Source organism: Streptomyces sp. NPDC002577, assembly GCF_053594815.1.
The window spans coordinates 1-115,343 of the sequence record NZ_JBSFWK010000022.1 but is presented as its reverse complement, the minus strand read 5'-3'; the positions used below and the strand labels follow the sequence as shown (position 1 = coordinate 115,343).

At 70.8% G+C, this 115,343-nt stretch carries 97 protein-coding genes and 2 tRNA genes (1 of these 99 running past the window's edge); 36 read left to right on the top strand and 63 right to left on the bottom strand.

The window, feature by feature from the left end; genetic code table 11:
• Nucleotides 1-131: the 3' end of a nitrite reductase small subunit NirD gene (gene nirD / locus ACWD4J_RS25540; RefSeq protein WP_451397755.1), read on the top strand. The gene continues 238 nt to the left of window position 1, outside the view; 131 of the gene's 369 nt are visible here — the last part of the coding sequence; its start codon lies off the left edge, out of view; its stop codon occupies nt 129-131.
• Between the two features lie 79 nt (nt 132-210).
• On the opposite strand, the gene ACWD4J_RS25535 is transcribed toward nirD, so the two are convergent.
• Nucleotides 211-1,143: an oxidoreductase gene (locus ACWD4J_RS25535; protein ID WP_451397754.1), complete on the bottom strand. Its 933-nt coding sequence runs from the start codon at nt 1,141-1,143 to the stop codon at nt 211-213.
• A 223-nt stretch (nt 1,144-1,366) separates the two neighbouring features.
• Here ACWD4J_RS25535 and ACWD4J_RS25530 point away from each other — a divergent pair, with 223 nt between their 5' ends.
• The gene (locus tag ACWD4J_RS25530) at nt 1,367-2,527 is read left to right on the top strand and encodes an alkaline phosphatase PhoX (protein WP_451397753.1); all 1,161 of its coding nucleotides are present in this window, start codon (nt 1,367-1,369) and stop codon (nt 2,525-2,527) included.
• Nucleotides 2,528-2,674: 147 nt separating this feature from the next.
• Here ACWD4J_RS25530 and ppdK read toward each other — a convergent pair whose 3' ends face one another.
• Both ppdK and ACWD4J_RS25520 read right to left on the bottom strand, forming a co-directional pair.
• Complete coding sequence (gene ppdK, locus ACWD4J_RS25525; RefSeq protein WP_451397752.1) at nt 2,675-5,404, bottom strand: pyruvate, phosphate dikinase; 2,730 nt, start codon at nt 5,402-5,404, stop codon at nt 2,675-2,677.
• 469 nt (nt 5,405-5,873) lie between these two features.
• Nucleotides 5,874-7,076, bottom strand: a complete 1,203-nt coding sequence (locus tag ACWD4J_RS25520) for an ROK family protein (RefSeq protein WP_451397751.1) — start codon at nt 7,074-7,076, stop codon at nt 5,874-5,876.
• A 147-nt stretch (nt 7,077-7,223) separates the two neighbouring features.
• Between ACWD4J_RS25520 and ACWD4J_RS25515 the strand changes: the two genes are divergently transcribed.
• Together ACWD4J_RS25515 and ACWD4J_RS25510 are read left to right on the top strand one after the other, a co-directional pair.
• On the top strand, nt 7,224-8,858 hold the full coding sequence (locus tag ACWD4J_RS25515) for an MGH1-like glycoside hydrolase domain-containing protein (protein WP_451397750.1): 1,635 nt from the start codon (nt 7,224-7,226) through the stop codon (nt 8,856-8,858).
• Nucleotides 8,855-10,840, top strand: a complete 1,986-nt coding sequence (locus ACWD4J_RS25510; protein ID WP_451397749.1) for an amylo-alpha-1,6-glucosidase — start codon at nt 8,855-8,857, stop codon at nt 10,838-10,840. Before ACWD4J_RS25515 ends, ACWD4J_RS25510 begins: the two co-directional genes overlap by 4 nt.
• A 34-nt stretch (nt 10,841-10,874) precedes the next feature.
• Here ACWD4J_RS25510 and ACWD4J_RS25505 read toward each other — a convergent pair whose 3' ends face one another.
• Both ACWD4J_RS25505 and dusB read right to left on the bottom strand, forming a co-directional pair.
• Nucleotides 10,875-11,045 (bottom strand): hypothetical protein, encoded by a 171-nt coding sequence (locus tag ACWD4J_RS25505; protein WP_451397748.1) that lies wholly within the window; start codon nt 11,043-11,045, stop codon nt 10,875-10,877.
• Nucleotides 11,046-11,142: 97 nt separating this feature from the next.
• Nucleotides 11,143-12,276, bottom strand: a complete 1,134-nt coding sequence (gene dusB / locus ACWD4J_RS25500) for a tRNA dihydrouridine synthase DusB (RefSeq protein WP_451397770.1) — start codon at nt 12,274-12,276, stop codon at nt 11,143-11,145.
• A 105-nt stretch (nt 12,277-12,381) separates the two neighbouring features.
• Between dusB and ACWD4J_RS25495 the strand changes: the two genes are divergently transcribed.
• The gene (locus ACWD4J_RS25495; protein ID WP_451397747.1) at nt 12,382-13,839 is read left to right on the top strand and encodes an MFS transporter; all 1,458 of its coding nucleotides are present in this window, start codon (nt 12,382-12,384) and stop codon (nt 13,837-13,839) included.
• On the opposite strand, the gene ACWD4J_RS25490 is transcribed toward ACWD4J_RS25495, so the two are convergent.
• Entirely contained in the window at nt 13,806-14,834 is a 1,029-nt protein-coding gene (locus ACWD4J_RS25490; protein ID WP_451397746.1) for a helix-turn-helix transcriptional regulator, read from the bottom strand. The genes ACWD4J_RS25495 and ACWD4J_RS25490 overlap by 34 nt on opposite strands.
• Before the next feature lie 92 nt (nt 14,835-14,926).
• Here ACWD4J_RS25490 and ACWD4J_RS25485 point away from each other — a divergent pair, with 92 nt between their 5' ends.
• The 3 genes from ACWD4J_RS25485 (at nt 14,927) to ACWD4J_RS25475 (ending at nt 18,136) form a co-directional block, all read left to right on the top strand.
• Entirely contained in the window at nt 14,927-16,375 is a 1,449-nt protein-coding gene (locus tag ACWD4J_RS25485) for an MFS transporter (protein ID WP_451397769.1), read from the top strand.
• A 108-nt stretch (nt 16,376-16,483) separates the two neighbouring features.
• On the top strand, nt 16,484-17,500 hold the full coding sequence (locus ACWD4J_RS25480; protein WP_451397745.1) for an aldo/keto reductase: 1,017 nt from the start codon (nt 16,484-16,486) through the stop codon (nt 17,498-17,500).
• A 24-nt stretch (nt 17,501-17,524) separates the two neighbouring features.
• Nucleotides 17,525-18,136 carry a TetR family transcriptional regulator gene (locus tag ACWD4J_RS25475; protein WP_451397744.1) on the top strand — a complete coding sequence of 204 codons (612 nt, stop codon included), beginning with the start codon at nt 17,525-17,527 and terminating at the stop codon, nt 18,134-18,136.
• 24 nt (nt 18,137-18,160) lie between these two features.
• Here ACWD4J_RS25475 and ACWD4J_RS25470 read toward each other — a convergent pair whose 3' ends face one another.
• Together ACWD4J_RS25470 and ACWD4J_RS25465 are read right to left on the bottom strand one after the other, a co-directional pair.
• On the bottom strand, nt 18,161-18,370 hold the full coding sequence (locus ACWD4J_RS25470; RefSeq protein ID WP_451397743.1) for a hypothetical protein: 210 nt from the start codon (nt 18,368-18,370) through the stop codon (nt 18,161-18,163).
• A gap of 296 nt (nt 18,371-18,666) precedes the next feature.
• Nucleotides 18,667-20,049 (bottom strand): glycine--tRNA ligase, encoded by a 1,383-nt coding sequence (locus ACWD4J_RS25465; protein WP_451397742.1) that lies wholly within the window; start codon nt 20,047-20,049, stop codon nt 18,667-18,669.
• 215 nt (nt 20,050-20,264) lie between these two features.
• On the opposite strand from ACWD4J_RS25465, the gene ACWD4J_RS25460 reads away from it, so the two are divergent.
• The 4 genes from ACWD4J_RS25460 (at nt 20,265) to ACWD4J_RS25445 (ending at nt 23,565) form a co-directional block, all read left to right on the top strand.
• Nucleotides 20,265-21,251, top strand: coding sequence for a metal ABC transporter substrate-binding protein (locus ACWD4J_RS25460; protein WP_451397741.1), 987 nt, complete (start codon nt 20,265-20,267; stop codon nt 21,249-21,251).
• 85 nt (nt 21,252-21,336) lie between these two features.
• Entirely contained in the window at nt 21,337-22,125 is a 789-nt protein-coding gene (locus tag ACWD4J_RS25455) for a metal ABC transporter ATP-binding protein (protein ID WP_451397740.1), read from the top strand.
• A 10-nt stretch (nt 22,126-22,135) separates the two neighbouring features.
• Nucleotides 22,136-23,083, top strand: a complete 948-nt coding sequence (locus tag ACWD4J_RS25450; protein ID WP_451397739.1) for a metal ABC transporter permease — start codon at nt 22,136-22,138, stop codon at nt 23,081-23,083.
• Between the two features lie 62 nt (nt 23,084-23,145).
• Complete coding sequence (locus ACWD4J_RS25445; RefSeq protein ID WP_451397738.1) at nt 23,146-23,565, top strand: Fur family transcriptional regulator; 420 nt, start codon at nt 23,146-23,148, stop codon at nt 23,563-23,565.
• 79 nt (nt 23,566-23,644) lie between these two features.
• Here the strand turns inward: ACWD4J_RS25445 and ACWD4J_RS25440 are convergent, their stop codons facing one another.
• The 3 genes from ACWD4J_RS25440 to ACWD4J_RS25430 form a co-directional block, all read right to left on the bottom strand.
• The gene (locus ACWD4J_RS25440; RefSeq protein WP_451397737.1) at nt 23,645-24,487 is read right to left on the bottom strand and encodes an isoprenyl transferase; all 843 of its coding nucleotides are present in this window, start codon (nt 24,485-24,487) and stop codon (nt 23,645-23,647) included.
• Between the two features lie 76 nt (nt 24,488-24,563).
• The gene (recO, locus tag ACWD4J_RS25435) at nt 24,564-25,310 is read right to left on the bottom strand and encodes a DNA repair protein RecO (RefSeq protein ID WP_451397736.1); all 747 of its coding nucleotides are present in this window, start codon (nt 25,308-25,310) and stop codon (nt 24,564-24,566) included.
• A 40-nt stretch (nt 25,311-25,350) separates the two neighbouring features.
• Entirely contained in the window at nt 25,351-25,566 is a 216-nt protein-coding gene (locus tag ACWD4J_RS25430; RefSeq protein WP_181660095.1) for a hypothetical protein, read from the bottom strand.
• 359 nt (nt 25,567-25,925) lie between these two features.
• Between ACWD4J_RS25430 and ACWD4J_RS25425 the strand changes: the two genes are divergently transcribed.
• From ACWD4J_RS25425 to ACWD4J_RS25415, 3 genes are all read left to right on the top strand, one after another.
• Nucleotides 25,926-26,759 (top strand): helix-turn-helix domain-containing protein, encoded by an 834-nt coding sequence (locus ACWD4J_RS25425; protein WP_451397735.1) that lies wholly within the window; start codon nt 25,926-25,928, stop codon nt 26,757-26,759.
• Nucleotides 26,741-26,950 carry a DUF397 domain-containing protein gene (locus tag ACWD4J_RS25420; protein ID WP_451397734.1) on the top strand — a complete coding sequence of 70 codons (210 nt, stop codon included), beginning with the start codon at nt 26,741-26,743 and terminating at the stop codon, nt 26,948-26,950. The genes ACWD4J_RS25425 and ACWD4J_RS25420 overlap by 19 nt, the downstream gene beginning before the upstream one ends.
• Nucleotides 26,951-27,105: 155 nt before the next feature.
• Nucleotides 27,106-28,518, top strand: coding sequence for a hypothetical protein (locus ACWD4J_RS25415; protein WP_451397733.1), 1,413 nt, complete (start codon nt 27,106-27,108; stop codon nt 28,516-28,518).
• 174 nt (nt 28,519-28,692) lie between these two features.
• Here the strand turns inward: ACWD4J_RS25415 and ACWD4J_RS25410 are convergent, their stop codons facing one another.
• The 3 genes from ACWD4J_RS25410 to ACWD4J_RS25400 all read right to left on the bottom strand — a co-directional run bounded on the left by ACWD4J_RS25410 (nt 28,693) and on the right by ACWD4J_RS25400 (nt 30,212).
• Nucleotides 28,693-29,016 carry a helix-turn-helix domain-containing protein gene (locus ACWD4J_RS25410; protein WP_451397732.1) on the bottom strand — a complete coding sequence of 108 codons (324 nt, stop codon included), beginning with the start codon at nt 29,014-29,016 and terminating at the stop codon, nt 28,693-28,695.
• Nucleotides 29,013-29,393 (bottom strand): type II toxin-antitoxin system RelE/ParE family toxin, encoded by a 381-nt coding sequence (locus ACWD4J_RS25405; RefSeq protein ID WP_451397731.1) that lies wholly within the window; start codon nt 29,391-29,393, stop codon nt 29,013-29,015. The genes ACWD4J_RS25410 and ACWD4J_RS25405 overlap by 4 nt, the downstream gene beginning before the upstream one ends.
• 147 nt (nt 29,394-29,540) lie before the next feature.
• Nucleotides 29,541-30,212, bottom strand: coding sequence for a FadR/GntR family transcriptional regulator (locus ACWD4J_RS25400; RefSeq protein ID WP_451397768.1), 672 nt, complete (start codon nt 30,210-30,212; stop codon nt 29,541-29,543).
• Between the two features lie 363 nt (nt 30,213-30,575).
• On the opposite strand from ACWD4J_RS25400, the gene ACWD4J_RS25395 reads away from it, so the two are divergent.
• Genes ACWD4J_RS25395 through ACWD4J_RS25375 form a run of 5 tightly spaced genes read left to right on the top strand, consistent with a single transcriptional unit; the run spans nt 30,576 to nt 37,313 of the window.
• Nucleotides 30,576-32,213 carry an ABC transporter substrate-binding protein gene (locus ACWD4J_RS25395; RefSeq protein ID WP_451397730.1) on the top strand — a complete coding sequence of 546 codons (1,638 nt, stop codon included), beginning with the start codon at nt 30,576-30,578 and terminating at the stop codon, nt 32,211-32,213.
• A 30-nt stretch (nt 32,214-32,243) separates the two neighbouring features.
• Nucleotides 32,244-33,203: an ABC transporter permease gene (locus ACWD4J_RS25390; RefSeq protein ID WP_451397729.1), complete on the top strand. Its 960-nt coding sequence runs from the start codon at nt 32,244-32,246 to the stop codon at nt 33,201-33,203.
• Complete coding sequence (locus ACWD4J_RS25385; protein ID WP_451397728.1) at nt 33,203-35,296, top strand: dipeptide/oligopeptide/nickel ABC transporter permease/ATP-binding protein; 2,094 nt, start codon at nt 33,203-33,205, stop codon at nt 35,294-35,296. Before ACWD4J_RS25390 ends, ACWD4J_RS25385 begins: the two co-directional genes overlap by 1 nt.
• Complete coding sequence (locus ACWD4J_RS25380) at nt 35,293-36,381, top strand: oligopeptide/dipeptide ABC transporter ATP-binding protein (protein WP_451397727.1); 1,089 nt, start codon at nt 35,293-35,295, stop codon at nt 36,379-36,381. Before ACWD4J_RS25385 ends, ACWD4J_RS25380 begins: the two co-directional genes overlap by 4 nt.
• Nucleotides 36,378-37,313 (top strand): dihydrodipicolinate synthase family protein, encoded by a 936-nt coding sequence (locus ACWD4J_RS25375; protein WP_451397726.1) that lies wholly within the window; start codon nt 36,378-36,380, stop codon nt 37,311-37,313. Before ACWD4J_RS25380 ends, ACWD4J_RS25375 begins: the two co-directional genes overlap by 4 nt.
• 82 nt (nt 37,314-37,395) lie before the next feature.
• Here the strand turns inward: ACWD4J_RS25375 and ACWD4J_RS25370 are convergent, their stop codons facing one another.
• From ACWD4J_RS25370 to leuA, 5 genes are all read right to left on the bottom strand, one after another.
• Nucleotides 37,396-38,124: a response regulator gene (locus ACWD4J_RS25370; RefSeq protein WP_451397725.1), complete on the bottom strand. Its 729-nt coding sequence runs from the start codon at nt 38,122-38,124 to the stop codon at nt 37,396-37,398.
• Nucleotides 38,121-39,362: a sensor histidine kinase gene (locus ACWD4J_RS25365; RefSeq protein WP_451397767.1), complete on the bottom strand. Its 1,242-nt coding sequence runs from the start codon at nt 39,360-39,362 to the stop codon at nt 38,121-38,123. The genes ACWD4J_RS25370 and ACWD4J_RS25365 overlap by 4 nt, the downstream gene beginning before the upstream one ends.
• A 159-nt stretch (nt 39,363-39,521) precedes the next feature.
• Nucleotides 39,522-41,630 carry an MMPL family transporter gene (locus ACWD4J_RS25360; protein ID WP_451397724.1) on the bottom strand — a complete coding sequence of 703 codons (2,109 nt, stop codon included), beginning with the start codon at nt 41,628-41,630 and terminating at the stop codon, nt 39,522-39,524.
• 183 nt (nt 41,631-41,813) lie between these two features.
• Entirely contained in the window at nt 41,814-42,518 is a 705-nt protein-coding gene (locus ACWD4J_RS25355; RefSeq protein ID WP_451397723.1) for a TerB family tellurite resistance protein, read from the bottom strand.
• 173 nt (nt 42,519-42,691) lie between these two features.
• A complete protein-coding gene (gene leuA, locus ACWD4J_RS25350) occupies nt 42,692-44,452 on the bottom strand; it encodes a 2-isopropylmalate synthase (RefSeq protein WP_451397722.1) in 1,761 nt (586 codons plus the stop codon).
• Nucleotides 44,453-44,748: 296 nt separating this feature from the next.
• Here leuA and ACWD4J_RS25345 point away from each other — a divergent pair, with 296 nt between their 5' ends.
• Nucleotides 44,749-45,840 (top strand): M4 family metallopeptidase, encoded by a 1,092-nt coding sequence (locus tag ACWD4J_RS25345; RefSeq protein WP_451397721.1) that lies wholly within the window; start codon nt 44,749-44,751, stop codon nt 45,838-45,840.
• A gap of 25 nt (nt 45,841-45,865) precedes the next feature.
• Complete coding sequence (locus ACWD4J_RS25340; RefSeq protein ID WP_451397720.1) at nt 45,866-46,132, top strand: protealysin inhibitor emfourin; 267 nt, start codon at nt 45,866-45,868, stop codon at nt 46,130-46,132.
• 71 nt (nt 46,133-46,203) lie between these two features.
• Here the strand turns inward: ACWD4J_RS25340 and era are convergent, their stop codons facing one another.
• Nucleotides 46,204-47,172 (bottom strand): GTPase Era, encoded by a 969-nt coding sequence (gene era / locus ACWD4J_RS25335; RefSeq protein ID WP_451397719.1) that lies wholly within the window; start codon nt 47,170-47,172, stop codon nt 46,204-46,206.
• 217 nt (nt 47,173-47,389) lie between these two features.
• Between era and ACWD4J_RS25330 the strand changes: the two genes are divergently transcribed.
• Both ACWD4J_RS25330 and ACWD4J_RS25325 read left to right on the top strand, forming a co-directional pair.
• Nucleotides 47,390-48,724 (top strand): ammonium transporter, encoded by a 1,335-nt coding sequence (locus ACWD4J_RS25330; protein ID WP_451397718.1) that lies wholly within the window; start codon nt 47,390-47,392, stop codon nt 48,722-48,724.
• A complete protein-coding gene (locus ACWD4J_RS25325; protein ID WP_451397717.1) occupies nt 48,721-49,059 on the top strand; it encodes a P-II family nitrogen regulator in 339 nt (112 codons plus the stop codon). The genes ACWD4J_RS25330 and ACWD4J_RS25325 overlap by 4 nt, the downstream gene beginning before the upstream one ends.
• A gap of 137 nt (nt 49,060-49,196) precedes the next feature.
• Here ACWD4J_RS25325 and ACWD4J_RS25320 read toward each other — a convergent pair whose 3' ends face one another.
• Together ACWD4J_RS25320 and ACWD4J_RS25315 are read right to left on the bottom strand one after the other, a co-directional pair.
• Nucleotides 49,197-49,550: a cytidine deaminase gene (locus tag ACWD4J_RS25320; protein ID WP_451397716.1), complete on the bottom strand. Its 354-nt coding sequence runs from the start codon at nt 49,548-49,550 to the stop codon at nt 49,197-49,199.
• Between the two features lie 16 nt (nt 49,551-49,566).
• Entirely contained in the window at nt 49,567-50,388 is an 822-nt protein-coding gene (locus tag ACWD4J_RS25315) for a helix-turn-helix transcriptional regulator (protein ID WP_451397766.1), read from the bottom strand.
• Between the two features lie 157 nt (nt 50,389-50,545).
• Between ACWD4J_RS25315 and ACWD4J_RS25310 the strand changes: the two genes are divergently transcribed.
• Entirely contained in the window at nt 50,546-52,009 is a 1,464-nt protein-coding gene (locus ACWD4J_RS25310; RefSeq protein WP_451397715.1) for an MFS transporter, read from the top strand.
• Nucleotides 52,010-52,045: 36 nt separating this feature from the next.
• On the opposite strand, the gene ACWD4J_RS25305 is transcribed toward ACWD4J_RS25310, so the two are convergent.
• The 6 genes from ACWD4J_RS25305 to ACWD4J_RS25280 all read right to left on the bottom strand — a co-directional run bounded on the left by ACWD4J_RS25305 (nt 52,046) and on the right by ACWD4J_RS25280 (nt 58,084).
• Nucleotides 52,046-52,402: an MmcQ/YjbR family DNA-binding protein gene (locus ACWD4J_RS25305; protein ID WP_451397714.1), complete on the bottom strand. Its 357-nt coding sequence runs from the start codon at nt 52,400-52,402 to the stop codon at nt 52,046-52,048.
• A complete protein-coding gene (locus tag ACWD4J_RS25300) occupies nt 52,399-53,700 on the bottom strand; it encodes a hemolysin family protein (RefSeq protein ID WP_451397713.1) in 1,302 nt (433 codons plus the stop codon). Before ACWD4J_RS25300 ends, ACWD4J_RS25305 begins: the two co-directional genes overlap by 4 nt.
• A gap of 4 nt (nt 53,701-53,704) precedes the next feature.
• Nucleotides 53,705-54,202, bottom strand: coding sequence for an rRNA maturation RNase YbeY (ybeY, locus tag ACWD4J_RS25295; protein WP_067285149.1), 498 nt, complete (start codon nt 54,200-54,202; stop codon nt 53,705-53,707).
• 41 nt (nt 54,203-54,243) lie between these two features.
• Nucleotides 54,244-55,317: a PhoH family protein gene (locus ACWD4J_RS25290; RefSeq protein WP_451397712.1), complete on the bottom strand. Its 1,074-nt coding sequence runs from the start codon at nt 55,315-55,317 to the stop codon at nt 54,244-54,246.
• A gap of 212 nt (nt 55,318-55,529) precedes the next feature.
• A complete protein-coding gene (locus ACWD4J_RS25285; protein WP_451397711.1) occupies nt 55,530-56,645 on the bottom strand; it encodes a carbohydrate kinase family protein in 1,116 nt (371 codons plus the stop codon).
• Between the two features lie 137 nt (nt 56,646-56,782).
• Nucleotides 56,783-58,084, bottom strand: a complete 1,302-nt coding sequence (locus ACWD4J_RS25280) for a glucarate dehydratase family protein (RefSeq protein WP_451397710.1) — start codon at nt 58,082-58,084, stop codon at nt 56,783-56,785.
• Nucleotides 58,085-58,284: 200 nt separating this feature from the next.
• Between ACWD4J_RS25280 and ACWD4J_RS25275 the strand changes: the two genes are divergently transcribed.
• Both ACWD4J_RS25275 and ACWD4J_RS25270 read left to right on the top strand, forming a co-directional pair.
• On the top strand, nt 58,285-59,130 hold the full coding sequence (locus ACWD4J_RS25275) for an IclR family transcriptional regulator (protein WP_451397709.1): 846 nt from the start codon (nt 58,285-58,287) through the stop codon (nt 59,128-59,130).
• 233 nt (nt 59,131-59,363) lie between these two features.
• A complete protein-coding gene (locus ACWD4J_RS25270) occupies nt 59,364-60,728 on the top strand; it encodes an MFS transporter (RefSeq protein WP_451397708.1) in 1,365 nt (454 codons plus the stop codon).
• Between the two features lie 35 nt (nt 60,729-60,763).
• On the opposite strand, the gene ACWD4J_RS25265 is transcribed toward ACWD4J_RS25270, so the two are convergent.
• The 9 genes from ACWD4J_RS25265 to hrcA all read right to left on the bottom strand — a co-directional run bounded on the left by ACWD4J_RS25265 (nt 60,764) and on the right by hrcA (nt 71,107).
• A complete protein-coding gene (locus ACWD4J_RS25265; protein ID WP_451397707.1) occupies nt 60,764-61,759 on the bottom strand; it encodes an adenosine deaminase in 996 nt (331 codons plus the stop codon).
• 89 nt (nt 61,760-61,848) lie between these two features.
• Nucleotides 61,849-62,787 carry a ribonuclease Z gene (locus tag ACWD4J_RS25260; RefSeq protein WP_451397706.1) on the bottom strand — a complete coding sequence of 313 codons (939 nt, stop codon included), beginning with the start codon at nt 62,785-62,787 and terminating at the stop codon, nt 61,849-61,851.
• A gap of 6 nt (nt 62,788-62,793) precedes the next feature.
• Complete coding sequence (locus ACWD4J_RS25255; protein ID WP_451397705.1) at nt 62,794-63,153, bottom strand: histidine triad nucleotide-binding protein; 360 nt, start codon at nt 63,151-63,153, stop codon at nt 62,794-62,796.
• 115 nt (nt 63,154-63,268) lie between these two features.
• Nucleotides 63,269-66,499, bottom strand: a complete 3,231-nt coding sequence (locus ACWD4J_RS25250; protein ID WP_451397704.1) for a S41 family peptidase — start codon at nt 66,497-66,499, stop codon at nt 63,269-63,271.
• Nucleotides 66,500-66,600: 101 nt separating this feature from the next.
• The gene (locus ACWD4J_RS25245) at nt 66,601-66,993 is read right to left on the bottom strand and encodes a VOC family protein (protein WP_451397703.1); all 393 of its coding nucleotides are present in this window, start codon (nt 66,991-66,993) and stop codon (nt 66,601-66,603) included.
• Nucleotides 66,994-67,069: 76 nt separating this feature from the next.
• Nucleotides 67,070-67,816: a 16S rRNA (uracil(1498)-N(3))-methyltransferase gene (locus tag ACWD4J_RS25240; protein ID WP_451397702.1), complete on the bottom strand. Its 747-nt coding sequence runs from the start codon at nt 67,814-67,816 to the stop codon at nt 67,070-67,072.
• Nucleotides 67,813-68,886, bottom strand: a complete 1,074-nt coding sequence (locus ACWD4J_RS25235; protein ID WP_451397701.1) for a nitronate monooxygenase — start codon at nt 68,884-68,886, stop codon at nt 67,813-67,815. The genes ACWD4J_RS25240 and ACWD4J_RS25235 overlap by 4 nt, the downstream gene beginning before the upstream one ends.
• 67 nt (nt 68,887-68,953) lie before the next feature.
• Nucleotides 68,954-70,090 carry a molecular chaperone DnaJ gene (gene dnaJ, locus ACWD4J_RS25230; protein ID WP_451397700.1) on the bottom strand — a complete coding sequence of 379 codons (1,137 nt, stop codon included), beginning with the start codon at nt 70,088-70,090 and terminating at the stop codon, nt 68,954-68,956.
• Nucleotides 70,091-71,107, bottom strand: coding sequence for a heat-inducible transcriptional repressor HrcA (gene hrcA, locus ACWD4J_RS25225; protein WP_451397699.1), 1,017 nt, complete (start codon nt 71,105-71,107; stop codon nt 70,091-70,093).
• A 238-nt stretch (nt 71,108-71,345) separates the two neighbouring features.
• Here hrcA and ACWD4J_RS25220 point away from each other — a divergent pair, with 238 nt between their 5' ends.
• Nucleotides 71,346-72,095 carry an MBL fold metallo-hydrolase gene (locus ACWD4J_RS25220; protein WP_451397698.1) on the top strand — a complete coding sequence of 250 codons (750 nt, stop codon included), beginning with the start codon at nt 71,346-71,348 and terminating at the stop codon, nt 72,093-72,095.
• A gap of 34 nt (nt 72,096-72,129) precedes the next feature.
• The gene (locus ACWD4J_RS25215; RefSeq protein ID WP_451397697.1) at nt 72,130-72,987 is read left to right on the top strand and encodes a DUF3097 domain-containing protein; all 858 of its coding nucleotides are present in this window, start codon (nt 72,130-72,132) and stop codon (nt 72,985-72,987) included.
• A gap of 111 nt (nt 72,988-73,098) precedes the next feature.
• Here the strand turns inward: ACWD4J_RS25215 and hemW are convergent, their stop codons facing one another.
• Nucleotides 73,099-74,331: a radical SAM family heme chaperone HemW gene (gene hemW / locus ACWD4J_RS25210; RefSeq protein ID WP_451397696.1), complete on the bottom strand. Its 1,233-nt coding sequence runs from the start codon at nt 74,329-74,331 to the stop codon at nt 73,099-73,101.
• An 82-nt stretch (nt 74,332-74,413) separates the two neighbouring features.
• Nucleotides 74,414-76,774: a SpoIIE family protein phosphatase gene (locus ACWD4J_RS25205; protein ID WP_451397695.1), complete on the bottom strand. Its 2,361-nt coding sequence runs from the start codon at nt 76,772-76,774 to the stop codon at nt 74,414-74,416.
• A 179-nt stretch (nt 76,775-76,953) separates the two neighbouring features.
• Here ACWD4J_RS25205 and ACWD4J_RS25200 point away from each other — a divergent pair, with 179 nt between their 5' ends.
• Nucleotides 76,954-80,994, top strand: coding sequence for a HAMP domain-containing protein (locus ACWD4J_RS25200; RefSeq protein WP_451397694.1), 4,041 nt, complete (start codon nt 76,954-76,956; stop codon nt 80,992-80,994).
• A gap of 80 nt (nt 80,995-81,074) precedes the next feature.
• Here the strand turns inward: ACWD4J_RS25200 and ACWD4J_RS25195 are convergent, their stop codons facing one another.
• Entirely contained in the window at nt 81,075-82,964 is a 1,890-nt protein-coding gene (locus tag ACWD4J_RS25195) for an AMP-dependent synthetase/ligase (RefSeq protein WP_451397693.1), read from the bottom strand.
• Between the two features lie 376 nt (nt 82,965-83,340).
• Nucleotides 83,341-85,212 (bottom strand): translation elongation factor 4, encoded by a 1,872-nt coding sequence (gene lepA / locus ACWD4J_RS25190; RefSeq protein WP_451397692.1) that lies wholly within the window; start codon nt 85,210-85,212, stop codon nt 83,341-83,343.
• A gap of 239 nt (nt 85,213-85,451) precedes the next feature.
• On the opposite strand from lepA, the gene rpsT reads away from it, so the two are divergent.
• On the top strand, nt 85,452-85,718 hold the full coding sequence (rpsT, locus tag ACWD4J_RS25185) for a 30S ribosomal protein S20 (protein WP_030051093.1): 267 nt from the start codon (nt 85,452-85,454) through the stop codon (nt 85,716-85,718).
• Nucleotides 85,719-86,228: 510 nt separating this feature from the next.
• Here the strand turns inward: rpsT and holA are convergent.
• From holA to leuS, 8 genes are all read right to left on the bottom strand, one after another.
• A complete protein-coding gene (gene holA / locus ACWD4J_RS25180; RefSeq protein WP_451397691.1) occupies nt 86,229-87,224 on the bottom strand; it encodes a DNA polymerase III subunit delta in 996 nt (331 codons plus the stop codon).
• A 146-nt stretch (nt 87,225-87,370) separates the two neighbouring features.
• On the bottom strand, nt 87,371-87,616 hold the full coding sequence (locus tag ACWD4J_RS25175; RefSeq protein WP_451397690.1) for a hypothetical protein: 246 nt from the start codon (nt 87,614-87,616) through the stop codon (nt 87,371-87,373).
• Between the two features lie 50 nt (nt 87,617-87,666).
• Nucleotides 87,667-88,548: a YceI family protein gene (locus ACWD4J_RS25170; protein WP_451397689.1), complete on the bottom strand. Its 882-nt coding sequence runs from the start codon at nt 88,546-88,548 to the stop codon at nt 87,667-87,669.
• Between the two features lie 160 nt (nt 88,549-88,708).
• The gene (locus ACWD4J_RS25165; protein WP_451397688.1) at nt 88,709-91,429 is read right to left on the bottom strand and encodes a ComEC/Rec2 family competence protein; all 2,721 of its coding nucleotides are present in this window, start codon (nt 91,427-91,429) and stop codon (nt 88,709-88,711) included.
• A 110-nt stretch (nt 91,430-91,539) separates the two neighbouring features.
• A complete protein-coding gene (locus ACWD4J_RS25160) occupies nt 91,540-92,715 on the bottom strand; it encodes a helix-hairpin-helix domain-containing protein (RefSeq protein ID WP_451397687.1) in 1,176 nt (391 codons plus the stop codon).
• Nucleotides 92,716-92,848: 133 nt separating this feature from the next.
• Nucleotides 92,849-93,694, bottom strand: a complete 846-nt coding sequence (locus ACWD4J_RS25155; protein ID WP_451397686.1) for a DegV family protein — start codon at nt 93,692-93,694, stop codon at nt 92,849-92,851.
• A gap of 213 nt (nt 93,695-93,907) precedes the next feature.
• Nucleotides 93,908-94,675, bottom strand: a complete 768-nt coding sequence (locus ACWD4J_RS25150; RefSeq protein WP_451397685.1) for a hypothetical protein — start codon at nt 94,673-94,675, stop codon at nt 93,908-93,910.
• A gap of 171 nt (nt 94,676-94,846) precedes the next feature.
• Nucleotides 94,847-97,753, bottom strand: coding sequence for a leucine--tRNA ligase (gene leuS, locus ACWD4J_RS25145; RefSeq protein ID WP_451397684.1), 2,907 nt, complete (start codon nt 97,751-97,753; stop codon nt 94,847-94,849).
• A 500-nt stretch (nt 97,754-98,253) separates the two neighbouring features.
• Here leuS and ACWD4J_RS25140 point away from each other — a divergent pair, with 500 nt between their 5' ends.
• Both ACWD4J_RS25140 and ACWD4J_RS25135 read left to right on the top strand, forming a co-directional pair.
• Nucleotides 98,254-99,558 carry a cytochrome b/b6 domain-containing protein gene (locus ACWD4J_RS25140; RefSeq protein ID WP_451397683.1) on the top strand — a complete coding sequence of 435 codons (1,305 nt, stop codon included), beginning with the start codon at nt 98,254-98,256 and terminating at the stop codon, nt 99,556-99,558.
• Complete coding sequence (locus ACWD4J_RS25135) at nt 99,555-101,165, top strand: NADH-ubiquinone oxidoreductase-F iron-sulfur binding region domain-containing protein (RefSeq protein ID WP_451397682.1); 1,611 nt, start codon at nt 99,555-99,557, stop codon at nt 101,163-101,165. Before ACWD4J_RS25140 ends, ACWD4J_RS25135 begins: the two co-directional genes overlap by 4 nt.
• Nucleotides 101,166-101,417: 252 nt before the next feature.
• On the opposite strand, the gene ACWD4J_RS25130 is transcribed toward ACWD4J_RS25135, so the two are convergent.
• Nucleotides 101,418-101,490, bottom strand: a tRNA-Ala gene (locus tag ACWD4J_RS25130).
• Nucleotides 101,491-101,603: 113 nt separating this feature from the next.
• Between ACWD4J_RS25130 and ACWD4J_RS25125 the strand changes: the two genes are divergently transcribed.
• The gene (locus ACWD4J_RS25125) at nt 101,604-102,824 is read left to right on the top strand and encodes a glycosyltransferase 87 family protein (RefSeq protein WP_451397681.1); all 1,221 of its coding nucleotides are present in this window, start codon (nt 101,604-101,606) and stop codon (nt 102,822-102,824) included.
• Here ACWD4J_RS25125 and ACWD4J_RS25120 read toward each other — a convergent pair.
• The 3 genes from ACWD4J_RS25120 to ACWD4J_RS25110 all read right to left on the bottom strand — a co-directional run bounded on the left by ACWD4J_RS25120 (nt 102,793) and on the right by ACWD4J_RS25110 (nt 104,841).
• Complete coding sequence (locus ACWD4J_RS25120) at nt 102,793-103,026, bottom strand: hypothetical protein (RefSeq protein WP_016643127.1); 234 nt, start codon at nt 103,024-103,026, stop codon at nt 102,793-102,795. The two genes, ACWD4J_RS25125 and ACWD4J_RS25120, sit on opposite strands and share 32 nt — an antisense overlap.
• Before the next feature lie 3 nt (nt 103,027-103,029).
• On the bottom strand, nt 103,030-103,284 hold the full coding sequence (locus ACWD4J_RS25115) for a hypothetical protein (RefSeq protein WP_451397680.1): 255 nt from the start codon (nt 103,282-103,284) through the stop codon (nt 103,030-103,032).
• A gap of 87 nt (nt 103,285-103,371) precedes the next feature.
• Nucleotides 103,372-104,841 carry an MFS transporter gene (locus ACWD4J_RS25110; RefSeq protein WP_451397679.1) on the bottom strand — a complete coding sequence of 490 codons (1,470 nt, stop codon included), beginning with the start codon at nt 104,839-104,841 and terminating at the stop codon, nt 103,372-103,374.
• 105 nt (nt 104,842-104,946) lie between these two features.
• Here ACWD4J_RS25110 and ACWD4J_RS25105 point away from each other — a divergent pair, with 105 nt between their 5' ends.
• Complete coding sequence (locus ACWD4J_RS25105; RefSeq protein ID WP_451397678.1) at nt 104,947-105,879, top strand: helix-turn-helix transcriptional regulator; 933 nt, start codon at nt 104,947-104,949, stop codon at nt 105,877-105,879.
• A gap of 54 nt (nt 105,880-105,933) precedes the next feature.
• Here the strand turns inward: ACWD4J_RS25105 and ACWD4J_RS25100 are convergent.
• From ACWD4J_RS25100 to ACWD4J_RS25070, 7 genes are all read right to left on the bottom strand, one after another.
• Nucleotides 105,934-106,006, bottom strand: a tRNA-Ala gene (locus ACWD4J_RS25100).
• 204 nt (nt 106,007-106,210) lie between these two features.
• Nucleotides 106,211-106,828, bottom strand: coding sequence for a histidine phosphatase family protein (locus tag ACWD4J_RS25095; RefSeq protein ID WP_451397765.1), 618 nt, complete (start codon nt 106,826-106,828; stop codon nt 106,211-106,213).
• A gap of 158 nt (nt 106,829-106,986) precedes the next feature.
• Nucleotides 106,987-107,442, bottom strand: a complete 456-nt coding sequence (gene rsfS, locus ACWD4J_RS25090; RefSeq protein ID WP_451397677.1) for a ribosome silencing factor — start codon at nt 107,440-107,442, stop codon at nt 106,987-106,989.
• Between the two features lie 151 nt (nt 107,443-107,593).
• Complete coding sequence (locus ACWD4J_RS25085) at nt 107,594-109,429, bottom strand: LCP family protein (RefSeq protein WP_451397676.1); 1,836 nt, start codon at nt 109,427-109,429, stop codon at nt 107,594-107,596.
• A 16-nt stretch (nt 109,430-109,445) separates the two neighbouring features.
• Entirely contained in the window at nt 109,446-110,078 is a 633-nt protein-coding gene (gene nadD, locus ACWD4J_RS25080; RefSeq protein ID WP_451397675.1) for a nicotinate-nucleotide adenylyltransferase, read from the bottom strand.
• A gap of 67 nt (nt 110,079-110,145) precedes the next feature.
• Nucleotides 110,146-110,307, bottom strand: coding sequence for a hypothetical protein (locus ACWD4J_RS25075; RefSeq protein WP_451397674.1), 162 nt, complete (start codon nt 110,305-110,307; stop codon nt 110,146-110,148).
• Nucleotides 110,308-110,465: 158 nt separating this feature from the next.
• The gene (locus ACWD4J_RS25070) at nt 110,466-110,711 is read right to left on the bottom strand and encodes a hypothetical protein (protein ID WP_451397771.1); all 246 of its coding nucleotides are present in this window, start codon (nt 110,709-110,711) and stop codon (nt 110,466-110,468) included.
• Between the two features lie 123 nt (nt 110,712-110,834).
• On the opposite strand from ACWD4J_RS25070, the gene ACWD4J_RS25065 reads away from it, so the two are divergent.
• Nucleotides 110,835-111,890 (top strand): M48 family metallopeptidase, encoded by a 1,056-nt coding sequence (locus ACWD4J_RS25065; protein ID WP_451397673.1) that lies wholly within the window; start codon nt 110,835-110,837, stop codon nt 111,888-111,890.
• Between the two features lie 40 nt (nt 111,891-111,930).
• On the opposite strand, the gene ACWD4J_RS25060 is transcribed toward ACWD4J_RS25065, so the two are convergent.
• The 3 genes from ACWD4J_RS25060 to ACWD4J_RS25050 form a co-directional block, all read right to left on the bottom strand.
• Entirely contained in the window at nt 111,931-113,004 is a 1,074-nt protein-coding gene (locus ACWD4J_RS25060) for an SCO2583 family membrane protein (protein ID WP_451397672.1), read from the bottom strand.
• A gap of 147 nt (nt 113,005-113,151) precedes the next feature.
• Entirely contained in the window at nt 113,152-113,766 is a 615-nt protein-coding gene (locus ACWD4J_RS25055; protein WP_451397671.1) for an SCO2584 family spore wall biosynthesis protein, read from the bottom strand.
• A gap of 85 nt (nt 113,767-113,851) precedes the next feature.
• Nucleotides 113,852-115,135, bottom strand: coding sequence for a glutamate-5-semialdehyde dehydrogenase (locus ACWD4J_RS25050; RefSeq protein ID WP_451397670.1), 1,284 nt, complete (start codon nt 115,133-115,135; stop codon nt 113,852-113,854).
• Nucleotides 115,136-115,343: the final 208 nt, after the last annotated feature.

Sequence of the window (115,343 nt, the reverse complement as noted above, 5' to 3'; positions counted from 1 at the left end):
CGCAGGGGCGCGCGTTCGTCGCCTCGCCGCTGCTGAAGCAGCGCTTCGACCTGGAGTCCGGGCGGTGCCTGGACGACGACGAGGTCGCGCTGACGGCGTACGAGGTGCGCAGCGCGGGCGTCGCGGCCTGAGCTGCGGCGACATGACAGGTGAGGGCCCCACCGGCTGCTGACGCCGGTGGGGCTCACGCCTTGCTGACGCCGGTCGGGCTCACGCCTTGAGCGCGTCGTATGCGACGCCCGTCAGCCGCTCGGACTCGGCCCACAGCCGCTCGCCCGCCGCGTCGTTCAGCGTCCACGGGGCGCGCCAGGACGGCGCGGGCGCGCCTCGCCAGCCCTGGAGCCGGGGGCCGGTGAAGGAGTCGGGGGCGACGCCGGGTGCCGTGGCCGCGTACAGCGTGGGCAGCGCACCGGCCTCGGCCGACTGGGCGAAAACCCGGTTGCCGACGGCCATGAGACGCTCGACGCCCTTGCGGCCCTCCATCCTCGCGGCGCGCGTCTGCAGGTTCGTCGAGGCGTACCCGGGGTGCGCGGCGGCAGCGACGACACGGGAGCCGACTTCGCCGAGACGGCGCGCCAGCTCGTGGACGAACAGCAGGTTCGCGGTCTTGGAGCGTGCGTATGCGATCCAGCGCCGGTAGCGGCCCTCGCTGTTGAGGTCGTCGATGTCGATATTGGCGAGCGCGTGAACGCCACTGGACACGCTGACGACGCGAGCCTCGGGTGCGGCCATGAGCCGTGGCAGCAGCAGCCCGGTGAGCGCGAAGTGCCCGAGGTGGTTGATGCCGAACTGCGTCTCGAACCCGTCCGCCGTCCGGCCGTACGGCAGGGCCATCACGCCCGCGTTGTTGACGAGCAGATCGAGCCGGCCGTGGTCGCGGTCGTAGCCGGAAGCGAACTCCCGTACGGAATCGAGCGAGGCGAGATCGAGCGGGACGAACTGCACGTCCGCGTCCCGGACTTCCGCCCGGATCCGGTCCGAGGCCTCGATGCCGCGCGTCTGGCTGCGGCAGGCGAGGAGCACCCTGGCTCCGTGCCGGGCCAGTTCACGTGCCGTGACGTATCCGATGCCGCTGTTGGCACCGGTGACCACGGCGACACGACCGCCCTGGTCGGGGATGTCGCCCGCGTTCCAGCCCGTCATGGCGGAGCTCCCTCGTGATGACGTCGGTCACCTCACCGTACGACGGCCGGGCGATCGCTTCTCGGCCGTGCGACCCCAGAACAACACCAAGACAATGCCAAGACAACGCCAAGACATCGCCATGAAATGTCCATGGCCCGTCAACTCGGCACGCCTAGGTTCCATACCGCTCGACCCCGGCGCCGCCCGGTGTCCGGGGCCGTCACAGCACCCTGGAGCGAGAGTGGAACGTCGTACCTTCCTGCGCGGAGCAGTCATCGGCACCTCGGCCGCCGCCTTCGGCGGCACGCTCATGCACGGCGCCGCCTACGCGGCCCCCGCCCAGCCGGGCTCCGGCCCGTACGGGGCCCTCGGCGCCGCCGATGCCCATGGCATCCAGCTGCCCACGGGCTTCACCAGCCGGGTGATCGCCCGGTCCGGCCAGCAGGTCACCGGCACCTCCTACACCTGGCACAACGCCCCCGACGGCGGCGCCTGCTTCGCCGACGGCACCGGCTGGATCTACGTCTCCAACTCCGAGATCAACCCGAGCGGCGGAGCCGGCGCCGTCAGATTCAACTCCTCCGGCACCATCACCGGCGCGTACCGCATCCTCTCGGGCACCCGGCAGAACTGCGCCGGCGGCAAGACGCCCTGGAACACCTGGCTGTCCTGCGAGGAGGTCAGCCTCGGCTACGTCTACGAGACCGACCCCTACGGCGTGAACACCGCCACCCGCCGCGACGCCATGGGCAAGTTCAAGCACGAGGCGGCCGCCGCCGACCCGGTCCGCAAGGTGATCTACCTGACCGAGGACGAGTCCAGCGGCTGCTTCTACCGTTTCATCCCGAACACCTGGGGCGACCTCTCCTCCGGCACGCTGCAGGTCATGGTCGCGGGCACCGCCACCTCCGGCTCCTTCACCTGGGCCGATGTGCCCGACCCGGACGGCTCCCCGACCACCACGCGCACCCAGGTATCCGGCTCGAAGAAGTTCAACGGCGGCGAGGGCTGCCACTACGCCAACGACACTGTCTGGTTCACGACCAAGGGCGACAACCGCGTCTGGCAGCTCGACCTGACGAACAACACGTACGAGCTGGCCTACGACGACTCCCTCGTCACCGGCGGCTCCGCACCCCTCACCGGCGTCGACAACGTCACCGGCTCGTCCTCCGGCGACCTGTTCGTCGCCGAGGACGGCGGCAACATGGAGATCTGCATCATCACGCCCGACGACGTGGTCGCGCCGTTCCTCCGCATCACCGGCCAGTCCGGCTCGGAGATCACGGGCCCGGCGTTCTCCCCCGACGGCACCCGCCTGTACTTCTCCTCGCAGCGCGGCACGACGGGCAGCTCGTCCGGCGGCATCACGTACGAGGTGACGGGGCCGTTCCGTAGCTGACCCCCGTAAAGCGGTGAGGGGCGGCACCCCCGCACAGGGTGCCGCCCCTCCTGGAGAACCGGAGCCTTCGTGAGTCGGTGAGGGTCGGGGACCGACGGGGCTCCGGGGTCAGGGGGTGGCCGGCAACCGTTGCCGGCCACCGGTGATTCAGCGGTTGTCGCTGCCCTTCGCCGAGGACGCCGCGCGGCCGGCCTCAAGGCGGGCCACCGGGATCCGGAACGGCGAGCAGGAGACGTAGTCCAGGCCCACCTCGTGGAAGAAGTGGACGGACTCCGGGTCGCCGCCGTGCTCGCCGCAGACGCCGAGCTTCAGGTCGGGACGGGTCTCGCGGCCGGCCTTCGCGGCGTTCCGTACGAGCGAGCCCACGCCGTCCCTGTCGATGGTCTCGAACGGGGAGACGCCGAAGATGCCCTTCTCCAGGTAGGCCGTGAAGAAGGAGGCCTCCACGTCGTCACGGCTGAAGCCCCAGACGGTCTGCGTCAGGTCGTTCGTGCCGAACGAGAAGAACTCGGCGGCCTCGGCGATCTGACCGGCCGTGAGCGCGGCGCGCGGCAGCTCGATCATCGTGCCGATCGCGAGCTTCAGCTCGACGCCGGTCGCGGCCTGGACCTCGGCGATGACCTGGTCGGCCTCGTCGCGGACGATCTCCAGCTCCTGGACGGTGCCGACGAGCGGGATCATGATCTCGGCGCGCGGGTCGCCCTTGGCGTTCTTGCGCTCGGCCGCGGCCTCGGCGATCGCCCGTACCTGCATGGTGAACAGGCCGGGGATGACCAGGCCGAGGCGTACGCCGCGCAGGCCCAGCATCGGGTTCTGCTCGTGCAGCCGGTGCACGGCCTGCAGCAGACGCAGGTCGTTCTCGTTGGCGTCCTTGCGGGACTCGGCGAGCGCCACGCGGACCGACAGCTCGGTGATGTCGGGCAGGAACTCGTGCAGCGGCGGGTCGAGGAGGCGGACGGTGACGGGCAGGCCGTCCATCGCCTCGAACAGCTCGACGAAGTCCTGCTTCTGGAGCGGCAGGAGCTGCTTGAGGGACTCCTCGCGCTCGTCGTCCGTGTCCGCCAGGATCAGGCGCTCCACCAGTTCGCGGCGGTCGCCGAGGAACATGTGCTCCGTACGGCACAGACCGATGCCCTGTGCGCCGAAGCGGCGGGCGCGCAGCGCGTCCTCGGCGTTGTCGGCGTTGGCGCGGACGCGAAGGCGGCGCTTGCGGTCCGCGAAGGCCATGATGCGGTGCACGGCCTCGACCAGCTCGTCGGCGTCGTCGGCGCCCGCGTGCATGCGGCCCTCGAAGTACTCCACGACGGGAGACGGGACGACCGGGACCTCGCCCAGGTACACCTTGCCGCTCGACCCGTCGATGGAGATCAGGTCGCCTTCCTCGACGATGTGCCCGCCCGGCACCGTCATCCGGCGCCGCTTGGTGTCGACCTCGAGCTCCTCGGCGCCGCAGACACAGGTCTTGCCCATGCCGCGGGCGACCACGGCCGCGTGGGACGTCTTGCCGCCCCGGCTGGTCAGGATGCCCTCGGCCGCGATCATGCCGTCGAGGTCGTCGGGGTTGGTCTCACGGCGGACCAGGATGACCTTCTCGCCCGAGCGCGACCACTTGACGGCCGTGTACGAGTCGAAGACCGCCTTGCCGACCGCCGCGCCCGGGGACGCCGCGATACCGCGGCCGATCTTCTCGACCTTGGCGTCCTCGTCGAAGCGCGGGAACATCAGCTGCGCGAGCTGGGCGCCGTTGACGCGCTGCAGCGCCTCGGCCTCGTCGATCAGGCCCTGGTCGACGAGCTGCGTCGCGATACGGAAGGCCGCGGCCGCGGTGCGCTTGCCGACGCGGGTCTGCAGCATCCACAGCTGGCCGCGCTCGATGGTGAACTCGATGTCGCAGAGATCCTTGTAGTGGTTCTCGAGGGTCTCCATGATCTGCATGAGCTGGTCGTACGACTTCTTGTCGATCTGCTCCAGCTCGGCGAGCGGCACGGTGTTGCGGATGCCCGCGACGACGTCCTCGCCCTGGGCGTTCTGCAGGTAGTCGCCGTACACGCCCTGGTGGCCGCTCGCCGGGTCGCGGGTGAAGGCGACGCCGGTGCCGGAGTCGGGGCCGAGGTTGCCGAAGACCATCGAACAGACGTTGACCGCGGTGCCGAGGTCGTGCGGGATGCGCTCCTGGCGGCGGTACAGCTTGGCGCGGTCGCCGTTCCACGAGTCGAAGACCGCCTTGATGGCGAGGTCCATCTGCTCGCGCGGGTCCTGCGGGAAGTCGCGCCCGGCCTCGGTCTTGACGATCTTCTTGAACGTCGTGACCAGCTTCTTCAGGTCGGCGGCCTCGAGGTCGGTGTCGACCGCGACCTTCTTGGTCTTCTTGGCCTTCTCCAGCGCCTCCTCGAAGAGCTCGCCGTCGACGCCGAGAACGGTCTTGCCGAACATCTGGATGAGGCGGCGGTACGAGTCCCAGGCGAACCGATCGTCGCCGGCCTGGGTCGCGAGACCGGCCACGGACTTGTCGGAGAGCCCGATGTTGAGGACGGTGTCCATCATGCCGGGCATGGAGAACTTGGCGCCCGAGCGGACCGAGACGAGAAGCGGGTTGTCGGCCTGGCCGAGCTTCTTGCCCATCTTCTGCTCGAGGGCGTCGAGGTGCGCACTCACCTCGTCACGCAGTGCCGCCGGCTCCTCGCCGCTGTCGAGGTAGACCTTGCAGGCCTCGGTCGTGATGGTGAAGCCCGGAGGGACAGGCAGGCCGAGGTTGGTCATCTCGGCGAGGTTCGCACCCTTCCCGCCGAGCAGATCCTTGAGGTCCTTGTTGCCCTCGGTGAAGTCGTAAACGAACTTCACGCCCTGAGGTACGTGGGGATCTTTGTTTTCCGACACGGGACTCGACTCCTCGAGGACGCGGTGGCTGCCCTGACGGCGAGGAACATACCCAGATCGAAGGCACCTCGGTACGTCCACTTGCGCGTCATACGGCTGTAACCACCCGTCCGCCAGCAGATCGAAAGTGATGGGGCCGTTCAAGTTTGGGTCTCGATGTTTTCAGATCTTGAACGAATCAACGCCTGTAGACGCCAAATAGCGCTCACCTGAGCGCTTCAAATCACACTTGCTTCCACTTCTTGAAGTCAAAATCAATGGCACTCAGTGCCACCCTTTGGAGAAGTCAAGCGTCCCAAGATCCGCTCATCTGAGCGCACTGGCTATCAAGGGTGGCGAGAATCACGCTACAGACGCGGGCCGGATTCCACTATCCGGAACGGCTTCGCCGGGGACGCCGGACGGGCGTCCGGGGGCGCCGCCGGACGCGGTGGCATCTGGGATGGAGGCCGTCAGGGACTGGCGGCCGTCACAGACCCATGGCCAGCAACCGCTGCTCCACCCGCTCCGGCGCGTACAGATACTCCACGACCAGCGCGCCCGCTCCGATGAGCCCCGCCCGCTCGCCGAGCCGCGAGGTGACCACGTCCAGACGGGCCGTCGAGCGCGGCAGGGCCCGCTGGTACAGCAGCTCGCGGACCCCGGTCAGGAACGGGGTCCCGGCCAGGTCACCCGCGATCATCAGCACCCCCGGATTGAGCAGCGTGACCACGGTGGCCAGCACCTCGCCGACCCGGCGGCCCGCATCGCGCGCCAGCCGCACCGCCTCCGGGTGCCCGGCCGCAAGCAGCTCCCGCACGTCCGAGCCGGACGCGGCCGGCACACCGGCCTCCGTCAGCCGCTGCGCCAGGGCGCGCCCGCTGGCCACGGCCGCCAGGCAGCCGTACGAGCCGCACTTGCACAGCGCGTCCGCGCCCTCCGGCACCCGGATGTGCCCGATGTCCCCCGCGCCCCCGTCGATGCCCCGGTAGATCTCGCCGCCCACGACGACGCCCGCGCCGATACCGGTGGAGACCTTGACGAGCGCGAAGGCGGAACAGTCCCTGTATCCGGCGCGCTGTTCGCCGTACGCCATGAGGTTCGCGTCGTTGTCGACGAGCACCGGCACGTCCGACGGACCGCCCGCGTGCTCGGCGAAGGCGCGGCGCAGCCGGCCCCGTATGTCGTAGCCGTCCCAGCCGGGCATGATCGGCGGCTGTACGACGCGGCCCGTGTCGCTGTCCACCGGGCCGGGCACCGCGAGGCCTATGCCGCACACGCGGTCGCCGTGGGTGCCGGTCTGCTTCAGCAAGTCGGCGAACCAGCCGCCGAGTTCGGCGAGGACCGCTTCCGGGCCCTCCTCGACGAGCAGCGGGCCCGTGTGCTCGGCGAGCACCTCACCGGCCAGGGAGAGCAGCGCCACGCGCGCGTGGCGGGTATCGAGGTCGGCGGCGAGCACCACCGCGTGGGCGTCGTCGAACTCGAGCCGTATGGAGGGGCGCCCGCCGAGCGGTGAATCCACCGGCCCGGCCTCTCCTTCGCGCAGCCAGCCCGCCCGGAACAACCGGTCGAGCCGCTGGCCGACCGTGGCCCGGGACAGCCCCGTCACCTGCTGCAGCGCACCGCGCGTCGTCGCGCGTCCGCTGCGCACCAGGTGCAGCAGATCTCCGGCGCTCGCCTGGCCCCCGGCCATGTCTCCTCCTCCAGAACCGACTACCCAACCCAACCCTCTTGCGTCGAGCAACTCCACATTACATATTGGGTTTTGCGTGTTAAATAGACGTAACCCTACGGTACCCATTGCCGAACTGGTCGGCCGGACGTCTTCGGGGAGACCTGCGTGGACCGCACAACCCAGCTCACCGCCCGTCGCAGCGGGCACGCCAACATCGTGGGCACCGACGGCTCACCCCCCGTCCCCGGCCGGGGTGAGATCGCGCATACCGGAGCGATTGCATTCAATCCCCCGGACTTTGAGCGGTCACTGCACCTCAGCGCCGCCCGGGTGCTGGGGGCCAACTGGACCGGAACGTCCACCGTGCCCTCGCGCGGCCTGTATCCGCACCAGTGGTCGTGGGACTCGGCGTTCATCGCCATCGGCCTGCGCCATCTGTCGCCGCACCGCGCGCAGGTGGAGCTGGAGACGCTCCTGGACGCCCAGTGGGGTGACGGCCGCGTCCCGCACATCGTCTTCAACCCCACCGTCCCCCTGGACGCCTACTTCCCCAGCCCGGACTTCTGGCGCTCCTCCACCGCGGGCAGCCCGGCCGGCGCGCCGCGCACCGTACAGACGTCCGGCATAGTGCAGCCGCCGGTGCATGCGCTGGCCGCCTGGCTGGTGCACCGGGCGGATCCCGAGCTGTCGCGCGCCCGTTCCTTCCTCCCGCGGGTCTATCCGCGGCTCGCCGCCTGGCACCGCTATCTGCTGCACCGCCGGGATCTGGGCGGCCACGGTCTCGCGGCCGTCGTCCACCCCTGGGAGCAGGGCATGGACAACAGCCCGGCCTGGGACGCGCCCCTCGCGCGCGTGGCGCCCGCTTCCGCCCGCACCTTCCGCCGCGCGGACCTGGACCACGGCGCCGCGCAGGACCGCCCCACCGACCTGGACTACGGGCGGTACGTACGCCTGGCGGCCGACTACCGCGACGGGCGGTACGCGGACGGGGCGTGGGGGTCCCCCCGCTCGAGCGGGGGGACCCAGAGCGGGGGAGGCTTTGCGGTCGAGGACCCGGCGTTCAACGCCCTGCTGATCGCCTCCGAGCACGCGCTGGCCCGTATCGCCGGGGAGCTGGGAGCCGCCGGGACGGCTCGGCACGCGCGCGCGGAGCGGCTGACGCGCACCCTCGTGGAGCGGCTGTGGGACCCGGCCGAAGGGCTCTTCTTCTGCCGCGACCTGCGCGACCCCGCCGGCCGCGGCCGCGGCTCGCTCGTGCCTGTGCGCAGCATCGCGGGCCTGCTGCCGCTGATCCTGCCGACGCTCCCCCGGCCCGTCGCCAGGGCACTCGTGGACACCGCGCGCGGGCCGCACTTCGAGCTCGGCGGCAGCGCGCTCCTGGTGCCGAGCTACGACCTGAAGGGCCCGGCCTTCGATCCGCACCGGTACTGGCGCGGCCCCGCCTGGTTCAACACCAACTGGCTGCTGGAGCGCGGCCTGCGCCTGCACGGCGAGCGCCCGCTCGCGGCCGGGCTGCGCGCGGCGCTGCTGAGGACGGCGGCCGACTCGGACTTCGCGGAGTACGTGGATCCGTACACGGGCGAGGGGTGCGGCGCGCACGGCTTCAGCTGGACGGCCGCGCTCACCCTCGATCTGCTGCACGGCGACGCGCGCGCCAGGAGGTTCCAGCGCGACGCGCTCGGCCGGTACGACGGGGCCCGCGCGCACGACGGACTCGACCAGCACGACGGCTTCGACAAGCACGACGACTTCGGCAAGCACGACCGCTTCGACAAGGACAAGGGAGGGGACCGGCGATGACGGACCGGCATCATCTGCTCGTGCACGGCGGGACGTTCGCGGCCGTGGGCCACGGTGGCGACATCAGCGGGGTGCGCGGCAGCACCTCGCCCGACGGGCTGTTCGTGCGGGACGCCCGGCATCTCAGCCGGTGGCAGCTGACGGTCGACGGGGCCGTTCCCGACGTCCTCACACCGGTCGCGGACGGGCAGGACGCTCTGCGCGGACCGGACGGCCGGAGCGCCGTGCACGGGGCGGGCACCGCGCGCTGCGTGCTCGTGCCGCGCGGCGGCCGCCAGGAGCCGCCCGCGTACACGCTCTTCCGTGAGCAGGCCGTCGCGGACGGCTCGTTCGTCGAGGTGCTGCGCATCGCCTCCAACCGGCCCGTGCCGGCGACGGTCCGCATCGGGCTGACGGTCGACGCCGACTTCACCGACCAGTTCGAGCTGCGCTCGGACCACCGTACGTACGCGAAGACGGGCGCCGTCCGCAGCCGGCGGATCCTGGAGGACGGCGTCGAGTTCAGCTACCGGCGCGGCGAGTGGCGGTCCTGTACGACCGTCACCTCCGAGCCCGCTCCGGACGGCGTCGAGGAGACCGGAACCGGCGCGCGGCGCCTCGTCTGGACGCTGGAGCTGGAGCCGGGCGCCACGGCCGTGCTGACCCTGCGCGTCGCGGCCTGCCCGCACGGCGCCGCCGAGCCGCGCGTACCGCTCTCGCCGTCCGCCGCGGCCGCCCAGCTGGCCGATATCGAGCGGGAGTTCACGGACGGCATCGCCCTCCCCGACGACGGCTGGCCGGAGCTGGCCGCCGCCTGCGCGCAAGGCCTCTCCGACCTGGCCGTCCTCCAGGTCCCGGCGACCGGCCCGGACGGCGAGGAGCTGCGCGTACCGGCGGCGGGCGTCCCGTGGTTCCTCACCCTGCTCGGCCGTGACGCTCTGCTGACCTCGCTGTTCGCGCTCCCCTACCGTCCGCAGCTGGCCGCCGCCACGCTTCCCGCGCTGGCCGCGGTGCAGGCCACGGAGGCTTCGGCGGGCACGGTGGCGCAGCCGGGCAAGATCGTCCACGAGGTGCGCCACGGCGAGCTGGCGCACTTCGGCCAGGTGCCGTACGGCCGGTACTACGGCTCGGTCGACGCGACGCCGCTGTTCCTGGTACTCCTCGGCGCCTACGTCGAGCAGACGGGCGACGCGGCCCTGGGCCGCCGCCTCGAGCGGCACGCGCGCGCTGCGGTCGGCTGGATGCTGGACCACGGCGGCCTCACCTCGCGCGGCTATCTCGTCTACCGCGCGGACGAGGGCGGCCTCGCCAACCAGAACTGGAAGGACTCGCCGGGCGCGATCTGCACGGCGGACGGCAGCCGCGCCACAGGTCCTGTGATGGCCGCGGGCGCCCAGGGCTACGCGTACGACGCCCTGCGCCGCACCGCGCAGCTCTCCCGCACCGTCTGGGGCGACGAGGTGTACGCGGACCTGCTGGAGCAGGCCGCCGCCGACCTGCGCGACCGCTTCCAGCGCGACTTCTGGATGGCCGACCACGACTTCCCCGCGCTCGCCCTGGACGGCGACGGCCGGCACGTCGACGCCCTCGCCTCGGACGCCGGTCATCTGCTGTGGTCGGGCCTGCTCGACAAGGAGTACGGCAAACGGGTCGGCCGCCGTCTCCTGGAATCCGACTTCTTCTCCGGCTGGGGCGTCCGCACGGTCGCCGCGGGCCAGCCCGCCTACCACCCGCTCTCCTACCACCGGGGCTCGGTCTGGCCGCACGACAACGCCCTGATCGCCCTGGGCCTCGCCCGGTACGGCCTGCACGACGAGGCCCGCACCGTCGCCCACGCCCTGGTCGACGCGGCAACAGCCGACGGCCACCGCCTCCCGGAGGTCCTCGCGGGCTACGACCGCTCGACGCACCCGTCGCCGGTTCCGTACCCGCACGCGTGCGTACGGGAGTCGCGGTCGGCGGCTGCGCCGCTGGCGCTGCTCACGGCGGTGGGGGGCGCGTAGGGCCAGGGCTCGGTGGCCGATGGTCCGCAGCGCGTCAGGTCCGAGCTGAGCGCTTCTCTGCGCGCCGGTTCGCACGCCTCTTGCGATGGTGTTCGCCCCATGTGCCGAGCGTTATGGCGATGGCGGCGAACACCGCGGCCTCGATCACGTTTGCAGGCTCGTCGTCGAGGACGTGCGAGACGCCCCAGACCATGATCGTCGTCACGCCCCATGCCACGGCCCAGTCAGCCAGCTGCTTCCTAGTGGGCCGGCGCCGCCCCCCGTTCACCATGGCCAGAGGATAGGCGGGGAGTCGGGTCGCGTCAGCCCCCGGAGGTGTCAAGCTCCGCCTCTTCGCCCACCCCGGCACAGTCATAGGGGTCGGCCAGCCACCCGTCCGGCAGCGCCACCCGGTTCTTCCCCGACGTACGCCCCCGGGGCCCATCCGCCCCCGCGGGCCACTCCTGGTCGAGATCCAATTCGGAGAGCCCCGCCTCGAGATCGGCGAGCGACGAGGCGACCGCGAGGCGCCCCCGCATCTCGGAGCCGACCGAGAACCCCTTGAGGTACCAGGCGACGTGCTTGCGGAAGTCGATGACGCCGCGCGCCTCGTCGTTCAGCCACTCGCCGAGGAGCGTGGCGTGCCGCACCATGACGGCCGCCACCTCGCGGAGAGTGGGGCGGGAGAGGTCCTCGCGCCCCTCGAAGGCGGCGACCAGATCCCCGAACAGCCACGGCCGCCCGAGGCACCCGCGCCCGACGACCACGCCGTCGCACCCGGTCTCGCGCATCATCCGCAGCGCGTCGTCCGCGCACCAGATGTCGCCGTTGCCGAGGACGGGGATCTCCGGCACATGCTCCTTCAGCCGCGCGATGGAGTCCCAGTCGGCGGTGCCGCCGTAGTGCTGTGCGGTGGTGCGTCCGTGCAGGGCGATCGCGGTCACGCCCTCCTCGACGGCGATGCGCCCCGCGTCGAGGTAGGTGATGTGGTCGTCGTCGATGCCCTTGCGCATCTTCATCGTCACGGGCAGGTCGCCGGCCCCGGCGACCGCCTCGCGCAGGATGGCCCGCAGCAGGTTCCGCTTGTACGGCAGGGCCGAGCCGCCGCCCTTGCGGGTCACCTTGGGCACGGGACAGCCGAAGTTGAGGTCGATGTGGTCGGCCAGGTTCTCTTCGACGATCATGCGGACAGCCTTGCCGACGGTCGCCGGGTCCACGCCGTACAGCTGGATCGACCGCGGGTTCTCGCTCGCGTCGAAGTGGATCAGCTGCATGGTCTTCTCGTTGCGCTCGACCAGCGCCCGCGTCGTGATCATCTCGCTCACGAAAAGACCCTTGCCGCCGCTGAACTCACGACACAAGGTGCGGAACGGCGCATTCGTGATACCCGCCATGGGAGCGAGCACCACGGGCGGCTGAACCGTGTGCGGGCCGATCGAGAGCGGTGAGGCTGACATGGCGGACTGTGCGGTGGACGGCGTGGGCATTTCCTCATTGTCGCCCACACGCCCCGCACGGACGAAAGTTTTTAGTTAGGCGTACTACAGGAGTACCTTTACGGCATGCCCGAGCTCAGCCATCGCCGACGGATGCTCATCCTGACCATCTGCTGTCTGAGTCTGCTGATGGTCAGCCTCGACAACACCGTCCTGAACGTCGCCCTGCCGTCCCTGCAGAGAGACTTCGACGCAAGCGTCGCGGGCCTGCAGTGGACCATCGACGCGTACACGCTGGTGCTGGCGTCGCTGCTGATGCTCGCGGGCTCGACCGCCGACCGGATCGGCCGCCGCCGGGTCTTCCAGACCGGTCTCGTCGTCTTCACCGTCGGCTCGGCGCTCTGCTCGCTCGCGCCCAGCCTCGATCTGCTCGTCGTCTTCCGGATGGTGCAGGCCGTCGGCGGTTCGATGCTCAACCCGGTCGCCATGTCGATCATCACGAACACGTTCACCGAACCGCGCGAGCGCGCCCGTGCCATCGGCGTCTGGGGCGGTGTCGTCGGCATATCGATGGCGGCCGGACCGCTGGTCGGCGGCCTTCTGGTGGAGTCGGTCGGCTGGCGCTCCATCTTCTGGATGAACGTGCCGGTCGGCGTCGCCGCACTGCTGCTGACCGCGCGCTACGTCCCCGAGTCCCGCGCGCCGAAGCCCCGCCGCCCCGACCCCGTCGGGCAGCTGCTGGTCATCGCGCTGCTCGGCAGCCTCACGTACGCGATCATCGAGGCGCCCGCCGCGGGGCTCACGTCACCGCGCATCCTGGCCTGCGCCGCAGTCGCACTCGCCGCGCTCGTCGCACTGCTCGTCTACGAGCCGCGACGCGACGAACCCCTCATCGACCTGCGGTTCTTCCACAGCGCTCCGTTCAGCGGGGCCGTCGGCATCGCGGTGAGCGCGTTCGCCGCGCTCGGCGGCTTCCTGTTCCTGTCCACGCTCTACCTCCAGAACGTACGGGGCCTCGACGCCCTCCACGCCGGTCTGTGGATGCTGCCCATGGCCGCAATGTGCTTCGTGTGCGCCCCGCTGTCCGGGCGGCTGGTCGGCAACCGGGGGCCGCGGCTCCCACTGCTGGTCGCGGGTGTGGCGATGACGGCGAGCGGTGTTCTCTTCGCTGCCTTCGAGGCGGAGACGTCGAACTCCACGCTCGTGATCGGCTATGTCCTGTTCGGCGTCGGCTTCGGCTTCGTGAACGCGCCGATCACCAACACGGCGGTGGCCGGGATGCCGCGCGCCCAGGCCGGAGTCGCCGCCGCGGTGGCCTCGACCAGCCGGCAGATCGGTGCGACGCTCGGCGTCGCGGTGATCGGCGCGGTCCTGGCCTCGGGCGTCGCCGGTTCCGCGTACCGCGACAGCTTCGTCTCCGCTGCCCGCCCCGCATGGTGGATCATCACGGCGTGCGGCCTGGCCGTCCTCGTCCTGGGCGCCCTGACGAGCGGCACATGGGCTCGCCGTACAGCCCGGCGCACGGCAGAATGCCTGAAGACGGCGGAGACTCAGCAGGCGGCCGGGGTGCCGGGGCGCGCGTAACCGGCGCCCGGAGCTCCGTCGGCGAGCGCCAGAGCGTGCAGCTTCTCCAGCCGCTCACGCGACTCGGCGTCGGTAGGCGCGTACGTCACGAGGCGCGGGCCGGGCGACGGGCCCAGCCAGAGGTCGGTGTGGTCCAGGGTGAGCAGCCCGACGTCGGCGTTGCGGAACTGCTTGGTCTTGCTCTGTGCCCCCAGCACCTCGTGCCGCTCCCACGCCTCGCGGAACTCCGGCGACTCCGACTCCAGCCGCTTGAGCAGCATCTTCCAGGCGGGCTCGGCGAGATGCCCGGCCATCGCCGCCCGGAACTTGGCGGCCATCAGCCGCATCGTCTCGTCGAGCATCACGATCGACGACCGCCACTCCTCGTAGGTGAACGCGAGGATCAGGCTGTTGCGGTCCTCGGGCGGGATCGCGTCGAGGTTGCACAGGAGCCGCCCGTACGTGCGGTTGTACGCGAGGATGTCGTACCGGCTGTTCTGGATGCAGGCCGGCAGCGGCTCCAGCTGCTCCAGCACCTGCCGCAGCGCCGGAGTGATCGACGGGCAGGGCGTGCCGGGGGCGGGGTCGGCGGCGCCCGCCAGCTTGAAGAGGTGGGCGCGCTCGCTGCGATCCAGCAGCAGGGTGCGGGCCAGCGCGTCGAGGATCTGGGCGGAGACCTGAATGTCGCGGGCCTGTTCGAGCCAGGTGTACCAGGTGACGCCGACCGCGGAGAGCTGTGCGACCTCCTCGCGTCGCAGGCCCGGTGTGCGCCGGCGGCGCCCACGCGCAAGGCCGACCTGCTCGGGCGTGATGCGCTCGCGGCGGCTGCGCAGAAACGCGGCGAGCTCGTGCCGCCGCACCTCGGCCGCCCCCTCCGCGGGCTCCGCGACCTCTGCGAGCTCCGCGGCCCCTGCGGCCTCCACGACCTCCGTGACGGTCGCGGTCTCCATGGCCGCCACCAGGGACTCCCGCTCCCTGGCCTGCGGCGTCCTCGTCTGTGGCGTCATGGTCGTCATGCCTCCAGCGTGCCGAACCGCCGAGCCTGTTTCCAGGTACTCCTTCTACCAGGATAAAGAGACTCTGGTACCAGTCTGAGTCCGGGAGGAGGCTGACGTACGTGAGCGAATCAGGAACAACAACCCTGGCAAGCGCAGTACGCGCCCCGACCGCCGCCACACCCGCACTCGGCGGACTCGGACTCTTCACGGTGCTGCTCGGTGCGGCACTCCCCCTCATCGATTTCTTCATCGTCAACGTCGCCCTGCCGACGATCGGCCACGACCTGGCCGCGAGCGAGTCGGTACTGGAACTGGTCGTCGCCGGGTACGGCGTCTCGTACGCCGTGCTGCTGGTCCTCGGCGGGCGGCTCGGCGACATGTTCGGCCGGCGCAGGCTCTTCATCGGCGGCATGGCGGCCTTCGGCCTCACCTCGCTCGCGTGCGGCCTCGCGCCGGACGCCTGGACGCTGGTCCTGGCGCGGGCGGCACAGGGTGCCGCGGCCGCACTGATGCTGCCGCAGGTGCTGGCCACGATCCAGGCGGCCACGTCCGGGCAGCGGCGCGCACGGGCGATGAGCCTGTACGGCGCCACCGCCGGCCTGTCCATGATCGCCGGGCAGATCCTCGGCGGCGTCCTGGTCTCGGCCGACATCGCGGGCTCGGGCTGGCGGTCGGTGTTCCTGGTGAACGTCCCGGTCGTGCTGGCCGGCCTCCCGCTCGCGGCACGCGCGGTGCCGGAGACCCGCTCCCAGCGCCCGGAACCGATCGACGGACCGGGCACCGCCCTGCTGGCCGTGTCCCTGCTGACGCTTCTCGCGCCGCTCACCGAGGGGCGCGCGGCCGGGTGGCCGCTGTGGACCTGGGTGGCGCTGGCCGTGTTCCCGTTCGCGGCGTTCGCGTTCTACCGGGTGGAGCGCGGCGCGGAGCACAAGGGGCGTACGCCGCTCGTGCCGCCGAGCCTGTTCGGGCTGATGTCGCTGCGGCGCGGCCTGGTGATGATCGTGCCGTTCTCGATCGGGTTCAGCGGTTTCATGTTCGTTATCGCGGTGTCGCTGCAGCAGGGCGCGGGCGCCGACCCGGTCGCGGCCGGGCTGGCGCTGACGCCGATGGCGGTCGCCTTCTTCCTGACCTCGCTGGCGGGACCGCGGCTCGTCGCCCGGTACGGGACGCGTGTGGTCACCGCGGGCGGGCTGATCCAGGGCGTCGGCATCGCGCTGATCGTGCTCGCGGCGTGGCGGAGCTGGCCGCACCTGGGCTTCGTGGAGCTCCTGCCAGGCGCGGCGGTGGCGGGCATGGGCCAGGCGATGCAGCTACCGCTCCTCTTCCGGATCATCCTCTCCGAGGTGCCGACGGCCCGTGCGGGTGTGGGCAGCGGCGTCATGATCACCACGCAGCAGTCGGCCCTGGCGCTGGGCGTCGCGACGCTCGGCACGCTCTTCGTGTCGCTGACGCCGGGCATGGGCATGGGGGACGCGCTGATGGTGACTCTGCTGGTGCAGCTGGCGGGCGTGGCCCTGACGACGGGACTGAGTCTGCGGCTGCCGAACACGATCGGGTGACGCACGACCCGATCCCACGCATGACAGCTGACAGATATTGAAATCTGTCAGCTGTCATGCCATGGTGATGGTGTCCGGCTTTTCCATCGAAGGAGCCACGGAGCCACCATGCAAACGCGCACTCTCGGGTCCCACGGCCCCCGCACCTCCGCTCTCGGCCTCGGCTGCATGGGCATGTCCGCGCTGTACGGCGACGCGGACAGGGCCGAGTCGATCGCCACGATCCACGCCGCTCTCGAAGCGGGCGTCACCCTGCTCGACACCGGCGACTTCTACGGCATGGGCCACAACGAACTGCTGATCAACGAGGCCCTGCGCACTGCCCCCGCCTCCCTGCGCGAACAGGCCCTCACCAGCGTGAAGTTCGGCGCACTGCGCGACCCGGACGGCGGCTGGTCCGGATACGACGGCCGGCCGGCCGCGGTGAAGAACTTCGCGGCGTACTCACTGCAGCGGCTCGGCGTCGACCACATCGACATCTACCGGATCGCACGCGTCGACCCCGACGTGCCGATCGAGGAGACGGTCGGCGCCATAGGAGAGTTGGTGGAGGCGGGGCATGTGCGGCACATCGGCCTCTCGGAGGCGGGCCCCCACACCATCCGCCGGGCCGTCGCCGCGGCCCCCATCTCGGACCTCCAGATCGAGTACTCACTGATCTCCCGCGGCATCGAGGCGGAGATCCTCCCCACCGCCCGAGAACTGGGCGTCGGCATCACGGCGTACGGAGTGCTGTCCCGCGGTCTCATCTCCGGCCACTTCACCCGGGACCGGCAACTGGCCGCGAACGACTTCCGCGGGATGAGCCCCCGCTTCCAGGGCGAGAACCTGCAGCACAACCTCGACCTCGTCGACGCGCTGCAGAAGGTCGCGGAGCAGAAGGGAATATCGGTCGCCCAGACCGCGATCGCCTGGGTGCTGGCCCAGGCCGACCGGCGGGGCGCGGACATCGTGCCGCTCATCGGCGCGCGCAGCCGCGTGCGGCTGACCGAGGCGCTGGGTGCCCTGGACGTCGTCCTCGACGAGGCCGACCTGGCGGCGATCGAGGAGGCCGTGCCGGCCGGGTCCGCCGCGGGCGACCGCTATCCGGCAGCACAGATGGAACACCTCGACAGCGAGCACTGATCCCCGACCGGTACGGTCGACGCCATGGCAGCCGAGCCCCTGACCGCTGAGCGCATCCTCGAAGCGACCGAGGAGGTGCTGCGCCGCCACGGCCCGGCCAAGGCCACCGTGGTCGACGTCGCCCGCGTGCTGGGCGTCAGCCACGGCAGCGTGTACCGCCATTTCCGTACCAAGGCGGAACTGCGGGAGGCGGTGACGAAGCGCTGGCTGGACCGCACGACCGAGACACTGCAGCAGGTCGCAGAGGCCGAGGGCGAGCCGACGCCGGAGGTGCTGAGGCGGTGGCTGGCCGAACTGTTCGCGGCGAAGCGGCACAAGGCGGGCGACGACCCTGAGCTGTTCGCCACGTACGAAGTGCTGCTCGACGAGAGCAGCACCGTCGTCGAGCAGCACATCGCCGAACTCGTGGACCAGCTCACCCATATCGTCGAAGAGGGCGTCCAGCGGGGCGAGTTCACGGCCGCGGGTTCCGATGCCGCCGCGACGGCCCGAGCGGTGTTCGATGCGACGGGCCGCTTCCACGACCCGGCGTACGCGCCGGAGTGGTCGCGCCCCGGCATCGAGGACGCCTTCACGTCCGTACTGGAGCTCGTGCTGCGCGGGCTGGGCACAGACGCGCACCGTCCCGCCGGCTGACCTGGGCCTCTGCGACGACTCAGGCTACTCGGCAGCGGAGGGATCCAGCGTCGCCTGGTGCGCCTCCGCCAGATGCTCCTGCGCCTTGAGCCAGGGCAGGAACTGGGCACCCTTGCGCCAGCCACAGGTGTCACAGACGAGCGACCGCTGAACCCCCGCCCGCTGCACACGGACGATGTGCTCACGCCCGTGCTGGTCCCATCTACTGACCTTGCTGGTCGTCATCGAACCCATCGCGCCTCCCGCCCCTGGCCACGTCGCGCCCAGTGTGCCCGAACGACACGGCCCAGGGAGCACCGTTGTGGGCAATCGTTCCGCAGAGGCTCCCGTTGTGGGCAATCGTTCCTCCCCCAGCTACCGCTGGGAGGTGCCCCCAGGCGATGGGGGTACCTCCCATGCCCTTAAGGCAATGGGGGAGGGTGGGCACAACCCCACGACGGCGGGCGCCCGTCACCTGAGGCCAGCCCCGAAAACGGACGGTGCCGGGCCCCGTAACGGGAACCCGGCACCGTACAAGCCCAGCGCAGCGCCTAGCAGCCGATCAGCCGGCTGGCCAGATACCCCTCGATCTGGTCGAGAGACACCCGCTCCTGCTTCATCGAGTCACGCTCACGCACAGTCACGGCGTTGTCCTCGAGGGTGTCGAAGTCAACGGTCACACAGAACGGCGTACCGATCTCGTCCTGTCGGCGGTAGCGACGCCCGATGGCGCCGGCATCGTCGAACTCGATGTTCCAGTGCTGCCGCAGCGCCTGCGCGAGGCCCTTGGCCTTCGGGGACAGCTCCGGGTTCCGCGACAGCGGAAGCACGGCGACCTTCACCGGGGCGATGCGGTGGTCGAAGCGCATGACCGTGCGCTTCTCCATCTTGCCCTTGGCGTTGGGCGCCTCGTCCTCGTTGTAGGCGTCCAGCATGAAGGCGAGCATGGTGCGACCGACACCGGCCGCGGGCTCGATCACGAACGGCGTGTAGCGCTCGGCGGCTTCCTGGTCGAAGTACGACAGGTCCTGGCCGGAGGCCTGGGCATGCGCCGACAGGTCGTAGTCGGTGCGGTTGGCGACGCCCTCGAGCTCACCCCACTCGTTGCCGCCGAACTGGAAGCGGTACTCGATGTCAGCGGTGCGCTTGGAGTAGTGGGAGAGCTTCTCCTTGGGGTGCTCGAACCACCGCATGTTCTCCTCGCGGAGACCCAGGCCGGTGTACCAGTTCCAGCGCTGCTCCATCCAGTACTCGTGCCACTTCTCGTCCTCGCCCGGCTTGACGAAGAACTCCATCTCCATCTGCTCGAACTCGCGGGTGCGGAAGATGAAGTTGCCCGGCGTGATCTCGTTGCGGAACGACTTGCCCATCTGGGCGATGCCGAACGGCGGCTTGCGGCGGGAGGTCTGCTGGACGGCCGCGAAGTTCGTGAAGATGCCCTGCGCGGTCTCGGGACGCAGGTAGGCGATGGAGCCGCTGTCCTGCGTCGGGCCGAGGTGCGTGGACAGCAGACCCGAGAACTGCTTGGGCTCGGTGAACTGGCCCTTGTTGCCGCAGTTCGGGCAGTTGATGTCGGCGAGGCCGTTCTCGGGGAGGCGGTTGTGCTTCGCCTCGTAGGCCTCCTCCAGGTGGTCCGCGCGGTAACGCTTGTGACAGGAGGTGCACTCGGTGAGCGGGTCGGTGAACGTGGCGACGTGCCCGGAGGCCTGCCATACCTCGGTCGCCAGGATCACCGACGAGTCGATACCGACGACGTCCTCGCGCGAGGTGACCATGTAGCGCCACCACTGGCGCTTGATGTTCTCCTTCAGCTCGACGCCCAGCGGCCCGTAGTCCCAGGCGGCGCGCTGGCCGCCGTAGATCTCACTGCACGGGTAGACGAAGCCACGGCGCTTGCTGAGGCTGACGATGGTGTCGATCTTGTCGGCGGCCACGGTGCTCTCTTCATTACGACGACGACGAAGCGTTTGCCCTGAGCGAAGGCTCTGAGCATCACTTCAGGAGCGAATGCTTCAGGTTACCGGCGCTCGCACCCCCCGGATCAAATCGGTTCGCCCCTCTGCGGCCCTCAGCGCTCGCAACGTCCCTGCACAGAGCTTTCCCAGGCCTTTATTGACAATCGTTTCCAGATTTGTTGAAAATGACTGTCATGAACGTACGCCGCACGCCGCCCTCTCCCCGACCGGGTTCCCGCATACGCACCGGCATCGCTGTCGCCGCCGTCACCGCGCTGGGCCTGGGCGCGCTCTCGGCCTGCTCCACCTCGAACGCCGCCGAGGGCAGCAGCGGGAAGCTCGACGTCGTGGCGTCCTTCTACCCCATGGAGTTCCTCGCCGAGGAGATCGGCAAGGACCACGTCCATGTGACCACCCTCACCGAGCCCGGCCAGGAGCCGCACGACCTGGAGATCAGCGCCCGCCAGACGGCGCAGCTCCAGGAGGCCGACGCCGTCCTCTACCTCAAGGGCCTCCAGCCCGCCGTCGACGACGCGGTGCAGCAGTCCGAGGTCAAGACCAAGATCGACGCCGCCTCGCTGACCAGCCTGGAGAAGCACGGCAACGAGGTCGGCGGGCATGCCGAGGCGCACGACGACCACGCGGCCGAGGAGGGTGGCGGCACGGACCCGCACATCTGGCTCGACCCCGTGAAGTACGCCCAGGTCGCCGAGGGCGTCGGCAAGGCCTTCGAGAAGGCCGACCCGGACCACGCCGCGGAATACAAGAAGAACACCGCCGCGTTGGTGAAGAGGCTCGACGGCCTGAACACCCAGTTCAAGGACGGTCTGGCGAACACGGACTCCAAGGTCTTCATCACCACCCACGCCGCCTTCGGCTACCTCGCCGAGCGCTACGGCCTCACCGAGGAGGCCATCACCGGTCTCGACCCGGAGAGCGAGCCGAGCGCCGCGCGCGTCAGGGAGCTGCAGGAGATGGCCAAGGCCGACGGGGTCACCACCGTCTTCTACGAGACGCTGGTCAGCGGCAAGACGGCGAAGACCATCGCGAGCGACGCAAACCTGAAGACCGATGTGCTCGACCCCATCGAGGGCATCACCGACAAGTCCAAGGGCGACGACTACTTCCAGGTGATGGAGTCCAACCTCCAGGCCCTGGAGAAGGCACTCGGCGCCAAGTGACGCCGACACCCCTCCAGCCGACACCCCGCCAAGTGACGCCGGCACCCCCTCCGCACCGCCGGAGCAGCACGGAAAGGCGCGAGCCATGAAGGCCAACCCGGCCGACCACCCCACGGACGCCGTCATCACCCTGCGGGCAGTGACGGCGGAGCTCGGCTCGCGCCCCGTGCTGCGGGGCATCGACCTCACCGTGCGCCGCGGTGAGGTCGTCGCCCTGCTCGGCGCCAACGGCTCCGGCAAGTCGACGGCGGTCCGGACGATCATCGGCCAGGTGCCCGTCAGCGGCGGCGAGATCGAGCTCTTCGGCACCCCGCGCCGCCGCTTTCGCGACTGGGCGCGCGTCGGGTACGTGCCGCAGCGCACCACGGCCGCGGGCGGCGTGCCCGCCACCGTGACCGAGGTGGTCTCCTCGGGGCGCCTCTCGCGCGCCCGCTTCGGCATGCTGCGCAAGGCCGACCGGGAGGCCGTGCACCAGGCCCTGGAGCAGGTCGGCATGGCCGACAGGGCCAAGGACTCCGTGGGCGCGCTCTCCGGCGGCCAGCACCAGCGCGTACTGATCGCGCGGGCCCTCGCCGCCCAGCCCGAGCTGCTGATCATGGACGAGCCGATGGCCGGCGTCGACCTGGCCAGCCAGGAGGTGCTCGCGGCCACCCTGCGCGAGCAGGTCGCGTCCGGCGCCTCCGTCCTGCTGGTCCTGCACGAGCTCGGACCGCTGGAACCCCTCATCGACCGCGCCGTGGTGCTCCGGGACGGCTGCGTCGTCCACGACGGGCCGCCACCGGCCGCCGTCGGCCAGCACGCGCTGCCCGGCCACGACCACGTCCACCCGCACACCGCCGACGCCGAGCCGGTCCGCACCGGCCTGCTGAGTTAGGACACAGGCGATGGAAATCCTGGACTACGCCTTCATGCAGCGGGCCCTGCTCGCCGCCGTCCTCGTCGGCATCACCGCACCCGCCGTGGGCATCTACCTCGTCCAGCGCCGCCAGGCCCTGATGGGCGACGGCATCGGCCACGTCGCGATGACGGGTGTCGGTCTCGGCTTCCTGCTGTCGACGTCCCCGGTGTGGATGGCGACGGCGGTCGCCGTACTCGGCTCGGTGATCATGGAGCTGATCCGCTGGTACGGCAGGACGCGCGGCGACATCGCGCTCGCCATGCTGTTCTACGGCGGTATGGCGGGCGGTGTGATGCTGATCAACCTCGCGCCGGGCGGCTCCAACGCGAACCTGAGCTCCTACTTGTTCGGTTCGCTGTCGACGGTGTCCGAGGGGGACGTGCTCGCCATCTGCCTGCTCGCCGCCTTCGTCGTGCTCGTCACGCTGGGCCTCAGGCGGCAGCTGTTCGCGGTCAGCCAGGACGAGGAGTTCGCGCGTGTGACCGGGCTTCCGGTGCGCGCCCTGAACCTGCTCACCGCCGTCACCGCGGCGGTCACGGTCACCGTCGCCATGCGGGTCGTGGGCCTGCTGCTCGTCAGCGCGCTGATGGTGGTGCCCGTGGCGGCCGCGCAGCAGCTCAGCCGGAGCTTCGCCGCGACCTTCGGCATCGCGGTGACGATCGGCGTGGGCGTCACACTCGGCGGCACGGTCACGTCGTACTACCAGGACGTGCCGCCCGGCGCGACCATCGTGCTGCTGACCATCGCCGTGTTCATCGCCCTGACGGCACTGGCCACGCCGCTCGCCCGGCGCAGGGCGCGGGCCGCCGCGGCCGTTGCCGGGACCGAGGCGGGGGCGACGGACTGCGTGCTTCCGCCGGCCGCGACGGAAGCCGGGACGGAGACCGGAGCCGGGGCGGCACCGGTCCCTCAGCCGGTCGCTCGCCGCGGGTGACCGTCCCACCGCAACCGGTCCACCTGGCACAATGGCCCGGCAGCTGATGTGAGGAGGCAACGGTGACGACCGCTGGACCAGTACGGGGCCGATCCACCCGGCAGCGTGCGGCCGTGGCAGCCGCGCTGGACGAGGTGGACGAGTTCCGCAGCGCGCAGGAGCTCCACGACATGCTCAAGCACCGGGGCGACTCCGTCGGCCTGACCACGGTCTACCGCACCCTGCAGTCCCTCGCCGACGCGGGCGAGGTCGACGTGCTGCGCACGAGCGACGGCGAGTCCGTCTACCGCCGCTGCTCCTCCGGCGAGCACCACCACCATTTGGTCTGCCGCGCCTGCGGCAAGGCCGTCGAGGTGGAGGGCCCGGCCGTCGAGAAGTGGGCCGAGGCCATCGCGTCCGAGCACGGCTATGTGAACGTGGCCCACACGGTGGAGATCTTCGGCACGTGCGCGGAGTGCGCGGCGGCGGCCAAGGAGAACTGACCCGCCACCACGGTTGCTTTCGGGCCCTTCTCAGACCCGGCTCGGATGCCGGTCGAGAAGGGCCCGTAGTCGTTCCGCGTCAGCCTTGGCGCCCCGGGTCGCCCTCCATGGCGAGCAGTTCCTCGTTCGGGATGGCCCCGCCGAAACGGCGGTCGCGCGATACGTACTCGACGCAGGCCCGCCACAGGTCGCGCCGGTCGAAATCCGGCCACAGGACGTCCTGGAAGACCATCTCGGCGTAGCTGGACTGCCAGATCAGGTAGTTGGACGTGCGCTGCTCGCCGCTCGGGCGGAGGAAGAGGTCCACGTCCGGCATGTCCGGGTAGTACAGATACTTCTGGATCGTCTTCTCGGTGATCTTGGCCGGGTCGAGCTTTCCGGCCGCGACGTCGGCCGCCAGCTTCTGCGCGGCGTCCGCGAGCTCGGCCCGCCCGCCGTAGTTCACGCAGAAGTACAGCGTCATCGCGTCGTTGTCCTTCGTCTGCTCCTGGGCGACCTGGAGCTCCTGCACGACGGACTTCCACAGCTTGGGCATACGGCCCACCCAGCGGATACGGATGCCGAGTTCGTCCATCTCGTCGCGCCGGCGCCGGATGACGTCCCGGTTGAAGTTCATCAGGAAGCGCACCTCGTCCGGCGACCGCTTCCAGTTCTCCGTCGAGAAGGCGTACAGGGAGAGGTTCTTCACGCCCATCTCCAGGCAGCCCTTGAGCACGTCCATCACGACGCTCTCGCCGACCCTGTGGCCCTCCGTGCGCGGCAGCCCGCGCTCCTTCGCCCACCGGCCGTTCCCGTCCATGACGATCGCCACGTGGTTCGGGATCAGCTCACCGGGCAGCTTCGGCGGACGCGCCCCGGAGGGGTGCGGCTCGGGGGCCTTGTACTCGCGGCGGGGGCGTCCGAGCATCCCGCGTCGTGCCATGAGGCTCACGTCTTCCTGCTCTCGACTTTCTGCTTGCCGGGCTCGCCGGTTCTGCCAGGGCTCGCCGGGTGGGTTGTCACTTCTCTACGTACCGCAGGGAGCGCAGTCCGCGCTCCAGGTGCCAGTGCAGATACGCCGACACCAGGCCGCTCCCCTCCCGTACGTGCCGGGGCTCGCACGCGTCCGCGGTCTCCCAGTCGCCTGTCAGCAGCGCACCGAGGAGGGTCAGTGCCTCCGGCGAGGGTACGACGCTGCCGGGCGCGCGGCAGTCGGGGCATACGGAACCGCCCGCCGCGACCGAGAAGAACCGGTTCGGGCCGGGCATTCCGCACTGTGCGCAGTCGCCGAAGCTGGGCGCGTAGCCGTTCACGGCGAGCGAGCGCAGCAGGAAGGCGTCCAGTATGAGATTCGGTGCGTGCTCGCCGCGGGCGAGCGTGCGCAGGGCTCCGACGAGCAGCAGGTACTGCTGCACGGCCGGCTCGCCCTCATGATCGGTGAACCGTTCCGCCGTCTCCAGCATGGCCGTACCGGCGGTGTAGCGGGCGTAGTCGGTGACGATCCCGCCACCGTACGGAGCGATCGTCTCGCTCTGCGTACAGAGCGGCAGCCCGCGGCCGATCAGCTCACTGCCGCGCGCGAAGAACTGCACGTCCACATGGGAGAAGGGCTCGAGCCGCGCCCCGAACTTCGACTTCGTCCGGCGCACTCCGCGGGCGACGGCACGCACACGGCCGTGCCCGCGGGTCAGAAGCGTGATGATGCGGTCGGCCTCACCGAGCTTCTGGGTCCGCAGCACGATGCCGTCGTCCCGGAACAGACTCATGGGCCCATTCTCTCCCACGGCCGCGGGTGGCTGTGGCGGGTCAGGGCACCTCGCCCCGGCTGCGCGCGTTCGCGTACGCGGTGGCCGCGCGCAACCGTTCCGCCGCGGTCGCGGCCCGTACGGCTCCGGGTTCGCAGTCCCACTCCCGGCCACCGCCCAGCGGTCTGAGCTGAACGTACGGCCCCTCGTGGCCCACCACCCGGCCCACCTTGCCGGTACGGGTGTCGACGGCGTACGAACCGATGGGGGGCTTCATCGTGCGGTGCCCCCGTTCGAGGTACGGCCCCCGAGGACCGCCGCCAGACGAGCGGCGACTTCGATGGAACATCGACCCAATTCGATCAGGGGGCATGGGGCATCGCGCGCCACGGTCACCGGGTCGATCCGCAGGGAAGGCAAAGTAATTCCCGCCCGCGCAAGCGCCATGCGCAATTCCGTCACCGTCTCCTCCGCCTCCTCGGCACACCGCGCCGAGTGTCGTGTTCCATCTTCCGCCTTCACCGGTTCCCTTTCCCTCCGACTTTTCATGCTTCACATCTCCACGATGCCGTTCCGCGCCTACACTCGACAGAAGCCGGATCTCTACAAGTGCGGTGCACACCAAGGGGGTTGGCCATGGCCAACGGTTCACGGCAGGCGGCTTGGGAGTTCTTCGGGGCAGAACTGAAACGACGCCGTGAGGACACGGGTTTCACCCAGGTGGAGCTGGGCGCACGCGTCTTCGTATCCGGTGCATACATCGGCCAATTCGAACAGGCAATTCGCAAGCCCCAGTTGGACGTCGCCCAACGGATCGACGACGTCCTGCAAACCGGCGGTTTTTTCGAGCGGATGTGCAGGAAGCTCATCAATGACCAGCGCTACGCCGAATACTTCGCGCCGGTTGCAGAACTGGAAGCTTTGGCCACGAAAATCTGTGAGTTTGCCCCGACGGTTGTCCCGGGGCTGTTGCAGACAGCCCCGTACGCACGGGCCGTCACCATTGCAGCAAACCCGTTCGTCACCGACGAGTACGTGGACGAGAAGGTGTCGGCCCGACTTGAGCGGGCCCGCATCCTCAGAGACGCTGCAAGGCCCGAGTACTGGGCGATCCTGCACGAAAGCGTGCTGCGCATCCCCGTTGGCGGTCCTGCCGCGATGGCCGAGCAGCTGGAGCACATCGCCGCGCTGGCTCGCGCGCGGCAGGTTCTCGTGATGGTGCTCCAGCGCTCAGTAGGCGCGCACGCTGCGATGGCCGGGGATCTGAGGCTCGTGGAGTTCGAGGACGCGCCGCCAACCGCCTATACAGAGACATCGTTTTCGGGAGATCTGCTCGACGATCCGGCGGTGGTGAAGCGAGCCCAGCGCGCCTACGATCTCGTGAGGGCAGCCGCCCTGTCGCCGAAGGCGTCCCTCACCCTGATCGAGTCGGCAGCGGAGGACTTCAGAGGATGCGTGAGTACGACCTGAGCACCGTCAGCTGGCGCAAGAGCACCTACAGCAACGGCGAAGGCGGCAACTGCCTCGAGGTCGCCGACGGTCACCCCGGTATCGTCCCCGTCCGGGACAGCAAGATCCCGGACGGCCCCGTCCTCGTGGTGACCACCGATGCGTGGGCGCCATTCGTGGCCGCGGTGGCGAGGACCGGCTGTTGCGTCTGAAGATCTATGTCGCTGAGGGAGACTCGCCCGGTCTGCAGAGTCGCCCAGGCCACGATGCGTACGCCAGCTTGTTCGACAATGACGGAGCGTCTGTCACGCGAGATGGCGACGGTCTGACACGCTGGCATACCGCCGACCGGCACGCTTCCAAGAAGATGATCGAGGTCTCCGTGCCGGGGACCTCGACCGTCGACCAGCTCACGCAGAGGTGCTTAGCCGAAGCACGCTCGGCGAAGCTCGCCTGCTGGCCGACAGAACCACTGGCCGTGTGGCTCCTCGATGCGGTGACGGGCGAGAGACTGGAGGCTGAGCAGCGCGTCACCGACCTCGATCTGGCAGAGGGCGACGTGCTGGTGCTGTGTATCGAACATCCGCCCCAGGCTCTCTACTCACTCGCGCCCATCCCCGACTCGGCCGCGCTGATCCGCAGGCTCCAGCTCGCTGAAGGCGTGCTCCCGCCGGACGGAGGCCCGCGTCTGTGGGGGGTGCTGCTGTACACCGATGCCGACGCGGAACTCGCCTCCTACGTCCGTACGCACTTCGAGGATCTGAACGCCCTCTCCGGGCCGGCGACCAGGGTGTTCGTCATCGAGCGGCCCGCGGACTGGCGTACGGCCAAGAGGTACTGGCGCAAACACCTGGAACCGGAGTTGTACCGGGTGCTGTCCACGATGAGGTGGCTCGCCTGGCAGCCCTTCGACCACCAGGGCGCGTACGAGATCGCCGACCTCATGGGCGTCGACCGGGACCTCCTGCCGTGCCTGGTGTTCTTCCACCCGACCGGAAGACCGCCGGCCGAGGTGGAGAAGATCGTGTTCCGCATCGAGGACGTCTCGGTCGGCTACTTCCGCGCCCTGTTCGGCGGTATCGCAGGAGCCCTCCGCGCGGCCGGAGACGGGGCATCGCCGAGCCTTCGGGAACAGTTGCGCGCCGAGGAGGCTGCGGCTCACTCGCGGTTCGAGGCATGGTTCGCGGAACTCCAGCAGCGTGATCCGGAGTGGTGGCGCGGGCCGCTGCCCACCATGCCCGAGCCAACGCTGGAGGAGACGCTGCACACCCTCGCAGCCGGGGGGCCCGCCGCCGACGCCGAGGCATTCGCCCGGGTGCGCTCGGCGTCGGAGGCCATCAGAAGCCGACTGAGGCCCGCGCAGCAGCCCGCCCACCCGGATCACATCCACACGTTCCACAACTGCCGAGTCGTCGTCACTTCAGGAGCAACCGTGTCGGAGAACTTCTATTTTCAGGGCGAGAACACCACGTTCATCAACCGCCCGCAGGACACGGTCATCCGCGACTTCCAGAACACGTACGGGACGGGCGCAGGCGCCGAGGACCTGATTCGGCTGCTTGAACTGGTCCTGTCCAGCCGGAACTTGACGGACAGCGAGCGCAACGAAGCAGCAGGCGCGGTACACGACGTGGCCCGGCTCAGCGCCGAGCCCGAAGCCGACGTGCCCGCCGTCCGGACCCGGCTGCAGCGCCTTCGGGAGCTGCTGTCCAGCAGCGCGGACATCGCCCAGCCCGCGCTCGCCATCATCGCGTCGGTAGCGGCCCTCTTCGCGGGCTGATTTCCAGCCCATCCGGCAATTTCGAACGCCGCACGCAGGCGGCCGGAACGCTCCCCGGCGGCGAGCACCAGACGCTCGCGATGGGCCGCGCCCTGGTGTGCCGCCCGATCCTGCTCATACTCAAAGGGCGGCACTGAGAGGCACCACAAGCACGAGGGCAGCCAAGCGGCGTACTCACCCGACCTTGCGCAGCTCTCCGTCATCGAAGACGGCGACCATCACCAGGCTGCCGCCTAGCGCTTCGATGTACCGCGCCACCACGTCCGTTCCGGAGACCTGGCCGCTCTCGATCTGGGAGACCCGGCCTTTACTGACTCCCATGTGTTCGGCCACCTGTGCCTGTGTGAACCCGCGCTCCTGACGCATCTCGACCAGGCGCCATGCGCGGACTTCGGCGAGCATGCGCTGGGCGCCCTCCAGGAAGGCGTCGGGACCGCCTGCCAGATCCTCTGCCCGCTCTCGGTGTCCCGTGGCCGACCACCTGATGTGTCCGCTCACTTCCCCAGCTCCTTCTTACGGTCGGCGACGTACTCGGCATACCGCTGCTCCGCCAAGGGGATCGCCTCGTCGTACCAGGCGCTCCAGTTCCCGGCCTTGTCGCCGGCCACGAGCAGAATCGCGGAGCGCCACGGGTCGAACATGAACAGCACCCGCACCTCACTGCGCCCCGCCGAGCCCGGCCTCAGCTCCTTCAGATTGTGCAACGCCGAACCCTTGATGCGGTCGACCAGTGGCCGCCCTTCGGCCGGACCATGGCAGGCGAGAATCCAAATGGCCTGATTGACCAGCACGTACGAAGCCGGATCGGCCTTCTCGAGGTCGTTGAGCCACTGATCCACCTCGCTGGTGAGGTACACGTCCCACTGTTCGCCCACTCCCGAGCCCTTTCCTGAGTTTAGCAGTCACTAAACTCCTGGCTAAGGAACGCCGGACGCCAAATGCATCGATGTCACCCTGACGAGGCACGTCACTGGTCAGTCGGCTCGCCCAAGGTCGGCCTACCCTGGCAAGAGCCCCAGCCGTCAGCCGACCCCACGAGTCGCCTGCCCCGCCCGCGCCTCGATCCCCCTGAAGTGGTCCGCCATCGCGCGCTGTGCGCCCTCGACGTCTCGGGCGCGCAGGGCCGTGAGGATGTCGCGGTGGCGGCGGACGGTGAGGTCCGGGGTCGGGTCGTCGGTCCAGCCGCGGGCCGCGGAGACGCGGCGGAAGACGTTCCAGAAGGCGCCGAGGAGCTGGGGCACGAGCGTGTTGCCGAGTGACTGGTAGAGCACCTCGTGGAACTCGCGGTCGAGTTCGGGGAGGGGACTCCCGGGGCTGCCCGTACCACCGGTCTCCTCCATGCGGAGAACGATCGTTTCCAGCCGGTCGAGTTCCGTGTCGGTGAGGGACGCCGCGACCCTGCGTATGAGGCCCTCCTCCAGCACCTCTCTGACCTGCAAGATCTCGCCGAGGGCCCGGGTGTCGTCGTCGACCTGGGAGAGCGCCCGGAAGGTGAGGCCGTCGACGAGGGGGGTCAGTGAGGCCTGGCCGACGTACGTGCCGTAGCCGTGCCGTATGTCGACGATGTCGAGGGCCTGGAGCGCCTTGAGGGCCTCGCGGACCGAGTTGCGGCTGACGCCTAGGTCCTCCATGAGCTCGGTCTCGGTCGGCAGTGGGGCTCCCGGCTGGAGCTTGCGGTCGAGGATCAGCTGCATGACCTCGCGCTGGATCTGGCCGCTCACGCGTCGCTCGCGGGCGGACCGCGGGCCGGGGTTCCTCGGCCCCGAGGGCTGCTCGGACATGCGGCACATCGTACGCGCGGGGACGTCCGACGTCCCATGTCAGCCGGAAATCTCTGTCCTGTTCGGAGGAAGAGGTCTCCAACTGCCGTGTTTCACCGTGTCATTGGTTGCACCTCTGGAGGAAGTGTCAGAAATGCGCGGTCTCTTGACCACCTTCGGGCCCCCTCCTATGGTCACGCTGCTGGGCATGACGTAGGACGTCGTATCTCCCCCACTCCGGCCACCGCTACGACCCCCGGTACCCCTCCCCCCAAACCTCTCCTCCCAGGAGGATCCGTGCGCGACGTGACCCATGTACCGGCGCTGCACCGCCGGTCGTTCCTGAAGTACACCGGCGCGCTGGGCGCGGCCGCCGCTGTCACCTCGACGCTGTCGGCCTGTTCCGCGGGGCCGGAGTCCACCAATGAGACCGACGACGGCGACGGCAAGGGCGGTCTCACCACGCTCACCGCCGTCATCGGCTACGGCAACGACCAGAGCTGGGATCCGCTGATGACGGCGTCGGCGTTCAGCATGGCCGCGAACCACCACATCTACGAGGGGCTGCTCGACACCGACCCGATCACGCGGGAGCCGTATCCCGCGCTGGCCACGGCGATCCCGTCGGACCTGTCCGCGACGACCTGGAAGTTCACGCTGCGCGACGGCGCGAAGTGGCACGACGGGAAGCCGGTCACGGCCGACGACGTCGTCTTCACCTTCGGCCGGGTCCTGGACCCGGACACGCAGACGCTCGCCAAGAACTTCTTCGCCTCCTGGCTGAAGGAGGTCAGGAAGACCGACGACCAGTCCGTCGAGCTGGTGCTGAAGTTCCCGTTCCCGGAGGGCGCACCGCGGCTGACGCTCGCCAAGATCATGCCGAAGCACGTGTACGACCAGCCGGGCGCGCTGGACGACGCCATGAAGGGCAAGGCGGTGGGCTCGGGGCCGTACCGGCAGACCGCGCACCACCCGAAGTCCAACACGACGTTCGAGGCCTTCGACGGCTACAACGGGCCACGCAAGGCCACCTTCAAGAAGATGAACTGGCTGTCGATCGTGGACGCCGCGCCGCGCGTCGCCAAGATCTCCGGCGCGAGCGCGGGTGCGCAGATCTCCGACAACATTCCCTACGCCAACATCGACCAGCTGAAGAAGGGCGGGCTGACGGTCGAGGGCGGCGCCGGGATGAACCATCTGTTCCTGCTCTTCAACACCGCCCACAAGCCGTTCGACGACGTGCGGGTGCGGCAGGCGCTGCACTACGCGATCGACACGGAGAAGATGATCTCGGCGGCGCTGCGGGGGCACGGCAAGCCGGCGACCTCGTACCTCAACGAGGGCAATCCGACGTACCGCAAGGCCAAGACGGTCTACGCGTACGATCCGGCCAAGGCCAAGCAGCTGCTGGCGGACGCCGGGGTCAGCGGGCTGACGGTGAATCTGATGGCCGTCAACGTCAGCTGGATCGTGGACTGCCTGCCGACCATCAAGGCGTCGTGGGACGCGATCGGGGTGAAGACGACGCTGGAGCCGCAGGAGACGGCGGCGCTCTTCACGAAGCTCGACCAGAAGCAGGACTTCCAGGTGGTTGCAGCCGCGTCCAACCCCAACCAGTTCGGGCTCGACGCGGACCTGATCATGCATTACAACTACGGGCCCGGAAACACCTGGATGCGGTACGCCCGCTGGGAGGACAGCTCCGAGGCCAAGGCCCTGTTCAAGATGATGGACCAGGCCACGCAGGAGCCCGACGCCGCGAAGAAGAAGCAGATGACGCAGGACTACATCGACGTCGTCGCCGAGAACGCCGTGATCTACCCGGTCGTCCACAACGAGCTGATGACGGCCTGGGATCCGAAGAAGATCACCGGCATCAGGCCACAGCCGTATCCCGGGATCAACGTCCTGCAGGCCAAGCCCGCCGCCGGCTGACCCGCACGCACCCTCACGGAGGCCTGACCCGTGGTCACGATCGCCAGGATCCTCGTCCGCCGTATCGCCCTGCTCGTGCCGCTGATGCTCGGCATCGTGCTGTTCGTCTTCCTCGTGATGCGGTTCTCGGACAGCGATCCGGCGTCGGCGTACTTCCAGGGCGCGAACCCGACCGAGCAGCAGCTGCACGACTTCCGTGAGCGGAACGGGCTGCTCGATCCGCTGCCCGTGCGCTACGTCCACTTCGTCGGCGACCTGCTCCGCGGCGACATGGGCATCAGCGTGCTGACCAGGGCACCGGTCGTCGACCAGGTCACCACCGCGCTGCCGCTCACCATGCAGCTGACGTTCATGGGGCTCGGGATCGCGGTGGTGCTCGCCCTGCTCGGCGGGGTGACCGCCGCGATCTACCGGGACCGGCTGCCCGACCAGCTGATCCGGGTCGTGTCGCTGACCGGGGTCGCGGCGCCCGGTTTCTGGCTGGCGCTGCTGATGATCCAGTATCTGGCCGTCGACCGGGGCTGGTTCCCGACCGGCGGATACATCAACCCGGCGGACTCGTTCAGCGGCTGGCTGAAGACGATGACGCTGCCCGCGTTCGCGCTGTCGCTGCCGGTCGCGGCCCAGCTCACCCGCATCGTGCGCACGGCGGTGGTGGAGGAGCTGGACAAGGACTACGTCCGCACGGCGATCGGCAGCGGACTGCCGCCGGTCGTCGTGGTCGGACGGAACGTGCTGCGCAACGCGCTGATCAACCCGCTGACCGTGCTCGGCCTGCGGGTCGGCTATCTGCTCGGCGGCGCCGTCGTCATCGAGACGATCTTCTCGCTGCCGGGGATGGGGAAGCTGATGATCGACGCCGTGAAGAACGGCGATCCGGCCGTCGTGCAGGGGGTCGTGCTGACGACGGCCTTCGGGTTCGTGATCGTGAACCTCGTCATCGACATCCTCTATCTGCTGGTCAATCCGCGTCTGAGGGGGGCCGCGTGATGCCCCGTCTGCTGGGGAGCCTTACGAGGGGGCAGCTGGCCGAACGGCTGTCCCGGCCCGGGATCCGGCTGCGCGGATTCCGCCGGCTGCCCGTCGTCTCGCGGATCGCCGTCGTGGTCATCGGCGTCGTCGTCCTCATGGCGCTGCTCGCCCCGCTCATCGCCCCGCACGACCCACTCGACCAGGCCCCGCTGATCGACCACGGCCACGGCGAGGGCGCCCCGTCGGGCGAGCACTGGATGGGCCAGGACAGCCTGGGCCGCGACATCCTGAGCCGCCTGATGTACGGGGCACGCTGGTCGCTGGCGATCGGCCTCGGCGCCACCGGCCTCGCCCTCGTCGTGGGCGCACTGCTGGGCGCGATCGCCGCGACCTCGCGCAAGGCGGTCGACGAGACGCTGATGCGGTGCCTGGACGTGGTCATGGCATTCCCGGGCATCGCGCTGGCGGCCGTGCTCGTGGCCGTGTTCGGCGGCGGCATCCCGGTCCTGATCTGCGCGATCGCGTTCCTCTACACGCCGCCGGTGGCGCGCGTCGTACGGGCCAACGTGATGGACCAGTACGGCGAGGACTACGTCACCGCGGAACGCGTGATCGGGGCGCGGACGCCGCACATCGTCCTGAAGCACGTGGCGATCAACTGCGCCGCTCCGGTGCTGGTGTTCTGCACGGTGCAGGTGGCGGAGGCGATCGTCTTCGAGGCGTCGCTGTCCTTCATCGGCGCGGGCGTACGGCCGCCGGACCCGTCGTGGGGCAGCGTCATCGCGGACGGCAAGAACATGGTGCTGACCGGCGGCTGGTGGGCCACGGTCTTCCCCGGGCTGCTGATGCTGGTCACCGTACTGTCGCTGAACATCCTGTCGGAGGGCGTCTCGGACGCGTGGGCCGCGCCCGCCGCCCGCGACGTACCGGCGGCGAAGGCGCGTACGGAGGACCGGCTGGAGGCGGCCGAGCCGGGGACGGGGACGGTGCTGGAGCTGCCCGGTCTCACGGAGGCGGCGGCGCGGCTGCGGGAGCGCTCGCGGCCGCTGCCGCAGGGGCCGCCGGTCCTGGATGTGGCCGGGCTCGCCATCGGCTTCGACGCACGTCACGACGGTGTCGACATCGTCGACGGGATCAGCTTCGACGTACGCCCCGGTGAAGTCCTCGGCCTGGTCGGCGAGTCCGGCTGCGGCAAGTCGCTGACCGCGCTGACCGTGATGGGTCTGGAGCCGAAGGGCGCCCGGATCCGCGGCAGCGTCACCTTCGACGGCAGGCAGCTGGTCGGCATGCGGATGCGCGCGCGGCGCCGCCTCCTCGGCCATGACATGGCGATGATCTACCAGGACGCGTTGTCGTCGCTGAACCCGGCGATGACGATCCGCGCGCAGCTGATGCAGGTCGTACGGCGCCAACCAAAAGGGGCGGCGCGAAGCGCCTCCACCAGGGGTGGTGGTCGGGCGACGGGCGGGAGAACGGCGGGCGAGCTGCTCGAGATGGTGGGTCTGGACCCGGAGCGGACCCTGCGCAGCTATCCGCACGAGCTGTCCGGCGGCCAGCGCCAGCGCGTACTGATCGCCATGGCCCTGTCGCGCAGCCCGAAGCTGATCGTCGCGGACGAGCCGACGACCGCGCTGGATGTGACGGTTCAGGCGCAGGTCATCGAGTTGCTGTTGCGGTTGCGCGCGGAGCTGGGCTTCGCGCTGATCCTCGTCTCGCACGATCTGGCGCTGGTCGCGGACGTCACCGACCGGGTGGTGGTGATGTACGGCGGGCAGATCGTCGAAACCGGCGCGACCGCCGACCTCGTCGAGGCCCCGGCCCACCACTACACGCGCGGGTTGCTGGGTTCGGTGCTGTCGCTGGAGTCGGCCGCCGAACGGATGACGCAGATCAGGGGTGTCGTGCCGTCGCCCGCCGACTTCCCGGCGGGCTGCCGGTTCGCCGACCGGTGCCCCATGGCGAGCGGGGTGTGCCGGGAGACGGCGCCGGATCTGGTGGGCCGCTCCAGGGATCTGCTGGGCGTCGGCCGCAGGCACGCGGTCGCCTGCCACCATCCCGCGGTCGGGGTGGACCTGGCCGGGCCCCGAGGGAACGAGGAGGCCGTCACATGAGTCTGCTCTCGCTGTCCGGCGTGCATGTCGTGCACAAGGCGCGTACCGGCGGGCTGTTCTCGCGCGACCGCGTGTACGCGCTGACCGGCGCGGATCTCACCCTCGGGCCCGGCGAAACCCTCGGCGTCGTGGGCGAGTCGGGATGCGGCAAATCGACGCTCGCGAAGGTGCTGGTGGGCGTGCAGAGCCCGACGGCCGGCACGGTGTCGTTCGGGGGCCGCGACCTGTGGGCCATGAAGCCCGCCGAGCGCAGGGCGACGATCGGCGGCCTCACCGGCATGATCTTCCAGGACCCGTCGACGGCGCTGAACCGCAGGCTGACCGTACGGCAGATCCTTCGCGACCCCCTCGACGTCCATCGGCGAGGGACGCCCGCCCAACGGGAGGAGCGGGTACGGGAGCTGATGGCGCTGGTCGGCCTGCCGCGTGTCCTCGCCGACGGGCTGCCCGGGCAGCTCTCCGGCGGGCAGCGGCAGCGCGTCGCCATCGCCCGCGCCCTCGCGCTCGAACCGCACCTGGTCGTCGCGGACGAGCCGACCAGCGCCCTGGATGTGTCCGTACGCGCCCAGATCCTCAACCTCCTGCTGGACCTGAAGGAACGGCTGGGGCTTGCGCTGGTGTTCGTGTCGCACGACATCCAGACGGTACGGCGGATGAGCGACCGCGTGATCACCATGTACCTGGGGCGGATCGTCGAGGAGTCACCGGCCGGGGAGGTCACCGACCGGGCCAGGCATCCGTACACGCGCGCGCTGTTCTCGGCGACCCCGGGGCTCCTGGACCCCATCGACCCGATCCCGCTCGTCGGACCCGTCCCGTCCGCGACCCGTCCGCCGAGCGGCTGCCCGTTCCGTACGCGGTGCTGGAAGGCCGACGACGCGTGTGCGGCCGTCATGCCGGACTTCGCGGACGCGGCGACGCCGGGGCACCGGTTCCGCTGCCACCATCCGGTGGGCGACGGCCAGTCGACGCGCGATCTGGTCGCCCAGGCTGCGACCCTCAGTACAGCGGACGTCCCGCCGGACAGTCCGAGATATCCGACGTATCCGACACAGAAGAACGCCAGGGAGCAGGAGCCTTCATGACTTTGCCCACCCCGCTGAACGGTGTCGTCCCGCCCGTCTGCACCCCCCTGACACCGGACCGCGAGGTGGACACCGCCTCCCTCATCAGGCTCGTCGACCATCTGGTTCAGGGCGGCGTGGACGGCCTGTTCGTCCTCGGGTCCTCGTCGGAGGCCGCGTATCTGCCCGACCTGCAGCGCCGGATCGTCGTCGAGACGGTCGTGGGGCATGTGGGCGGGCAGCTGCCCGTGCTCGCCGGGGTCATCGACATGACGACGCCGCGCGTCCTGGACCACGTCCGGTACGTCACCGAGGCGGGCGCCGACGCCGTCGTCGCCACCGCGCCCTTCTACACACGCACCCATCCCGCCGAGATCGCCCGCCACTTCCGGCTGATCGCCGCCGGGTCGCCCGTGCCGGTCCTCGCGTACGACCTGCCGGTGTCGGTGCACTCGAAGCTGGCCGCCGGGCTGGTGCTCGAGTTGGCCGCCGAGGGTGTGCTGGCCGGGCTCAAGGACTCGAGCGGTGACGAGGGCGGGTTCCGGCAGGTGGTGATGGGGGCACGCGCACAGAGTGACGTCGCCGGGTTCAGCGTGCTCACCGGGTCCGAGCTGGTCGTGGACTCGGCGCTGGCGATGGGGGCGGACGGCGTCGTACCGGGTCTTGGGAACGTCGATCCCGAGGGGTATGTGCGGCTCTATCGGTACTGCCGGGCAGGTGACTGGGAGCGGGCTCGGGCCGAACAGGAGCGGTTGTGTGGGCTGTTCGGGATGGTGCGGGTGGGGGATGCGGGGCGGATGGGGGGTAGTTCGTCGGCGTTGGGGGCGTTCAAGGCGGCGCTCTATCTGCGGGGGGTGATCGACTGCCCGGCGACCGCCGAGCCTCAGATCCCGCTCTCCTCTGAGGAGGTCGAGCGGGTGGGCAAGTTCCTGGCCGGCGCGGGGTTGTTGTAGGAGGTTTCCCCTTCCCCGATCCCGCCCCTTCCCCAAACTGAGGCTCCGCCCCAGACCCCCGGATCGCCCTTCGGGCTCGTCCTCAATCGCCGGACGGGCTGAAATTGCGGGGTTGGGGAGAGACCAGCCCCGACTCATACGCCACGATCACCAACTGCGCCCGATCCCGCACCCCCAACTTCCCCATGATCCGGCTGACATGCGTCTTCGCGGTGAGCGGACTCAACCCCAGCGCATCAGCGATCTCCGCATTGTTGAGCCCCCGCGCGACCAACGTCAGGACCTGCCGCTCACGCTCGGAGAGACAGTCGGGCCCGCCCGTCGCGGACGCGGCCGTGTGCGGCCCCGGCCCGCGCAGGACACGGGCGATCAGCCGGGCCGTGGGCCCGGGCGAGAGCAGCGACTCCCCCGCGGCCACCGTACGGATGGCATCAAGCAGTTCAGCGGGTTTCACGTCCTTGACGAGAAAACCGGAGGCCCCCGCCCGCAGCGCCTCGATGATGTGCTCGTCCGTGTCGTACGTCGTGAGCACCAGGACTTTGACGCCCGCCAGATCCTCGTCCGCGGCGATGATCCGCGTCGCCTCGATACCGTCCAGGTCGGGCATGCGGATGTCCATGACGACCAGGTCGGCGCGGGCGGACCTGGCGAGTTCGACGGCTTCCCGGCCGGTGGCCGCCTGGCCGACGACCTCCATGTCGCGGGCCGACTCGACGAGCATCGCGAAGGAGGCGCGCACCAGCGTCTGGTCGTCGGCGAGCAGCACCCGGATGGACCCCGGCTCATACGGCGGATTCACCGGCGGATTCATCGCACCTCATCTCGTATCGACGTTCCCGGAGTGCGCAGAGGGAGGACGGCGCTGACCGCGAACCCGCCCTCCGGCCGCGCCCCCGCCTCCAGCGTGCCGCCCACGCTGCGGGCCCGCTCGCGCATGCCGACGAGCCCGAACCCGGGCGTGCCGCCGGGCGCGGCCGCCCCGTCATCGGTCACCTCCACACGGAGCGCGCCCCCGGCCGCGCGCAGGCCGACGCGGACCGTGATGTCCGGGCCCGCATGACGCACGGCATTGGTCAGCGCCTCCTGCACGATGCGGTAGGCGGCGGCGCCCACGGCCGGCGGCACATCCTCGGCAGCCACCGCCAGGTCGACCTTGGCACCGGCGGTCCGTGCCGCCTCCGCCAGGTCGGGCACGCCGTCGAGCCCGGGCAGCGGCCCGCGGGCATCGGCGGTCTCGGTGTCCCGCAGCACCTCGAGCGTGGCCCGCAGTTCGCCGCGAGCGGTACGGCAGGTCTCCGCGATGTCGTCCAGCGCCCCGGCGACGGCCTCCCGGTCGAGCCGGTCGGGGTCGGCGGCCAGCACGTGCGCGGCCACCGAGGTCTGCACTCCGACGAGTGTGATGCTGTGCGCCAGCAGATCGTGCAGGTCCCGCGCGATGCGCAGCCGTTCCTCGGCGACCCGGCGCCGGGCCTCCTCCTCGCGGGTGCGTTCGGCGCGTACGGCGCGCTCCACGATGGAGGCGTGGTACTGGCGGTAGTAACGGACGTCGACCCCGAGGAACAGCACCGCGATGATCCAGCCGGAGACCCGCAGCGTTTCGAGGGCCTCGTGCGTGCTGACGGTGAGCATCACGCTCAGGCCGACACCGAGGACGGCGAAGCCGGTCAGCATCGTGCGCAGCGGGCGGCCTGTGACGGCCACGGTGTAGAGCATGATGTACGACGCCGGAATCGGCGCGAGGTGGTTGTTGTCGAGTGCGTGGTACGGGGCGGCACACAGCACCAGCGCGGCCAGGGCCCGCAGCGGATGTCTGCGCCGCCACAACACCGGCACATGGACGGCGAACAGCAGCGCCCAGCCGAGGGCGTCGGGCCTGCGCGCGTCGTCGGTCAGCAGCGCGATCAGTACGGCGGCGACCGCGACCGTTCCGGCGAGCAGTGCGTCGTTGCGCAGCGCGTGCGACGCGGTCAGAGGGTCGCGGCTGATCGCCTCGATGATCCGCTCTCCCAGTAACGACCGCCGCTCCTCCGTCGACGATCGCGCGCCGATCCCGGCCGCCCCGCCCTTGACCGCTGTCGTACTCTCCCGGCCCTGGACCGTTGTCGTGCTCTCCCCGTCGTGCACGTCTTCATCCTCCCGTACGGAGACGCCCCTCCGGCAGAGTCGGAATCCGGCCGGAGGAGCGTCCAGGCTGTCAGGTCAGGGCGGTCAGGGCGTGCGCACGACCACCGGCTCGGGCACGCGGGGCTCCGGGGATCGCGGGGCCATCGACAGCCTCCCCGGCCACCACACCTTCCGCCGAAGCAGCACACTGGCCGTCGTCACCAGGTACGTCCGTACGAGGAACGTGTCCAGCAGGACGCCCACGGCGATGACGAAGCCGAGTTCCACGAGGCCCACCAGGGGCAGCGTGGTCAGGACGGCGAAGGTCGCGGCGAGCACGACGCCCGCGGAGGCGATCACGCCGCCGGTCGTACGCAGCGCGGTGAGCGCCGCGGTCTCGGGTTCCGCCCCCGACAGGGACTCCTCGCGCATGCGGTGCATCAGGAAGATGCCGTAGTCGACGCCGAGGGCGACGAGGAACACGAAGGACAGCAGCCCGAGTCCGGGATCGGTGCCCGCGAAGCCGAGGACCGGCCCGAAGACCAGGCCGCCGATGCCGAGGGCCGCGCCCCACACGGCGACGACGGCGACGAGCAGCATCAGCGGCGCGACGATGCTGCGCAGCAGCGCCATGAGGATGACGAGCACGGCGCTGAGGACGAGCGGCACCACGACGCTGCGGTCCCTCGCCTGACTGTCGGCCAGGTCGATCTGCTGGGCGCTGGGCCCGCCGACGTATGCGCCGTAGGAGCCGTCGAGCCCGTCGCGCAGCGCCTCGATCGTGCGGGTCTCGCCGGCCGTCTCGGGCCCGTCGGTCGCGAAGACGGAGATCTCGGTCCAGCCACCGCCGCTGCGCCCGCGGACCACGTCCGCGACCCCGTCGGTGGAGCGGGCCTTGTCGAGTGCCGCGCCGGCCCGGTCGGTGGGCGCGATCACGCTGATCGGCTGGCTACTGCGCTCGGGGTACTCGCGTGCCAGCGTCTGCATCGCCGTGATCGACTCGGGCTTGTCGGTGAAGGAGTCCGCCTGTTTGAGGCCGCCGGGCAGGTTGAGGGCGCCCAGCGCGAGCGCGCCGAGCAGCACGGCCCCGCCCACCAGCACCGCCGCGGGCCTGCGCGTCGCCGAGGCGCCCATGGCGGCGAACAGCGACCTGCGGGCCTTCGGCGCACTGCCGTACGCGGGCACGAGCGGCCAGAACACGCGGCGGCCGAGCAGGACGAGGATCGCGGGCAGCAGCGTCGTCATCGCCACGAGTGCGGCCAGTACGCCGACCACGCCGACCGGGCCCATGCCGCTGCTGCTGTTGAGGTCGGCGGCGAGCAGGCACAGCAGTCCGGCCGCGACGGTGCCGGACGAGGCGAGGATCGCGGGACCGCAGCCGCGCAGGGCGGCGCGCATGGCGTCGTACGGCCGCTCGTGGCGCCGTAGTTCCTCGCGGTAGCGGGAGACCAGCAGCAACGCGTAGTCGGTGCCCGCGCCGAGTACGAGGACGGTCATCACGCCACCGCTCTGGCCGGTGATGGTCACGTCGAAGGCCTGGTTGAGGCCGTAGGCGGCGGCCATCGCCGTGCTCGCCGCGGCACCCGCGACGCCCAGCGGCACCAGCCACAGGAACGGGCTGCGGTAGATGAGGATCAGCAGGACGGTGACGACCCCGAGCGTGGCGTACAGCAGCGTGCCGTCGATGGTCCCGAACACCTCGGCCATGTCGGTGTTGAGGGCCCCGGGGCCGCCGACCTCGACGCTCAGTCCCCCGCCGCCGTTCGCGATGTCGCGGACACCGTCGACGAACGCGTCGCGGGCGTCCTCGTCCTGGCCCGGCCGGGTGCTCGACACCGGGTACATCAGGGTGCTGCCGTCCTGGGACGGGACGGCCTCGGGCTGCGCCGTCAGGTCGTACGCCGACGCGATCTCGCGGACCTGGCCGGCGGCCGTGTTCCGGTCGGCCGCGGTCAGCCCGCCGTCGCGGTGGTACACGAGGACGAGATCGGTGGACCCGCCGCCCGGCAACTCGTCCTGGACACGCGCGACCCGGGTGGAGTCGGCGCTGTCGGGCAGATAGTCGACGGTGCGGTTCTGCTGGGCGTCGCTGAACTTGCCCGCGAGCGGCCCGACGAGCAGGAACACGGCCACCCACAGTCCGATCACCGCCCAGGGCACGGCTCGTCGGCGCCGTGCCGACACCGGTCGCTTCATGGTCGTTGCGGCCCCCATCGACGGGCCTCCCTCCGCCACAAGAGTCTGGACGTGTCCAGACTCCCGGCGAGGCAAGGCCGATTCGTCGGGCTCGAGGGCGAGTTCGCCGCTACTGCCGGGGGTGTCCCGAACCAGGGATTACTCCCCCGGGAGTACCGTCGGCGCAGGCACCGGCCTGCGCAGAGTCACGCGTCAGACGCGTCAGAAGGGCGTGCGCGCCGCCGCCAGCAGCCGCGTCACGTCCTCCTCCGGGATCGTCAGCGCCCGCCCCACCGTGGTGAGGACGCCCCGCTCCGCGGTTGTGTACGGGCCGTCGGCGAGGGCGATGCGGGCCGCCTGCAGCAGGACCGACTCGCGGCCCGCGGCGACGAGGTGGGGCGCCAGCGGATCGAGGGCTTCGTGGAGCTCTATGGCGAGACCGGCGATGCTCGAACCGCACTGTTCGGGCATCAGCCGACCGGTGTCGGCGGCCAGTGCCTCGACGAGCGCGGCGAGCTGTTCCTCGGTGCAGTCGTCGGATCCGGCGCAGCGTACGGCGGCGACGGCGGTCTCCAGCGCTGCGCGTGAGGGGGCGCCGCCGGAGGCGAGGACGGCGAGGGCCACGGTGTGGACGGCGTCGCGGAGCATCGCGGCGAGGCGGGTGGTCGTCGGGTGGTCGAGGGCGTCCGTGCCGAAGCGGTGGCCGCACGCGGTGCATTCGACGACCGGCCCGGCGGCACCGCGCGGCAGCAGCGGGACACCGAGCACGATGAACCGGCGCCGGCCCGTCCTTCGCTGGTAGTTGCGGTCGCCGCCGCAACCGGGGCAGAAGAACTCACCGTCGCCGACGGTGGTCCAGACGGTGCGGGTGCCGAAAATGCGCGCAATGGCAGAACTACGGCCGTTTCGTCCCCATCCTGGCAGCACGTCGTCGCACCTCCGTAACCACGCGGCAACATCGTCGCGTTGGCGTGATGTTAGCCACATCGATGACGCGGCGTCAGTACGTAGGAGCCACATGGCGCCGACATGGCCGAGACGCGACGCGGCCCCGCCCGCCTCAAGGGCGGACGGGGCCGGGCAAACCCAGGTGAACGGGGTTATCGCGCCGATCGGTTGACGGCGGAGACCACGGCCTTCAGCGACGCGCGTGTCGTATTCGCGTCGATGCCGATGCCCCACAGCACCTTGTCGTCGATCGCGACCTCGATGTACGAGGCGGCCTGCGCGGAGGCGCCCTCGCTCATCGTGTGCTCCTGGTAGTCCAGCAGTCGGGCGTCGACGCCGATGGCGCCCAGCGCGTGGAAGAACGCGGAGATCGGGCCGTTGCCGGTGCCGACCAGGGTCGTCTCGACGCCGTCCACCTCGGCCTCGACGGTCAGCGTGTCCACGCCGTCCTTGTCGGTCGTGGACTGGCCGGTCTTGACCTGGATGCGGCCCCAGGCGTTCGCGGGGTTGGGCAGGTACTCGTCCTGGAAGACGTTCCAGATGTCCTTCGGCGTGACCTCGCCGCCCTCGGCGTCGGTCTTGGCCTGGATGATCTTCGAGAACTCGATCTGCATCCGGCGCGGCAGGTCCAGCTTGTGGTCGTTCTTCAGGACGTACGCGATGCCGCCCTTGCCGGACTGCGAGTTGACGCGGATGACGGCCTCGTAGGAGCGGCCGACGTCCTTGGGGTCGATGGGCAGGTACGGAACGGCCCACTCGATGTCGTCGACCGTGACGCCCTTGGCCTTCGCGTCGGCCTCCATCGCGTCGAAGCCCTTCTTGATGGCGTCCTGGTGGGAGCCGGAGAAGGACGTGTAGACCAGGTCGCCCACGTACGGGTGGCGCGGGTGGACCTCCATCTGGTTGCAGTACTCCCACGTACGACGGATCTCGTCGATGTCGGAGAAGTCGATCTGCGGGTCGACGCCCTGCGAGAACAGGTTCATGCCCAGGGTGACCAGGTCGACGTTGCCGGTGCGCTCGCCCTGGCCGAACAGGCAGCCCTCGACACGGTCGGCGCCGGCCATCACCCCCAGCTCGGCGGCGGCGACGGCCGTACCGCGGTCGTTGTGCGGGTGGACCGACAGGCAGACGTACTCGCGGCGGGACAGGTTGCGGCCCATCCACTCGAAGCGGTCGGCGTGGGTGGAGGGGGTGGAGCGCTCGACCGTGGCGGGCAGGTTCAGGATGATCTCGCGACCCGGGCCGGGCTGCCAGACATCCATGACCGCCTCGCAGACCTCCAGCGCGAAGTCCAGCTCGGTGTCGGTGAAGATCTCCGGCGAGTACTGGTAGCCGAACTCCGTCTCCGGGCCCAGCAGCTTCTCGGCGTACTCCATGACCAGCCGCGTGCCGTCGACGGCGATGTGCTTGATGTCGTCCTTGGAGCCGCGGAAGACGACCCGGCGGAAGACCGGCGCGGTGGCGTTGTACAGGTGGACGGTGGCGCGCTTGGCGCCCTTCAGCGACTCGACGGTCCGCTCGATCAGGTCCTCGCGGGCCTGGGTCAGTACGGAGATCGTCACGTCGTCCGGGATCGCGCCCTCTTCCTCGATGATCGAGCGCACGAAGTCGAAGTCGGTCTGGCCGGAGGCCGGGAAGCCGACCTCGATCTCCTTGTAGCCCATCTTGACCAGCTGGTCGAACATCCGGCGCTTGCGCTCGGGCGACATCGGGTCGATCAGCGCCTGGTTGCCGTCGCGCAGGTCCGTCGACAGCCAGCGCGGGGCCTTGGTGATCCGGTTGTTCGGCCAGGTGCGGTCCGGGATGTCCACGGCCTCGTACTGGCCGTACTTGTTGATCGGCATCGCGGTCGGCCGCTGGAAATGCGTCCCGTTGGTGATGGGCGTAGGGCGATCAGCAGTAGCTGTCATGATGCGTGGGGCTCCTCTGGGGTCCGCGGGGGACGGCCGACGGGTCGAAGCGCAACACCGAACTCCGCGGGGAGGGGGTCGGCCTACGACTACAGGCCCTCGCCGCGGCAGCTAAGGAGAAGCAGCCCGAAACGCATGATGTTCCGTAGCCTAACCGAGACAGCGCCGTCTGCGGGGGCCCGTATCAGTATGCGGGATCGCCGGCCGGTAACGGGCAAGAGGTGATCTGTCACTCCATTTCAGCAATCATGCTTGCAGCTAGTGACACTCGCGTGACCCAGTGCCACATTGCACGCATGACCGTCAACGCCATGACCCCCGACCCGGCGGGCCTCGAGCCCGTCTTCTGCACCATCGTCCCGCCCCATATCCTCGACACCCTCGCCCAGCACGCGGACGCGGCTCTCGCCGGTCCCGCACGCCGCACCCTGGAGCGGGACGCCCTCGAGCGCACGCGCCGGCGCCTGACCACGGTGATCGGCGCGCCCTCGGTGGCCCCGCCCGCTCGGACCACCGCCGAACAGCCGCACCGGACGATCTACGACGCCGGCCACGGCACCGACCTGCCCGGCCGCAAGGTGCGCGGTGAGGGCGACGAACCCGCCAACGACGCGACGGTCAACCGCGCGTACGCCGGTCTCGGCGCGACCTTCGACCTCTTCCTGAAGGCATACGGGCGCGATTCCGTCGACGGCGACGGCCTCGCGCTGAACGCGACGGTCCACTACGACGAGGACTACAACAACGCCTTCTGGAACGGCGAGCAGATGGTCTTCGGCGACGGCGACGCCGAGATCTTCCTCGACTTCACCATCCCTGTCGACGTCATCGGCCACGAGCTGACGCACGGCGTCACGCAGTACACCGCGAACCTGGCCTACTTCGGGCAGTCAGGCGCCCTGAACGAGCACATCTCGGACGTCTTCGGCTCGCTGATCAAGCAGTACACGCTCGGCCAGACCGCCACCGAGGCCGACTGGCTGATCGGCGCCGGCCTGCTGGCGCCGCGCGTCACCGGCAGCGCCCTGCGCTCCATGAAGGCCCCCGGCACGGCCTACGACGACGATGTGCTCGGCAAGGACCCGCAACCCGCCACCATGGACGGCTACGTCCGCACCAACCGCGACAACGGCGGTGTCCACATCAACTCCGGCATCCCCAACCACGCCTTCTACCTGGTCGCCGACGCGTTGGGCGGCAACGCCTGGGAGAAGGCGGGACAGATCTGGTACGACGTGCTGACCGGCGGCGAACTGGACTCGCAGGCGCAGTTCACCGACTTCGCGCAGCTGACGGCCGAGGCGGCGGTGAGCCGGTACGGCGAGGGCGAGGAGCGGCAGGCCGTGCTCAAGGCGTGGGAGCGGGTCGGGGTGGCCACTACTGCCTGACCCGTCGCCGTACTAGACAGGACCCATGCGTATCCACGTCACACGCACGGGCGGATTCGCCGGTATCGAGCGGCACGCCGAGGTGGACGTCACCGGGCGGGCCGACGCCGAGGAATGGCGTTCCCTGGCCGAGCGGGCCCTGGCCGCCGGCCGGGGCACGCCGTCGGCCGGGGTGCCGGACGGTTTCAGCTACGAGATCACGGTCGACGACCGGACGGTCCACTGCGCGGACCCCCACCTGACGGAAGCCCAACGGGAACTGATCAGGAGGGTGCTGAAGGAGGGGGCGTAGCGCGGGAGGGGTGTAGCGCTGGAGGGGTGTAGCGCTGGAGGGGTGTAGCCCCTTCTCGCAGAAGCTCGGAATCAGAACCCGAGGCGCCGCAGCTGCTTGGGGTCCCGCTGCCAGTCCTTCGCGACCTTCACGTGCAGGTCGAGGAAGACCGGAGTGCCGAGCAGGGCCTCGATCTGCTTGCGGGACTTGATGCCGACCTCCTTCAGGCGCTTGCCCTTGGGGCCGATGACGATGCCCTTCTGGCTGGGGCGCTCGATGAACAGGTTGGCGTGGATGTCGAGCAGCGGCTTGTCCGCGGGGCGGTCCTCGCGCGGCAGCATCTCCTCGACGACGACCGCGATCGAGTGCGGCAGCTCGTCCCGTACGCCCTCGAGCGCGGCCTCGCGGATCAGCTCGGCCACCATGACCTGCTCCGGCTCGTCGGTCAGGTCGCCTTCGGGGTAGAGCGTCGGGCCCTCGGGCAGGAGCGGGACGAGCAGGTCGGCGAGCAGCTGCACCTGCTTGTCGCCGACCGCGGACACCGGGACGATCTCCGCCCACTCGAAGCCGAGGTCCTTGCCGAGCTGGTCGATCGCGATGAGCTGCTCGGCGAGGGCCTTGGAGTCGACGAGGTCGGTCTTGGTCACGACCGCGACCTTGGGGGTCTTCTTGATCCCCGCGAGCTCCTTGGCGATGAAGCGGTCGCCGGGGCCGAGCTTCTCGTTCGCCGGCAGGCAGAAGCCGATCACGTCGACCTCGGCCCACGTGGTGCGCACGACGTCGTTGAGGCGCTCGCCGAGCAGGGTGCGCGGCTTGTGCAGGCCGGGGGTGTCGACGAGCACCAGCTGGGCGTCGGGACGGTGCACGATGCCGCGGACCGTGTGCCGCGTCGTCTGCGGACGGTTCGAGGTGATCGCCACCTTCTGACCGACCAGAGCGTTCGTCAGCGTGGACTTGCCGGCGTTGGGACGGCCGACGAAACAGGCGAAGCCGGACCGATGGACGGACTCGGACGGCTTGGACGCCTCGGATGCAGGGGTGCGAACGCTCATGGCGCCCATTCTCCCTGATCGTCCGGACCCCGCCGTACACGGCCGGAGACCGCCGCACACAGCCGGACACCGCACACAGCCGTGCACCGCTGTCTCGCGGTGAGATTCCGGAAACCCCCAAGCAATACGAAACATGCCGGAAACGCGAAGGTACCCGTCGCGAAATGTATGCCGGTGAGGCTCTCCGACGCCGAGTCCCCCCACTCCACCCCGAGGAGAGACCCCTTTGCCTCCCGAGACCCTGGCAGCGGCGCGCATCGACTCAGGCGACACGGCCTGGCTGCTCGCCTCCACCGCGCTCGTCCTGCTCATGACACCCGGGCTGGCCCTCTTCTACGGCGGCATGGTCCGCACGAAGAGCGTCCTCAACATGCTGATGATGAGCTTCGTGTCGATCGCGCTGGTCACGGTCGTCTGGCTGGTCGCGGGCTACTCGCTCGCCTTCGGCGACGACGCGTTCGCCGGGATCATCGGCGGTCTCGACCACCTCGGCATGGCGGGCATCGGCCCGGACAGCGTCACGGGCACCGTGCCGACCCTCCTGTTCACCACCTTCCAGCTCACCTTCGCGATCCTCACGGCGGCGCTGATCAGCGGCGCGATCGCGGACCGCACGAGGTTCGCGGCCTGGCTGGTCTTCGTACCGGTGTGGACGCTGCTGGTATACGTTCCCGTCGCGCACTGGGTGTGGGGGCCGGACGGCTGGATCGCGAACTCCCTCGGCGCCCTCGACTTCGCGGGTGGGCTCGTCGTCGAGATCGCCTGCGGGGCTTCGGGCCTGGCCCTTGCCCTGGTGCTCGGACCCCGCATCGGCTTCAAGAAGGACGCGATGCGTCCCCACAACCTGCCGATGGTGCTGATGGGCGCGGGCCTGCTCTGGTTCGGCTGGCTCGGCTTCAACGGCGGCTCGGCGCTCGGCGCCAACGGGCTGGCCGCGGCCTCGCTCCTCAACACCGTGGTCGCGGGCTGCACGGGCCTGCTCGGCTGGCTCTTCGTCGAGCAGCGCCGCGACGGCCACCCGACCACCTTCGGCGCGGCCTCGGGCGCGGTCGCCGGCCTGGTGGCCATCACACCCGCGTGCGGCACGGTCGGCATCCTGGGCGGCGCCGTGGTCGGGCTCGCCGCAGGCGTCATCTGCTCCTACGCGGTCGCCTGGAAGTTCCGCTTCGACTACGACGACTCGCTGGACGTCGTCGGCGTCCACTTCGTCGGCGGAGTCGTCGGCACGCTGCTCATCGGCCTGTTCGCGACGGCCTCGATGACGGGCGGCAAGGAGGGCCTCTTCTACGGCGGCGGTCTCGCGCAGCTCGGCAGGCAGGCCGTGGCCGTGGTGGTCGTCGCGGCCTACACGTTCCTCGTGACGTACGGGATCGGCAAGGCCGTCGACAAGCTGATGGGCCTCCGTGCCTCGGCTGAGGACGAGCTGACGGGCCTGGACCAGACAGTGCACGCGGAGAGCGCCTACGATCACGGCGTTCTGGGCCACGCTGCCCCGCAGACAGCGGCCCTCGCGGCGCACGTGCCGGCGCCCGTTTCGAAGGACAGGAGCCCCTCCGCATGAAACTCATCACCGCGATCGTCAAGCCCTACCGCCTCGACGAGGTGAAGACCGCGCTCCAGGAACTCGGCGTACAGGGCCTGACCGTCACGGAGGCCAGCGGCTACGGCCGCCAGCGCGGCCACACGGAGGTGTACCGGGGCGCGGAGTACCAGGTCGACCTCGTACCCAAGGTCCGCATCGAGGTCGTCGTCCAGGACGCCGACGCGGACCCGGTCATCGACGCGATACTCCGAGCCGCCCGCACCGGCAAGATCGGCGACGGCAAGGTCTGGGCGGTCCCGGTGGAAACGGTGGCCAGGGTAAGAACAGGCGAACGGGGCCCGGACGCGCTGTAGTCCTGCCGTACCGCTGTGGGCAGTCGTTCCGCTGGGGCGATGGGGGTCCCCCACGCCCTTAAGGCAGTGGGGGAGGGTGGGCACAGCCCACGACGCACGGCGCCCCGTCGCAGTACCCGTACCGAGCCCCCAGTGGCTCAGCCCGCGCTGACGGTGGCCCGGACCGTCCCATCAGGTCCGGCCACCAACACGGGCGTCCCGGCCCCACCAAGGTCGCGGACGGCCGCAAGGTCAGCCTCCGAGGCGGCCTCCGCTTCGGTAACAACCGCCGCGGCCTCCAGCGACTTCGCGCCAGAGGCAACCGCCATGGCAACAGCCGTCTGCAGCGCACTCAACCGCAGCGACTCAAGCGCAACGGTCCCAGCGACATACGTACGCCCGGTCTCGTCCCGCACGGCCGCCCCCTCGGGCACACCGTTGCGGGCCCGTGCGGAACGGGCCAGGGTGACGATCTTGCGGTCCTCGGGGTCAAGCGCGGTGCTCTCGGTCATGTGCCGAGCATACGAACTACCCCGCCACCCGATACATCGCCCCCCGCCGGCCCTCCGGCGTGGCGAGCCGCTCCAGCTTCGCGGCGGTGTCCGTGTCCGGCTGGGGCGTGTGCAGCACGATCGTCAGATCGGGCCGCGCCGGCACCCGCAGCTGCGTGGACTCGACGAACAGCGTGCCGACCACCGGGTGCTCGAGCTCCTTGGCGAGCTGCCCGCCCGGGGCGATGTCCCGCCGCTCCCACAGCGCGGTGAACTCGGAACTGGCCGCCTTCGCCTCCGCCACGACGGCCTGGAAACCGTCGTCGTCCGGGCACTCCGAGCACGCCGCCCGGAACTGCGCGACGACCTGGTGGGCGTTCTGCTCCCAGCTCTTCGACCGCGCCCGGTAGATGGGGTCCGTGAAGAACGTGATGAGGCAGTTCTGCGAGGTCTCGGGCCGCATGCCCAGCACCATGGCCGCCGCGTCGTTGTACATCACACAGTTCCAGTACCCGTCCATGATGTGCGCGGGGAACGGCATCCATGCGTCGATCAGCCGGTGCAGCCCCTCGCACATGTCCTTGTCGGCGTCGGCCGTCTCCGGCGGGGGCGGGTTGAGCCCGGCGAGCACGTAGAGATGGCGCCGTTCGGCGCTGGTCAGCTTGAGCACCCGCGCGACCGAGTCCAGCACCTGCGGCGAGACCGAGATGTCGCGGCCCTGCTCCAGCCACTGATACCAGGAGGCGCCGACGCCCGCGAGCACGGCGACCTCCTCACGGCGCAGACCCGGCGTACGCCTGCGGGCGCCGCCGTCCGGAAGGCCCGCCTCGGACGGTGAGATCCGGGCGCGACGGCTCATCAGGAACTCGCGCAGCTCGCTGAGGCGGCGCGCCTTGGCAGGGTCCGTTTCCGCACTCGCCACGTACAACTCCCCCTGTGCTCGTTGTCTGGTGGTGCGACCACCAGCATAAGTTCCCGCTCCCCACGGTTATTCCGGCCGCACGAAGCTCATGGTCATGGCGATCGAGACTTCCTCATCCACCAACACCCGCGCTGTCGCGGACACTTCGACGGCATCGACGGTCCCCCTCCCCGACCCCTCCGGAGCGGCCCGGCTGTCGACCCGCGGCAAACTCGTCCTGTTCGTGCTGTGCGCGGCCCAGTTCATGGTCGCGCTGGACTTCTCCGTACTGAATGTGGCGCTGCCCGAGCTCGGCCGGGATCTCGGTATGAGCCAGGCGGCGCTGCAGTGGGCGGTGACGGCGTTCGCGCTGCCGTCCGGCGGTTTCCTGCTGCTGTTCGGCCGGATCGGCGACCTGTACGGGCGGCGCCGGCTGTTCCTCTCCGGGCTCGCCCTCTTCGGTGCGGCCTCCGTGCTGGCGACTCTTGCCTGGGATCCGGCGTCGTTCCTGGCCGGGCGGGCGCTGCAGGGTCTGGGCGCGGCGGTGATCGTGCCGAGCGGCATGTCCCTGCTGACCACCACCTTCCCCGAGGGCCCACAGCGCGACCGCGCGCTCGGTATCTCCGGGACCCTGCTGTCGCTCGGCTTCACGATCGGCATGGTGGCCGGCGGGGTCCTGACCGACACGGCAGGCTGGCGTTCCACGATGGGGCTGCTCGCCGTCTTCGCACTGATCGTGCTGCCGCTGGCACCGGGCCTGCTGCCCGAGTCGCGCACTCCCGAGCGGCCGCAGCTCGACGTACCGGGCGCGGTGACCGTCACCGGCGGCCTGCTCTCGCTCATCTACGCCCTGTCGACCGCCGCGGAGCGCGGCTTCGGCGGGACGGACGTCATCGCCACGCTGGTCGCGGGCGTGGCCCTGCTGGCCGCCTTCGTGTACGTCGAGTCGCGGACCGCGGCGCCGCTCGTCTCGCTGCCGATGCTGCGCCGCCGCACGGTCGCGTGGGGCAACGTGGGCGGTCTGGTCACCTTCTCGATGATGTCGACGGTGGTCTTCGTACTGACCCTCTACCTGCAGGAGACCCTGCACCTGTCGGCCTTCGAGACGGGACTGGTGTTCGGCGTGCAGGGCGTGCTGTCCGTGGTCGCCGGAACGTACACGCCGAAGGTCATCGGCCGCTTCGGCGCCCGCCGGACGCTGGTCGGCTCGCTGCTCGGCCAGGGCGCGCTCGTGGCCACGCTGCTGGGCCTGGGCGAGGGCGGCTGGTCGGTGTGGCTCGCCGTGGCCGGCATTTCGCTGGCGAGCATGTGCCACCTGGGCGCGATCATCTCGTACGGCCTGACGGTCACGTCCGGCGTACCGGACGAGGAGCAGGGCCTGGCGACGGGCCTGGTCACCTCGACCCAGCAGGTCGGCATCACGATCGGCATCCCGCTGCTCGGCGTGGTCGCGACGACGGCGCCCGATCTGCTGCGGGGCGTCCACACGGTGCTGACGGTGGACGCCGCGGTCGTCCTCGCAGCGGGGGTGCTGGTGGCCCTCGGCCTGGGGAGCCAGCGCGAGGCGGCGGTGAACTGACCGGGCAGCCGCCACGGCCGGTCGGAGGCGGAGGCGCTACGGCCGGTCGAGGCGGAGGCGTTCCGCGCGCGGCAGGCCCGCCACCACCAGGTCGTAGGAGTCCTCGATCAGTTCACGGACCAGACGGTCGGGCAGGGGCCCGACCGTCACCGTGTTCCAGTGGCGTTTGTTCATGTGCCAGCCCGGCACGATCCGCCCGGGGTGGTCGGCGCGCAGCCGCAGCGCGTCCTCCGGGTCGCACTTGAGGTTGACGGTCAGCGGCTGCCCGCTGAGGTCGCTCAGCGCGAACATCTTGCCGCACACCTTGAAGACCGAGGTCTCCGGATTGAAGGGGAAGTCCTCGACCGCGGCGTTGAAGGAGAGGCAGAAGGTGCGCAGCTCGTCGGGGCTCACGCGGCGTCGTCCTCCTCCGGGGCCACCGGTCCCACCGGCTCCACGAGCACCGTCACGATCTTGTTCCGGCGGCCCGCGGCGGCCTCGGCCGTGAGCCGCAGCTCCCGGCCGTCGGGCAGCTCGACGAGCCCGGAGGCCCCGGCGATGGGGACGCGCCCGAGCGCTTTGGCGAGCAGTCCGCCGACGGTCTCGACGTCCTCGTCGTCGTAGGCCTCCAGGCCGTACAGCTCGCCGAGGTCGCCGATGTCGAGCCGGGCCGTGACCCGGTACCGGCTCTCGCCGAGCTCCTCGACGGGCGGCAGCTCGCGGTCGTACTCGTCGGTGATCTCGCCGACGATCTCCTCGAGGATGTCCTCGATGGTGACGATGCCGGCCGTGCCGCCGTACTCGTCGATGACGACGGCGACGTGGTTGCGCTCCTGCTGCATCTCGCGCAGCAGGTCGCCGGCGTTCTTGGTGTCCGGCACGAAGGCCGCGGGCCGCATCGCGGTCGACACCAGCTCGGACTCGGCGTCTCGGCTGATGTGCGTCTTGCGGGCCAGGTCCTTCAGATACACGATGCCGACGATGTCGTCCTCGCTCTCCCCGGTCACCGGGATGCGCGAGAAACCGGAGCGCAGCGCCAGCGTCAGAGCCTGCCGGATCGTCTTGAAGCGCTCGATGACGACGAGGTCGGTGCGCGGCACCATCAGCTCGCGGACGAGGGTGTCGCCGAGCTCGAAGACGGAGTGCACCATGCGGCGCTCCTCGTCCTCGATCAGCGACTCCTGCTCGGCGAGGTCGACCAGCGCGCGCAGCTCGGCCTCGGAGGCGAACGGGCCGCGGCGGAAGCCCTTGCCGGGCGTGAGCGCGTTGCCGATGAGGATCAGCAGATACGGGATGGGGCCCATGATGCGGGCCAGCGGGACCAGGACGTACGCCGCGACCGTCGCCGTGTTCAGCGGGTGCTGGCGGCCGATGGTGCGCGGCGAGACGCCGACCGCGACATAGCTGACGAGCACCATCACCGCGATGGCGACGGTGAGCGCCTGCCAGGTCTCGTCGAACTCGATCAGGCACGCGTACGTGACGATCGCGGCCGCCGCCATCTCGCAGGCCACGCGCACGAGCAGCGCGACGTTGAGATAGCGGGTGGGGTCGGAGGCGACCTGGGCGAGCTTGGCGGCGCCGCGCCGTCCGCTGCGTACCGCCTCCGCCGCGCGGAAGCTGGAGACGCGCGCGAGGCCCGCCTCCGCGCAGGCGGCGAGCCAGGCGACGACGACCAGCAGGACGGCGCCGACGATCAGTTGACCGCTCACGGCACTATGAGACGGTCGGGGCCGGGGAGGGGCCGGTCATGCCCTTCTCCGCCCGCCAGCCGTCCACGATCGCTTGCTGAAGGCCGAACATCTCGGCCTTCTCGCCGGGCTCTTCGTGGTCGTATCCGAGCAGGTGCAGCACCCCGTGGACGGTGAGCAGCTGGAGCTCCTCGTCCATGGAGTGCTGCGTGGGGGCCTCCTGGCCCTGCTTGGCGGCGACCTCGGGGCAGAGCACGATGTCGCCGAGCAGGCCCTGCGGGGGCTCCTCGTCGTCCTTCGACGGGGGGCGCAGCTCGTCCATCGGGAAGGACATGACATCCGTCGGACCCGGCAGGTCCATCCACTGGATGTGCAGCTGCTCCATGGCGTCGGCGTCCACGACGATCACCGAGAGCTCGGAGAGCGGGTGGATGCGCATCCGCGTGAGGGCGTAGCGGGCGATGTCGAGGATCGCCTGCTCGTCGACCTCGGTGCCGGACTCGTTGTTGACGTCGATCGACATGGTCGTGCTGATCTCCTGCTGGTGGGCTGTCACTGCCCCGGTCACTGCCCCCGGGAGCCGCGGCCCTGCTGGGGGCCATGGCCATGGGGACCGTGGTCGGTGCCGTTGCGGCGGTCGTAGTTCTCGTAGGCGTCGACGATACGGCCCACCAGCTTGTGCCGTACGACGTCCGTCGAGGTGAGCATGGAGAAGTGGACGTCCTCGACGCCGTCGAGGATCTCCCGGACCTGCCGCAGACCGCTCTTGGTGCCGCCGGGCAGGTCGATCTGCGTCACGTCACCCGTGATCACGATCTTCGAGTCGAAGCCGAGGCGGGTGAGGAACATCTTCATCTGCTCGGGATTCGTGTTCTGCGCCTCGTCGAGGATGATGAACGCGTCGTTGAGCGTCCGGCCTCGCATATAGGCGAGGGGAGCCACCTCGATGGTCCCCGCCGCCATGAGCCGCGGGATGGAGTCCGGGTCGAGCATGTCGTGCAGCGCGTCGTACAGCGGGCGCAGATACGGGTCGATCTTCTCGTAGAGCGTGCCGGGCAGGAAGCCGAGCCGCTCGCCGGCCTCGACGGCCGGGCGGGTCAGGATGATCCGGTTGACCTGCTTGGACTGCAGGGCCTGGACCGCCTTGGCCATGGCGAGATACGTCTTGCCCGTGCCGGCCGGACCGATGCCGAAGACGACCGTGTGCTTGTCGATCGCGTCGACGTACCGCTTCTGGTTGAGGGTCTTGGGGCGGATGGTGCGGCCGCGCGAGGACAGGATGTTCTGCGTGAGGACCTCGGAGGGGGTCTCCTGGGTGCCGCTCTCGCCGTTCTCGGTCGCGCGGAGCATGGCGATCGAGCGTTCCACTGCGTCCTCCGTCATCGGCTGTCCGGTGCGGAGCACCAGCATCATCTCGTCGAACAGGCGCTGGATGAGGGCGACCTCGTGGGAGTCGCCGACGGCGCTGATCTCGTTGCCCCGGACATGGATGTCGGTCGCCGGGAAGGCCGTCTCGATCACGCGCAGGAGGGAGTCTCCGGAACCCAGCACGGTGACCATCGGGTGCTTGGCCGGGACGGTGAAGTGCGCTCGTGCCTGCCCCTGCGCGGGGGTGTGAGCTGTGGGTGTCTGAGTCATGGGCCGGCTCTGAATGCCTGCTCATCCTCCTCAATACGGAACGCCTGCCTACGGCTTCGGCAGCCTGTGCACTGCCCAGGGTACGACGGCCCACAGACATGCCCGTAGAGCTTTTCGTACCGCTATCCGCTGTGGGCAATCGTTCCGCTGGGGCGGAACCGGTGGGCACAGCACCACGACGGCGGTTGCCGCTACCAGTAGGGCAACAACGACTACCGGGCGGCGCGGAAGCCGATGGTCGGCACCGCCCGCCGCAAGGGCCACGGACGAGCAGCGTCCGGAAGCAACGCCTCCAGAAACTCGTACCGCCGCAACGCCCCAGGATCCTGCTCGTCATACGCCCGCACCCGCCGCCACCACGCCGCGATCTCCGCCCACCCGGGCGCCGACAACGACCCCCCGAACTCCTGCACGGAAAGCGCCGCGGTCAGCCCCGCGAACGCGACCCGGTCGGCAAGCGGCCACCCGGCCAGCGTGCCGGTGACGAACCCGGCGACGAAGACATCCCCGGCCCCGGTCGGATCGAGCGCCTCGACCTCGATGGCGGGCACCTCCGCGGTCTCGCCCGTCCGCCCGTCCACGGCGTACGCCCCCTGCGCACCGAGGGTCACCACGGCGAGCGGTACGTGGTCGGTGAGGGCCTGCGCCGCGGCCCGCGGGCAGTCGGTGCGGGTGTACCGCATGGCCTCCTCGGCGTTCGGCAGGAACGCCTCGCAGTGCTCGAGGTCGGCCAGCCCGGCCAGGTCCCAGCGGCCCGTGTCGTCCCAGCCGACGTCGGCGAAGACCAGGGTGCCCCTGCTCGCGACGTCGGCGATCCACGGCGCGCGCCTGCCGGGGGTGAGCGAGGCGATGGCGGCACGCGCGCGTGGCGGGCATTCCGGAGCAGGCTCCTCCGGTGGCGGCTCGTGCCCGTGCGACACCATGGCGCGTTCGCCTTCGTACGCCATGGAGACGGTCACCGGTGAGTGCCACCCGGGCACGCTGCGTGACGCCGAGAGGTCGATGCCCTCGCCCTGTGCCAGGGCGTCCCAGCAGTACTCGCCGTAGTGGTCGTCGCCGAAGGCCGCGGCCAGCGAGGTGCGCAGGCCCAGCCGGGCGAGCGCGGTCGCCATGTTGGCCACGCCGCCCGGGCTGGAGCCCATTCCCCGTGCCCAGGACTCGGTTCCGCGCTCGGGCGCGGAGTCGAGTCCGGTGAACACGATGTCGAGGAAGACGGTGCCCGTGAGGTAGACGTCCCAGGGCGGATCGTCGGCGGTACGCAGCTCGGCAAGCGGGTCCACATGGGCTCCGTGGTAGACCTCGTGCGGCTCTCGGTCGTACGCGCTCACGACACGCTCCCGGTGAAAAGTGCTGGTGAGCCAAGTGTGCCGGAACCCGGGGTCGGCGAACCGCTCCGAGCAGCGGTTGTCAACCACTGGAAACAGTCACACCCCCGCCGGGGGACCTGTGCCCGTCTCCGGAGGGGCTACCAGCGCGGCACGGCCGGCGGCGTCCACTCCGGGTCGGCGACCCGCATCGCCGCCTCGTCGTCGCGCTCGCGCATCGTCCCGTCGTCGTCGAGCCACCGCTGGTGCAGGAAGGCCAGCTTGTCGCGGTCGAGTTCCACGCCGAGGCCGGGGGTGTCGGTGACTTTCACGGTGCCGTCCTCGAAGGCGATGCGTTCGGTGAGGACGTCCTCGGACTGCCACGGGTAGTGGGAGTCGCAGGCGTGGTGCAGGCCCGGGACGGTCGACGCGACGTGGGTCATCGCGGCGAGGCTGATCCCCAGATGCGTGTTGGAGTGCATGGACACGCCGACGCCGAAGGTGCGGCAGATGGCGGCCAGTTCACGGGTGTTGCGCAGCCCGCCCCAGTAGTGGTGGTCGGAGAGCACCACCTGGACGGCGTCGCGCGTGAACGCCTCCTTGATCTCCGCGAAGGTCGTCACGCACATGTTGGTGGCGAGCGGGACGGAGGTCTGCGCGGAGACAGCGGCCATGCCGTCGGTGCCGAGCGTCGGGTCCTCCAGGTACTCGAGTACGTCGCCGAGTTCGGCGGCGACCTTCAGCGAGGTCGCGACGGACCAGGCGCCGTTGGGGTCGAGGCGCAGCGGGTGGCCGGGGAAGGCCTCGGCGAGCGCCCTGATCGCGGCGATCTCCTCGTCCGGCGGGAAGACACCGCCCTTGAGCTTGAAGGACGTGAAGCCGTAGCGCTCGGTGAACCTGCGGGCCTGCTCGACGATCCCGGCGGGGTCGACGGCCTCGCCCCAGTCGTCCTTCTCGCTCGCCACGCCCGCCGGGTGGTCGGCCCACTTGTAGAAGAGGTACGCGCTGTACTCGACCGCGTCGCGCACCTTGCCGCCGAGCAGCGCGTGCACGGGCAGGCCGAGGGCCTTGCCGAGTGCGTCGAGGCAGGCCACCTCGAAGCCGGACGCGATGGACAGCCGCAGCTTGTCGGCGGTCTGGACGCCGCGCTGACCGCCGACGTCGAGGGAGTTCTCGACGCGGTCGGCGTCCACGGCGACCTGGTCGGCGACGGTGAAGAGTCCGCCCAGGTCCGAGACCTGGCGCCCGACGAGCCGGTCGGCGAGGGGCCGGGCCAGCTCCAGGTACTTGGTGTCGCCGTACGTCTCGCCGACGCCCGTGATCCCGTCGGCGGTCACGACCTCCACGATCAGGCGGGGCGTGTAGGGCTGGTGGACGCCCTGCGTGTTCAGCAGCGGCGGGTCGGCCACGAGGATCGGCGTGAGCCGCACCTCGCTGATGGTCAGATCGCGTTCGGTATTCATCCTCGGCCTCCCTGCCGTCCACGGCGTTCCACCACCGACGCCGGCAGCGTCATCTTCATATGTAGATGATGTCCGTGCATGAGAATGGAGGCTAGAGAGACCAGCGGAGACCGTCAATGGACAAGGCGGACACGGGCCGCGCGATGTCCGGCAACGCCCTCACCGGCTCCCTCCCGCCCACCCGCCACTACGATCGACGCATGTCGGAAGATGTCCGCCCGCGAACCGGCCCAGGCGCCGGACCGGAAGCACGCCCGGCGCCCGAACCGGGCGGCGTCCGCGAAGTGAAGTCCGCCGCACGGACGGTGGAGTTGCTGGAGCTGCTTGCCGCGCGCGCCGACCGGCCCGCACGCCTGCAGGAGCTCGCCGAGGAGCTCTGCGTACCGCGCAGCTCGATGTACGCCCTGCTGCAGACGCTGATCAGCCGCGGCTGGGTCCGCACGGACATCACCGGCTCCCTCTACGGCATCGGCATCCACGCCCTGCTGACCGGCACCACCTACCTGGACTCCGACCCGCGCGTGCGCCTCGTACGCCCCTACCTGGACGAGGCCTCGGAGGCGCTCGGCGAGACCATCCACATGGGCCGGCTCGACGGGGCGGACGTGGCGTATCTGGCCACCCGCGAGTCGCACGAATACCTGCGCACGATCAGCCGGGTGGGCCGGCGGCTGCCCGCGCACATGGGCGCGCTCGGCAAGGCGCTGCTCGCCGAACGCCCGGACACCGAGCTGCCCGACGGCCCGTACGAACGCGCCACCCCGAACACCCTCACCGACCGCGCCTCGCTCGCCGCCGACCTGGCCGCGGTGCGCGAACGCGGCTACTCCACCGACCGCGAGGAGGGCGTCATCGGCATCGTCGGCTTCGGCTTCGCGCTGCGCTACGACGCGCCCGCACCGGCACAGGACGCGATCAGCTGCTCGGCACCGGTGGCACGGCTCACCGACGAACACGAGCAGCAGATCGTCGCCGTGATGCAGGAGATCCGCGCCAAGATCGAAGCGACCGCACCGCCGGCGAACGGCGCACCGAACTGGCGCTGAGCCGCCCGTCGCACCGCACGCGCAACGCACCGCGCGGACCAAGACACCGACGCAAAAAGCAGCGCTCCTACCCGGTCATCCGCACTGCAAACCCAATGTGCCGCAGATCACACCTCCCCGGCTTCTTCGCGGCTGTACGTGCTTGATACAAATTGGCGCGCGTTCCTGTCCGTCGACAGCCGCTTACCCCCTCTCCACCCCATCTGTCGTTTTCGCATGCCCTGGGAACGCCCGTGTCACCGCGCCACAACTCCGTGCCGCCCGCTGCCTCCTGGCCGCTCGTCGCCCTCTTCACGGCCGGCTATCTCGCCGCCTACCTCCTGCCCACCGTGGTGGGCAGGCTCGGCGCCGGACTCGGACTCGGCCCCACTCAGGCCGGGGCCGTAGGCAGCGCACTGCTGCTGTGCTCCGCCTCCGCCGGATTCACCCTTGCCTCCCGCGTGGAAGCCCTCGGCCCGCGACGACTGGCCCGAGCCGGGCTGCTGCTGGCGGCCACGGGCTACGGCTGCGCCGCGCTGTCCTCCGCCGTGCCGCTCGTCGTGGCCGGCGCGGCAGTGGGCGGATTCGGCTCCGGTACGGCGACGACGGTCGCCGCGGCGGGCATCGCCGGCCGACGCGATCCGCACCGGACCTCCACGCTCGGACTGCTCGGCGTGTCGGCACTGGCCGGCGCCCTGTATCTGACGATCCCTCACCTCGGTGGCGGGCACAGCATGCCGTTCGCCGCACTCGCGCTCACGGCACTGCTGGTGTGGCCCGCGACGGGCCGGCTGGCCGGGCCGGGCACCACAGCCGGCAACGCCGCGGCGCCCGGCACTCCCCTCCCCCACCGCCGTTCGGGGCTCGTCCTCGCGGGCGCCATGCTGTGCTGGTCGCTGACCCAGAACGCGCTGTGGGGCGTGAGCAGCCGTATCGGCACCAGCCAGGCAGGACTCGGCGAAGCCGCCGTGGGCGCGGTCTTCGCGGCCGCGCTGGGCACCGCACTCCTCGGCGTCATCGGCGCGAGTGCGCTGGGCGCGCGGCTGGGTCGCGCACTGCCGATCGGCGCGGGCACCGCGCTGATCGCCTGCTGCATCGCCGTCAGCGCGTCCGCCGACGACCTGCCGTCCTTCGCGACCGGCGAGATCGCCTGGAACACGGTCTACCCGGTGGTTCTTTCGTACCTGATCGGTCTGGCCGCGTCGCTGGACCCGCGCGGCCGCTGGGCGGTGCTCGTGGGGTCGGCGTCATCCCTGGGAACGGCCTGCGGCCCGCTGGCCGGCAGCCTCCTGTCGGCATGGGCGGGCTACCCGGCGATGGGCGCCCTCCTGGGTGCCGGACTCCTCGTCCTGGCGGCACCGCTGACGGCGGTCGCCCTGCACACCGGCGGCCGCCCGCTCGCACCCGGCACCATCCGCCGCCGCGGCGGAGCGCCCGCGGCGGTACTCGCCGCCAAGACCGGCGCCCCGACCGGTCCGCTCCCGCAGATCGGCACACCGGAGCAGCCGGTCGTGGAGATCACGGTCCGGCGCCCACGACGCTCCCTGTCCCAACGGGCGTTCGACACGACGGCTCAGGAGCCGACACCCCAGCCGAAGACTCCGATCGCGGCCGGCTGAGCCGCGGAGCGGCGCTGAGGCCGGCAACGGCCGCCTCAGCGCCCGAACTCGTACGCCTCGACCTCCGCGAGATACCGCCCCCGCCGCTCCTCGTCATGCTCGAGGAACGCCGCCTCGAAGGAGTTCCGCGCAAGCGCCCGCATCTGCTCCAGCTCGAGCCCGAGCGCATCCCGGACCGCATGGAAGTTGTCTGCGATGTACCCGCCGAAGTACGCGGGGTCGTCGGAGTTGACGGTGCACAGGAGCCCGGCGTCGAGCATCCGCCGCAGCGGGTGCTCCTCGAGGACGTCCACGGCACGCAGCCGTACGTTCGACAGCGGGCACAGCGTCAGCGGCACGCGCTCCCGTACGAGCCGCTCCACCAGCTCGGGGTCCTCCATGGCCCGCAGTCCGTGGTCAATCCGCTCGACGCCGAGCACGTCGAGGGATTCCCAGATGTACGCGGGCGGTCCCTCCTCGCCCGCATGGGCGACACGCCGCAGCCCGAGGGCGGCCGCGGCCTCGTACACCTCGCGGAACTTCACCGGCGGGTGCCCCACCTCGGCCGAGTCGAGCCCGACGCCCACGATCCGGTTCAGGTACGGCTTCGCGGCCTCGAGGGTCTCCATCGCGGACTCGGCGGACTGGTCCCGCAGGAAGCACATGATCAGCTGCGTGGAGACACCGTGCCGCTCCTCGGACCGGTCCAGCGCCCTCGCCAGGCCCTCGATCACCGTGCCGATGCCGACGCCGCGCGCGATGTGCGCCTGCGGATCGAAGAAGATCTCCGCATGCCGGACCCCCTGCGCGGCGGCCCGCTCGAGATACGCGTCCGCGAGCTCCTCGAAGTCCCGCTCGGTGCGGAGCACGGCCATCAGCTCGTAGTACAGGTCGAGGAACGACTGCAGGTCGCTGAACTGGTACGCCTTGCGCAGCGCTTCGGTGTCCGCGTACGGCAGCTGGACGCCGTTGCGCGCGGCGAGCGCGAAGGCGAGCTCGGGTTCGAGGGTGCCTTCGATGTGGAGGTGGAGTTCGGCTTTGGGGAGGGGCACGGTCGCGCCTTACGTTCGAGTCGTGGGGTGCGTGCCATGTGACGGCACGGGATCTTCATCGTACGAGGAGAGGCACGCGCGCGTGCCCGCTACCGCCCGCCACGCTTCGGCAACGGCACCCGCATCAGATCCGCGGCCACCGTCAGCTCCCCGTCGAACCCCGCGACACGCGCCTCGCGCTCGAACTCCTCCGCGACCCCGGCCCCCGAAGGGCCGCCACGCTCGTTGTAGCGCTGGCTGAAGTGCGTCAGTACGAGATGCCGTACGCCCGCGTCCCTCGCCACCCGCGCCGCCTGGACGGCGGTCAAGTGACCGTGTTCCTCGGCCAGGTGCTCGTCCTCGTGCAGGAACGTCGACTCGATGACGAGCATGTCGCACCCGTCGGCGAGCGCGTGCACGCCGTCGCACAGCCGGGTGTCCATGACGAAGGCGAACCGCTGGCCGCGCCGCACCTCGCTGACGTCCTCGAGGGCCACGCCGTTCAGTACGCCGTCGCGCTGGATGCGGCCGACGTCAGGCCCCTTGATGCCGTGCGCGGCGAGCCGTTCGGGCAGCATGCGGCGGCCGTCCGGCTCGACGAGCCGGTAGCCGTAGGACTCGACGGGGTGGGAGAGCTTCCGCGCCTCGAGCGTGTACGCGTGCGTGGCGGCGATCACCCCGTCGGCGGCGACCGGCTCCTCCGTCAGGTCCACCGTCTCGCGGTACGCCGTCGCGTACCGCAGCCGGTCGAAGAACCGCTTCCCGGACCGCGGATAGTGCGCGGTGATCTCGTGCGGCACCCGGTCGAGATTGATCCGCTGGATCACCCCGGCGAGGCCGAGCGAGTGGTCGCCGTGGAAGTGCGTGACGCACAGCCGGTTCAGGTCGTGCGCGGCGACCCCGGCGCGCAGCATCTGCCGCTGGGTGCCCTCGCCGGGGTCGAAGAGGATGCCCTCGCCGTCCCAGCGCAGCAGATAGCCGTTGTGGTTGCGGTGCCGGGTCGGGACCTGGCTGGCGGTGCCGAGCACCACCAATTCACGTACGGACACCGGTGGTTACCCGGGGGGCCACTGCAGGCCGCGGCCGCCCAGCACGTGCAGGTGCGCGTGGAACACGGTCTGGCCCGCGCCGGTGCCGGTGTTGAAGACGACCCGGTAGCCCCGGTCCTCGATCTTGTCCTCGGCCGCGATCTCACGGGACTCACGCAGTATGTCGGCGATGATCGTCGGCTCGGCGGCGGCGAGCGTCGCGGCGTCCGGGTAGTGCACCTTGGGGATGATCAGGACGTGGGTCGGTGCCTGGGGGTTGATGTCGCGGAAGGCGACGGTGGTCTCGGTCTCCCGTACGACGGTTGCCGGGACCTCTCCCGCGACGATCTTGCAGAACAGGCAGTCGGCCTGCGCTTCACCCGCCATCTAGGGCCTCCTCACAACGCTGATCGTTTACGACGGCATGGTATCCACCACGAGCACCGCCGACTGCCGCCCCCGCCGTGGGCGCCGGCGCCGCCCGCAGCGGGGCGGGGACGCGTCAGTCGAGCGCCGGGAGCCCCGGCGCCCCCTTCGCCGGGTTCTCCGCCAGCGCGGCCAGCGCGATCCGTATCGCCTCGTCCAGCTGCGGATCCCGCCCGGCGGCGTGATCCTGCGGCGCGTGGACGACCTCGACGTCCGGGTCGACGCCGTGGTTCTCGACACCCCACCCGTACCCCTCCAGCCAGAAGGCGTACTTGGGCTGGGTGACGAGCGTGCCGTCGACGAGCCGGTAGCGGCTGTCGATGCCGATGACGCCGCCCCACGTCCGCACGCCCACGACGGGCCCGATGCCCAGCGCCTTGATCGCGGCGTTGACGATGTCGCCGTCCGAGCCGGAGAACTCGTTGGCGACGGCGACGACGGGGCCGCGGGGCGCGTCCAGCGGATAGCTGTACGGCTGCATCCCGCGCGGCACGTCCCAGCCGACGATGCGCCGGGCGAGCTTCTCGATGACGAGCTGCGAGGTGTGGCCGCCGCGGTTCTCGCGGACGTCCACGACCAGCCCCTCGCGGGCGACCTCGACACGCAGGTCGCGGTGGATCTGCGCCCAGCCGGGCGCCTGCATGTCGGGAACGTGCAGATAGCCGAGCCGTCCGCCGGACTCCTCGTGGACGTACGCCCGCCGGTCGGCGACCCACGCGTGGTACCGGAGGGGCTCCTCGTCGTCGATGGGCACGACCACCGGATGGCGCAGGTCTCCCCCGCCGGCCGGTGAGATCGTCAGCTCGACGGGCTTGCCCGCCGTGCCCACGAGCAGCGGCCCTGGCCCGGCCACCGGGTCGACGGGCTGCCCGCCGACCGCGACGATCGCGTCCCCGGCGCGCACCGCGACGCCGGGCGCGGCGAGCGGCGAGTGCGCCGTGGGGTCGGAGGTCTCCGACGGCAGGATGCGGTCGATGCGCCAGCTGCCGTCCTCGTGCCGGGAGATGTCGGCGCCGAGCAGCCCCTGCCGGGCCCCGGAGCCGCCCCAGCCGCCGCGCGGTGTGACGTAGGCGTGCGAGGTGCCGAGCTCGCCCTGGACCTCCCACAGCAGGTCGACGAGGTCGTCGTGGGTGGCGACGCGCTCCAGGACCGGCCGGTAGCGGTCGAGTACGCCGTCCCAGTCGACGCCGCCGAGGTCGGGCCGCCAGAAGTTGTCCCGCATGAGGCGGCCGGTCTCGTCGAACATCTGCCGCCATTCGGCGGCCGGGTCGAGGGTCTGTCCGATGCGGGACAGGTCGACGGTGATGTTGGTGTCGCTGTCGTCGTCGCCCGAGGCGCGCCGGTCGCTGGGCACCACCTTGAGCCGTTCCCCGGTCCACAGCAGGACGCGCTTGCCGTCGCCGCTGACCGCGAAGTGGTCGGCGTCCGCTGCGAGTTCCTCGAGGCGCTGCTGCACCAGGTCGTAGCGCTCGAGCTCGCTCTTCGGGTCGGGGTCGGAGGGCGTGGCGCGGGAGGTGCCGAGCACCCCCAGCACCGGGTGGCGCAGCCACAGCACGCCGTCCTTGGCCGCGCGCAGGGTGGTGTAGCGGGCGGCCTCGACGGGGAACGGCACGATGCGGTCGGCGAGTCCGTCGAGGTCGATACGGGTGACGGGGGCGCCCTCGCTGTCGGGCGTCTCGTCCTTGTCGGGCGCGTCGAAGGGCCTGCCGTGCCGCTGCGGCCCGAAGGGGGACGGAGTCGTGGCGGCCAGAGTGATCAGGTGCGGCCGCGAGCCGCCCACGAACGCCAGGTCGAAGACGTGCTCGTCGTAGACCGGGTCGAAGGACCGTGCCGAGAGGAACGCGAGGTGCTTGCCGTCCAGCGTGAAGGCGGGCGAGTAGTCCTGGAACCGCAGCGGGGTCGCCTCGGTGACCGACAGGTCGGCGGTGTTGGCGAGCTTGAGCTGGCGCAGCGGTTCGGGGCCCGGGTGGGACCAGGCGAGCCACGTCGAGTCGGGTGAGAAGACGAGACCGCTCGCGTCTCCGTGTTCGCTGCGGTCGACCTCTCGTACCTCTCCGGTCTCCCGTTCGACGAGCAGTACCCGCCCGTCGTGCGAGGCGACGGCGGCGCGGCTGCCGTCGGGGGCCATCGCCAGGCTCAGGACGCGGCCGAGCTGGCCGGCGGCGAGGCGGCGCGGTGTCGCGCCGGGTGCGAGGCCGGTGGCCGGGGCGAATTCGAGGGCGTCGTCGCCTTCGGCGTCGGTCACCCACACGACGTGTTCCTCGCCGTCCACCCGGAAGGTGCGCGGCAGCCGGGCGCGTACGCCGTGCGTGGCGGCGAGCGCGCGGGCGGGGCCCTCGCGGTGGGTGACCCAGTGGACGGCGCCGCGGACGGAGACGGCGCTGCCGCGCCCGGTGTGGTCGGGCGCGGCGGCGCCGAACCAGCGGGCGGCGTTGACGGGGTGCGGCTGGAGGTCGGTGCGCTGCCCACCGAGGCGCAAGGAGAGCCGGCGAGGCTCGGCGCCTTCGAGGTCGTCGAGGAGCCACAGTTCACCGCCGCTCGCGTAGACGACCCGGGTGCCGTCGGTCGAGGCGTGCCGGGCGTAGAAGCTCGTCGCGGTGTGCACAGGCGTGTGCCGCCGGAGGTCGGAGCCGTCGGCGAGGGACGAGTACACGGCGCCCACGCCCTCGTGGTCGGAGAGGAACGCGACCCTGTCCCCGACCCACATGGGGTACTCGATGTTCCCGTCGAGCCCGTCGTGCAGCCGGACGAACTCGCCGGCCCCTTCCCCGTCGCCGACGTCCCTGCCGATCCACATCTTGCCTGCTGTGCCGCCCCGGTAGCGCTTCCACCAGGCGGCCTCGCGCCCCATCGTCGCGGAGAGAAGCACGACCCGGGAGTCGGGGCCGTACGCGACGGCGCCCACGGGCCCGTACGGAAGGGTGGCCGCGGGACCGCCGTCGAGCGGCACCGCCCGTGCCCAGCTGCGGCGCAGCGAGGCCTGGCCGTGCGTGGTGAGCGCGAGGACGTGTCCGTCGGGGGTCCAGCCGCGGACGGTCGTGCGCTGGCTGCCCCAGTACGTCAGCCGCCGGGACGGTCCGCCGTCGACGGGTGCGATGTGCACCTCGGGTGCCCCGTCGCGGGTGGACGCCCAGGCGACGGTGGTGCCGTCCGGGGAGATCCGGGGGTGGTTGACGGGGACGTTGTCGGCGCTGACCCGCCAGGCGCGGCCGCCGTCGAGGGGCGCGACCCAGACGTCGTCCTCAGCGGTGAAGGCGAGCAGGTCGCCGTGCAGATGCGGGAACCGAAGGTACGCAGGCTGTGTCACCCGATCACACTAAGCAGTCACCGCCGTCCAGGTCAGCGTTTTCGATCAGTTCGGGCCGCGGACCTGCACGGTCACCTGCCCCGTCGCGCCGCCCGGGGCCCTCAGCCGCGCATCAGCAGCCACTCCTGAAGCTCCACCAGATTGCCCTCGGGGTCCTTGAGATGGGCGACGCGCAGCCGGTCCGTCATGGCGGCGGGCCCGTGCTCGAGGACCGCTCCGCGGCCGACGAGTTCCGCGCAGTACGCGTCGAGGTTGTCGACGCGCAGCACCACCAGGGAGCGGTGCCCGTTCACGGTGTCGGCGAGTTCGCCGAGCACCTCGGCCATCATGGCGCGGTCCTGCAGCGCGATGCCCGCCGAGCCGACGGCCGGGCTGAACTTCTCGTACGGGCCGTCCTGCGCGCCCGACTGCGGCTTCAGCCCGAGCACCTCGGCGTAGAAGCGGTAGCAGGCCTGGAAGTCGGAGACGAGCAGCCTCACCTGGGCCAGTTCCAATGCGGCCTCCTTCTCGGCACACATCCGGGGCCGCCCTGCGGCGACCGGTGCGGTCGCCGGGGGACTCGGCCGGGCGTCAGGACCAGCGGCCGGTGCGGCCGAGCAGCAGCGCGACAGCCGCCGTCCCCGCGGTCGACGTACGCAGCACGGTACGCCCCAGCCGGTACGTCCTGGCGCCTGCCGCCGAAAAGACCTGCAGCTCTTCGGGTGACACTCCCCCTTCGGGCCCCACGACCAGCACGATCTCGCCCGTGGCGGGAAGGCCGGCGGTGGCCAGCGGCTCGCTGCTGTAGTCCCGCTCCTCGTGCAGGACGGCCGCGAGGTCCGCCGTGGCCAGAAGCGCGGCGACCTGCTTGGTCGTCATGGCGTCCGCGACCTCGGGGAAGCGCACCCGGCGCGACTGCTTGCCCGCCTCGCGCGCCGTCGCCCGCCACTTGCCGAGCGCCTTGACGCCCCGCTCGCCCTTCCACTGCGTGATACAGCGCGACGCCGACCACGGCACGATCACGTCGACACCGGTCTCGGTCATGGTCTCCACCGCGAGCTCGCCCCGGTCGCCCTTGGGCAGGGCCTGCACGACGGTGATACGGGGCGTGGGCGGCGGTTCCTCCTGGACGGCCGCCAGATCCGTCACGACGAGCCGGTCCTTGCCCTCGGCCGCCTTGACGACGCCTTCCGTCCAGCGGCCGTGCCCGTCGGTGAGCACGACGTCCTCGCCCGGCCGCAGCCGCTTCACGGACACGGCGTGCCGCCCCTCGGGCCCGTCCAGCACGTACTCGGGGCCGCCCGGGACCTCGTCCACCACGAACACCGGCGCGGTCATGAGCCACTCTCCACGGACAACGCCGCCTTCGCGACGTCCAGTTCGGCGGCCAGCACCTCGACGAGCTGCCCGGCCGGGAGTTCCCGCGCCAGCCGGTGCCCCTGCCCCGCCCACAGCGCCATGCCCTGCGGGTCACCGGCCCCCGCGGCCGCCTTGCGCAGCCCGGAGGTGAGGTGGTGGATCTGCGGGTACGCGGCCGGGGCGTACGGACCGTGCTCGCGCATGAAGCGGTTGACGAGGCCGCGGGCCGGGCGCCCGGAGAAGGCCCGCGTCAGTTCGGTGCGGGCGAAGAGGGGGTTGGTCAGCGCGTCCTTGTGCAGGGCGTTGGCACCCGACTCGGGCGTCACCAGGAACGCCGTGCCCAGCTGCGCGGCCTGGGCGCCGGCCGCGAGTGCCCCGGCGATCTGCGCGCCGCGCATCATCCCGCCGGCCGCCACGATCGGCAGCCGCACGCTCTCGCGGACCTGTGTGATCAGCGACAGCAGGCCGATGCCCGCGGCGTCGTTCTCCGGGTTGTCGCGGTGGGTGCCCTGGTGGCCGCCTGCCTCGACGCCCTGTACGACCACGGCGTCCGCGCCGGCCCGCTGCACGGTCTGGGCCTCCTCGACCGTGGTGGCGGTGACCATGGTCAGCGTGCCCGCACGCGAGAGCGACTCGAGCACCTCGGGGGCCGGGCAGCCGAAGTGGAAGGAGACGACCGGGACCGGGTCGTCGAGGAGGATCGCCAGCTTGGCGTCGTAGCCGTCGTCGCGGCCGCCGTCGGGATCGCCCAGCTCGGTGCCGTACCAGGCGGCCTCACCGGCGAGCTGGTTGCGGTAGACGTCCACGGCAGCCGGGTCCGCACAGTCCGGCTGCGGCATGAAGAGATTCACACCGAACGGCCGGCTCGTCAGCGAGCGCAGCCGTTGGATCTCCTGGTACATCCCGTCAGCGGTCTTGTAGCCGGCCGCGAGAAACCCGAGCCCGCCGGCCTCCGAGACGGCCGCAGCGAGCTGCGGCCGCGACACGCCGCCCGCCATGGGGGCCTGCACGATCGGAAGAGGAAAGAGATCGCTCAGTGCGCTGGACATGACCGCATGTTGTCACGTCCAGCACACGAGTCCGAATCGGCCCTTCCGCATGACCCGGCAGGCGGCGTCACCGCCCGTTGAACGCGTCCTTGAGCCGCGAGAACAACCCCTGCTGCCCCGGCTGGAACTGCCCCAGGGGCCGCTCCTCCCCGCGCAGCTGCGCCAGCTCCCGCAGCAACCGCTCCTGCTCAGGATCAAGCTTCGAAGGCGTCTGCACCTCGACATGCACGACGAGATCACCGCGCCCGCCACCCCGCAGATGCGTGATGCCGCGCCCGTGCAGCGGGATCGACTGCCCGGACTGCGTACCGGGCCGGATGTCGACCTCCTCCAGCCCGTCCAGCGTCTCCAGCGGCACCTTCGTGCCGAGCGCGGCGGCCGTCATCGGGATGGTGACCGTGCAGTGCAGATCGTCGCCACGCCGCTGGAACACCGGGTGCGGCAGCTCGTGGATCTCCACGTACAGGTCGCCCGCGGGTCCGCCGCCGGGTCCGACCTCGCCCTCACCGGCGAGCTGGATCCGCGTGCCGTTGTCGACACCGGCCGGGATCTTCACGGTCAGCGTGCGACGCGACCGCACACGCCCGTCGCCCGCGCACTCCGGGCACGGGGTCGGCACGACCGTGCCGAAGCCCTGGCACTGCGGGCACGGCCGCGAGGTCATGACCTGGCCGAGGAACGACCGCGTGACCTGCGACACCTCACCGCGGCCGCGGCACATGTCACACGTCTGCGCCGAGGTGCCAGGGGCGGCACCCTCGCCGTTGCAGGTGTTGCACACCACGGCCGTGTCGACCTGGATGTCCTTGGTGGTGCCGAAGGCCGCCTCGTCCAGCTCGATCTCGAGCCGGATCATCGCGTCCTGGCCGCGCCGCGTACGCGACCGCGGGCCCCGCTGGGACGCCGTACCGAAGAAGGCGTCCATGATGTCCGAGAAGTTGCCGAAGCCGCCGGCGCCGAAGCCGCCCGCGCCCGCGCCGCCGCTCGCCGAGAGCGGGTCGCCGCCGAGGTCGTAGACCTGCTTCTTCTGCGGGTCCGACAACACCTCGTACGCGGCGTTGATCTCCTTGAAGCGCTCTTGCGTCTTCGGGTCCGGGTTGACGTCCGGGTGCAGCTCGCGGGCGAGCCTCCGGAATGCCTTCTTGATCTCGTCCTGGGAAGCGTCGCGGCGCACGCCGAGTACGGCGTAGTAGTCCGTGGCCACTTACGACTCCGCCAGGATCTGTCCGACGTAACGTGCCACTGCGCGTACTGCTCCCATCGTTCCCGGGTAGTCCATGCGGGTCGGGCCGACCACGCCGAGCTTGGCGACTGCCTCGCCGCCCGAACCGTAGCCCACCGACACCACAGACGTGGAGTTGAGCCCCTCATGGGCGATCTCGTGACCGATACGTACGGTCATGTGCGAATCCTTCGCCTCGCCAAGGAGCTTGAGGAGCACGACCTGCTCCTCAAGCGCCTCGAGCACAGGCCGGATGGTGAGGGGAAAGTCATGTCCGAAGCGGGTGAGATTGGCGGTGCCGCCGATCATCAGCCGCTCCTCGGTCTCCTCCACCAGGGTCTCGAGCAGCGTCGAGAGCACGGTCGAGACGGTGCCGCGGTCGTCGGCCTCGAAGGCCTCCGGCAGATCCTGCACCAGCTGCGGCACGTCGGTGAAGCGGCGGCCGACCACCCGGCTGTTGAGCCGCGCCCGCAGATCGGCGAGAGAGGTCTCGCCGAAGGGGGCGGGGCAGTCGACCATGCGCTGCTCGACCCGGCCGGTGTCCGTGATCAGTACGAGCATCAGCCGGGCCGGGGCCATCGACAGCAGCTCCACATGGCGCACCGTCGACCGCGTGAGCGACGGGTACTGCACCACCGCGACCTGCCGGGTCAGCTGCGCGAGCAGCCGCACCGTGCGTGCCACGACGTCGTCGAGGTCGACGGCGCCGTCGAGGAAGTTCTGGATGGCCCGGCGCTCGGGCGCGGTCATCGGCTTGACGCCCGCGAGCTTGTCGACGAAGAGGCGGTACCCCTTGTCCGTGGGGATGCGCCCCGCGCTGGTGTGCGGCTGGGCGATGTAGCCCTCGTCCTCCAGCACCGCCATGTCGTTGCGCACGGTCGCCGGGGAGACACCGAGGTTGTGCCGCTCGGTCAGGGCCTTGGAGCCGACGGGCTCCTCGGTGCCGACATAGTCCTGGACGATGGCGCGCAGTACTTCGAGTCTGCGTTCACTGAGCATCCGCGCACACCTCCAGGTCGTCGTGTCGTCCCTTACGGCCTCTCGCCTGGCACTCACTGTGTGCGAGTGCCAGCCTTCCCGGGCCAAGTGTACGGCCGTGGGGTACGGCCCCGGCAAGGGCGGTCACACCGGAGCGCTGCCGATATGTGCGGTCTGGGCTGGGGTGTCGTGCTGCGGCGGACCCCGGGGACTAGCGTCGCCGGTAGGGAAGTGGCACACGGATGGTGAAGGTCGTGTCGTGGGAATCGTGACGGACGTGGCGTGGGAAACACGGGGCTGGGAGGGGCTGTCGCCCCGGGTGGGCCGGCGCCGGCTGCCGGTGTGGGACTGCACGGTGGGCCTGGTCGTGGGCGAGGGTGCGGCGCTCATGGTCGACGCTGGATCCAGCCTGCGGGAGGGTGCGCAGCTGCGCCAGGAGGCACAGCAACTGCTCGGCCCCGGCCGGCGCGTGACGCATCTCGCACTGACCCATCCTCATTTCGACCACGTGCTGGGCGCGGCGGCGTTCGCGGGAGTCGAGGTCTACGGGCCCGTGGGGCTCGACTGGGTCTTCGCCGCGGGCCGGAAGGATCTCCTGGCCGACGCGGTACGGCACGGGCTCGACCCTGCGGACGCGGCGGAGGCCGCGGAACTCCTCGTCTCCCCGCGCCACCAGGTCAGCGGCGAGTGGACACTCGACCTGGGCGGTGGCCACCAGGTACTCCTTGCGAATGTGGGCCCCGGCCACACAGGACACGACATGGCGGTCCTGGTCCCCGCCACCTCCTCGACGCCCGAGATCGTCTTCTGCGGCGACCTGGTCGAGGAGTCGGGCGAACCGCAGGCGGGCCCGGACGCGGTGCCGTCCCACTGGCCCGCCGCCCTGGACCGGCTGCTGAACCTGGGCGGCGAGGACGCGGTGTACGTACCCGGTCATGGAGCCGCGGTGAATGCGGCGTTTGTCCGGCAGCAACGCGATCAGCTGGCGGCCCGGTTCGGCGTGTCGTAGCCAGGCCCCGCGCCTTCTCCCTATCGTCATCCGAATGCTCCCACCCGTCTCCCGCCACCGCCCCTCCAACGAGGGCCCTTCGGGCCCGCAGCGCCGTCTGTACTCTCCGGACCTCACCCCGCCGTGGAAGAAGCCGAAGCCGGTACCCGAGGTCCCGGCGGAACCAGGACTGGTCGTCGAGGAGTCCGGGACCGGCTTCTGCGGCGCGGTGATCCGCTGCGAGGCGGGCACGGTCACGTTGGAGGACCGATTCGGCAAGCACCGGGTGTTTCCGCTGGAGCCCCGCGGGTTCCTGCTGGAGGGCAAGGTGGTGACCCTGGTCCGCCCCTCCGGAGCGGCGCCGGTGCGTCCCACCCGTACGGCCTCGGGATCGGTTGCGGTGCCGGGCGCACGGGCCCGTGTGGCGCGCGCCGGGCGGATCTACGTCGAGGGCCGCCACGACGCCGAACTGGTCGAGAAGGTGTGGGGCGACGACCTGCGTATCGAGGGCGTGGTCGTCGAGTATCTGGAGGGCGTCGACGACCTCCAGGCGGTCGTCGCGGAGTTCTCCCCCGGCCCGGACGCCCGCCTGGGTGTCCTGGTGGACCACCTGGTCCCCGGCACGAAGGAGTCCCGTATCGCGGAGTCCGTCACGAGCGAGTACGCGCTGGTGGTCGGCCACCCGTTCATCGACATCTGGGAGGCGGTGAAACCGTCGGCGGTCGGCATCCGCGCGTGGCCGACGGTGCCGCGGGGCCAGGACTGGAAGACGGGAGTGTGCCGGGCACTGGGCTGGCCGGAGAACACCGGCGCGGCGTGGCAGCACATCCTGTCCCGGGTCCACTCGTACAAGGACCTGGAGCCCGCGTTGCTGGGCAGGGTGGAGGAACTGATCGACTTCGTCACGGCGTAGCTACATAGGTGCGGGCAATCGTGCCGCTGGGGCGGCACGGGTGGGCGCAGCGGCACCCGGCAAGCGCCGGTAAGCGACTCGGCTCCCGGCCAGCCCCGGCTCCGGTCGGCTTCAGTCGACCAGGTCCCTGACCACCGCGTCCGCAAGCAACCGCCCCCGCAACGTGAGCACGGCACGCCCATCGGCGTAAGGACCGTCCTCCAGGAGCCCGTCCCTTACGGCCCGCTCGGCCGCCTCCCGCCCCGCAGGGGCGAGGATGCCCAGCGGGCAACCCTCCCGAAGCCGCAGCTCCAGCAGAATCCGCTCCACACGCCGGTCCTCCTCGGAGAGCACCTCACGCCCGGCCCCGGGCGCCCGCCCCTCCGCCAGAGCCGCCGCATACGCCCCCGGATGCTTGACGTTCCACCACCGCACCCCGCCCACGTGGCTGTGCGCCCCGGGCCCGGCGCCCCACCAGTCGGCGCCCCGCCAGTACAGCTCGTTGTGCAGGCACCGCCCGGCCTCCGAAGTGGCCCAGTTGGAGACCTCGTACCACTCGAAGCCGGCCCCGGACAGCACCTCCTCCGCGATCAGATAGCGGTCCGCGTGCACGTCGTCGTCCGTCATGGGGATCTCGCCGCGGCGGATCCGCCGGGCGAGCTGGGTGCCCTCCTCGACGATCAGGGCGTACGCCGAGACGTGGTCCGGGCCGGCCCCGATGGCCGCGTCGAGGGAGGCGCGCCAGTCGTCGTCGGACTCCCCCGGCGTGCCGTAGATCAGGTCGAGGTTGACGTGGTCGAAGCCCGCCGCGCGGGCCTCGGCGACGCAGGCCTCGGGGCGTCCGGGGGTGTGCGTGCGGTCCAGGATCTTCAGGACGTGCTGCCGGGCGCTCTGCATGCCGAAGGAGATCCGGTTGAATCCGCCCTCGCGCAGAGCCGCCAGATACGCCGGGTCCACCGACTCGGGATTGGCCTCCGTGGTGATCTCCGCGTCGTCCGCGAGCCCGAACTCGTCGCGGATCGCGCCGAGCATGCGGACGAGATCGTCCGCGGCCAGCAACGTCGGCGTACCGCCCCCGACGAAGACCGTCCGCACCTGCCGCGGGTCGTCGCCCAGCACCTTGCGGGCGAGGCGGATCTCGTCGGTCAGGGTCGCCGCGTAGTTGTCGCGGGACGCGAGCACGCCACCGGTGCCGCGCAGCTCGGTCGCGGTGTACGTGTTGAAGTCGCAGTAGCCGCAGCGGGTGGCGCAGTACGGGACGTGCAGATAGAACCCGAGGGGGCGGTCGGCGGCGCCGGCCAGGGCGTGCGCCGGCAGCGCACCGTCCTGGGGCACGGGCTCGCCGTCGGGGAGTGCGGAAGGCATGCGTTCCATTGTCCCGCACCGGAGGAACAGCCCGAACCCAGGCCGCGACCTGGGCCTCGCGCCAGTCCCGCGACCGGAGCGCTCACCCGGCGGGCTGCGCCTGGAGCACCAGCAGCGCCAGATCGTCCTCCGGCGGCCCGTCCGCGAACTCGTGGACCAGCCGTCTGATCCGCTCGGCCACGAGGGGCGCGCTCAGTCCGGCACAGTCGGCGAACGCGGCCGCGAGCCCGTCGCCGTCGTCGAACTGGCGCCGCCCGGAGCGGCGCTCCGTCACCCCGTCCGTGACGCACAGCAGCGTGTCGCCGGGGCACAGCTCGAAGCTCTCGCTGTGGTACGCCACGTCCTCGACGACGCCCAGCAGCACCTGCGGCGCGGCCGCGGCCCGTACGTCGCCGCCGGGGCGCAGCAGGAGCGGCAGCGGGTGCCCGGCGGAGGCAAGGGTGCAGCGCACCCGGTCGCCGGTGGGGACCAGCTCGCCGTAGAGGAGGGAGAGGAAGCGGGGCATGGAGCCCTCGGGCGGTACGTCGGGGCCGCCCACGGCGGCGATGGCGCGCGCGGCCGCGTCCGCGGCCTCGGTGGCGTCGTCGAGCAGCATCTGGTTGAGGCGGTCGAGGACCTCGGCGACCTGGTATCCCTCGCGGGCCAGCAGCCGCAGCCAGGGCCGGGCGAGCCCGATGACGACGGCGGCCTCCGGCCCCTTGCCCTGGACGTCGCCGAGCGCGAAGCACCAGCGTCCGTCTCCGGCGGGGAACACGTCGTAGAAGTCGCCGCCGGGGCCGCCCTTGTCCCGCGGCTCGTAGACGAGTGCGGACTCGACGCCGGGGATCGTCGCGACCGTCGTGGGCAGCAGGCCGCGCTGGAGCACGCGACTGATGGTGGCCTGGCGGGCGTACTGCCGGGCCGCTCCGATGGCGAGCGCGACGCGGCGGCAGAAGTCCTCGACGAGCCCGGTGATCTCGTCGGGGAAGCGGGCGAGACCGGACCTGCCGATGACCAGGGTGCCGAGCGGCCGGCCGCCCGCGATCAGCCGGTACGCGAGAGCCGCGCCCGGCGCCTCGGACGCGTCGTCCGGCGCGTCGTCCGGCGTGGCCTCCGATGCGCTGGCCGGGATGTCGTGCGATGGGGCGTCCGATGCCTCCGCGCCGGGCCAGGGCACCGGGACCGCTCCCGAGGGCAGCGTGTCGGGGAGCATCGGCGGCTCCTTCTCCAGGATGCGGCGGAGCTCCTCGATGCGGTTCTCGCTGACGTGCCAGACCCGGGCGAGCCGGGGCCAGCCGGACGTTCCCGCTCCGGCACCGGCGCCGCCGTGCCGGTCGGTGCCGTGCCGGCCGCCCGTTCCGCCGTCCGTGCCCCAGCCCGCCCTGCCGTCCTCGTCGTTCAGCCACACGGCGCACCAGTCGGCGAGCCGCGGTACCAGGAGCTGTCCGGCGAGTGCCGCGACGAGGTCCTCGTCGAGTTGCCCGGCCAGCAGATCGGAGGCCTCGGCGAGGAAGGACAGGGCGCCGTGGTTGACCCAGTCCTGATCCCCGGAGGTGCGCCCGGACGACGGGAAGAGGGGGCCGAGCACGCTCGGCCCGTGCTGCAGAGCGCTCTCCACCTCGTACGTCTCGGTCTCCGGCACGGCGGTGGGCATGCCGGCGATCGGCAGCCGCGCCCAGACGGTCTTGGTGCCGGCGCGGTAGGTGACGCCCCAGGACGTGGCGAGCGCGGAGACCAGATGCAGACCGCGCCCGAACTCGGGCGTCCCTTGCGCCACGGCGAGCCCGTCACCGCGCACCTCGCGCGCGGGGTGCTGGTCGGAGACCTCGATGACGAGAGAACCGGAATCGGCCTCGGCCTCTGCACCTGTCTCGCCGGTCCCGTCGTCCGATGCGTGCTCGGCGGGCTCGAGTATGTCCGCTATCTCCGCGGGTTCGAGCCTGCACAGCAGCTCCACGTCGGTGCCCGCGTGCACAACGGCGTTGGTGACGAGCTCGCTCACGAGGACCATCGCATCGTCGATGAGACGTTCTGCGAAGGACGCCGCCAGGAGGGGCTGCGGCGGGAGGCACTCGTCCGCGGGCACCGCGTCGGCGGCAAGGACGTCCGCGGCCACGTCATCGGCAGCGACGGCGTCGGCGACGGCGACGGCGTCGGCGACGGCGACGGCGACGGCGTCGGCGACGGCGACGGCGACGGCGGGCGCACGGCCCGCAGGCTGGGCATCGGCGGGCGCACAGCCCGTCGCCGACAGGGCACCGGCGGGCCCGGAACCGGCCGCCCCGTCGCCCCCCGCCCACTCCTCCAGCACCGCCCGCACGAAGCGGCGGGCGGCGGCCGGCGCGAGCGGGTTGCCGGGCAGCGACGTACGCGCGACCGGAGGCGTTCCGGGCAGGTGCGCCGATGACGCCGATGACGCGGCGGCACGGAATGCAGTCTTCCGTTGCCTCGGGATGGGCCCCACGGAGCGGCTCCTGAGCAGTTCGGGGAATAGGCCTCAGGCGACCCGGACAGAGTGACAGACTGACCGCGCCCATAAGCGCCGAGTTACCGAAGTGGGCGGTCATGACTGAGAACAGTGCTATGCGTGTGCTCGAAACAGGACAGATTCCGCCATCGGATCTACGTCCTCTGCTCGCCGCCATGACGGCTCTGCGCGACGGTGACTTCCGTGTGCGGGCTCCCGAGGGAGCCGACGGGATCACGGCCGAACTGACCGCCGTCTTCAACCAGATCGCCGACCGCCAGCAGCATCTCGGCGACGAGCTGACGCGCGTGCGCCGGGAGGTCGTACGGCACGGCCGACTCGACGAGAGGCTGTCCGCGAGCCCGGGCCAGGGCCACTGGTCGACGTGTGTGACGGATGCGAACACGCTGATAGACGCCCTGGTGGCGCCCGCTGCGAACGCCACACGCGTCCTGGACGCCGTCGCGGGCGGCGACCTGACACAGCGGGTCGATCTGCACGACGGCAACCGCCAGTTGAGGGGCGATCTGCGCCGCCTGGGCCGCACCGTCAACAAGACCGTGGATCAGCTGTCGCTCTTCACGGGAGAGGTCACGCGGGTCGCGCGCGAGGTCGGCACCGAGGGCCGGCTGGGCGGCCGCGCCAAAGTGCAGGGCCTGTCAGGAAGTTGGCGTGATGTGACCGAAGCGGTCAACACCATGGCCTCCCGGCTGACCGCTCAGGTTCGCGACATCGCTCTGGTCACCACGGCGGTGGCGCGCGGCGATCTGACGCGTACGGTCACGATCGAGGCGACCGGTGAGCTGCTGGAGCTGAAGCTCACCGTGAACACGATGGTCGACCAGCTGTCGGCGTTCGCGGACGAGGTGACCCGCGTCGCCCGCGAGGTCGGCACCGAAGGAAACCTCGGCGGCCGCGCACAGGTCCGCGGCGTGTCGGGCGTATGGAAGGACCTCACCGACAACGTCAACTTCATGGCGTCCAACCTGACCTCGCAGGTCCGCAACATCGCCCAGGTCACCACCGCCGTCGCCAACGGCGACCTCAGCCAGAAGATCACGGTGGACGCGCAGGGCGAGATCCTGCAGCTCAAATCCACGATCAACACGATGGTCGACCAGCTCTCCGCCTTCGCCGACGAGGTCACCCGCGTGGCCCGCGAGGTCGGCACCGAAGGAAACCTCGGCGGCCGCGCACAGGTCCGCGGCGTGTCGGGCGTATGGAAAGACCTCACCGACAACGTCAACTTCATGGCCGACAACCTCACATCCCAGGTGCGGAACATCGCGCTCGTGTCGACTGCCGTGGCGCAGGGCGACCTCGGCAAGAAGATCACGGTCGAGGCGAAGGGCGAGATCCTGGAGCTGAAGTCGACGATCAACACGATGGTCGACCAGCTCTCCGCCTTCGCCGACGAGGTGACGAGGGTCGCCCGCGAGGTCGGCACCGAGGGCAATCTCGGCGGTCAGGCACAGGTACGCGGCGTCTCCGGCGTATGGAAAGACCTCACCGACAACGTCAACTTCATGGCGCTGAACCTGACCTCGCAGGTCCGCAACATCGCCCAGGTCACCACGGCCGTCGCCAACGGCGACCTGTCCAAGAAGATCACCGTCGACGCGCGCGGCGAGATCCTGGAGCTCAAGGACACCGTCAACACGATGGTGGAGCAGCTGCGTGCCTTCGCCGACGAGGTCACCCGCGTGGCTCGCGAGGTCGGTACGGACGGCCGGCTCGGCGGCCGCGCCCAGGTGCTCGGCGTCTCCGGTGTGTGGCGGGACCTCACCGACAACGTCAACTACATGGCGGACAACCTCACATCCCAGGTGCGGAACATCGCGCAGGTGGCGACCGCCGTGGCCCAGGGCGACCTCTCGAAGAAGATCGACGTGGACGCGCGCGGCGAGATCCTCGAGCTGAAGACCACCATCAACACGATGGTGGACACGCTGTCGTCGTTCTCCTCCGAGGTCACGCGTGTGGCCCGAGAGGTGGGTTCCGAGGGCCAGCTCGGCGGCCAGGCCCGCGTCGAGGGCGTCTACGGCACCTGGAAGCGCCTCACGACGAACGTGAACGAACTCGCGCTCAACCTCACCACCCAGGTGCGCGCCATCGCCGAGGTCGCCTCCGCCGTGGCCCAGGGCGACATGTCGCGGTCCATCACCGTGGAGGCGCGCGGCGAGGTCGCCGAGCTCAAGGACAACATCAACCTGATGGTGGCCAACCTCCGCGAGACGACCCGCGCCAAGGACTGGCTGGAGTCCAACCTGGCCCGCCTCGCCGCGCTGATGCAGGGCCACCGCGACCTGATGGAGGTCGCAGACCTGATCCTGCGCGAGCTGACGCCGCTGGTGAACGCGCAGTACGGCGCGTTCTTCCTGGCCGACCCGGACGAGGACGGCGCCGCACTGCGCACCCCCGCCCCCGCCAAGGGCCTCGCCTTCATCGCGGGTTACGGCTCGGCGCAGGGCTCCGTCATCGACACCGGCGGCATGCCGGTGCACGGCCTCGTACGGCAGGCGGCCCGCGAGAAGAAGCGGATCCTCGTCGAGGAGGCCCCACCCGGCTACATCAAGATCAACTCGGGGCTCGGTGAGGCGTCGCCCGCCAGCGTCGTCATCATCCCAATCCTCTTCGAGGACAAGCTGCTCGGCGTGATCGAACTGGCCTCGTTCTCCCGCTTCTCGGATGTCCACCTGGCGTTCTTCGACCAGTTCGTGAACACCATCGGCGTCGCGATCAACACGATCATCGCCAACTCCCGCACCGAGTCACTGCTCGGCGAGTCCCAGCGGCTCGCGATGCAGCTGCAGGAGCGCTCGGACGAACTCCAGCGCCAGCAGGCCGAACTGCAGCGCTCGAACGCCGAGCTGGAGGAGAAGGCGGCGCTGCTGGCCACGAGCTCCCAGTACAAGTCCGAGTTCCTGGCGAACATGTCGCACGAGCTGCGCACCCCGCTGAACTCTCTGCTGATCCTCGCCCGCCTGCTCTCCGACAACCCCGACGGGCATCTCTCCGACCAGGAGGTGCAGTTCGCGGCAACGATCCACCGCTCGGGCTCCGATCTGCTGCAGCTGATCAACGACATCCTGGACCTGTCGAAGATCGAGGCGGGCCGTATGGACGTACGCCCGAAGCGGCTGCCGCTGATCAAGCTGCTCGACTACGTCCACGCGACGTTCCGCCCGGTCACCCTCGACCGCGGTCTCGCCTTCGACGTCAAGGTCGACGAGGACGTACCGCGCGAGATGTACTCCGACGAGCAGCGGCTCCAGCAGATCCTGCGCAACCTGCTGTCCAACGCGATCAAGTTCACCGCGAGCGGCCGCGTCGAGCTGCGCGTGTCGCGCCTCAAGGACCCCGAGCACCGCTTCGTACGCGACCACGACGAACTGGTCGCCTTCGCCGTCAGCGACACCGGCATCGGCATCGCGCCGGAGAAACTCCCGGTGATCTTCGAGGCGTTCCAGCAGGCCGACGGCACCACGAACCGCAAGTACGGCGGCACCGGCCTCGGCCTGTCCATCAGCCGCGAGATCGCGGGACTCCTCGGCGGCCGCATCATCGCCGAGTCCACGCCCGGCGCCGGCTCCACCTTCACGCTGTACGTCCCGGTCGTCAGCCCGGAACACACCGCGACCGGCCCTTCGCCCGACGCACCCTCACTCGCCCTGCCCGAACAGCAGACCGACGACCCTCAGGCCAGGCACGACCAGACCAGTCACGACCAGGCCATGCACGACCAGGACGACAACTGGCCGACCCCCACCAAGCTCGAGGAGTGGAAGGAGGGCCGCGCCGGCCGGGTGCTCGCCGGACGCCGGGTGCTGATCGTGGACGACGACATCCGCAACGTCTTCGCCCTCACGCATGTGCTGGGCCGCGTGGGCATGCCGGTGCTGTACGCGGAGAACGGCCGCGAGGGCATCGAGGCGCTGGAGCGCAATCCGGACGTCGAGCTCGTCCTGATGGACATCATGATGCCGGAGATGGACGGCTACGAAACGATCTCCGCCATCCGCCGCACCCCGCGCTGGACCGGCCTGCCCATCGTCGCGCTCACCGCCAAGGCGATGCTGGGCGACCGCGAGAAGTCCATCGCCCGGGGCGCCAACGACTACGTACCCAAGCCCGTGGACGTGGACCAGCTACTGACGGTCGTATGCACACTGCTGGAACCGGAGGGCGCTGAGCCCGCGGAGGACGAGGTCGGCTAGCCGGGAACCGCTGTGGGCAGGCGCAAGCCGGGCGGGGCCTGGACGCCGATCAGGCGCCCCGGCCCCGCCCCGCCGCACGATCACGCCTCCCGCGCCCCCGCATACATCTCATCGATGAGGTGCTTGTACTCCCGCTCGACAACCGGCCGCTTCAACTTCAGGCTCGGCGTCAGCTCCCCGTGCTCCACGTCCAGATCACGCGGCAGCAGCTTGAACTTCTTGATCGTCTGCCAGCGCTGCAGACCCTCGTTCAGCTCCCTGACATAGCCGTCGATGAGCTCCACCGTCTCCGGCGCGGCGACCACCTCGGCGTACGACTTCCCGGCCAGGCCGTTCTCCTTCGCCCAGTCGAGGATCGACGGCTCGTCGAGGGCGATCAGCGCGGTGCAGAAGTTCCGGTCGGCGCCGTGCACCAGGATGTTCGAGACATACGGGCAGACGGCCTTGAACTGGCCTTCGACCTCGGCGGGCGCGATGTACTTGCCGCCCGACGTCTTGATCAGGTCCTTCTTGCGGTCGGTGATCCGCAGATAGCCGTCGGGGGAGAGCTCGCCGATGTCGCCGGTGTGGAACCAGCCGTCCGGCTCCAGGACCTCGGCGGTCTTCTCGGGCAGCCCGTGGTAGCCCTCCATGATGCCCGGGCCGCGCAGCAGGATCTCGCCGTCGTCCGCGATGCGCACCTCGCAGCCGGGCAGCGGCTTGCCGACGGTGCCCGTGCGGTACGCCTCGCCGGGGTTGACGAAGGACGCGGCGGACGACTCCGTCAGGCCGTAACCCTCGAGGATGTGGATGCCGGCACCCGCGAAGAAGAAACCGATCTCCGGGGCGAGCGCCGCGGAACCCGAGACGCACGCGCGCAGCCGGCCGCCGAAGGCCTCGCGCAGCTTGGCGTAGACGAGCGCGTCGGCGACCTTGTGCTTGGCGGAGAGACCGAAGGGCGCCGACGCGGTACCCGTGCGGCGGAAGTTGTCCTGGGTGGCCTTGGCGTACTCGCGTGCGACCTCGGCCGCCCACTGGAAGATCTTGTACTTGGCCGGGCCGCCCGCACGGGCCTTGGCGGCGACGCCGTTGTAGACCTTCTCGAAGATGCGCGGCACCGCGGCCATGTACGTCGGCTGCACGACCGGCAGATTCTCGATGATCTTGTCGACCCGGCCGTCGACGGCGGTGACGTGCCCGACCTCGATCTGGCCGCTGGTCAGCACCTTGCCGAAGACGTGCGCGAGCGGCAGCCAGAGGTACTGCACGTCGTCGGCCGTGACCAGGCCGGTCGCGGCGATGGCCTTCGCCATGTACGACCAGTTGTCCTGCGGCAGCCGCACGCCCTTGGGGCGGCCGGTGGTACCCGAGGTGTAGATCAGCGTCGCGAGCTGGTCGGCGGTGATCGCCGACACCTTCTTCTTGATCAGATCCGGGTTCTTCTCCAGGTACGCGGCGCCGCGCACCTCCAGCTCGGCGAGCGTGAGGACCCAGCCCTCAGGGTCGTCCTCGGACGGCTCGACACCCTTCGGGTCGATCACCACGACATGCGCGAGGTTCGGCAGCTCGGCACGCTTCTCGCGCGCCTTGGCGAGCTGCGCCGCGTCCTCGGCGATCAGCACCCGGCTGTCCGAGTCGGACAGGATGAACGCGGACTCCTCGGCGTTCGTCTGCGGATAGACGGTCGTCGTCGCCGCGCCCGCACAGAGAATGCCGAGGTCGGAGAGGATCCACTCGACCCGGGTCGAGGAGGCGAGGGCCACCCGCTCCTCGGGCTGCACGCCCAGCTCGATCAGTCCGGCCGCGATGGCGTAGACCCGGTCGGCCGCCTCGGCCCAGCTCAGCGACTTCCACTCGTCCGGCCCCTCACCGGAGGACGACGGCACGGGATAGCGGTAGGCCTCGGCGTCCGGTGTAGCCGCCACGCGCTCCACGAAGAGAGTCGCCACGGACGGCGGTCGGTTCTCGATCAGGGTCTGTGTGTCGCTCACGACATCCTCCGGGCCCGCGGCAGTGCCTTCCACTGACTCACAGTGCGTGCGACTGACTAGTGCGGCTGGTGTTGTTTAACTCACGAGTAACCATCGAGCAGTGATCAGGGTAGAGCGGAGAGGCCCCGCACGTAAGAGGCCACGGCCTGTCACTTCCTACAGAGACGTGGCATGCCTCACGGAGAGAGGGCGTGCTCCGCGGGGGCGGAGCGCGAGATACGGGAGCCACGCAACGACTCGCTCATGACACAGGCCGCATACGCCACATATACGGAAGGGCCCGAACGCGCCGCGATGGCGCGCCGGACCCTCCCCGAGTGCCTCAAGGGCCTGGGAGGTACCTCCGAGGTACCCCCGCCCCGTTCTGGTTCCCGGGCTACTTCTTGCCCTTGGCCTGGCCGCTGTCGTCGCTGGACAGCACCGCGATGAAGGCGTCCTGCGGGACCTCCACGGAGCCGACCATCTTCATCCGCTTCTTGCCTTCCTTCTGCTTCTCCAGCAGCTTCCGCTTACGGGAGATGTCACCGCCGTAGCACTTGGCGAGGACGTCCTTGCGGATGGCGCGGATGGTCTCGCGGGCGATGACACGGGAGCCGATGGCGGCCTGGACCGGCACCTCGAACGCCTGCCGCGGGATGAGCTCCTTGAGCTTGGCGACGAGCCGCACTCCGTACGCGTACGCCTGGTCCCGGTGCGTGATCGCGGAGAACGCGTCGACCTTGTCGCCGTGCAGCAGGATGTCGACCTTGACGAGCTGCGAGGTCTGCTCACCGGTGGGCTCGTAGTCGAGGGACGCGTAGCCGCGGGTCTTGGACTTCAGCTGGTCGAAGAAGTCGAAGACGATCTCGGCGAGCGGCAGGGTGTAGCGGATCTCGACGCGGTCCTCGGAGAGGTAGTCCATGCCGAGCATCACGCCGCGCCGGTTCTGGCAGAGCTCCATGATCGAGCCGATGAACTCGGACGGCGCGAGGATCGTCGCCCGGACAACCGGCTCGTACACCTCACCGATCTTGCCCTCGGGGAACTCGCTCGGGTTGGTGACGACGTGCTCGCTGCCGTCCTCCATGACGACGCGGTAGACCACGTTGGGCGCGGTGGCGATCAGGTCGAGCCCGAACTCGCGCTCCAGACGCTCGCGGATCACGTCCAGGTGGAGCAGGCCCAGGAAGCCGACGCGGAAACCGAAGCCGAGCGCGGCGGAGGTCTCCGGTTCGTACACCAGTGCCGCGTCGTTGAGCTGCAGCTTGTCGAGGGCGTCGCGCAGCTCGGGGTAGTCCGAGCCGTCCAGCGGATAGAGGCCGGAGAACACCATCGGCTTGGGGTCCTTGTAGCCGCCGAGCGCCTCGGTGGCTCCCTTGGACTGCTGGGTGATGGTGTCACCCACCTTGGACTGGCGGACGTCCTTCACACCGGTGATCAGATAGCCCACCTCGCCGACACCGAGGCCGTCGGCCGGCAGCATCTCGGGCGAGTTCGTCCCGATCTCGAGGAGCTCATGGGTCGCGCCCGTCGACATCATCCGGATCCGCTCACGCTTGTTGAGCTGGCCGTCGACGACTCGTACGTACGTCACGACGCCGCGGTAGGAGTCGTAGACCGAGTCGAAGATCATCGCGCGGGCGGGGGCGTCGGCGACACCGACCGGGGCCGGGATCTCGGCGACGACCTTGTCCAGCAGCGCCTCCACGCCCATGCCGGTCTTGGCGGAGACCTTCAGTACGTCCTCGGGCTCGCAGCCGACCAGGTTGGCGAGCTCCTCGGAGAACTTCTCCGGCTGCGCGGCCGGCAGGTCGATCTTGTTGAGGACCGGGATGATCGAGAGGTCGTTCTCCATCGCCAGATACAGGTTGGCGAGAGTCTGCGCCTCGATGCCCTGGGCCGCGTCGACCAGCAGGATCGTGCCCTCACAGGCCGCGAGGGACCGGGACACCTCATACGTGAAGTCGACGTGCCCAGGGGTGTCGATCATGTTGAGGATGTGCGTCCGGCCCTGGCTGTCGCCCGTGGTGGGCGCCCAGGGCAGCCGCACCGCCTGGGACTTGATCGTGATACCGCGCTCGCGCTCGATGTCCATACGGTCGAGGTACTGAGCGCGCATCTGCCGCTGCTCGACCACACCGGTCAGCTGGAGCATCCGGTCGGCGAGCGTGGACTTGCCGTGGTCGATGTGCGCGATGATGCAGAAATTGCGGATCAGAGCCGGGTCGGTACGGCTCGGCTCGGGCACATGGTCAGTGATCGCGGGCACGCAGGGTCCTGTCTCTTGAGGCGCCTGTCGCCTCGGGTCGGATCAAGTCGGATCAATACGCAGGTTCCATGGTCCCACGGGCCGGGGGGTGCGACTGGTTTGGGCCGTTCCCCGGTCCGCTGGTAGCCTGGGCAGCTGTGCCTCATGCCCTCTCAGCACGAGGCACAAAGAAAGATTAGGAATGAAATCACCGGTACGGGACCTGCACGGCCCGTGCCTGAACCTGAAAAGGCTCATTCGTGGCGAACATCAAGTCCCAGATCAAGCGGATCAAGACCAACGAGAAGGCCCGGCTGCGCAACAAGGCCGTCAAGTCCTCTCTGAAGACCGCGGTCCGCAAGGCCCGCGAGGCCGCTGCCGCGGGTGACGTCGAGAAGGCCACCGAGTACCAGCGCGCTGCCGCGCGCCAGCTCGACAAGGCTGTCTCGAAGGGCGTCATCCACAAGAACCAGGCCGCCAACAAGAAGTCGGCGCTGGCTTCCAAGGTCGCTTCCCTCAAGGGCTGAGTCGGCTGGGTCCTCGCGACCCATCCCCTGACTTGACTGCCGGAAGGACCCCGAGCGGGCCCTCTCTCATCCGCTCCCGACCGGCACCCGGCACCGCACGCGGCCTGCGTTCGCCACGCGGGTGCGGCGCCACACCTGCTTGACCCGAAGGCCCCGTCCACCGCCCCTCCCCCGGGCGGCGGCCGGGGTCTTCGGCGTGTCCGGTGGCCGTCGCGACTCCAACAACATCGGCTCGGCGCCAGACCTGGGGGCACCTCCCAGGCCCTCAAGGCACTGGGGGAGTACACCCCGGCGCGGCCCCGACCCACCCACCGGCAGAAGGCGCCCCAGCCACCGACGCCCCGCAGACGCTTCGGCAGGCGCACCTAGATGGACAGGCGCGTCACGGCGCAGCTGCGTCAGCAGTGCGACAAGCGCAGGCGCCCACAAGCCACAGCACCTGGGGCCGTACTCAAGGGTGGTCCCCCAAGGGGTCGTCCCCGGGGGCCGTCCCCAAACGGTGCGCAGCCCCTACCCCCGCCGGGCCCGAGCGGCCCGAGCGATCGTGACGACGGCCTTCTCGAGGGCGTACTCGGGATCGTCACCGCCTCCCTTGACGCCGGCATCCGCCTCCGCCACCGCCCGAAGTGCCACCGCAACCCCCTCCGGCGTCCACCCCCGCATCTGCTGCCGCACCCGGTCGATCTTCCACGGCGGCATGCCCAGCTCTCGCGCGAGATCCGCCGGGCGGCCACCACGCGCGGACGACAGCTTTCCGATGGCCCGCACGCCCTGCGCCAGCGCACTCGTGATCATCACGGGCGCGACCCCGGTGGACAGCGACCAGCGCAGCGCCTCGAGCGCCTCGGCCGCCCGCCCCTCCACCGCCCGGTCGGCCACCGTGAAGCTGGAGGCCTCCGCGCGGCCCGTGTAGTAGCGGCCGACCACGGCCTCATCGATCGTGCCCTCGACGTCCGCGACCAGCTGAGAAACAGCGGATGCCAGCTCCCGCAGATCACTGCCTATCGCGTCGACGAGCGCCTGGCACGCCTCGGGTGTCGCCGAACGCCCCAGCGTCCGGAACTCACTCCGCACGAACGACAGCCGGTCCGCCGGCTTGGTCATCTTGGGACAGGCGACCTCCCGCGCACCGGCCTTGCGAGCAGCGTCGAGCAGCCCCTTGCCCTTGGCGCCGCCGGCGTGCAGCAGCACCAGCGTGATCTCCTCGACCGGAGCAGCCAGATACGCCTTCACGTCCTTGACGGTGTCGGCCGACAGATCCTGCGCATTGCGCACGACCACGACCTTGCGCTCGGCGAAGAGCGAGGGGCTCGTCAGCTCGGCGAGCGTGCCGGGCCCGAGCTGGTCGGGGGTGAGGTCACGCACGTCCGTGTCGGCGTCGGCGGCACGGGCTGCAGCCACGACCTGCTGCACGGCGCGGTCGAGCAGCAGGTCCTCCTGCCCCACGGCAAGCGTGACGGGCGCGAGCGGATCTGCCTGACCGGCGGTTTCAGTCTTCCTTGCCATCGCGCTCAAGCATCCCACGCCCCACTGACAACGCTCTGCGGCATACACCGACAGCCCGCCCGCCGACGAGCTCGTGACAGCGAAGCCCCTCACGACCGGAAGGCCGTGACCAGAAAGGCCGCGGCCGGAAGATCACGACCGGAAGATCACGGCTCCTCCCGCCACCCGTCCCACTCGCCCGCGAACTCATCCAGCGCCAAGGGGTCGATCCGGTCCTCGGGGTCTTCCACGACCACGAGCCACTGCGCGTCCTCGGCGTCGTCCTCACCGGCCAGCGCATCCCTGACGAGCTGCGGCTCCTCGTCCAGGCCGAACCGCTCGCCGAGCGCCTCGGCCGCCTCCTCCGCGGCATCCCGGTCGGGCAGCACCAGCACATGTCTCACATCGCTCACGTGCATATTTTCCGGTACCCCCGAGAGCCTCGATCCGCCGGGCCCCAGCCTCAGACCTTGGGGACGACCTGCACGTCCAAGTCGATCTTGATACTGGGTCCGACCACCGCGATTCCGCGCGCGAGCATCGTCTGCCAGCTGACCGTGAAGTCATCGCGGTGCAGCTCGGTGGTGGCACGGCAGGCGGCCCGTGTCTCGCCCTCCATGCCGGTACCGACACCGAGATACTCGGTGTCGAGCGTGATCGTGCGGGTCACGCCGTGCAACGAGAGCGCGCCGGTGATCGCCCACCGGCTGCCGCCCCTGTGCACGAACCGGTCGCTGTAGAACTCGAGCACCGGAAAACGGTCCACGTCGAGGAAGTCGGCGGACCGCAGGTGGTCGTCGCGCATCTTGACGTTGGTGTCGATCGAGTCGGCATCGATGACCACATGCATGGCGGAGTGCTCGATGCGCTCGGCTATGCGTATGACGCCCGCGAACGTGTTGAACCGGCCGTGGATACGGGCCAGTCCGATGTGCCGCGCGGTGAAGGCGATCGAGGAATGCGTCGGCTCGATTTCCCAGTCCCCGGGCTGCGGCAGCGCCGGAAGCTGGGCGATCTGCAGCATGACATCGCCGAGCGAGGCATGCGCGCTCTCACCGACCGATGCGTTCGTGTGGTACGGAGTGAAGCCCTCCGCCGAGACCGCCAGGCGGTAGTCGCCTGCCGGTACGGTCGCGACGAAGGAGCCGAACGGGTCAGTGATTCCGCTGACCACCGTGCGCCCCATCTCGTCGCTGATGGCGAACTCGGCGTTCCGCACCGGCTCGCTCACCGGGTCGAGTATCCGGCAGCTGACCACCCCGGCCGAAGGCGGGACCGGCACCGCGGAGAAAGGGCCCGAGCGCAGAACCCGATTTGTGTGATTTCCTCGCCTACGGCCGAACATGCCCAACATCCCCCTGTGCGAGGCGCCTCACCTTTACCGAGGATGCATTCGACCACCGATGCGGCATTCGAGGCAACTCGCGCTCACATAACGGTAATGCAGCGGAAGTAATGCGAGCTGGCACGAGTAATCCTCATTCATCACCGCAGTTGGCGTTTCTTCAGGTGAGATGAGGTTTCCACGGGTAGCACCCGGGACGTGCCGTAGCCCCGGCCACGACGGCGCGAGCCTCAGACTCCTCGGCCCGCCCTCGCTCCGGCGGTGCGCGGGCCTCACGGCCGGTCGTCGGCCGTGCTTCGGCGGCCGCCCACATCAGTCCCTCGTCCGCCGCTCCCATCACTGCCAACGCCCCGTCCCTGTCCGTACGGAGCACCGTGGCACCCCCGCTCCGCAGCGCCGCGACGGTGCTGGGCGAAGGGTGCCCATACGGGTTGTCCTCACCGCACGAGATCAGGGCCAGACGGGGGGCCGCGCGACGCAGAAGGACCGGATCCTGGTACGCCGAACCGTGATGGGCCACCTTCAGCACGTCCACGCGCGGCAGCCGTGCACCCGCGGGGCTCCGCAGCAGCGCCCGCTGTGCAGGCGGTTCGAGGTCGCCGAGAAGCAGCATGGTCAGCCCTGCGGTGCGAACGAGCAGCGTGACACTGGCGTCGTTCGGGCCCTCCGGCACGGGCGCCGGGCGCGATGGCGGCACGACCCCGCTCGGGCGAGGCCGAGAGCTTGCGGGAGGCCACAGCACCTGCCAGTCGAGGGAGCCCGTGCGGCGCCGCTCCCCCGCCACCGCCCGGGTCACCGGAATGTGCCGGACGGCTGCCTGTCTGCGAACGAACTCGACCTGGTCGGGCGGCTCCTGGAACCCGGTCGTCTCGATCGCCCCGACCGAACGCCCCCGCAGCACCCCGGGCAGCCCCGCCACATGGTCGGCATGGAAGTGCGTCAGCACGACGAGCGGAATGCGGGTGATCCCGAGCGAGTGCAGGCAACGGTCGGCCAGCGCCGGGTCGGGCCCGGCATCGACGACCACTCCGCTGCCGTGGCCCGCGGAGAGCACGACGGCGTCTCCCTGGCCCACGTCGCACATCACCAGCCGCCAGCCGGGTGGCGGCCATCCGGTGATCACCCGGGTCAGCGACGGCGGTTGCACCACCACGAGCAGGAGCAGCAGCGCACAGACCGCGCTCCACCAGGGGTGCCTCAGCATCCGCCGGCCCACCAGCACGACCACGGCCGTGGCGAGGGCGAGCAGCAATCCGCCGCTCCAGCCGCCGGGCCAGTCCACTCCGTTGCCCGGCAGTGCCGCCCCAGTGCGGGCGATCTTCGCGATCCACTCGGCGGGCCAACCTGCGCACCAGGCAAACGCCTTGGCGAGGGGCATCACCACAGGTGCCGCCGCCAGCGCGGCGAATCCCAGCACCGTGGCCGGGGCCACCGCGAGTTCCGCCAGCAGATTGCAGGGCACCGCCACGAGACTCACCCGCGCAGCCAGTACCGCCACGACGGGGGCACACAGCGCCTGGGCGGCAGCCGCCGCGGCCAGGGCCTCGGCCGGACGCGGCGGCACACCGCGGTTCCTGAGTGCCGCACTCCACCGTGGGGCGACGGTGAGCAGGGCGCCGGTGGCCAGCACGGAGAGCAGGAAGCCGTAACTGCGCGACAGCCAAGGGTCGTACAGCACGAGCAGCAGCGCCGCCGCGGCCAGCGCGGGGATCAGGGAACGCCGACGGCCGGTGCCGATCGCCAGCAGTGCGATACCTCCGCAGGCCGCCGCCCGCAACACACTGGGGTCCGGTCGGCACACGATGACGAAGCCCAGGGCCAGGGTCCCGCCGAGCAGCGCGGTGGCCCGCAGCGGAATGCCCAGGCGCGGGGCGAGACCGCCCCGCTCCGCTCTGTGGGCCCTCCCGGGCGGTCCGATGAGCAGGGCCAGCAGGATCGTGAAATTGGCGCCGCTCACGGCGAGCAGATGCGTGAGGTCGGTAGCCTCGAAGGCATCCTGCAGGTCGGCCGGTACACGGGAAGTGTCCCCCACCACGAGCCCCGGCAGCAGCGCCCGCGCGTCCGGCGGCAGGCCGTCCGTGGCCTCGCGCAGTCCGCGGCGCAGTTCTCCGGCGAACCGCTGGGACCCGGACGGTGCTCCCACGACGTGGGGGACCTCGTCTCCGCTCACCCGCAGCACGGCCGCGATCCGTCCGCTGTCTGCCTGCGGCGGCGCGAGCCGCGCCTGCACACGCAGCCGTGTCGAGGGCAGCAGAGCAAGCCAGGGCGAGCTGGTGCCGCGATCCCGTGCCGTGGGCGGACCCGAGGAACGGGGTCTGCCGGAATCCGCTGAGGCGGGCGGGACGGCGTCGGCGATCAGAAGGACCGGTGTGCGGGTCGATGTCTCCGTGCCGTCCGCCGCCAGGACGCGGAGCACCTGGGCGTCGATGACCACGCTGACCGGTGCCAGGTGGTCCCCCGTGACGCGTGGTCTGGTGAGGCGGGGGTCCGAGCTGACTTCCACCTCCGCTGTCACCTCGGCGTACCGCTCCGCCAGCGCAGGGACCGGACCGCGGCGCACGTCGGCCCCGTGGAGGGCCGCCGAGGCGGTGGATGCGGCCGTACAGAGAAGGACCGCGGCCACCGAGACGCGTCCCCACACGTGCGGGGATCCGGCGGGACACGCGTGCCTCCTCGCTCTGCCCACCACCCCCGGCAGCAAGAGGATTCCGGCTGCCGCGACGCAGAGCCCCACCGCGAGTGCCACCCAGCCGGGAGGCGCATCGAGGGCGAGGGCCGCCGCCGCCCACGCCGCGAGCGCGGACGGCACGAGGCGGAGGTCTGAAGGCCCTTCCTGACGCGGGTGCGCCACACCGAGCCGGTTCCCGGACTCGGCGTGCACAGCCTGGCGAGGGAGCTGCGGGGGTTCCGTGTCCGCCGAGGGGACGGACGCCGTCGCCCGGCTCGAGGACGCAGGCCCTCGTGTGCCGCGTGTGTGAACTGTCCGCCGCCTCATGGCCGTACGAGATTCTGCAGGTCGGCGAAGCGCCGGTCACCGATGCCGTTGACCTCGCGGAGCTCGTCGACCGCACGGAAACCGCCGTGTTGTGTGCGGTAGTCGATGATGTGCTGTGCCAGTACGGGACCGACGCCCGGCAGTGTGTCCAGCTGTTCCACCGTGGCCGTGTTGAGGCTGACGGGCCCGGCGGCGGCCGCGCCGGAGCCGCCCCCTGCCGCACCTGGCACGGCAGGCCCTCCTCCCGCGGCGCCCGGGGGATCGCCGACGACGACCTGCTCGCCGTCCACGAGGAGACGCGCCCGGTTGAGTCCGCCGATGTCCGTGCCGGGGCGGACTCCGCCCGCCGCCCGCAGCGCGTCCGCAACCCTGGAGCCGACTGGCAGCTTGTGGATTCCGGGGTCTCGCACCTTCCCGCTGACGTCGACGACGATCGCTGCACCGCCTCCGTCCAAAACGGCTCCTCCCACCGCCCCTGCGCCGGCCCCGGTGGAGGCGTCCGGCGTCGCTTCCTCCGCGGCGGCCGGGGCCTCGGCGCGCACCACGTCGGGCGCGCGCACCGGCTGCGTCCGCCCGGTCCAGAAGTGCTGCACCGCGAAGACCGCCGCGGCGACGAGGACCACCGTGAGAGCCGTCACGCTGCGTCGCTCGAGACCGCATCTCGTCTGAAGCCACAGCGGGAGCCGTTCCCGTACGGCGAGCGCTGCCCGCCCCCGCCGCGGCGGCTCCGCGCGCTCCGCAGAGCCCCTGGAGTCGGCGGGATCCTCCGCTGTGCCCGGATCTTCCGGCGCGCCGCCAAGCTCGGCAGCAGGCGCACTGGCAGGCGCAGGACCAGCGGAAACAGAACCTTCGCCAGCCAGGGCATCGGGCGGCGGGCCGTGCTCCGGATCCCCCCGCCCTCGCCGTCCTGCCTGTTCCGTCTGCGCGAACAGCGCCTCCGCCCGCAATCGCAACGCCTCAGCCGAGGCTCGACGGCGGCGGACGCGTGCCCGCCCATGCCCGTAGCCGTTGCCGTTGCCGTTGCCGTTGCCGTTGCCGACAGCGTCGCCGTGACCGTGGCGTCGGCTGTGGCGGCTGCGACGCCGGCGTGCCCGGACATCGGAAGCGGGGCCGCGCCCCGGCCCGCTCGTCACGACAGTGGTCCTGTGACCGGAAGGTGATCGAAGTCCCATGGCCGCGAAGCTATGCCTCGCGAGAGAAACCCGCTGATCTTGCTCGATCTCCGTGGATTACCGGGGAGTTGTGGATAACTCCGTCACCCGTTAGGGCCCGGCGCCCACGCGAGCCCGGTCGCCACGCCCACGCTCACCGAGGCGAGACGACAACTCCCAGCAGCCCGGGCCCCGTATGGGCCCCGATCACCGCACCCACCTCGCTCACATGCAGGTCGGCCACCCCGGACACTCGCTGCCGCAGCCTCTCCGCGAGTGCCGATGCCCGTTCCGGCGCCGCGAGATGGTGGACGGCGATGTCGACGCGGCCCGTTCCGGCGCGCTCGGCCACGACCTCCTCGAGCCGGGCGATCGCCTTGGACGCGGTCCGCACCTTCTCCAGGAGCTCGATACGGCCGCCGTCGAGCTTCAGCAGCGGCTTCACCGCGAGAGCCGACCCGAGAAGCGCCTGCGCGGCACCGATCCGTCCGCCGCGGCGCAGGTAGTCGAGCGTGTCGACGTAGAAGTACGCGTACGTGCCCTTGGCGCGCTTCTCGGCGGCCGCGACCGCCTCGTCGACCGTGCAGCCGGCCTCCGCGGCCTCTGCCGCCGACAGGGCGCAGAAACCGAGGGCCATGGCGACCATGCCGGTGTCCACGACGCGCACGGGCACGGCCGCTCGTCCCGCGGCGAGCACGGCGGCGTCGTACGTCCCCGAGAGCTCGGAGGACAGATGCAGCGAGACGATGCCGGTGGCACCCGACTCGGCGACCCTGCGGTAAGTCTCGGCGAAGGCCTCCGGGCTGGGCCGGGAAGTGGTCACGGGCCGCCGCTTCTGCAGCGCCTGGACCAGAGCACGTGAGGAGATTTCGGTGCCCTCGTCGAGCGCCTGGTCGCCGAGGACCACTGTCACGGGCACAGACGTGATCCCGTGGCACTCCATCGTCCGCTGCGGCAGATAGGCCGTGGAATCCGTGACGATGGCGATATGACGGGACATGAGCTGGAGATTACCTGCCGGGACGCCCGGGCGGCAGCCCGGCCCCACCGGCCTTCTGCCGGATCACTCACCGGCGCGCTACGGGACCGGCCTCAGGCCTTCTGCCCGATCGCCGCGACGGCACACGCGGAACAAGCCACGGCGGCACACGGGTTCGCCCACCGGCACGCCACCGTATGAGTCATCGACGCTCCCCCGAGCCGTCCGCCCGTATCAAGTCGTGTTCTCGCGGCGCCCCTTCTTCTGCCACGAGTAGGTGACCCACGGGCCCGGCCGTGTGATCGCGGGCCGGGCCGGCTCCTGGTCCGCCGCTGCCGAAGAGCCCGGCCAGGTCTGTTCGGCGGCGGCCCCTTCGGGCTCCGCGGCCGTCGGCCACGAGGCGGCGCTACGCGACGCCGGCCCCGTCGACGGCCCCGCATTCCGCCGCTGTTCCGGCTCCGTCGTCCAGTGCCGCAGGGCCCCCGCCTCCACGTCGATCTGGGCACTCAGCGACTCCAGATCGTCGTCCGCGAAGCGGCGCGCACGGTCACGCGCCGCCCAGCGCAGCGCGTCCGCCGACTTGGTGATCCGTTCCGTACGCTCCCGCAGCGCGGGCAGCCGCTCCGCGAGGCGTGCCCTGTCCGGCTCGCTCTCCAGCCGCTTGAGCTCGTCGTCCAGCTCACGGCCGTGGACGCTGAGCCGCTCGAAGAGGCCGAGGGACTCCTTCAGCGAGGCGTCCTCTGCCACGGCCGCGTGCAGCGCGTCCTGGGTGGCCCGCATCGAGGTGCGCAGGTCCAGCCGGAGCTGGGCCAGCTCGCCCACCGCGCCCGGCTGTGCGAGCGTCCTCGCACGCAGCGTGGTGTCCTCCACCGTGCGGCGGGCCTGGGTGATCGTGCGGTCCACGCCGCGCTTCGCGGCGCCGACGACCTTCACGGTGGCATACCCCGCCACCACGAAGAAGAGCACGAAGAGCAGAGCCACGACTGTGATCACGGCTTCCATGATGCTCCTCCCAGGTCCTGTGCCGGCTCTCCCACGGTAAACGGAAGAGGCAGGCCGAGGGTTCCTGTGAAACCCCCAACCTGCCCGTAGGGGACTACCCCGACCCGCTCGCGCAGGGACGATGTGCAGCCCTCCGATCCGCAGCCCGTGACTACGGAGAGTGACGCAACGTCACGCAGGAACGATGTTCACCAGCTTCGGCGCCCGCACGATCACCTTGCGGATGCCCGCGTCGCCCAGCGCCGCCACGACCTTCTCGTCGCCCAGCGCCACCTTCTCCAGCTCCTCGTCCGAGATCGACGGGGAGACCTCCAGGCGCGCCTTGACCTTGCCCTTGACCTGCACGACACAGGTCACCGTCTCGTCCACGACGTACGCCGGGTCGGCCACGGGGAAGTCCCGGTGGACGACCGAGTCGGTGTGGCCCAGCTTGCGCCACAGCTCCTCGGCGATGTGCGGGGCCAGCGGCGCGACCAGCAGCACCAGGCGCTCGGCGACCGACCGCGGCACCGCGCCGCCCACCTTGGTCAGGTGGTTGTTCAGCTCGGTGACCTTGGCGATGGCGGTGTTGAAGCGCATGCCCTCCAGGTCCTGGCGGACGCCGTCGATCGCCTTGTGCAGCGCGCGCAGCGTGTCCTCGTCGATGTCGGACTCCGCCGCGTCGACGACGGTGACCTCGCCGGTCGTCTCGTCGACCACGTTGCGCCACAGCCGCTGCAGCAGCCGGAACTGGCCGACCACCGCGCGCGTGTCCCACGGCCGCGACACGTCCAGGGGGCCCATCGCCATCTCGTACAGGCGCAGTGTGTCCGCGCCGTACTCGGCGCAGATCTCGTCCGGAGTGACGGCGTTCTTCAGGGACTTGCCCATCTTGCCCAGCAGCCGGGAGACCTTCTCGCCCTGGTAGTAGTACGCGCCGTCGCGCTCCTCCACCTCGGCGGCCGGCACCGCGATGCCGCGGCTGTCCCGGTAGACGTAGGCCTGGATCATGCCCTGGTTGAACAGCTTGTGGAACGGCTCCGCCGAGGAGACGTGGCCCAGGTCGAACAGGACCTTCGACCAGAAGCGCGCGTACAGCAGGTGCAGCACGGCGTGCTCGGCGCCGCCCACGTACAGGTCGACGCCGCCGTGCGGCCGGCCCTCGCGCGGGCCCATCCAGTAGCGCTCGATCTCCGGGTCGACCAGCTTCTCGCTGTTGTGCGGGTCCAGGTAGCGCAGCTCGTACCAGCACGAACCGGCCCAGTTGGGCATGGTGTTGGTCTCGCGACGGTACTTCTTGGGGCCGTCACCCAGGTCCAGCGTGACGTTGACCCACTCCTCGTTCCGGGACAGCGGGGTCTCGGGCTGGGTGTCGGCGTCGTCCGGGTCGAAGGTGCGCGGCGAGTAGTCCTCCACCTCCGGCAGCTCCAGCGGCAGCATCGACTCGGGCAGCGCGTGGGCGATGCCGTCCTCGTCGTAGACGATGGGGAACGGCTCGCCCCAGTAGCGCTGGCGGCTGAACAGCCAGTCGCGCAGCCGGAAGTTGACGGTGCCCTGGCCGATGCCCTTGCGCTCCAGCCACTCGGTGATGCGCGCCTTGGCGTCGACGACGCCCAGGCCGTCCAGCGAGATGTCGTCGTTGGAGGAGTTGATGATCTTCGCGTCGTACGAGGCGAAGGCGTTCTCCCACGTCGAGGTGTCGGTGCCGCGGCCGTCCGTCGGCTCGACGATGCAGCGGATCGGCAGCTCGAAAGCGCGCGCGAACTCGAAGTCGCGCTGGTCGCCCGCCGGGACAGCCATGATGGCGCCGGTGCCGTAGCCCACCAGGACGTAGTCGGCGATGAAGACGGGGACCTGCTCGCCGTTGACCGGGTTGGTCGCGTACGCGCCGATGAAGACGCCGGTCTTGTCCTTGGCCTCGGCCTGCCGCTCGACGTCGGACTTCGAGGCGGCCTGCGCACGGTAGGCGGCGACGGCCTCCGCCGGCGTCGCGTGGCCGCCGGTCCACACCTCGTGGGTGCCCTCCGGCCAGGCGGCCGGGGTGAACTTCTCGACCAGCGGGTGCTCGGGCGCCAGCACCATGTAGGTCGCGCCGAACAGGGTGTCCGGGCGCGTGGTGAACACCGTGATGCGCTCGCCGTCGATCGGGAAGTCGACGCGGGCGCCCTCGGACCGCCCGATCCAGTTGCGCTGCTGCAGCTTGATGGCCTCGGGCCAGTCCAGCGCCTCCAGGTCGTCCAGCAGCCGGTCGGCGTAGGCGGTGATGCGCATGTTCCACTGGCGCAGCTTCGCCTTGAAGACGGGGTAGTTGCCGCGCTCGGAGCGCCCGTCGGCGGTGACTTCCTCGTTGGCCAGTACGGTGCCCAGGCCAGGGCACCAGTTGACGGGCGCGTCCGAGGCGTACGCCAGGCGGAACTCGCTCAGTACGTCCGCGCGCTCGGCGGCGGTCAGCTCGTTCCACGCGCGCGTGGTCCCCGGAACCGCGCGCTCACCGCTCTCGAACTGGGCGACCAGCTGCTCGATGGGACGGGCCTTCTTCGCCTCCTCGTCGTACCAGGAGTTGAAGATCTGCAGGAAGATCCACTGGGTCCACTTGTAGTAGTCCGGGTCGATCGTCGCGAACGACCGGCGCTTGTCGTGGCCCAGGCCCAGGCGGCGCAGCTGCGCCGTCATGTTCTCGATGTTGGCCTCGGTGGACACGCGCGGGTGCGTGCCCGTCTGCACGGCGTACTGCTCGGCGGGCAGGCCGAAGGCGTCGAATCCCAGGGTGTGCAGGACGTTGTGGCCCGTCATGCGCTGGAAGCGGGCGAAGACGTCCGTGGCGATGTACCCCAGGGGGTGGCCGACGTGCAGTCCCGCACCCGACGGGTACGGGAACATGTCCATGATGAACTTCTTGGGCTTGGCCGCCAGGGCGGGGTCGCCCGCCAGGTCACCCGTGGGGTTGGGGGCCTCGTACGTCCCGTCGGCCTCCCAGAAGTCCTGCCAGCGTGCCTCGATCTCGGCGGCCGTCGTGGCCGTGTAGCGGTGCGGCGCGGCCACCTCGGCCGTGGCCCCTCCCGCGCCTTCGGCAGCGGGGGAGGAATTCGTCTCGCTCATGATCCTCAAAGCTCCATCGATCGTCTCTGCCAGCGGTCCGGAAGCAGTGCGCAACCGGTTCGGAAACGAAAAATCCCCTCGCACAGGAGGGGACGCCGCGCCGATTCCGACGGGATCTTTTCTTCCGTCGGCACTGATCAGCGCGGCCCGCTAAGCAGAAGGCGTACGGCACGCATGGCGTCAGGGTACCGCAGCCCCCGCAGGGCCCGCGACGAGCATCCGCCCGGGCGGAACGTCGGCCACGCGCGCGTGGCGTGGCTCACACCGTTGAAAGTCTGGGCGGCGCCCCGCGTACCACCTATCGGGGCAGCAGAAATCCCGGGTTGCCCTTAGGTAACAACGCAATAACTCAAACCACGTACCCAACGGTTTGCTGACACCTAGCATGCGGCTGTGGGAACGCTTTGCCGAACCATTCGGAGTCGCCGCCCATGAACCCTCGTCGCAAGATCCGTTCTCTTTCGTTACCGGGCCCCACGGCCCGGGGCGGAGTGGCGGCGATGACGCTGCTGCTCATACCCGTGCTCGTGTTCGTCGGAGGCGACGGCTTCCGCGACTTCCTCGACTTCGGCGCGGGCGTCCTGTCACTCGTCTCCCTGACCAGCTCCGTGATCTGGGGCCTGGTCGCCACGGACCGGCTGTTCCTCAACTCCCGCCAGCGGCTGCTCGCCCAGGCCGTGCACCGCACGACCGCGGTCGCCGCGCTCGCCTTCCTGCTGCTGCACATCACGGTGAAGCTCGCACTGGACCACACCACGCTGCTGGCCGCCCTGATCCCCTTCGGCCTCGGCTTCACCGGTACGCAGGGCCTCATCGGCTTCGGCTCCCTCGCCGCCCTGCTCATGGTGACCACAGGGCTGACGGGAGCCCTGCGGAGTGCCTTCGCGTCCCCGGTCCAGGTGGCCGCCCGCTGGCGGGCGGTGCACATGCTGGCCTACCCGGCCTGGTGCTCGGCCCTGGTGCACGGGCTGTACGCGGGCCGTCCCGCCGCCACCTGGGTGACGGTGACGTACTGCCTGGCCCTGGCCGCGGTCGGGGGCGCCATCGCGCTGCGCGCCGCGCCCCTTCCGGTCAAGCGGCGGGTCGCCGCCCGGATCCTGGCGGTGCTGCAGCCGGACGACGGCCCCCGCGGGGCGCGAGCGCGCCGGGGCGCGGCGGACTCTCCGCTGCCGGGCGCTGTTCTGCCCGGCAGCTCGCTGAGCGAGACGCCACCGGGCGGTCCGGCGCCGAGAGGCTCGACTCTGGGCGGCGGGCCCCTGGGCTACTCCACCGTCGGCGGCACGACCGCACTGCCTCGCCCCGAGCCTGCTTTCCCGCCCCTGTCGAACGTCTCCTCGAACGCGTCTCTGCGCGGCATGACACCGCCTTCCCCGCCGCTCTACGAAGCCCCGCCGCGGCCCTCGGCGTCCCCGCGTTCGCCCCGCGCGGGCGCCGGTATCTCGGCCGCCTACCGTGCGGTCTCGTCGATCCCGCGCGCGCGGGACGGCCTGCGGCACGACGAGACCGAGCGCATCGACCTGTCCCTGGGCCGCCGGCCGACCGAGGCCCTGCCACGCCTCGACGACACCGGAACGGCGGCAACGGGCCGCTGGCCCGCCCCTTCCCCGCCGCCGCCCGGCGAGGCACTCCCGTCCGCCTCCGCCTCATGGGACACCACGTACGACACCCCCCACCACGGCACCCCGTACACGGCTGCCGCCGATCCCGCGTACGACGGCGGCTCCGCCACCGAGACCCTCCCCGGGCCCTTCCAGGCGCCCAGCTCCGGCGAGCCCTGGAGCGCCCCCACCGGAGGCATGAAGTGAACGCCGCTCTGCCCGACGTCCCCGAGGTCCGTGTCGTCGGGCTCCCCCAGCTCACCTCCGGCTTCGACCTGGTCGAACGCCTGGATCTCGCCATGCACTTGAAGGTGCACGGCCCGCTCGAGCCGATGGGCGGTGAGCAGCTCGCCTCGCTCGCGGAGCAGATCTCCCTGAAGGGCCGCGGCGGAGCGGGCTTCCCCTTCGCCAGGAAGCTGCGGGCGGTCGCCGAGTCGGCGATCCGCCGTGGCGTACGTCCCGTGGTGGTCGTGAACGGCAGCGAGGACGAGCCCGCCTGCCGCAAGGACACGGTGCTGATCAACCGCTCCCCGCACCTGATCCTCGACGGCGCCCTGCTGGCCGCCGAGGCGCTGGGGGCCCGCACGCTCGTCGTCGGTGTGACGCGCAACTCCACCGAGGCGTCGATGCAGGCCGCGCTCGCGGAGCGCGGCCTCACCAATCGGCGCGGGGCGCCTCTACGCGCGCGCGTGCAGCGCAATCCGGTGCGCATGGTGACCGGCGAGTCCTCGGCGCTGATCCGCTCGGCGGACGGCGGCCCGCCGCTGCCTCCAGGGCGCAAGGTGCGTGCTTCCGACAGCGGCGTGGGCGGCGCACCCACATTGCTGTCGAACGCAGAGACGTTCGCCCAGCTGGCGGTCGCCGCGCGGATCGGCGCCGGCCGCTACCGCAACACCGGCCTCCACGACGAGCCCGGCACGGTGATGCTGACCATCTCCGGCGCCGTCGCCCGCCCCATGGTCGTGGAGGTTCCCACCGGAGTGCCTCTGCGGTACGTGCTGCAACTGGCCGGCGCGCCTCCGGTGCCGCAGGGCGTGCTCACCGGCGGCTACCACGGCAAGTGGCTGAACGGGGCCGCCGTGCACGACGCGGTCGTCTCCCGTGCGTCGCTGGACGCCCTCGGTGGTGCGCTCGGCGCGGGTGCCATCCTGCCGATCGGCCCGGAAACCTGCCCGCTCGGCGAGTCGCTGCGGGTGGCGAACTGGCTCGCCGCGGAGAGCGCCGGACAGTGCGGCCCCTGCTACCTCGGCCTGCCCGCGGCGGCCAGAGGGCTCGCGGACATGCTGAACGGCGGCGGCCCGGCGGCCCTGGAGGCCCTGCGCCAGGTCACCAAGGCCGTGAAGCGCCGTGGCGCATGCAAGCACCCCGACGGCTCGGCCGCGTTCCTGGACTCCGCCCTCTCGGCGTTCACGGACGATCTCGCGGCACACGCCCTGGGCGGTGGCTGCGGCAGACCCGTCACGGGTGTCCTGCCGCTCCAGGAGGAGGGTGCCGCGGGCGGAGGCGCCGGAGGCGGAGCCGGTGACGCGCCGACCGGTCAGCGACTCGCCGTCGACTGGACGCTGTGCCAGGGCCATGGTTTGTGCGCGGACATCGTCCCGGAACTCATCCAGCTGGGTCCTGACGGCTTTCCGTCCGTCGCGGAGGCGTCGGTGCCGCAGTACTCGGCGGCGCGCGCCATGCGAGCCGTGCGCCGCTGCCCCGCGCTCGCACTGCGGATCGAACAGGAGCAGCCGCCTGCTCCGAGGCGCTCGAGCCTGCCGGTCCTGCCTCCGGGCGGGGGCCGCCGGGCGCTCGGCAGCGGACGGGGCTGACGCCGGTCGACGCCGGTCAAGGACCCGCAACGAAAGGCGTGTCACCCGATCCGGTGGCGCGCGTCTCATCTCCTACGGCGCTCGCGCGAGTTGCCCGCGCCTCACAAACTCGCCCCTCTTCGGGCGGCAACTCTGACCGCTTCAAAGGGGGTGCGGGTGGCGAAGCCCCCGCAACACGCGGCGCAGCCGCGCAAAAACGACGAGGGCGACCCGGTCCGCGCATTCCGCGGACACAGGTCGCCCTCGTACTCGTGGAGCTAAGGAGAATTGAACTCCTGACCTCCTGCATGCCATGCAGGCGCTCTACCAACTGAGCTATAGCCCCTTGAGGTGTTCCGCCCGGTTCCCCCGGCGGCTCCGCCAACATTACACGGTCATCCCGGTGCACCACCAAATCGTTTCCGGGATGTACCGATAAGGCCGGTACTGTCGGCCTTCGTGACCGTGATCGCGTTCCCCCGCACCCGCCTGCGCGTGCCCGTGGCCGTCGGGGCCTGCCTGGTCTCCTTCACGGCCTTCTGCATCGCGCAGCGCGTCGCCGACGTCTCGATGATCGATCTGATGGTCTACCGGGCCGAGGGCGAGGCGGTACGCGCGGGCGAGGACCTCTACGCACTGCGCGCCACCGACGCCCGTCTGCCCACCACCTACCCGCCGTTCGCCGCTCTGCTGTTCACGCCGCTGACGCTGCTGGACACGACGGCCATGCGGATGGTGGCGACCGCCGGGAACCTCGGGCTTCTCGTCACGTTCGCCTGGCTCACCCTGCGGCTCGTCGGGCACACGCGCGTGGCGCTCGCCTGGTGGATCGCGGCGCTCGCGGTCTGGTGCGAGCCGGTGTGGACGACGCTGCGGTACGGGCAGGTCAACCTGTTGCTGGCCGTGCTGGTGCTGTGGGACCTGTCGCGGAGGGACCACCGCCGATGGGCCGGTGCGGGCATCGGCGTCGCGGCTGCGATCAAACTCACACCCGCTCTCTTCATCGTCTTTCTGACGCTGACGGGCGTCGTAGCAGCGGTACGGCACGACGCGTGGCGGCCCTGGCTGCGGCACGCGTGCGTGGCGGCCGCCTCGTTCGCCGGCGCGACACTGCTGGCGGCCGCCGTCCTGCCGTACGACTCACTGCGCTTCTGGACGCGGATGGTGTTCGAGACGGCCCGGGTCGGGCGCACCGAGGACACCGCGAACCAGTCGCTGCGCGGCGTACTGGCCCGGCTTCTGCACACCGGGGATCCCGGCGGCTGGTGGCCGGCGGTCGCCGCGATCGCCGCGGCGGCGGGTCTGGCGGTCGCCGTGGCCGCGGCGCTGCGCGGCGAACGGGCCTGGGCCGCGACCGCCTGTGCGGCCACGGGTCTGCTGATCAGTCCCATCTCGTGGTCGCACCACTGGGTGTGGTGCGTGCCCATCGTGGTGCTCCTCGGCAGCGAGGCGGCACGCCGGGGTCAGGGCTACCGGGCATGCCGGGCCGCGGCCGCGGTCTTGGGGCTGGTCTTCTGTTCGTACGCCCTGTGGTGGGTACCGCACGGCAGCGGGAGGCACGAACTGCACCAGGACAGCGGGCAGTTGGCACTGTCCGCGCTCTACGCGGCAGCCGGCTGTGCCTTTCTGGTGCTCACCGCGATGAAGGTCACGCGGTGGCGAACGAGTAGAACCGTTTGAGGGTGCAGTGCTCGTCGAGGAGCCGCCCGTAGATCGGCTCGCCCTCGAGTTCGCGGTAGGTCTCGATCGGGTCGCCTTTTATGATCAGCGCCCGCGCGCATTCCTCGCACCAGTACTGGTAGTCCGGGTTGACCGGCTCCATGTCACGGACGATCGGCGTACCGCTGCCGCACCAGTCGCACTTCCGCCTGTGTGCACCCATCGATCAGCTCCAGCTGTGGCCGCAGGCCGTGCACACGAAGGAGACTCCGCCGTTGTCGCCGAGGACCTGGGCGACGTGGGCGGAGCCGCAGGACGGGCATTCGAGGCGGGTTGCGCAGGCCGCGAGGGGAGCGCCGTCACCGCCACAGGGGGCGCCCGGATGCGTGGGAGAGGTGGTTTCCGCCCTGAGGAGTGTCGCTCTGTTGCTCACATCGGCCACATCGAGGATGCCGTACTCCTCGAGGATGCTCGCAGGCATCGCGCTCTCCCTTCAGTCGGGCCACGCTCGGCGAAGGTAGCAGCTCCCTTCCGGCCGTCCGATTCTGCCACGGCTGGAGCGACACGGTCAGCGACGCCTCAGTACCAGTCCGGACACGGCGCCCACCGCGGCCGTCGCGGTCAACGCGTACATGCACGCCAGGAGCGCCTCCGCAGACGTATACGCGCTGTGGGCGCCGAATGACTCAAGCCGGTTCAGGAACAGTGTGCCGAACGCCGCGACGCCGATCAGCTGACCGAGTTGCGCGACCGTCGCGAGCAGACCGCTGGCGTCCGCCGCGTCCTCGGGGCGAACCGTGGCGAGCGCTCCCGTGAGCGTTGGGCTGAAGCCGAGCGCCAACCCGACGCCCACGCCTGCGTACGCGACGTACAGCAGTGCGCCGCCGGCGTCGCCGCCTTGCAGGAGCAGGCCCACGCCGGCCACGGAGAGCGCGGTGAGCACGAACCCGGCCGGCGCCAGCCGGCGCTGCCAGGACGCGGGCCAGGTGCGCCAGGTGAGACCGACCAGGCCGAAGACGACCGCGGTCGGCGCGAAGGTGAGGCCCGCCCGCAGCGCGCTGTAACCGAGGCCGCCCTGGACGTGCAGCGTGAGCGCGAACAGGAAACCGCCGTTGACGGCCATGACCGCGATGATGCGGAAGACGGCGAGGCCCATGCCGGGGTGGCGCAGCACGCGGGGCGCGATCAGCGGGGCGCCGCCGCGCCGGGCCAGCCGCGACTCGTACGTGCAGAACACGCCGAACAGGACGGCCGCCGCGGCCAGCGACAGCCAGGACCACAACGGCCAGTCCTCCTCCTGCCCGAGCACCAGCGGCACCGTGAACAGCGACACGGCGGCGCCGAGCAGTACCAGTCCCGGCAGGTCGAGGCCGCGCGCCCGCTCCCGCGCCGCCGCGTGGTCCCGCGGCAGTACGCGCCTGCCGACGGCCAGCAGTACGACGCCCACGGGCACGTTGACGAGGAACACCGGCCGCCATCCGGTGCCGAACAGGTCGGCGCTGACCAGCAATCCGCCGAGCACCTGCCCGGCCGCGGCGCCGGTCGCGATGACCGCCGCGTACGCGCCGAGCGCCTTCACCCGGGCCTCGCCGGTGAAGTGGCGCTGGATCAGGCTGAGCACCTGCGGGATCATCACGGCCGAGCCGGCGCCCTGGACCAGCCTGAACACGATGAGTTCGGTGGAGCCCTGCGCCAGACCGCAGGCGAGCGAGGCCGCCGTGAAGAGGGCGAGCCCGACGAGATGGACCCGGCCGTGGCCGAGCCGGTCGCCGAGCCGCGCACCGGTGATCAGCAGCACCGAGTACGTGATGGAGTATCCGGCGATGACCAACTGTAAGTCGGCTCCCGAAGCGTGGAGTTCGGTGCCGATCGTGGGGGCCGCGACGTTCACGATGAACACGTCGAGCAGCGCCATGAACTGGGCCGCCAGCACGACCGCGAGCAGCGGCCGGGGCCGGTTGTCAGTGCCGGGGGCTTTACTGACTGCAGGACTTGGAACGGGTGCCGTACCCGGGCCCGTCTGAGGTGTCGTCGTCATGCCATCAAGCGTGGCCACGCTTCGGTACGGGTGCCGAGTGCCCGTTGATGCTGGTACTGACAGCACCTGGCAGGGGACGAGCAGGAGACAAGTCAGGCGTCGACGATGGGGGACGTGACGATGGGGACGACACAGCGCCGCCGGCCCGAGCTGGCCGCATTTCTGCGCAGCAGGCGCGCCCGGGTGACACCGGCCGACGTGGGCATGGCGCCGGGCCTGCGGCGCCGCACGCCGGGGCTGCGCCGCGAGGAGGTCGCCCAGCTCTCGGGCGTGGGCGTCACGTGGTACACGTGGCTCGAACAGGGCAGGCCGATCAACGCCTCCGCGCAGGTCCTGGACGCCGTCGCGCGCACGCTGCGGCTCGACTCGCCGGAGCGGGAGCATCTGTACCGCCTGGCGGAGGTGCCCTTCGACCCCGCCCCGGAGCAGTTGGCGGAACAGGTCGGGCCTGCGGTCCAGGACGTCATCGACGCGCTCGACCCTCATCCGGCGGTGGTCTACAACTCGCGGTACGACATCCTCGCCACCAACCCCGCATACCGCGACATGTTCGTCGTGCCGGAGACGCTCAGGATCGGCGTGCCGAACGTGCTGTGGACGTTGTTCACCGTCTCCGAGGAGGCCTGCCCGGTGGTGCACCGGGAGCACGAGCTGCCGGTCATGGTGGCGACCCTGCGGTCCTCGTACGGCAGACATGTCGGCGAGCCGGCCTGGGAGCAGTTCATACGGGCGCTGTCGGCCGCCAGCCCGTACTTCGCGGAACTGTGGGCGAGCGGCGAGGTCATACCTCCGGGGCCGCGAGTGAAGACGTTCCGCCACGCGGCGGTGGGCGAGCTGAGGCTGACCTCGCTGTCCCTGTCGATCGACGGGATGCCGGAGTGCCGCATCGTCGCCTACTCGCCGGAGGACGAGGAGTCGCGCGAGAAGATCGCGCTGCTGAGGGAGCGCAGGCAGCGGTTGTGGCCGCCCTCGGACGAGGCGGACGAGGCGGCCACGGAGATCATCCGCATGTGGAGCACAGAAAATCCCGCCCCCTGAGGGGACGGGATTCCTGATCACCGATCTTTGACAACTCAACAGAGTGTCGATCCGTGGAGCTAAGGAGAATTGAACTCCTGACCTCCTGCATGCCATGCAGGCGCTCTACCAACTGAGCTATAGCCCCTTGCCACGCGGCGGAGCCGCATGATGTCTCGCTTCCCGCCCGGCGGGGCGAACAAGAAGAACTTTAGCCTGCGACCTGCCGGAAAGCGAAATCCGGTCCCGGTCAGGCACCGGGACCGGACGCGGGACCGGCAGACGGGTCCCGGCAGCCGGCGGGAGCCGGCCGTCGAGATCGACGACAGGAGCGCCGAGCGGACGACAGGGGTCAGTCGTCGTCGCCCAGCACCGGCTCCGGCAGCGTGCCGGCGTTGTGCTCGAGCAGCCGCCAGCCGCGCGCGCCCTCGCCCAGCACGGACCAGCAGCAGTTGGAGAGGCCGCCGAGCCCCTCCCAGTGGTGGGCCTCGAGGCCCAGCAGCCGCCCGATGGTCGTACGGATCGTGCCGCCGTGGCTGACCACCACCAGCGTGCCGTCCTGCGGCAGCTTCTCGGCGTGCCGCAGGACGACCGGAGCGGCGCGTTCGGCGACCTCGGTCTCCAGTTCACCGCCACCGCGGCGCACCGGCTCACCGCGCTTCCATGCGGCGTACTGCTCGCCGTACCGCTCGATGATCTCGTCGTGGGTCAGGCCCTGCCAGGCGCCCGCGTAGGTCTCCCGCAGGCCCTCGGCCTGTGTCACCTCGAGCCCGGTGATCACGGCCAGCTCGCGGGCCGTGTCGACCGCCCTGCTGAGGTCGGAGGCGACGATCGCGTCCGGCTTCAGCGAGGCCAGCAGCCGTGCGGCCCGGCGGGCCTGGCCGAGGCCCGTCTCGGTCAGGGCGACGTCCGTGGTGCCCTGGAAGCGGCGCTCCAGGTTCCAGGAGGTCTGGCCGTGCCGCCAGAGGATGACACGGCGGCCACGGCCCGCCTTCTGCGACGGCTCGGGCTCGGGGCCGCGTGCGGCGTCCTGCCCTGCCCCGTCACCGTCCGTCCGCGGCCGTGCGTCGGCGCCCGGCACGTCGGCTCCCCCGGAAGCGGGCGCGCCGGCGCCCTCGGAGGCGCTGCTCAACGCAGCTCACCGCCCAGCTGCCGCATCTCGGCGGCCTCCTCCGCGGCCAGCTGCTTGGCGTGCGCCTCGGACTTGCCGCGGGTGGCCTGCGCGTCGGCGGGCAGGGCGATCTCGGGGCAGTCCTTCCAGAGCCGCTCGAGGGCGTAGAAGACGCGCTCCTCGCTGTGCTGGACGTGCACCACGATGTCGACGTAGTCGAGCAGGATCCAGCGTGCGTCACGGTCGCCCTCGCGGCGCACCGGCTTGGCGCCGAGCTCCTTGTTCAGCCGCTCCTCGATCTCGTCGACGATCGACTTGACCTGGCGGTCGTTGGGCGCGGAGGCCAGCAGGAAGGCATCCGTGATCGACAGCACGTCGCTGACGTCGTACGCGATGACGTCGTGCGCGAGCTTGTCGGCGGCCGCCTGGGCGGCGGTGGTGATGAGCTCCAGGGAGCGGTCCGTAGCGGTCACTACAAGGCTTTCCGTCGGCGGTCGTGGTTTCGGTGCTGGGTTGCGGATACTGCGCGGGGCCCGCGGCCGGTCGGGGACCGGCCGCCGCCTCGCACAGGCAGCACCTCAAGGGTCTCACGGACCGCCGACGCCGCCCCAAACGATTACCGGATCACCCGCCGACGCCGGAAGAGCCGGTCGCTGTCGAAGAGCCGGTCGCGGTCGACGACTGGACCTTGTAGTTCTGGCCCAGCACCACCGAGACATCGGCGTTCGACGCGGTCTTGCCCTTCTTCACGGCGCTCGTCGGGAGGCCCAGCGTCTTGGCGACCTCGACGGCGTCGTCCTTGTCGGCCGCGTCCGCGTAGACCACCTGCGACACGGCCTGGGCTGCGGAGCCCGTGCCGCTGTCGACGAAGGTGTAGCCGCCGTTGAGCAGGACGACCCTGGCCTGTTCCTCGGCCTTCTTGTTGCCGGTGGCGTTCTTGACGCCGACCCGGACGGCCGCGCCCTTCTCGGGGCTCTTCACGGTGCCGCCGAGCACGTTCTTGACCACGTTGTCGGTGGCCTTCTCGCTCACGGTGCCGTCCTGCTGCACGGGCAGCAGGTCGGTCTTGTAGTCGCCGCCCTTGGCGAGGTCGGAGAGCTTGGCGAGGAAGGTGCCGAGGTCCTTGTCGTTCAGCGACGGGTCGAGGATCTGCGCGAGCGACTGCACGGTGGTCGTGGCGGCCTGGGGATCGGACGACATCTTGCGCAGCACGCCCAGCATGACCTGCCCGAACCGCTCCAGCTGCGCGTTCTCGGACTCGCCGGACGCCCGGTAGGTGGCGTAGGCGACCGCCATCGGGCCGCTCAGCGTCTGGTCCTCGCCCTTCTTCACCAGGGGCGAGGCGCCCTTCTTGGTCTTCGAGTCCGGGTCGGGGACGTCGGTGTCGGTGTTGATGTCGATGTTCCCGACAAGCTCGACGAGGTTGTTGAGGTAGGGGGTGTCCAGCCGCCAGGTGCCCTGGATCTCCGTGCCGAGCAGGTTGTCGAGGGACTCTCGCGTGCCGTCCGAGCCGTCGCCGTCGACCGACTTCGCCAGTGTGGTGGTGGTCCCGTCGTCGTCGGTCAGGGTGAGGGAGTTGGGCAGCAGGACGGTGGTGCCCTGCTTGGTCGTGGTGTTGTCGACGAGCAGCGCCGTCGAGGTGCCGCCCTTCTTGGTGTTGTGCAGGTGGACGACGATCACGTCACGGTTCTGGGCGCCCACCGCGGTCGTGCCGCCACCCTTGGCATCGACGGACATACCGGGCAGCTTGCCCGCGAACCACAGATAGCCCACGCCTCCGACCGCTACCAGCGCGAGGACGACGACCAGGGCGACCATGCGGTTGCGCCCGCGGCGGCGGGCCTCCTCGCGCCGCTCGGTGCGGCTCTCGCTGAACTTCAGCCAGTCGATGACGTCTTCGGAGTCCTCGTCCGGCTCCTCCACGAAGGAGAACTGCCCGGTGCGGTAGTCGCGGTCCTCACGCGGCCCGGACTCCGGCATGGGCCGTCCCTGCTGCGGGATGTAGGCGGTCTGCTCGGCCGTACGCGCGGCGGCACGCGGCTCCACGCGCGGCTGCGGGCCGGTGCCGGAGGCCTGCCCGTAGGGGTCGTAACCCGCAGGAGAGGGGTTCGCGGTCCCTGGACGGGGGTTCGCGGTCCCTGGACCGGCGGCACCGTACGGATCGTAGGAGCCGTAGGGGGGCACCGGCGGCTGCTGGCCGGTCGACGTCGTGTCGTAGGGCGGGACGGGCGGCGGGACGGGCGGCTGCTGGCCCGTGGCGTAGGGGTCGTAGCCGTAGCCCTGCGGCTGCCCCGAACCGTACGAGCCATAGCCCTGTGGGGGGCTCTGTGGGGGGACCTGGGGCGGCTGTTGCCCGGGCACCTGCCGGTAGACCGGCTGCCCGAACTCGTCGTATCCCACGAGCTCGTACTGGTCGCCCTGGCCCCCGCCCGCCGCGTACCCGTCGTATCGGTCGTTCACCGGTGCCCCTCTCGGCTCACTCGCCGCGGTACAGCTTGCGCTTGTCGATGTAGCGCACGACGCCGTCCGGCACCAAGTACCAGACCGGGTCGCCCTTGGCGACTCTCGCACGGCAGTCTGTGGACGAGATGGCCAGCGCCGGGACCTCCACCAGGGAGACCCCGCCGTCCGGCAGGCCCGGGTCCGCCAGCGTGTGGCCGGGGCGTGTGACGCCGATGAAGTGCGCGAGGGAGAAGAGTTCTTCCGTGTCCCGCCAGGTCAGGATCTGGCCGAGCGCGTCGGCGCCGGTGATGAAGAACAGATCCGTGTCGGGATTGAGCGCGTGCAGCTCGCGCAGGGTGTCGGCCGTGTAGGTAGGCCCGCCGCGGTCGATGTCGATGCGGCTCACGGAGAACTGCGGGTTCCCGGCGGTCGCGATGACCGTCATGAGATAGCGGTCCTCGGCCGGGGAGACTCTGCGGTCGGTCTTCTGCCACGGTTGCCCGGTCGGTACGAACACCACCTCGTCGAGGTGGAACTGGGCGGCGACCTCGCTGGCCGCCACCAGGTGGCCGTGGTGGATCGGGTCAAACGTTCCGCCCATGACGCCGAGGCGACGCTTGGCCGTACTCACCGGGCCGGTACCGGTAGGCATGTCCTGCTCTCCCATGCGTGCAGACCCTACCGGCCCGGCCGGCCGGCTCCGGCCGCGAGGGCCACGGCCCGGGGCCCGGGGATCAGCGGTCCCGGTTGAAGCGCGTGGTGATCCACAGCAGCAGAAGCAGAACGAGGAACGCACCGCCCCCGGTGACGAACGGGCTGAGGCTTTCGTGGTTGCCGCCTTGCTCGCCCTCGGCGGCAAGAGGGGCCAGCTGGGCTGCGGCGCTGTAGAGACTCATCGTCAGCGGGACCTATCCGGAGGTGGGATCGGGAAATGACTTCGCGCCCATCGTAAGCGCCGGTCTCGTCCGCGATCACGCCGACTCAGGTGTTGCGGACGGGCGGAGCCTCGCCCCGCCTGCCCCATGGGCCGACGGCTGTCGCGCCCGCGGCCGGATCAGTCGCCGTCGCCACCGGTGCTGCTGCCGCCGCCCGCGCTGCTGCCGCCACCGGTGCCGCTGCCGCCGTCGCCGTCCCCGCCGTCCCTGCGGTACCCCCGCAGCAGGAACCAGCCGAGCAGGACGGAGCCCACGATGGCGACGACCAGCACGATGCGCAGCAGATTGCCCGCTCCCTGCTGGTCCTGTTGTGCGGCCGCGTTCGCAGCCTCGGTGAGCCAGGCGGCTGCAGTGACGTGCTCCATGGCGGACGACTCCTTCGGTCTGCTGCCAGCCAAGGTAACTCCGCCTAGTGTGGACACCATCTCGGGGGCCGCCGGAGCAGCCGTGCGCCGCGGCGGACGGACACAGAGGACATGGGGGACGGCATGACCGACGACAGCCACGACAATGTGCCCGGCAGGCAGCGCAAACGCTTCCCGGGAATCTCGTCCCGGGCGTACGAGCACCCCGCGGACCGCTCGGCGCTGGTGGCCCTGCGCAGGCTCAGCGGATTCGACACCGTCTTCAAGGCCCTCAGCGGACTGCTGCCAGAGCGCAGCCTCAGGCTGCTGTTCCTCTCCGACTCGGTACGGGTGTCCGACGCCCAGTTCGCGCACCTCAACGACATGCTGCGGGACGCCTGTTACATCCTGGACCTGGAGAAGGTCCCGCCGATGTACGTCAACCAGGACCCGCAGCCGAACGCCATGTGCATCGGCCTGGACGAGCCGATCATCGTGGTCACGACCGGCCTCGTCGAACTGCTCGACGAGGAGGAGATGCGCGCTGTCATCGGCCACGAGGTGGGCCACGCGCTCTCCGGCCACTCGGTGTACCGCACGATCCTGCTGTTCCTGACGAGCCTGGCGGTCCGGGTGGCCTGGATCCCGCTCGGCAACCTCGCGGTCATGGCGATCGTGACGGCGCTGCGCGAGTGGTTCCGCAAGTCGGAGCTGTCCGCCGACCGCGCAGGGCTCCTGGTCGGCCAGGACCTGCAGGCCTCGATGCGCGGCCTGATGAAGATCGCGGGCGGGAACCATCTGCACGAGATGAACGTGGACGCGTTCCTGGCGCAGGCCGAGGAGTACGAGGCCGGCGGCGACCTGCGCGACTCCGTGCTGAAGATCCTGAACGTGCTGCCGCGCACGCATCCGTTCACCACGGTGCGCGCGGCCGAGCTGAAGAAGTGGTCCGAGACCCGCGACCACCAGCGGATCATGGACGGCCACTACCCGCGGCGCGGCGAGGACAAGGACACCTCGGTCTCGGACTCTTTCCGCGAGTCGGCGGCGGGCTACGCCGACGAGGTACGCCAGTCCAAGGACCCCCTGATGAAGCTGGTCACGGACATCGCGGGCGGCGCGGGCGACCTCGGCGGGAAGCTGCGGGACACGTTCTGGGGAGCCGGAGGCCGGGGCGGTGACACCGACAGCAAGGACTGACGCCCCCTGCCGTCACATCACGCTGCGAGGGCCGGGCGCGTCACAGCGAGGGCTGGGCGCCCGGCGCCAGCGTCCCGCACAGTGAGGCCGCACTGTCGGTCGCGAACGGATCGGTACCGGCCGCGGGACCGCCCGCCTTCGCCGTCTGGCCGGCGAGCAGCGGCTGCAGCCGGCCCGCCGAGTCCACGGAGCAGGACAGCGGGCCGGCCTGCACATACGAGACGACCAGTTCGGCCTGGTGCATCCGCAGGTCGTCGCGGTCGAAGCGGAACTGCAGCTCACGGCGGACGGTGAACAGCGAGGCCTTCGCGTCACCGTCGGCACCGGCCGGCCGCAGGGCGTAGACGAAGGTGTGGTTGCTGGTCACCTCGAGCGTGCCCGAGTCCGTCTCGACGGCGTTCAGCGTGCCCTGCACACGGATCTGCGGGTCGGCGAGCTCCGCCTTGGCGGGGTCGAAGCGCACCAGCCAGCCGGTGGCGGCGTGCCGTCCGTCGGCGGCCGGGTGGTCGAAGCTCTGGTCGAACTGGTCGAGCTGCTGCGGGTCGAGCAGTACCCGCACGGACCGTACGGAACCGCCGGTGAGGACCTCCGGGTCCAGGGACGACTCGACCAGATAGTCCTTGGCGGTGGTCAGCGCGGTCACGACCTGGCTGTCGGAGAAGTGCGCGGTGCGCCGGGACGCGGGCAGCGTGATGCCCTCGGCGCCGACCCGGAATTCCGCGGCCTTGCTGTGCGCGAACAGCGCCTTGGTGTCGGCGGCACCGGGCACGGGATCGTGCGGGGCGAGCGGGATGACCGTCATACGCAGCGGCTCGGGGGGCTGGGCGGTCGCCGGCGCCTGGTAGGGGTGGCGTACGCCCATGTAGATCGCGGTGCCGAAGGCGAGGGCGATCAGCAGGACGAGGATCAGGGCCTGCCGGGACAGTCCGCGGCGCAGCGCGGGGCGGCGCCGCACGGCCGGAGCGTGGTCCGTCATCCGCTCCCGGGCCGAGGATTCCTGGAGGCGGGCAGCGCGAATGAACGACTCGTCGAACACGACGGATCGGTACTCGTCCTCACCACCGCCGGGAGCTCCCTCGGGTACCCCCTCAGGTGGGTCTCCAGGCCCGCCCATACATTCAGAGTAGGTCGCCGGGCTCCCAGGTAAACGCCCTGCTGCGCGCCAACTTCTGACAGGTTCTCACCATGAATTCCGACGGGTCCGCACAGGCGTCGGCGGGCACCTCGGCGGTACGGGCCCGGGCGGCCCCGTGGGAGGGCCTCAGGGCGTACGCGGCACGGCCGAGACGGCCGGCTGGGAGTAGTCGGCGGACGCTGACGCGGAGGGGCCGGTCGGAACGGGGTCGTCCGCTCCCTGCTCCAGCCCTGTGGTGGCGGGCGGCGGAGGCACGTCCCGGCTGCCGCCCGAGGAGGCGCCGCGGTAGACCGCGCTGAAGGCCAGGGCGACCATGCCGATGCCCATCACGAGGGCGAGCATCCAGGCGACGGGGCGGTGCCAGCGGGCATGGCCCGCATAGATTCCCGTACGCCCGTATCGCTCCTCGGCGAGGTCCGGGTCGTACAGGTCGTCGTCGAAGTCCCGGTCGTGACCGAAGCCGGGGTCGTCGTCCGGGCCGAAGCCGTCGTCGTAGAGATCGTCGTCGGCGCCGGGGCCCCTGGCGCCCGCCCGCCGCGCCTCGGCCTCCGAGGCCTCGGCACGCGCCTGTGCGGCGGCCACGAGCCGCTCCACCGCCGTGGGCTCATGGAAAGCTGCCGAGCGGATGAAGTCCTCGTCGAAGACCACGGAGGCGAACTCTTCGTCCGCGCCCCCGCGGTCGTGGTCGTCGTCGGGCTCCCAGCCGTCGGAAAACGGCGTGCCCCCCACGTCCTCCGGCACGGAACCAGAGTAGACCTGGGGGGTCATTTTGGGCAGACGGTATGAGAATTCGTGCGCAGGGCACGCGCCCCCGCCGAAGGACCGCTCAGCGGGTGTGCCCGTCGCCGGTGACGATGTACTTCGTGCTGGTCAGTTCCGGCAGCCCCATGGGACCGCGGGCGTGCAGCTTCTGCGTGGAGATGCCGATCTCGGCGCCGAATCCGAACTGCCCGCCGTCGGTGAACCGCGTCGAGGCGTTGACGGCGACCGTCGTGGAATCCACCAACTGGGTGAACCGGCGGGCTGCCTGCTGCGAGGTGGTGACGATCGCCTCCGTGTGCCCGGACGACCACAGCCGGATGTGCTCCACGGCCTTGTCGAGCGAGTCCACGACGGCGGCCGCGATGTCGTACGAGAGGTACTCGGTCTCCCAGTCGTCGGCCGTGGCCTCCACGACGGTGGCCTTCGACTGTTCCGCGTAGGCCAGGATCCGTCCATCGGCGTGGACGGTCACGCCCGCGTCGGCCAGGGCGTCCAGGGCGCGCGGGACGAAGTCGTCCGCGATGTCCTTGTGGACGAGCAGCGTCTCGGCGGCGTTGCACACGCTCACGCGGTGCGCCTTGGAGTTGATCAGGATGTCGACGGCCATGTCGATGTCGGCCTGCGCGTCCACGTAGACGTGGCAGTTGCCGGTGCCGGTCTCGATCACCGGGACGGTGGACTCCTCCACGACCGTCTTGATCAGCGATGCGCCGCCGCGCGGGATGAGCACGTCGACGAGGCCGCGGGCGCGCATCAGCTCGTGCACGGACTCGCGGCCCTCGCCGGGGACGAGCTGGATGGCGTCGGCGGGCAGCCCGGCCCCGTGCACGGCGTCGCGCAGTACGCGCACGAGGGCGGTGTTCGACTCGTACGCCGAGGACGAGCCGCGCAGCAGGACCGCGTTGCCGGACTTCAGGCAGAGGGCGGCGGCGTCGACGGTGACGTTGGGCCGGGCCTCGTAGATGATCCCGACGACGCCGAGCGGGACGCGGACCTGGCGCAGGTCGATGCCGTTGGGGAGGGTGGAGCCGCGGACGACCTCGCCGACCGGGTCCGGCAGCGCCACGACGTCCCGGACGTCGGAGGCGATGGCCCGTACGCGCTCGGGGGTGAGCGTCAGCCGGTCGATGATGGCCTCGCTGGTGCCGGCCTCGCGGGCCTTGGCGATGTCCTTCGCGTTGGCCTCGACGATCTCGGCCGCACGCACTTCCAGCGCGTCCGCGATGGCCAGCAGCGCGTCGTCCTTCGTGGCCCGCGGCAGCGGCGCCAGCCGCTCGGCAGCGGCCCTGGCCTGATAGGCGGCCCGGGTGACGGGGGACAGGTTGTCGTACGGCAGGAGCGAGGTCATGGGGGAAGGGTAGTGCGACGGCGTGGGCCATCCCAGCCGATGTCCCACAAACCGAGACACTGACCATGTGCGCCCGGCTCGCCCACCCGGGGTGGGCGAGCCCGTAGTGCCACGCTAGGCCCTGTCGTCAAATTCCCGCCTGCCTCGCGGTGTCTGGCACGCACGCTCGCCGCGTTGCCGAAACGCCCACGTGGCTCCGCCACGAGGG

Coding starts and splice junctions, on each gene's coding strand:
- ACWD4J_RS25535 (WP_451397754.1), bottom strand. CDS start 1,143: ATGACGGGCTGGAACGCGGGCGACATCCCCGACCAGGGCGGTCGTGTC.
- ACWD4J_RS25520 (WP_451397751.1), bottom strand. CDS start 7,076: ATGGCCGGGGGCCAGGCGAGCGCCGGAGATCTGCTGCACCTGGTGCGC.
- ACWD4J_RS25510 (WP_451397749.1), top strand. CDS start 8,855: ATGACGGACCGGCATCATCTGCTCGTGCACGGCGGGACGTTCGCGGCC.
- dusB (WP_451397770.1), bottom strand. CDS start 12,276: ATGTCAGCCTCACCGCTCTCGATCGGCCCGCACACGGTTCAGCCGCCC.
- ACWD4J_RS25495 (WP_451397747.1), top strand. CDS start 12,382: ATGCCCGAGCTCAGCCATCGCCGACGGATGCTCATCCTGACCATCTGC.
- ACWD4J_RS25490 (WP_451397746.1), bottom strand. CDS start 14,834: ATGACGACCATGACGCCACAGACGAGGACGCCGCAGGCCAGGGAGCGG.
- ACWD4J_RS25480 (WP_451397745.1), top strand. CDS start 16,484: ATGCAAACGCGCACTCTCGGGTCCCACGGCCCCCGCACCTCCGCTCTC.
- ACWD4J_RS25475 (WP_451397744.1), top strand. CDS start 17,525: ATGGCAGCCGAGCCCCTGACCGCTGAGCGCATCCTCGAAGCGACCGAG.
- ACWD4J_RS25470 (WP_451397743.1), bottom strand. CDS start 18,370: ATGGGTTCGATGACGACCAGCAAGGTCAGTAGATGGGACCAGCACGGG.
- ACWD4J_RS25460 (WP_451397741.1), top strand. CDS start 20,265: ATGAACGTACGCCGCACGCCGCCCTCTCCCCGACCGGGTTCCCGCATA.
- ACWD4J_RS25455 (WP_451397740.1), top strand. CDS start 21,337: ATGAAGGCCAACCCGGCCGACCACCCCACGGACGCCGTCATCACCCTG.
- ACWD4J_RS25450 (WP_451397739.1), top strand. CDS start 22,136: ATGGAAATCCTGGACTACGCCTTCATGCAGCGGGCCCTGCTCGCCGCC.
- ACWD4J_RS25440 (WP_451397737.1), bottom strand. CDS start 24,487: ATGGCACGACGCGGGATGCTCGGACGCCCCCGCCGCGAGTACAAGGCC.
- recO (WP_451397736.1), bottom strand. CDS start 25,310: ATGAGTCTGTTCCGGGACGACGGCATCGTGCTGCGGACCCAGAAGCTC.
- ACWD4J_RS25430 (WP_181660095.1), bottom strand. CDS start 25,566: ATGAAGCCCCCCATCGGTTCGTACGCCGTCGACACCCGTACCGGCAAG.
- ACWD4J_RS25425 (WP_451397735.1), top strand. CDS start 25,926: ATGGCCAACGGTTCACGGCAGGCGGCTTGGGAGTTCTTCGGGGCAGAA.
- ACWD4J_RS25420 (WP_451397734.1), top strand. CDS start 26,741: ATGCGTGAGTACGACCTGAGCACCGTCAGCTGGCGCAAGAGCACCTAC.
- ACWD4J_RS25415 (WP_451397733.1), top strand. CDS start 27,106: ATGATCGAGGTCTCCGTGCCGGGGACCTCGACCGTCGACCAGCTCACG.
- ACWD4J_RS25400 (WP_451397768.1), bottom strand. CDS start 30,212: ATGCAGCTGATCCTCGACCGCAAGCTCCAGCCGGGAGCCCCACTGCCG.
- ACWD4J_RS25385 (WP_451397728.1), top strand. CDS start 33,203: ATGCCCCGTCTGCTGGGGAGCCTTACGAGGGGGCAGCTGGCCGAACGG.
- ACWD4J_RS25380 (WP_451397727.1), top strand. CDS start 35,293: ATGAGTCTGCTCTCGCTGTCCGGCGTGCATGTCGTGCACAAGGCGCGT.
- ACWD4J_RS25375 (WP_451397726.1), top strand. CDS start 36,378: ATGACTTTGCCCACCCCGCTGAACGGTGTCGTCCCGCCCGTCTGCACC.
- ACWD4J_RS25370 (WP_451397725.1), bottom strand. CDS start 38,124: ATGAATCCGCCGGTGAATCCGCCGTATGAGCCGGGGTCCATCCGGGTG.
- ACWD4J_RS25360 (WP_451397724.1), bottom strand. CDS start 41,630: ATGGGGGCCGCAACGACCATGAAGCGACCGGTGTCGGCACGGCGCCGA.
- leuA (WP_451397722.1), bottom strand. CDS start 44,452: ATGACAGCTACTGCTGATCGCCCTACGCCCATCACCAACGGGACGCAT.
- ACWD4J_RS25345 (WP_451397721.1), top strand. CDS start 44,749: ATGACCGTCAACGCCATGACCCCCGACCCGGCGGGCCTCGAGCCCGTC.
- ACWD4J_RS25340 (WP_451397720.1), top strand. CDS start 45,866: ATGCGTATCCACGTCACACGCACGGGCGGATTCGCCGGTATCGAGCGG.
- era (WP_451397719.1), bottom strand. CDS start 47,172: ATGGGCGCCATGAGCGTTCGCACCCCTGCATCCGAGGCGTCCAAGCCG.
- ACWD4J_RS25325 (WP_451397717.1), top strand. CDS start 48,721: ATGAAACTCATCACCGCGATCGTCAAGCCCTACCGCCTCGACGAGGTG.
- ACWD4J_RS25320 (WP_451397716.1), bottom strand. CDS start 49,550: ATGACCGAGAGCACCGCGCTTGACCCCGAGGACCGCAAGATCGTCACC.
- ACWD4J_RS25315 (WP_451397766.1), bottom strand. CDS start 50,388: ATGAGCCGTCGCGCCCGGATCTCACCGTCCGAGGCGGGCCTTCCGGAC.
- ACWD4J_RS25310 (WP_451397715.1), top strand. CDS start 50,546: ATGGCGATCGAGACTTCCTCATCCACCAACACCCGCGCTGTCGCGGAC.
- ybeY (WP_067285149.1), bottom strand. CDS start 54,202: ATGTCGATCGACGTCAACAACGAGTCCGGCACCGAGGTCGACGAGCAG.
- ACWD4J_RS25290 (WP_451397712.1), bottom strand. CDS start 55,317: ATGACTCAGACACCCACAGCTCACACCCCCGCGCAGGGGCAGGCACGA.
- ACWD4J_RS25280 (WP_451397710.1), bottom strand. CDS start 58,084: ATGAATACCGAACGCGATCTGACCATCAGCGAGGTGCGGCTCACGCCG.
- ACWD4J_RS25275 (WP_451397709.1), top strand. CDS start 58,285: ATGTCGGAAGATGTCCGCCCGCGAACCGGCCCAGGCGCCGGACCGGAA.
- ACWD4J_RS25255 (WP_451397705.1), bottom strand. CDS start 63,153: ATGGCGGGTGAAGCGCAGGCCGACTGCCTGTTCTGCAAGATCGTCGCG.
- ACWD4J_RS25240 (WP_451397702.1), bottom strand. CDS start 67,816: ATGACCGCGCCGGTGTTCGTGGTGGACGAGGTCCCGGGCGGCCCCGAG.
- ACWD4J_RS25235 (WP_451397701.1), bottom strand. CDS start 68,886: ATGTCCAGCGCACTGAGCGATCTCTTTCCTCTTCCGATCGTGCAGGCC.
- hrcA (WP_451397699.1), bottom strand. CDS start 71,107: ATGCTCAGTGAACGCAGACTCGAAGTACTGCGCGCCATCGTCCAGGAC.
- ACWD4J_RS25215 (WP_451397697.1), top strand. CDS start 72,130: ATGCTCCCACCCGTCTCCCGCCACCGCCCCTCCAACGAGGGCCCTTCG.
- hemW (WP_451397696.1), bottom strand. CDS start 74,331: ATGCCTTCCGCACTCCCCGACGGCGAGCCCGTGCCCCAGGACGGTGCG.
- ACWD4J_RS25200 (WP_451397694.1), top strand. CDS start 76,954: ATGACGGCTCTGCGCGACGGTGACTTCCGTGTGCGGGCTCCCGAGGGA.
- holA (WP_451397691.1), bottom strand. CDS start 87,224: ATGGCAAGGAAGACTGAAACCGCCGGTCAGGCAGATCCGCTCGCGCCC.
- ACWD4J_RS25170 (WP_451397689.1), bottom strand. CDS start 88,548: ATGTTCGGCCGTAGGCGAGGAAATCACACAAATCGGGTTCTGCGCTCG.
- ACWD4J_RS25160 (WP_451397687.1), bottom strand. CDS start 92,715: ATGGGACTTCGATCACCTTCCGGTCACAGGACCACTGTCGTGACGAGC.
- ACWD4J_RS25155 (WP_451397686.1), bottom strand. CDS start 93,694: ATGTCCCGTCATATCGCCATCGTCACGGATTCCACGGCCTATCTGCCG.
- ACWD4J_RS25150 (WP_451397685.1), bottom strand. CDS start 94,675: ATGGAAGCCGTGATCACAGTCGTGGCTCTGCTCTTCGTGCTCTTCTTC.
- leuS (WP_451397684.1), bottom strand. CDS start 97,753: ATGAGCGAGACGAATTCCTCCCCCGCTGCCGAAGGCGCGGGAGGGGCC.
- ACWD4J_RS25140 (WP_451397683.1), top strand. CDS start 98,254: ATGACGCTGCTGCTCATACCCGTGCTCGTGTTCGTCGGAGGCGACGGC.
- ACWD4J_RS25120 (WP_016643127.1), bottom strand. CDS start 103,026: ATGGGTGCACACAGGCGGAAGTGCGACTGGTGCGGCAGCGGTACGCCG.
- ACWD4J_RS25115 (WP_451397680.1), bottom strand. CDS start 103,284: ATGCCTGCGAGCATCCTCGAGGAGTACGGCATCCTCGATGTGGCCGAT.
- ACWD4J_RS25110 (WP_451397679.1), bottom strand. CDS start 104,841: ATGACGACGACACCTCAGACGGGCCCGGGTACGGCACCCGTTCCAAGT.
- ACWD4J_RS25105 (WP_451397678.1), top strand. CDS start 104,947: ATGGGGGACGTGACGATGGGGACGACACAGCGCCGCCGGCCCGAGCTG.
- nadD (WP_451397675.1), bottom strand. CDS start 110,078: ATGGGAGAGCAGGACATGCCTACCGGTACCGGCCCGGTGAGTACGGCC.
- ACWD4J_RS25075 (WP_451397674.1), bottom strand. CDS start 110,307: ATGAGTCTCTACAGCGCCGCAGCCCAGCTGGCCCCTCTTGCCGCCGAG.
- ACWD4J_RS25070 (WP_451397771.1), bottom strand. CDS start 110,711: ATGGAGCACGTCACTGCAGCCGCCTGGCTCACCGAGGCTGCGAACGCG.
- ACWD4J_RS25065 (WP_451397673.1), top strand. CDS start 110,835: ATGACCGACGACAGCCACGACAATGTGCCCGGCAGGCAGCGCAAACGC.
- ACWD4J_RS25060 (WP_451397672.1), bottom strand. CDS start 113,004: ATGGGCGGGCCTGGAGACCCACCTGAGGGGGTACCCGAGGGAGCTCCC.
- ACWD4J_RS25050 (WP_451397670.1), bottom strand. CDS start 115,135: ATGACCTCGCTCCTGCCGTACGACAACCTGTCCCCCGTCACCCGGGCC.